The organism is Pullulanibacillus pueri (assembly GCF_014639255.1).
In the GTDB taxonomy this organism is placed as follows: domain Bacteria; phylum Bacillota; class Bacilli; order Bacillales; family Sporolactobacillaceae; genus Pullulanibacillus; species Pullulanibacillus pueri.
The window spans coordinates 1-115,343 of sequence record NZ_BMFV01000011.1; the positions used below are offsets into that span (position 1 = coordinate 1).

The window sequence follows — 115,343 nt, forward strand, 5'->3', positions numbered from 1 at the left end:
GCCGGCCGGTAGTTTAGGCTTATAGCCTTTGTGCAAACCACCCTTTGGAAGGGTGGTTATGATTATTCTATTTCCTATAGTCATTATAATATTCCTGAACATAAAAATCAAAGTGTTTGGATTCATGATCTCTAAGTAGCAATGTATAACCTCGAAATTATTCTAAAATTTGTTCGCAGTGAAAAGCAAGCTAGAACAATTTCATTTGTTCACTATTATTTTTCGTGGAATCCCATGAGTAGACAGTCGTATCTATCATCAATTCAAAAATTTACTTTAGAAGATATCACCATCTGTTCTTCCTTTAAACAAGCTCCGAAACAACCCGACTTTTTCTTTTATTGAAGATTGCTTTGTAATGATCTTACTATCATATGAAGGCTGGCCATTAAAAGGAATGTTATTATTGATATAAAGTTGTTTCCGAAGCATTGCATTTTCCTTTTTTAATTGTTCACATTTTTCAAGTGCCAGACGTAGCCGAGTTTCTAAATCATTCATTGCTAATCCCTCTTATTTTATACGTGTTTACTTTATAATGATATTGTACAGGATTTACTCTACTTTTCAAAAGGTTGAGTTTATTATCAATAGAAAGAGTGGTCACTGTGGCTAAAAATAAAAAATCCAAAGCAGAAAGAAGAAGAGATCGAGAAATTTTAAACCTTTATCATCAAAAGGTAACAGAAGATGAACTTCGCCTATTGTTTGAGAACTTTCGAAAGTGGGATAGACAAGAGTTACCTTACTATGAACTCACCGACCTTATTCACGAGTTCCATAAAAAAATCAAAAAATATGGTCCATGTTTCAAAATGGGATAAATGACAGCTTCTTAATCTTAAGGACAAAAAGGGATTTGAATCTTTTAACTGAAGAGGAAAAGGAAGAGTTCAAGCACTGGATTAATTTCTAGCACTCACCGCGGGACCTAAAAGATACAAATAGAGCAAAGGGGATGAATACATTGGCAGGAATTAAAGCAAAGATGAAAGTTTCCGATTTGAGAAGAGCATTAAAAGCATTGTCCCAAAAAGAACTCATCGATATCATTATTAAAAGCTATCAAAGTTCTGACGATATAAAGGAATTGCTTCTTATGACATTTAATGCAGATGAAGCTCTAGAAGAACTATTTAAAAAATACAAGACACAAATTAAAGATGAATTCTTTCCAGAGCGAGGTTTTGGAAAGCTTCGACTTTCCCAAGCCAAAAAGGCGATTTCTTCCTTTAAGAAAATAACTGGAGATGAAGGATTAACCTTCGAACTCATGCTTTACTATGTTGAGCAAGGTGTGGACTTTACGAATACATATGGTGATATTGACGAGCGCTTTTATAACAGTATGTTATCGATGTATGAAAAGGTAATTGAGCAATGCAATAAAAACGAAGACCTCTTCAAGGCTTATAAGGAACGGCTAGAAGCAATCGTCATTGATACAGAGGGCATTGGCTGGGGCTTTCATGATGCCCTTGAGTACCTCTATTATTCAATCGAGTGGGGGGAGGAAGAGGAGTAAGGAAACTGGCTCTCCCTCTGGATTTCCACAGTGAATTTATGTAATAAATTGTAGGGATTTTACATTTTAGAATATATAAGAACATTATAGGCGTGTTCTTAAACATTTTACCAGATGTAATATATGGTAAGTGAAAAAGCATCTTTAGATTAACAAACTCTTTTTAAAGAAGGGATCAGGATGAATACCGATGATTATCTGCAGCATTTTCTACCCTATATCAAAGATTTGCCTGAGCCTAATCAGCTACAAAGAAGTGATTTAATACATCCGAATTTCTTGATAGAAAAGAATGGGAATCTAGAAATGTATTTTTCCCCTCATAATGAGTTTATAAATAGTGGCGCTAAACTCGTGATTGTTGGGATTACACCAGGATGGACACAAATGAAACGAGCCTTTCAAGAGGCAAAACAGCAACTTGGCGAAGGTGCTTCTTTAGATAATATCATTAAAAGCAGTAAACTAGTGGCACGGTTTGCGGGTCCAATGAGAAAGCATTTAATTGAGATGCTTGATACTTGTGGTGTTCATGAAATCTTTGGGTTACGTTCTTGTCACCTTCTGTTTGATCACGCTTGTGACTTATTACATACAACGTCAGTGATAAAATATCCCGTGTTTATAAAAGGGAAGAACTACACAGGCTATTCACCCAAAATTGAACAATCCACCTTACTGAAAACATATGCCTATGGGGCCTTCCCAGAAGAACTTAAGAAAATTAAATCTAAGTTTTTACTTGTGCCGCTAGGCAAAAGGGTGTCGGCAGTGATTTCGAAGCTCGTGGAGAATGGTGAAATCCCTGGAGATTACTGCCTTTTTGGCTTTCCACATCCTTCAGGGGCTAATGGACATCGTCTCAAACAATTTGCGGAGGCAAAAGATCATTTGCAATCAATCGTTCGAGCGTACAGTAGACAAAAGTAAGGTTGAATATTTGATGCGAAAGGGGAGAACAAAGTGAAACAATCGAATATTTTAGGTCAATCTATCGACGAATGGATAGCAACCTATCCGCTTTTGAAAGAGATTAGTCATCTAAATCCCGTATTCTGGGAAAACCCTGAACTTAAAGCCATAGGCCATGTCTCACATTTGCCTGTTGATGTCGCAGATATGCATGAGGCGGAAGCCCGCTGGCAGCGGTTCGCTCCTTTTCTTATGAGAGCTTTTCCCCAAACCCAAGGGAATAATGGCTTCATTGAATCACCGCTACTTCCTCTTACTAAAATGAAATCAGCAATAGAGATGTTCTATCGTACAAAAATATCAGGTCGCCTTTATATGAAAGCAGATAACGACCTTCCGATTGCTGGTTCCATTAAAGCCCGAGGAGGGATCTACGAAGTTCTAAAACATGCTGAAGATTTGGCGCTTAGCCACGGATTAATCACAAAAAATGACTCCTATGAGAAATTGACGACAGCGCCATTCAACTCCTTTTTCAGACAGTATACGATTGCTGTAGGTTCGACAGGAAACCTAGGACTTAGCATCGGCATAATCAGTGCGACTTTGGGATTTAAAGTCCAAGTTCACATGTCTGCCGACGCTAAAGAATGGAAAAAAGCCTTGCTTCGTGAAAAAGGTGTTACAGTTATTGAATACGCATCGGATTATAGTAAAGCAGTCATCCAGGGTCGAGAGCTATCAAAAAAAGACCCAAAAAGTTACTTCGTTGATGATGAAAATTCACAAGAACTGTTCTTAGGTTATAGTGTCGCTGCTTTTAGGCTAAAAAGACAATTAGATCAAGATGGTTTAAGCGTGGATGAGACGCATCCGCTATTTGTTTATTTGCCATGTGGGGTAGGAGGCGCACCGGGTGGGATTACCTTTGGATTAAAACATGTCTTTGGTGATCATGTCCATTGTTTTTTTGTGGAACCGACACATGCTCCGGCGATGCTCATCGGTTTGTTAACAGGCAGGCATGACCAAGTGAGTGTTCAGGACTTCGGCATTGATAATCATACGGAAGCTGATGGGCTGGCTGTAGGGAGGCCGTCACGATTTGCAACAACAATTTGTGCTCAACTTATCGATGGCCTCTATACAATTGAAGATCAAGAACTCTTTAAATTACTCACCTTACTCGTGGACAGTGAGGGAATATTCCTTGAACCCTCTGCCACCGCTGGCTTCCAAGGACCCATACTACTCCAAAGGCAAACAGATTATTTGAAAAGACATCAGCTAGAAAAAAACATGTCACAAGCCACCCATATTGTTTGGGGTACTGGAGGGGCACTAGTCCCTGAAGTAGAAAAAAAGTCTTTTTATGATAGAGGGAGGAGCTTACTGCAACTTTAATGACTTTGATTTCTTATAGATAAAATAGATTGAAAGGGAAATAACAATCAGATATTAAACTATTTTAGGAAGACTAATTAGATTCGAGAGAGAAGGTTGTTACACGAAAGAATAAGGCTTACTGGTAAGTGAGATAGGAGGGAAGGAACAGAGATATTAATTTTCAATTTAATTATCCCACTATTTAAACAATAGTGGTTTCTATATATAATTTCGTCAAAAATTAATTTTACGTAATTATCTTATTTTGATAAAATAACATGGGGGTGATGATATGGATCATGATCATTATTACGATCGAATTGATGAGAAGCTAGAGGAACTACCATGGTATGTAGGTGAATTTATTGACCAGAAGAGACGACAAATGGCCGCAACCACCTTACTTAATTATTGCCATGACTACATCATATTCTTTGACTGGTTAATTGCAGAAGGGTTTTTTAAAGGACCACGCCAAGAGGTTGATTTAGCCACATTGGAAAAACTTACTTTAAAGCAAATTGAAAGCTTTTTGACGCATCTTGAAACGCGGCTACATAATAGCAAACCGACAGTGAACCGGAAAATCTCCTCGTTAAAATCACTGTTTCACTACTTGCAGAACATTGCTGAGACACCAGAGTTAGAGCCTTATATCTACAGAAATATTATGGCGAAAATCTCCTTTAATCCTGTTAAGGAGGATATTGAAACTGTTGCTAATCGAATCGAAGGGAAAATTCTTCACGATGATGAATATGAACAGTTTCGCCAGTTTGTCGCCTTTGATTACGGTAAACGCTACATAAATAATAAAAAACGCTATAATTTCCATTTGAAAAATCGCGAGCGTGACACGGCACTGATATCACTGATGTTAGGATCCGGTTTACGCTTATCTGAAGTTTCCAGCCTTGATCTTGATGACATTGATTATAAAAAACACAGCATCCACGTCACACGTAAAGGAGGCAAGGAACAATTCGTCTATTTTAGCGAGCAAGCGATGACGGATTTACAGGAGTATATTGATATCCGTGACACCCGCTACCAATTACCCAAAAAAGAAAAAGCGTTATTTGTTTCTACAGCAATCGGCCCAAATAAAGCCTCACGGCGATTATCAAATCGGGCTATCGAGAAAATTGTCGAAAAATATGCCGCAGCATTCGGTAAACCGGCGTTATCGGTTCATAAATTACGACATTCTTTTGCAACACGGTATCATAAGGAAAATAATGATATTCCTAAACTCAAAAAGCATCTCGGGCATTCATCCGTGCAAACAACAATGATTTACACGCATATGACGAATAAAGAAATGAAAAAAGCCATTGACCATATGGATCGGATTACCCGAGATGATTTGGATCAGGATTGAATGGTTAAAGAAATTGGCGCAATCTAACATGCCCTCTTTCTTTGTTTCTTTTGGTTCCGAGAATATATATTATGTAAACTTAAATTTTAAAATTAACCTATAAATTTCAAACGCAAGTCCATTTATGAATTTTTGCTATAAAACTATAAAATAAAAAGAAAACCCCCACTCTTATGACTCAGAGTCACGGAATGGGGTTTTTCTTATATTCCTACAGATGTTTTCCTATATTCTTCTTGGAGATTCTTGACGATAGCCTCAGAGAGTTGACGTGCTGTCCGAGGAATCAGTTTCTTTAACGCTATATTGTATAATGGCGCTTTTAATCCTTTTGCGGTTATATCAAGAAAACCCGTCATTTGAATATTATTTTGTTCGCTTAATTCAGCCAAAAAATAACCATTGCCGTCGATTTTTTCATTTAATCCTATTAAATTGAAAGTAATTTTATTGGGTTGTTGCCATTCAATGATATCAATACGAACACTCATCGTTTTTTCAATACCTTTTACATTGCCTTTAAATGTCCACGTGGATTGTTTATCATTGAGCATTTGATGCTCGATATATCCAGGAACTAATGGTGCCCATTTATTTATATCACTAACAAAATCCCATACTTGATGAATTGGAATGTCAACTAACTCTGTATGTATACCGCTAGGCATGAATATTCCCCCTTAAGTAATCTGCTTATCTTACCATACTTATTGAGCATAGACTTCTTTAATAATTAGTCAAAATCACGACCTGTTTGTTCCTTACTTGACTTGGGAAAGTTCATGGTTTTAAGACTAAATGCAAATAATGAATAACACAAGAACTAACTTTAAATTCCCTCGACCCTCTCCTTTTCCAAAGCTTCCTTATCAATAACTCACCCGTTTTCCTAGAGACAAGGTGTATAAGAGAAGAATAGCAAGAGTTACTTAAATTATCAATATGTAATGACCATCTTTTATACCTTCTTCCCTCTAAATGAAGAGATTTGAGCTGAGCTTATCCATTTTGCAACCCAATCCCTTACAACTGATGAAGACATCTAAAATGCTTCCTCCTTCCCATCTATAGCGATTAAATACATTTAGAAAGTTCCTATAAAAAACTTCGACATTAGAATAATTTCTTTAAAAAAGATAGAGAATAAACTGAAATGGGATCTTTAATGCGTCTATAGGAGGTAGTAGGATGGATCAAAACAGACCACATTTGACAGCCTCTGAAATTGGTTGTCTCTGGACTTGTTATATGAATAATAGCATGTCGAAGGTGATCTTAGGTTTTATGCTTAAAGATTTAAAAGATACCGATATAAAACCCGCTGTTCAATTTGCTTACGATTTGTCTTCGGGTTGTTTAGATCGGCTCCTCGAGTTATTTGAACAAGAACAGTATGCAATCCCCAATGGCTTTTCTGAACAAGATGTAGACATGAATGCCCCCTGGCTATTTTCAGATTTTTTCTGTTTAACTTATGTGAATCATATGGCAAAGGTAGGTTTAATAACATATGGTGCTTTCCTTTCTATGAGTGCACGAGTTGACATCTGTGACTTCTTTACGCAGGCTTTAGGTGATACGACTTCTTTATATAATGAAACCAATAAAATCGCTTTGTCAAAAGGATTAAATGCCAGACACCCTTATATCGAAGTTCCCAAAGAAGCTGATTATGTTAACAGCAAGAAGTACTTAAGTGGTTCCAATCCCTTTACAAGTAAACGGCCTTTAAATGCCGTAGAAATATCACATTTATATATGAACGTCCTCACCAATGCTATGGGGGTTTCATTGGCTCTTGCTTTCGCTCAAACTTCTCCCTCTAAAACGATTCAAAATTATATGTTGAGAGGAAAAGAAATCGCCAACAAACATATTCAGATTTTTTCTAAAATATTACTTGATAATGATCTTCCTACTCCAAGGCTCCCGGATTCCAGCGTGAGCAATTCTATAACTAAAACCTTTTCTGATAAACTCATGATGTTTCATATGAGCCTTATCAGTGCTTCAGGAACAGGAAATTATGCCACCGCAGCAGCTGCAAGTCAACGCAGTGATTTAGTGCTTAATTATGAGCGATTATCTTTAGAAATTGGTGAATATGCAAAAGATGGTGCAGATATTATGATCAAAAACGCTTGGTTAGAACAACCTCCTGGCACTAAAGATCGAAAAAAGTTAACAAAAAAGAAGCAAGGTTAATAGTGAGAGGATTATAAGTACAAGAACACCATGATTGTGGTGTTCTTGTTTAATAAGCAAGAAAGTCTGGATGCTAACACATCTTCCAGATCTCGAACTTGGTCCCGCATAATCCCATAACTTACTGAAGTTGTTCCACTGGCATTGGTTCCCACCATTCCCTCTATAGTGGCATCTGCACCTAGGTCTATCGGAAAAACAAGCCATATTTCTTTAGTTCTTTATTTAATTGCATTCTTGTGATACCCGGTTGCACTTTAAGCAAAAAGTCCCTGGTCTTACGCCAAGCACTCGATTCATACGTTGAAAATCTAAAGAAATCCCTCCTCCTTTAATCGGGAGGATATGTTCTTTAAGACTGGACCGATTCCAACAGGCACCACAGGAATCTGGTGTTTATTTGCAAAACGAACAACCTTGCTCCCCTCTTCTATAGACTCTGGGAAAATAACAACTTCAGGAACCATAAGGTCGTAATGGGGTTCATCCGTCCCATGTTATAGCAAGACCGTTTCATTGGTGGTCACGCGTTTCTTATCAATTAAAGCCTTCAACTCATCTATCATTCTTATTGCTTCCTCCTTCTATTCCTTTTAAACTTCTTGCCCGCATACTGAAAAACCGTCATCATTATTTTTATTTTTTTGCACTCTCTTATATATTCACAAAAATAAGTCTAATATAAAGAATAATGGAATAGTATAGTTTATTATGATTAATCTTAGTGTAAAATAGAATAAGGAGGTGCTTTTAATGTCAGAAGCTACTATTAAGGTAAATGATAATGGGCCATATGTTGTGACAGGGTCCTTTACAGTTGTCGATGCAGAAGGAAATACCTTTGAAACTAAAAAAGCCGTGTCGCTTTGTCGATGTGGTCGATCGTCTAACAAGCCTTTTTGCGACGGTACTCATAAGCAAATTGAGTTTGAAAGCCAACCAAGAGCTCGTGAAGATTGAAAACAACTCTTAACTTCCCCACGTCCTCTTCTATTGCGTGGGGAATGGTTACTTTTCAAGAGCTTTAAATTGCGGAAAACCCGATTTATTGCCTAAAATATCTAAAAATACTTCTGTTACTTTTGTTTTGAATGTTATATTTTGCGTGACCCAAGAAAACTTACGAGAAAAAGGAAGCCCCTGACAACATACTCTTTTAAGTGTCCCTAGTAGAATCTCTTTACGCACAGCCCATTGCGACAATAATGTAATGCCAAGACCGGCTTCTACTGATTCTTTTATTACTTGAGTACTCCCGAATTCTAGAATTTCAGATGGCTGAATATGTAGTGCCTCAAAAACTTTTTCCTGCATTTCTCTCGTGCCTGATCCTTTTTCACGAACAATCCATTTCTCCCCACTTAAATCTCCAACACATATCTTCGACTTTTGGGCTAATGGGTGCCCGGTTGAAATAATCAAATACATTAAGTCCTCAGCAAAAGGTTCAATGAACAGCTTCTCGTGATGGAGATCTCCTTCTACGACACCAACATCTAATTGATGGTCAGCCACCCACTCCGCAATTTTCTCTGTATTTCCAATTTTAATGGTTGGTTTGATTAATGGATATTGCCGATCCAGTTCCGCTAAAACATGCGGCAAAATGTACTCACCAAAAGTATAACTGGCCCCAATAATTAATTCTCCACTAGCGGTATGAAGTAAATCATCCACTAAACTATGCATCCGAGTATGCAATCCTAGCATCTCTTTAGCATGATAAAAAACAATTTCTCCAGCCTTATTCAAGCGAACATACTTATTCGTCCTCTCTAATAACTTGGTCCCCATCGTTTGTTCCAGGTCTTTGATATAATGACTCACAGCCGGCTGCGTCATATGAAGCATTTCAGCTGCACGCGTGAAATTTTTTTGTTCAGCAACAGTGATAAAAACAAGTAACGCTTGATCCATGGGTTCACTCCTTAACTTTTTTATAATAACTATTTAGTTATGATTGTTATCATTATAATTTATTTTACTTATCAAAAAAACTCATCTACCCTATAACTATAAAGAACTAATCATGGAGATGAGCTTATGACAAATCAACAAGTCAAACGGTTAGAGCGGAAGAACGTAACATTAATGGGGCAATGGTTAGGAGGAATCGCTTTTACATTCATCATCGCTTTTGTCGGGCTTGGTCTTTCAAAAATTCCTGGCGTTGATCATATCGGACAACTCGCTTGTGCGATAGTGATAGCGGTAATTTATCGCCAAATATGGGGATATCCCGAAAAAATCCGGTCAGGGATCCAATTTTCAGCCAAACGACTCTTGCGATTAGCGATTATTCTATTCGGCTTGAAATTAAATATAGATGTCGTCTTGCATCAAGGCTTAGGTCTGCTTGGGCGTGATATCGCAACGATTATCTTCTCTATTTTCCTCACAGTGCTTTTAGCTAAATGGTTTAAGGCTGATGCCTCCATTTCATTATTATTAGGTATTGGAACAGGTGTTTGTGGAGCGGCAGCAATTGCCGCCGTCTCACCTATTGTGAAAGCTAAGGATGAAGATACGGCCATTGGAGCAGGAATCATTGCCCTTGTCGGAACGATTTTTGCTATTGGTTATACCGTTATTCACCCCTTTATAGCACTGACAAATAATCAATATGGCACATGGGCGGGCATCAGCTTACACGAAATCGCTCATGTTGCATTAGCCGGAGCCCCGGCTGGACCAGATGCTCTTGCCCTCGCCTTACTTGCAAAGCTAGGGCGTGTGTTTTTACTTGTACCTTTAAGTTTTGTCCTTATGTTTTGGATGAAACGAAAAGGCGCAATAAAGTCGGATACCAAAGTAGAATTCCCATGGTTTTTAATTGGCTTTATTCTCATGAGTCTTTTTGGAAGCTATATCCTCGGACACTCTATAAAGATTCCAGATCATGTCATGAGTGATGTTTCTAGTTTTACCAGTTTTATATTGACCATGGCGATGATAGGATTAGGTCTAAATGTCAGCCTTAAAGATTTGCGGACAAAAGCCATGCGACCGCTTCTAGCCATGGTGATCACTTCTGTCCTACTTTCTGTTTTAACATTTTTCTCTATAAAACTCTTTTAAATTCGCATCCTTTGATGTTATCCTTATAGATTGCGACTTAACCGCAAAAAGAGTAATGACAGGTTAACAGTATGGATTTCCGCTCAAGGTCGCTTGTTTTTCTATGCCACACGATGTGGGTAAGAACGGCGTTGTCACAGGACGTGACGCTTTTAGCCGTTCTTCCTTAGTTGCCTCAGCTAACTTGGGAATGGTTTATCTGTGTGTTCCAAAATATTTAGGATACAAATCTCCTGTTCCTGTCTACAGATCTGATAACTTACCTAGCGTAGGTAGTATACGCAGACTCCAGTAGGAACAGCACGTCCCTAGTCCCCAGGTTGGGTGGGGTGTCCATGAGGAGGCAGAAGCCGTGCCCACGAAAAGCAAAAGTATTCTGCCAAAGCGATTGTTAAACACTAAAGGTATGAGATGCCAAAGCCGATCGAATTTACGTCCCAAATTCCTTCTACTCTTAAATTTCATACCGCTAAGTAAAATAACATCCTTCTAGAAAAACGTTTAGAAAAGGCAAAAAGGGGAACCCCACTAAGGTTCCCTCCACATCTCTATTCTTTATTCGGTTTACCACTACTTCTCAATTGCAGTAGGGCTTAACCACAGCTTTAATCCGTTCAATCCCTTTCCAAAGATCTCCCGGCCCATCATATACCAGTGTAATGGGTCCCTCATACCCGCTACTCGCAACAATTGCAAGCGACTTACGATATTCTTCTTCATCAATAATGCCTTTGTTGTCATAATTGGCCTTAGCATGAATGGATTCAGCATAAGGCATTAGAGATTGGATAGCCTCATATTTTTCTTCTCGTTTAAAATTACCGAAATCCACAGTTAATCCAATTTCTCTTTCTCGAGCCATTAATAATTCTCGACAATTTTCTTTCGTTGCCGCAAGAGACTTGAAATTCTCTGTTACAATCCGAACGTTTCTGGATGCTGCATAATCGACTAAAAGACTTAAAGCCTCTTTTGCCCGAGATAAAGCTTCTTGATCACTGGCGTCAGCCTCACCAGCGACAACACGAACACTCTTCGCTCCAACTGTAGAGGCAATATTAATCCATTTTTTAATATACTCAATATCAGAGCTTCTACGTTCGTGGTTCGCATTACTAATGTCACCATAATCGACTAATAGGCAATGAAAGTTCACACCTGATTTATTGAGCACGTTTTTAAATTTTAACAAATAATCTTGATCTGTACTTGGAAAATGAAAATGGCAAACTTCTAGAGCTCGAAAGCCTTGCTTCGCCAGCTCAAAGGGGAGTTCGAGTAACGAGAGAGTTTCCGGTTGATCTTCTATTCTTGTCACCTGTTGACCTGTCTCTTCATTCCAGTCTGTCCAACGTAAAGGACCAAGATTTCTATGCAAACTCCAAGTCGTTAACGATAAAAATGGCATATACATCCCTCAATTCTTAATGGTTGATCAACATCTCCCCATATATCCAATGGGTTAGTATCGGTAAACGCTTACATTATATTATGAAAAATGCTTTTTCTCTCCTTATAATAGGCCTATGTTTCATACAAGTCAATAATGAAAAAATGGTGAAAAGGTATAGTGGTTAAACCCCTTCACCATTAAAACATTATATCTCTATATCTAGTAATATTGGACAGTGATCACTTCCTAAAACATGAGCATGAATATCAGCATCATTCAAGGAAGAAGCTAACCTTTCAGAGGCAATAAAATAATCAATACGCCATCCGATGTTCCTCTCACGGACATTTCGCATATATGACCACCAGGTATAATGATCGGTCTTTTCAGGATAGAGATGGCGGAAAGTATCAATAAAGCCCGCGTCAAGTAATTCAGTCATACATTGTCGTTCTTCATCAGTAAAACCTGAATTACCTGTATTTGATTTAGGATTTTTGAGATCGATTTCTTGGTGTGCTACATTAAGATCTCCACAAAACAAAACCGGTTTTACTTTATCCAATGCTGTTAAATAATTTAGAACCCGCCCTTCCCATTCTAAACGGTAATCCAATCGCGATAAATCACGCTTGGCATTAGGGGTATACATCGTCACCATATAAAATGTTTCAAACTCTAACGTGATAATTCTTCCTTCAGGCTCTGAGTCTTCGTCCTCACCCAAACCATAGGTGACTGATAGCGGTTCACGTTTTGTAAATACAGCAGTTCCTGAGTATCCTTTTTTCTCTGCGTAATTCCAATATTGATGATAGCCTTCAAGATCTAAATCAATTTGGCCCTCTTGAAGCTTAGTCTCTTGAAGACAAAAGATATCGGCATCAACATCGTGAAAATAATCTAAAAAAACTTTGCGAACACACGCTCGAATCCCATTGACATTCCATGAGACAAGTTTCATTATAAACACTTCCTCTGTTGCTACAACTTTTATAAACACTCGCATCAATAACACGAGAGTAATAGACTTTTATTGAATCTCTATCGAAAATCACTTGTACTCTTATTCAGTGTACCACATGGATAACCTTCACATAAATCGATTGATTTGAAGAGGTGTTATTCACTTTAAGACTATAGTATATCTTTATCAGATGGTTTAACTTGATAGATTTGAGTAATTATACCCGTCTCGTCCATCTTCATCCCGGTTAAAGTCCCATGATAAGCCGCACCGGTATCTATATTCCAAGAGTGACTCTCCTGAGTATAGGTTGGAAAATCACAGGGGGTATGACCGATGACTTGTAGTTTATTTATGGTTTTCAAGGGACTACGATTCCATAGCACCCCAAAAGGATTTTCTTCATCAAAAGGGGTTTTATCATGAGAAATTCCCGCATGACTGATCAAAAGATAATCATTTTCCCAACATAATGGTAACGTTTTAAACCATTCAATATCCTCAATGAGATCTCTTTTTAACGCATGATATTGTTTCAACGTTTTTTGACCACATTGCCTCAGCCAATGAGCATTGGGACCCGCCTCAACATGTTCAATGATTTCAAATTCATGATTGCCCTTTAAAAAGATCACTTGGTCAGAGTAAGTTGCTTTTAACTCTCTTGCAAAAGCAACGGTTTCTGGTGAATAATTCCCTCTATCAATGAGATCGCCGACTTGAACCAACCGCTCTTTACTTGGATCCCAATAAAGGTCTAATAGTCTCCGAAAAGTGTAATAACAACCATGAAGATCACCTACAACGAATAGATCCATCGGTCCTATCCCCTCCACATGGAAAAATACTCTCATTCATTTAGCCCCTTATGATATTTGTTTTCAATTCTTTTGACAACCTTCTCAAAAGAATCGGGTTTGAGAAATTCAACAGGAGAGTAGCCCTTATTAAATACGACCGAATCACTTTCAATCATCATGACGTATTTTCCATTGAGCTTAGCGAGATGAACAGTCTCACCAAAATCGGATAGTAACGCTTTAACGAAGACATGGTCTAAATTGACTTTTAGATCAAGGTCGGGTTTTTGTTCAACTAATGTGGCCGTGGCCTCTTGAACCTGATCGGTTGACCACGTTTCTTTTATTTCTCTCTCAGTACTTTCAGCCCAATCAGCGAGCATTGTCTCGTGCTGCTCTCGCTCTTCACTCTCGGCTTCAAAGCTTTCTTTAATATGCTCCTCAGCCATATTCAACATTTGGTTTTTGACAATTGTAGGCATCGATTCACCATATTCAACAAAACGAAGAAAGTCTTCAAAATAACGGGCATGAGAAGCTTGATGAAGCTTCAGCTCAGCCTCTTCAACCATGCCTTCTTCAGGCATAAAAGGGTACATAATGGACTTCATATTTTTCGTTGTTATCGCGCGATCAATATTTCGTATCAATGAGGATTCATCGGAAATGGAGGCTACTTTTGCTTCAAAATCACATTTTAGTATAAATACAAACGGTTCATCGAAGTATTTGTTTAATTTCGCCAAAGCTACAAGGAAAACGCCACCTCGAACCGCACTCGTATCTAAGTATGTGCGTACCATTTGTTCTGCCCCCTGCTTGAACTCCTCCAAAGATTCAGCATGTCGGATGGCTTGAAACTGATTAAAATTCGGATTGGAACTTAGCTCATGACCCGGTTCGACAATAAAGCGCCCAATTTTTGTAGGAACTTGCTCTGTCTTAGGATGACGATCAACTTTTCTTTTAGATATTTTAAGCAACTCACCATTTAAAAAGTCTTTTAATTGACTCTCTTCGTAACTCTGTTGATCAAGGGTTTGAAAATATTTAAAACTCTTTATCGCTTGCTCTTCATTTCCTTCAACATTGATGACAAAAAAAGAGAGGTAGATGATATCAAAATCCATAATTTCTCACCCTTACTTTTAAATCTTATTATATATTTCTTCTTAAAACAGAAACAAAAACTTCATGGTCCTTTGTCCAATGACTCTATTATAATATGAATGAAATATAAAGGAAAAGTTAAATCTAAAAGTAAACATCACTTTTATGTATGAAGGTATAAAGAAGAATCGATAGGATTTATAAGAATGTTTCTCTTCCTTAAGTTTGACCATTAGAAAACTTGGCCCATACTTCCCCGCTACGGCGACACTAAGCACGACTGATGAATAGGCGGCATACACCTTACACATTAAGGGCGTTGATAGACCTTAACGGCGAAAGCTAAAGTTGCAGTTATAAGGTCTTCCATTTAATTTTTATTTTCTAGCGTTATAAAAAATAGGCTGATCCTTTCAGCCTATATTAACTATAGCCTCTTAGATCAGCCTACTTAAATTCCTTTATTCTTATCTAAAGGTCCTATAAGATGTCAATGATGATGAGAATCGCAACAAGAATTTGGATTGCAATTTGTGCGGTCACAGCAACGTCAGTATCCGTTGTTGATACGCGAACACCTCTTGAATTTTCAATGATCGTTTTTTGTCTGTTAGATTGTCTCGTTACAGTGAGTTGAAGCAAATCTTGTAAAACTTGATCTTGATCGAAAGAGTCATCGCTCGCTATAGACACTTCAAGGATGACTGCAATTGCCACTTGTAAGGCTAATTGGATATTTACAGCAACCTCAGTTGATCTTGTGGTTACTTCAATGTCACACGAATCCTTCACTATAATAGTTTCATCGTTAGTTTGTGAAGTGGCACTCACTTGTTCACCATTTTGTCCTACAGTAGGATCAGATTCTAATGGATGTCTGCAATCGTCTAAAGCTGACCATCTCTTAGTTTCGTGGCAATCAGAATAATTAGTTTCATTAAATAAACTCATTTAGATTCCTCCTAAATTAATAATCACATATTTTATAAAATGAAAAGTGTTTTACATTCGTACAGGCAAAACTCCTAGAAACTCAAATTATTTTCTGCCCTTTTTTTTGCTCTCGGCTTTAGGCTCTTTTGTGTTATTAGGTACAGTTGTGGTTTTTTGAGCCGCTTGTGCTAAACTTTCGAGCTGCTTCTTAATGTCTTCAACCATACTTTTTAACTCAGCCTTTTTTTCATCGGATATAGGGGCTAAATTTTCTTTTTTGAATCCATGCTTTCTTAAAATTGTCCCCACTAAAGTAGTTGTTAAATTTTGGGATACTTCATTCACATTGTTTTGTTCATTCGAGTTTTCGGCCATACATTTCCCTCCTAACGTGTTTATATAACATCCTATGCAGCAACCGATGTTTTGGAATGTAAAAATACTAGACGAACCCCCATTTTTAATGAACCTGCGCAGAAACGGGTGAATAACTATTAAACTTGCCTAATAGGAACTCTTGTAAAAGGAAAATCGCTAGGCTACATCACAGTAAAGACTTGACGTTAGTTTACCCTCATTACCGGTTTTTGGTAATATAAAAAAAGCACCGCAAAAGTTGAACTTTTTGCGATGCTCTCACGAATATAGGTAGGTGATTTTTATATCAGGTCTGGTGCTCATAGAGTCTCTTTTTACTGAATTACCTTTCCACGCTTCTGACGAAGGACTAAAAAGAAGTAAATAAGGAGCGCGCCAACATCACAGGTCGCGATCACACTGGCCATTGGTACGGCTGTCTCACTACCACCGATACCTACAAGTGGCGACGTTATTGACCCCAAAATAAATGGCATGAGGCCAAGGAGAGCCGAGGCACTTCCTGCTGATTGGCCGTGATTTTGCATGGCAAGTGAAAAGCAGGTTGTCGAAACAATCCCTACGCACGCTACCACAAAAAAGAGTGACGGTATAAATAAACCAAGTCCCACACCACTAAGTGCCCCAACTAGAAGTAGTATACAGGTGACAGTGACAATGCATAGCCCTGTTAACAACATCTTAGATTCCTTAATCCTCCCAGCCAATCGACCCGTAGATTGGGTGGCAATAATGATTCCTACCCCATTCATGGCAAAAATAAAACTATAGACTTGAGGTGATGCACCAAAAACATCTTGAATCACAAAAGGCGATCCTGAAATATAGGCAAACATCGCCCCCATCACTAAAGCTTGAGAAAAAACATAACCCATAAATATACGATCCTTTAATAAAGATCCGAAATTAAGGAAAGTCGCTTTTAAACCACCTTGAAACCGTCTTTCCTTTGGTAAGGTTTCAGGCAGTCCAAAAATGACTGCGAGAAGCATTATAATTCCAATGATCGTCAGCACAATAAACACCCCTCGCCAGGAGGTTACTTTAAGTAAAAAACCACCTGCAACCGGCGCAAGAATAGGTGCTGCACCGTTTACGAGCATTAGAAGCGAAAAAAACTTCGTCAATTCTGTTCCAGAATATAAATCACGTACAGCTGCTCGGGCAATGACAATGCCAGCAGACCCTGTAACCCCCTGGATGAAACGTAAGATTATTAAAAGCCAAATCGATGGCGATAGCGCACATGCAAACGAAGTAATGGTATAGAGGACAAGTCCTATAATTAAAGGCAATCGCCTCCCCCGTACATCACTTAAGGCACCATTAAATAATTGACCAGACGCCAACCCTAACAAAAATGCTGTTAACGTCAGCTGCGCCATCGATGCAGTCGTATGTAAATCCCCTTTTAAAATCGGTAAAGATGGAAGATACATATCAATAGAAAGCGGACCGAAAGCAGCTAAAGCACCTAAGATTAAAGCAAACCTCATCCGACGTTCCTTTGTTATTTCTAATGGCTGCCCACCACGACTTTCAAGCGTTTCCTTCATCCCTTTAACCTCTTCTCTCCTCAAGTAACACGCTCACGATCTGTCGTCTTTATACAATTTCAATTGGTAATTCCCTTCCCACCAAGAGTTTACACTTCCTAAATCTAAGCGTTTCCCTTCAAATAATAGCCCAAAAGCTTTCCCAGCTTGAGCAAGACGATTAAGATAGCTTGTCAGCGGTATCTCACTATTTGTCTCTTCAAAAATATCCTCAGCCAATAATGCCAAAAGGTCATTAGATAAAATGTAACGACCAATCGAGGTGTAAGGGGAGACTGGGTGCTGAGGTTTCTCAATCATTTCATGAATTTGCACCAGGGACTCTCCATATGCCTCAATACGGAGTGCATTATACTTTTTGATCTTTTCATGCGTGGTTTCTTCCACACCTGTAACGAGAGAAGCCGGTACCTGTTCATAGACTTGCATTAATTGTTGAATACACGGCTGTTGACTGATAATGACTTCATCCGCCAGAAACAGGGCAAAGGCCTCCTTTTCAATAAAGTCCTTGGCAAGTAGTACTGCTGGTCCCGTCCCGTTTAAACTTGGCTGATATATAAAGTGAATATCCTTCTCTTGTGCATAGTAGGATTCAATGAGATGATGTTGAAAATGAACAACAATGAATATATCCTCAATACCAGAGGTCCGTGCTTCTTCAATGATATGATCAAGGATCGGACGATCGACTAAAGGTAACAGAGGTTTGGGTATTACCTTTGTCATTGCGCCCATTCTACTGCCCCGTCCAGCTGCTAAAATAACTGCTTTTTTTATCGTCATAAAGAAACCCTTCCTTCATGAACTGCTAGATTCAAAGCCCCTTATAAGATCGTTATGATGACTGTTGAGTCGTATTCCCTTGATGAAATTGACTATAGTAGAGTTCAGCATAAAAACCTTCCTTATTAAGCAGGTCTTTGTGATTCCCTTGCTCAATCACAGTTCCATTTTTCATCACAAGGATCACATCAGCATTTTGAATCGTCGATAATCGATGGGCAATGATAAAACTCGTCTTACCTTTTAAAAGATGATCCATCGCTTCTTGTATATGGATTTCCGTTCGTGTATCCACGCTACTTGTTGCCTCGTCTAAAATTAAGATGGTTGGCTGCGCCAAAATAGCGCGAGCAATGGTTAAAAGTTGTTTTTGTCCTTGGGATATGTTCGAAGCCTCTTCATTCAGTATTGTCTCATAACCGTCTGGAAGCGTGCGAATAAAGTGATCAGCACGGGCGGCTTTAGCCGCTTCAAAGATTTCCTTATCAGACACACGGTCGCGTCCATAGGCAATATTTTCTTTTATCGTGCCTTTAAAAAGCCATGTATCTTGCAAGACCATACCAAAAAGACTTCGTAATTCACCTCGCTTGATATGTGTTATATCCACACCATCTATCGTTATTTTCCCTTTCTGAATCTCATAAAACCGCATAAGCAAATTGACTAAGGTCGTTTTCCCTGCCCCCGTTGGCCCGACAATTGCAATCGATTGTCCACTTTTGACATCTAAATTCAAATCTTCAATCAGCGGCTCGTCTTCTTTATAACGGAAGCTCACCTGTTCAAAACGAACATCACCTTTAGGTGATGAAAGTGTCATTGCAGACGCTCCATCTAAAACCTCTTCTTGTTCGTCCAAGACTTCAAATACGCGTTCAGCGGAGGCAATTGTCGCTTGAATAATATTTGCAATATTAGCCACCTGGTTAATCGGTTGGGAAAATTGTCTAGCATATTGGATAAACGCTTGGATATCCCCGATTTGAATGGCTCCATGAGTCACAAGGATACCTCCGATAATACAAACAAAGACATAGCCGATGTTATTGACAAATGTCATAATCGGCATGATAACGCCAGAAATAAACTGTGCTTTCCAACCGGCTCGATAAAGGTCTTCATTAATGTGATTAAACTTCTCAACAGATTGTTTTTCATGGCCATAGGCTTTAACTACTTCATGACCTGTAAACATTTCTTCAACATGTCCATTAAGTAAACCTAAGTTTTTCTGTTGAGCCATAAAAAAGCGCTGAGAACGTTTCGTAATCGGTTGCAAGATAAAGAGACTAAGGGGGATCGTGCAAATCACGATTAATGTCATGAGCGGACTTATCGTGAGCATCATCACTATAATCCCTAACACTGTAACTACCGATTGAATCATCATCGTCAAGCTTTGTTGGAGTGTATTGCTGACGTTCTCCATATCATTAACGACACGACTTAACACATCTCCATGTGATTTTGAGTCGAAAAACTTTAAGGGTAAACGTGTAAGCTTGTGATTAACTTCTTCTCGTATATCATAAACCGTTTTCTGAGCAATACTGGCCATAATAAATTGTTGAATATAACTGAATAAAGAACTGACCAAATACAGACCTGCTAACAAGAGCACAATATTCAATATATAAGGAAAATCAATGCCTGCGCCAGGGGTGCCACTTAATTTCGCCATTAATCCTTCAAAAAGTTTTGTTGTCGCTTTCCCCATAATCTTAGGACTAGCAATGGTAAAAACGGTACTTAAAATGGTCGCAATTAGAACAGAGAACAAAGACCATTTATAGGGCTTTAAATAACCGACCAGACGCCGCAATGTTCCTTTAAAATCCTTCGCCTTTTGAACAGGCATTCCAGGACCATGATGTGGACCTCGTCTTGGCCCCATTCGAGATTGATGGTGTTTCTGTTCATTACTCATGCAATCCCCTCCCCTTTCATTTGTGAGGAGACAATCTCTTTATACACATCACAAGTTTGTAATAACGTCTTATGATTTCCAATACCACTCATTTTCCCTTCATCTAAAACAATAATTTGATCGGCATCAATGATCGTACTGACTCTCTGGGCAACGATGATGACCGTGGCTTCCTTCATCTCTTCTTTTAATGCAGAGCGAACAAGCGCATCTGTCTTATAATCCAAGGCTGAAAAACTGTCATCAAAGAGATAAATGTGTGACTCTTTGGCCAAGGCTCGTGCAACAGCAATTCTCTGCTTTTGTCCACCTGAAAGGTTGGTTCCGCCTTGTGTTAAAACCGTATCATAGCCGTCTTCTAGTCTTGAAATAAACTCAGTAGCTTGAGCGACACTGGCTGCTCTACGAATACTGTCTTCAGTTAGGGCTTCTTGGCTATATTTTATATTTTCCTTTATAGTTCCCGTAAATATGGCCGGCTTTTGCGGAATATAAGCCATGTGTTCCCTTAAGTCCTTCAATGAAAGACTTTGAATGTCCTTCCCATCCAATAAAATATGACCCTCTTCTATGTCATAAAAGCGTTCAATTAACTTTAATAAAGTTGACTTCCCTGAGCCTGTCCCACCAATGATGGCGGTCGTTTGCCCTGGCCTTGCTATAAAGGAAATGTTTGTAAGGGCCGGGCGTTCAGCGCCGGGATAGCTAAAAGTGACGTTGTCAAAGGTCAAAACGCCCTTAGCACTCTTGATTTGACCATCATTTTCCCTCTCAACTATAGATGGGGTAACGTTAAGCACCTCATGAATGCGCTGTGCTGACGCAGATGCTCTTGGAACCATCACAAAAATCATGGAGAGCATGATAAGAGAAAACATAATTTGCATCGCGTATTGTATAAATGCCATTAAATCTCCAACCTGCATATGACCATGATTAATTCTAATACTCCCAAACCAAATAATAGCAATGGTAGAAAAGTTAAGAATAAGCATCATGATCGGCATGAGAACCGCCATAATTTTGTTCACTTTGATGGCTGTTTCTGCTAGATCTCTATTAGCTTGTTGGAATCGACCCTCTTCAAACTCACTGCGATTGAACGCTCGAACCACACGGATCCCTGTTAGACGTTCCCTTAACACAAGGTTCATTCTATCTAACTTAGTCTGAATAAGCTTAAAAAGAGGCATCCCTTTTCTCATGACCGCCAATATGGCTACAATTAAAAAGGGCATTGCCCCAATCACAACTAGGGACAGCATAGCATCCTTAGAGACGGCTAAAATAATGCCACCAATACACATCATAGGGGCCATAATCATAATGCGCAGAATCATAACATACACCTGTTGAACTTGCAGAATGTCGTTCGTTGTCCTTGTGATGAGAGAAGCAGCCCCTATTTGGTCAAACTCTTGAAGTGAGAAGGTTTCAACATGAGAAAACATTGTCTTTCTTACATCTCGACCAAACCCTGTTGCTGTTTTTGCAGAGAAAAAACTCGCTAGGATAGAAAAAACAACGGCTACTACAGTGATTCCAAGCATAATGGCACCAATTCTAAGTATGTAAGGAATATCTTGATTGACAATGCCTTTGTCCACGATGTCTGACATTAAAGTTGGAAGGTACAAATTTGAAAACGATTGTAAAAATACAAAAAAGAGAACAGCAATGATAAGCCCTTTGTAAGGCTTTAAAAATTTAGCTAGTTTCAGCATTATTCATCCATTCCAATCTGCCTTCATCTATTTTTAGGCTGTCTATTATCCATTATCTACTTTATCATAGATACCCCAAGAATTCCTCACCCCTTCTCTACTGTTTTCCAAGTGATAATGTAAAAGCCACAACTCTCTTTTTTTCAGCAGATGATAAGAGCTTTGACAATGGTAAACAAACGTTGATAAAACAACCACCTGACCTTCTCAGCCAAGTGGTTGTTTTTTCTTGTATGTTCACAGTCCTTCTACTGTCACTCCAAAAGAATCGATTTTTAATTGTTCAATTTGAAAATAAGGAAAAGCTTCATTGAGTTGTGGAATAACAAAGGTCTCTGTTCCTGGCTTAATAAAACACATCAATGCAGGACCTGCACCACTCAGTGCTACACCATATATATCCTGATCATGATGCATGGCATAGTCCATAATCTCTTTTAGATACGGGACAATCTTTGCACGATAAGGCTGGTGAAACACGTCTTTCGTCATCATTTTACCCGCTAATTCTAAATCCCCTGTAAGCAAAGCGGCAACCAAAACATTAGCAACACTAGAACCTTGAACAGCCTGACGAAATGAAAGAACCTCAGGGAGGACACTTCGAGATGTTTGCGTTAAAAGTTGGTGATCTGGAATTAACAGCAGAATATTGAAATCAACTGCCCCACAAGGGATAACAAAGGTTTCGTCATCATGATGTGTTCCAATCGTAACGCCACCATAAACCGAAGCGGCCGCATTATCAGGGTGACCTTCATACATACTGGCGATTCTTACCTTTTGAGAAGAGGCTAATGACAGGCTGTATAGGAGATTTGCAAGTTCAATGCCTGCTACAATCGCCGTGGCACTGCTTCCTAAGCCCCGCGCAAGCGGCAACTCTGTCTCTACTTCTACATGACAGGCTTTCTTTCCTTCATGTAGCCCTAAGGTTTTTAGTGTATAGGCAAAGGCTTTATAGATGAGGTTTTCTTTGCCATTCGGCAATTCCTCATAACCTGGTGTCTTATAAGTAAAAGACCAATCGCCTGAAGACGGGGTTGCTTCAAGCGTCATATAACGATTGACTGCGAGTCCAATTGAATCAAAGCCGGAGCCCAGGTTAGCAGTACTCCCAGGCACTTTAATGCGCCATTTCTCCATTAGCTTGCTCCTGATTTTGATTTTAAGAGATCAAGAAGTGCTTTTTCACTACTCTCGATGACTGTCGGTTTAACATCTACAGCTTCAATGGCCGTCGTTGGGTCCTTGAGGCCATTCCCCGTTAAGACCGCCACAATTTTACTGTCTTTGGCAATTTCACCTGTTGCCAATTGCTTTTTAATCCCAGCTATTGATGCACATGAGGCCGGTTCAGCAAAAATGCCCTCTGTTTGTGCCAATAATTGATAGGCTTCTAATATCTCGGCATCTGAAACCTCATCAATTTTACCCTGAGAGGAATGTGCTGCATCCACAGCTAATTCCCAACTGGCAGGATTTCCAATTCGGATGGCTGTGGCAATCGTTTCCGGATTAACAATGACTTGATTACGCACAATAGCCGCAGATCCTTCGGCTTCAAATCCACGCATTTGTGGCAATCCCGTCCCCTGCGATGCATGATATTCCTTAAACCCTTTCCAATAGGCTGAGATATTGCCAGCATTACCTACAGGAATGGCTAAAATATCTGGAGCTGAGCCTAACTGATCACAAACCTCGAAGGCCGCTGTCTTCTGCCCTTCTAGACGATAAGGATTAACCGAATTTACCAGAGTGATATTCTCAGATGCACTGATGTTGCGGACAATATCTAAAGCTTGATCAAAATTCCCACGTATTGCATAAATATCTGCCCCTAAAATTGTCGCTTGGGCCAGCTTACCAAGAGCAATTTTTCCTTCTGGAATCACAATAATCGTGTGTAATCCTGCACGGGTACCGTAAGCCGCTGCGGATGCCGAGGTATTTCCGGTTGACGCACAAATGATATGCTCACTGCCCGCTTCCTTTGCCTTTGCAACAGCCATTACCATGCCGCGATCCTTAAAGGAACCTGTAGGGTTTGCCCCCTCAAATTTCACATGAATTTCAACACCCCATTTTTCAGACAGTGTCTCAAGTGGAATGAGTGGCGTATTCCCTTCATGTAAAGTTAATTGAGGTGTTGCTTCAGTGATTGGTAAATAGTCTTGATAAGCGTTTAAAATGCCTCTCCACATGTTCATGTTCTTACTCTCCCTCTATTCGATAGCTTGAAATAACGTCATAAACAATATCGAATCCCTTAAGTTCTGATAATACTTGATTAAAAGCTGCACGATTTGTCTGGTGAGTGACCATGACAATTTCTGCCGCACCTTTTTCTTTTAATGGTTGTTGGATCAGTTTTTCTATACTAATGTGATAGTTTCCAAAAAGTGCTGAGACTTTTGAGAAAGCGCCTGCTTCGTCTTTTAAATAGAGACGTAAGAAATACTTTGAATAGACATCTTCATCATTTTTCAGTTCTGTCTTGTTATGAGGAAGAACAACACTTTGGCCATTCACACCCATACGCATATTTTGTACCACTGATATAAGATCAGAGACAACAGCTGTAGCTGTTGGCAATTGACCCGCACCCGGACCATAAAACATCGTTTCGCCAATGGATTCACCGTAGATATAAATAGCATTAAATTCATTATTAACCGAAGATAAGGGATGGTCACTGGGTAAGAGCGAAGGTTGGACACTAATTTCTACCCGTCCTTCATCCTTTTGGGCAATACCGATAAGTTTAATCGTATACCCCAACCGACCAGCGTAATCAATATCTTCCGAAGAAATATTGGATATCCCTTGAACTTGAACGTCTTTTAAATTAAATTTCATTGAAAAACCTAAAGTACTTAAGATTACCATTTTTCGTGCTGCATCGAGCCCTTCGACATCTCCGCTCGGATCAGCCTCAGCAAAGCCTAACGCTTGGGCATCCTTTAAGACCTCTTGATAATCAGCACCTTCCTTAGTCATTCGAGTGAGGATGTAATTGGTTGTCCCATTCACGATGCCCATCATTTTCGTAATACGATCGGAAGCAAGCCCTCCTACTAAGCTACGAATAATAGGGATGCCACCAGCGACACTCGCTTCATAATAGAGATCACAATCATGATTGGCGGCCGTCGTAAGAAGCTCGCCGCTGTATAGTGCAAGCAGATCTTTGTTTGCAGTAACCACATGCTTATGGTGATTCAGGGCGGATAGAATGTATTCCCGCGCCTCTTCGACACCTCCCATCACTTCAATAACGACATCGATCTCTGGATTCGTTGTCACATCCTCAACCGATTCTGTCAATAATTCTGTATCAACCTGCAAATCTCGTTTTTTATCCCTATCTCTGACAAGAATTTTCTGGATTTTTATGCCATAGCCTGTTCTTTGGATCAATTCTTCTTGATTCTTCTCTAGAATGCGATAGACACCACAACCGACTGTTCCAAAACCTAACAAGCCTACATTCACCTGATTTTTCACACCGATTCCTCCTTCAAAACAACATGAGAGGGTGTTCAAAGCATGCCAGAGATTCATTAGACATAAGCCCATTCAATGTTGTATCAGCTCTACTTTACATTTTGACCCTAATCTCTTTAAAGATGACTCTCTTTGTCCACTCACAGAATACATATGATTTTATTTCCGATACATGTATAGAGAATATTATAGTAATTTAATGCTTTTCAATCAAGAGAAAATTTTCTATTATTAGTAAGAGGAACTAAAAGAGTAGTGCTTTAAACTGTTATTTTTTCTTTAATTATTTAACCTATTAACGAAAAAATATGTTAGTCTATTAAAAAGTGTGATTATTTGAGTGATGATCCGTACAAACATGGAGGGAAATGCATGCTTAAGACTGTTTTATTTGATATTGATGGCGTATTACTAAGCGAAGAACGTTGTTTCGACGCTTCAGCTCTAGCGGTATGGGAGCTTCTACATAGCCCTCGGTATTTAGGGATTCACCCAGAGACCTTTACGCCTAACCCTGAGGAAGCATTGATCCGTCACATTCGTCAGGAAGTGTTTGACCATGAACATGTGCTGACTTTCATGAAATCCCGAGGGATGAATTCTAATTGGGATATGGTATTCCTCACCTTTAGCTATCATCTCATCCAACTGTTAGATCAAGTGCCAACAGAGATTCGATCACTGATTCTAGATCAAAAAGACGTTGATCGGGAAACGTTAAAAATGTTTGGTGCGGCCCTACCAAAAGAGGTGAACATCTCTTACTCTTCTTTTGTTATGGCATTTGCAAAAAGCAAAGGCACAAAACAAGATTTATTGCTTTACTTAAATGTCATCGCCAAAGAAAAATGGGGAGCTACTTTCGACCTTTTTTCTCGAAGTGGCCCACTATGGAAAATCGCCCAAGAAACCTATCAAGAATGGTATCTCGGTGATGCTTTTATTGAAACGTCGATAGAAAAAAAAGCCTATCAACCTGGAAAAACGGGTTTCTTACAAGAAGAAATACCGCTTGCCGAACCCGCCGCTCTCCAAGCACTCTTTCAATCGATCAAAGCAAAAGGACTGACGATTGGCATTGGAACAGGACGTCCTTATATTGAAAGCTATGAACCTTTAAAGGCGCTTGGGCTCTTAGACTATATTGACTCAGAGCGCTTAGTGACTTCAACGGATGTATTGCGAGCAGAGAAGGCTTACCCTAAGTACGCACCTCTAGGCAAACCTAACCCTTATTGTTATATTCATGGGTATTTTGGTCGTAATATTAATGTGAAGGAGATATTGGAGAAGCCACTCCCATTAGCCGAAGCCAATCAGCTCTTAATTATTGGTGATTCTTTAGCCGACTGCCTTGCCGCCCAAGAGATGGGCAGTCATTTTATTGCTGTACTTACGGGCCTCACAGGTGAAGACGCCCGTGCCGAATTTGAAGCTCATCAAGCTGAATTTATCCTCTCCAGTGTTCTTGATGTCGAATCCGTCATTAATAAACTTCTCGTGAATTAATAACCAAGGGTGATTGAACAGTCACCCTTACTTATTTACTGGTGTTACGTGACAATTCAACCAAAATAAAGGATTTAAATTCTAAATTTTCAGTTATTTAATTTCATTAAGGATTTGATGGAACCTTCTTATTGAGTACATGCACTGCTTTCACTCCCGTAGGTCTATAGGAAATGGCTTGATTCCCCATTTGTTTCCAACCATCTATAAATGATGTTCTGTTGACCTTACGATTCTTTTCACTACTTAAAGGATCGTTAAAATAGATCGAATCCTTATCATAACCCGTAACAAGAACCGAGTGTTCTTTATATGTAATCTCTATAGGCCCATCAGGAGTCTCCCATTCCTTCCAATAGTCTTTAGATAAAAAAGATTAAAGTAAAAAACACTTGCTTAAATATAAAAAAACGACCGATTGAAATGGTCGCTTATGGGCTTATTAAGTTAAATTGTTCTTTTTGCTTTCCCCATTGTATAGAAACATGGATCTCATCGGAAATAATTGGGCTGTTTCCCCCGCTTCCGATTTGAAGGGACTGTTCTTTGCTAAGGTCCAAAGTGCCATTGGATTTGGTCCTTGTATTTCCTTCTCTTACATTTAAATTGTATTTTACTTTATCTTTACGTTTTCCAGTAAAGGTTAAGACCCCTTTATTGCTTTGCACACTCTCATTGTATAAGTGACCGTTCTCACTCCATTGATGTACATAGTAATGTAATGTGTCCTCTCCTTTCCAATGCTTAGAGGAGCCGCTAAAGACTTTAACCTTGCCATCATTAAGCTCTTTAAAAATAATATTGTGAATATTAGGGAGTCGATTGAGCTTATTAAATTTTATTCTCCGTACAATATAAAGATTCCACGCCGCCTCTTTCTCCTGGACAATCGTTTCTTTTGTATTAGAAGCTGGTAAATAACTCAATTCTTCGTTGTCCGAAACTGTCATACGTTTAGGCGTTGAGTCAAACACGTAAAGATAGAGTCTGTCATCTTCATCCTGATTAACCAAATATTCAGTTGGTGTCACATTGGCTTTTTTATATTTTGTTGTATTTTGGTTAACTTGAGTAAGCACTATATCGTTATTTTCAAAAGCTTTTATAAGAGTATTGGCTGAATAATATTTCTCTTGATTATTTTCTTTATGAGTCATTTTATTTTCTTTCTCTTGTAGTAAATCCACCTTTTGACCATGGTGTCCCCGCGTCATGAAAATAAAATAAAGAACACAAGTTATCATTAAAATCAAACCTAAGCTAATCAACTTCTTTTTCATACCAGCCCCCCTTTTAGTCAACTTTTATTCCTTTTTACTATTAGTGAAAAAGCACACAGAACTCAGCTGTGTGCTTTGAATGAACTTTATTATAAATCTATTAATTTAACTTCTTGGATATGTTCTAGATTTTGCAAAGCGGTGATAGGGGTCGCATTTGCATTTTTGTCAATGGTGAGTACCATGATGGCACGTCCACCTATACTTTTACGTCCAACCTGCATTGAGCCGATATTAATTTCATGCTGTCCTAAAAGGGTTCCCACATGACCAATAAGACCCGGTAAATCGTGATGCTCGATATATAAGAGATGACCCTCAGTAGGAAGATCCACGGTATAGTCGTCGATCTTCACCATACGTGGCCCATAACCATTCAGTAATGTACCTGAAACAGAACGTTCTTCATGTTCAGTCGATATTTTGACATTAATGAGCCCAGTAAACCCATGGGAATTTTGTGTTCTTTTTACATTATAAATAAGACCTTTTTCTTTTACATAATAATTCACATTGACAGGGTTAATATGATCTCCCAAGAACTTAGCCAAGATACTTTGTAAAATACTGCGGGTTAAAGGCGCTGTTTCGATATCTGTAAGTTCACCCGAATAGGTTATTTCGATATCCTTTGGTGCTCCTTTGACTAATTGAACAACAGTAGATCCTAACTGCTCACTCAATTCATAATAAGGCTCAAGGGCTTTTCTCACTTGCTCTGATACTGCGGGGAGATTCACCGCATGCTGTGCAGGAACATTTCGAAAGACTTGCAAAATTTCATCACAGACAGCGACCGCAACTTTATCCTGTGCTTCAACAGTCGAAGCACCTAAATGAGGCGTTGCTATAACCTCATCTAATGTCAACAAGGGATGATCCTCGGGTGGTTCGTGTTCAAAAACATCAATAGCAGCGCCCGCTACTCGACCTTCTTTTATAGCCTCATATAAAGCCATTTCATCAATAATGCCGCCACGTGCACAATTGATTAAACGGACTTCCGACTTCATTTTCGCAAACGCTTCCGTACTTATGAGATGATGAGTTTCTTTGGTTAATGGCGTATGTACCGTAATAAAATCAGCCTGTGCATAAATATCATCCAACTCGGCCTTCTTCACACCCACTTTTCGGGCCCTTTCTTCTGTTAAAAAAGGATCATAAGCTAAAATCGTCATATTATACGCTTTTGCCCGCTTAGCCACTTCCATACCAATCCGACCAAAGCCGACAACACCAAAGGTTTTTTTGAATAACTCAACCCCTTTAAAGCTATTTCGATTCCACTTACCCTCTTTTAATGACTGATTAGCCGCTGGAATCTTTCTTGAGAGGGCGGTCATCATCGCCATGGTATGTTCTGCCGCCGAAATCGTATTGCCATCGGGGGCATTGATAACGAGAATCCCTGCCTTGGTGGCAGCCTCGAGATCAATGTTATCGACACCGACACCCGCTCTTCCAATAATCTTTAAACGTTTTGCTGCTTGAATCAAGTGAGCGTCGACCTGCGTCTGACTACGCACCACAAGACCATCATATTCACCGATAATCTTCTGTAATTCTTCAGGTGAAAGCCCCGTCTTTACAGTGACTTCAGCCTCAACAGCCTCATTCAATATAGATAAACCCGTTTCACTAATCGGATCGCTCACAAGGACTTTATAACTCATTTTTAAGAACCTCCTCTGCGGCTTTAGCTGCGGTGCCAAACGATACCGGGTAACCCATTTTAAATAAGGAGAATTCAAGCAAAATAAGTGTTTGTAACAATTCGGCAGGTGTGATGGCCCCCATATGCCCAATTCTAAAAATTTTACCTTTTAATCGTTTTTGTCCACCCGCAAGAACGAGGTTAAAAGTCTTCAATGCGGTTTGTCGCACAGCCTCACTGTCTAACGTTGCTGTTCCCTGTATCGCAGTTACCGTCGGAGACGCTTCTTCATCAGTTGTTAATAACGATAAACCTAAAGCTTGGCTTGCCGCTCTTGTCATTTTCATTAAAGTCTCATGCCTGCGAAAGACATTGTCCAGTCCTTCTTCCTCCATCATTCGCAAGGCTTCATCCAAACCATATATAAGTGAGAGGGCCGGCGTATATGGCGTCATGCCCTTTTCTGCATTTGTTTTATAAGCCTCAAGATTGAGATAAAAGCCTTTAGATGGTGTGCGCTCAACAGCCTTCCACGCGTTTTCGCTTAATGTGATAAAAGCTAGACCTGGTGGAAGCATAAAGGCTTTCTGCGAACCGGAAACAACAACATCCAGCCCGTCTTTATCCATGTTAACAGGTGTTCCTCCCGCTGAGCTTACGGTATCGACAATCACAAGTGCATCACTATTCTCGTGGATGACGCTTGCGAGGTCCCCGATTGGATTTAATACACCTGTCGATGTTTCACAATGCGTGACAAAAACAGCTTTAATATTTTTCTTTGACTTTAGAAATGTTTTCAGCGCATCAGGATGACACGCTCTTCCCCATTCAACCTCCAAACGATGAACAACAATCTGATATGCTTCACAAATATCGGCAAACCGCGCACCAAAATTACCTGTGACAACGACAACCACTTCATCACCTGGTGCTACAGTATTGACAACCGCTGCTTCCAAAGCCGACGTCCCACTCCCGGTTAAGAGAAAGATCTCTTGACTTGTCCCAAAAATCGGCTTCAATCGTGGTGTAACTGATTGGAAAAGTTCACTAAACCCTTTACCACGATGACCAATCATCGGTTGCGACATGGCTTTCTGCACCTGTTCAGGTATAGGTGTTGGACCAGGGGTTCTCAATATTTGTGATCGATTAATAATCATAGTGTGCCTCCCCAACATGGATATAATTTTATTAGAAAAACTTGGCTTACCGCTTGATAAATGACGGAAGTCAAAAGTTTTTTACCCTTTTTATGGCCTTCAATGGCTGAATAATAAGTAATAAGCTTTTATAATTATTTACATCCCTCTAAATATTTTACGAAAATCAGGTCATTCGTTATTTTTAGTCAATTTTAGCAATATCCTTTTATACTGTAAAGAGGAAAAGTAAAAATAATAAGTGACAAAAAAAGGAGCAAAAATAACGTTGAGATGATATTGTTTTTAATTCCTTTTATTTTTTATCCACTAGGCGTTTCTAATCACAAAACATGTCAAAAATTGAGTGAAGCAAATTTAATCAAGCGTCTATAACGAAATGTCTGCCGCTGCATACGATATAGTATCAATGAAAAGGAGTTGATTTTAACATGTCCTATGGTGCAGGTGCAGGCTATGGCGGTGGCGCAGGATTCGCCTTAATCGTCGTATTGTTTATCTTGTTGATTATTGTTGGTACTGCTTACGTTTACTAAGGCGTTATATTTAAAATGACAAGGGCCATCCCCCTTGTCATTTTTTACGTTACAAAGCTTTGTACAGGTTCAATTTAATTTGGACAAACCTTAAGAATAGAGAATGATCAGAGAAACCAATGACTTTCTAAGTCAAAGAGCCTTTATGAATGTAGAGCATTGACCTGTCAATTACAAGACACTGAAAAAGAAAAATCCACGGTTTCTTACACCGTGGATAGAGATTCAGGACTAATAAAAACCACCATAGCCAAAGCCACCATAGGGCCTAAAGGCAGCAATGCTTCCAAGCGCTACACCAGTAAAACCACCTAAAAGGCCACCAGCAAATGCGCCCCAGGCAAATAATCCTGGCCCTTGATTTCCCGCGGCCATGTTATCAAAGGGGCGTAAATACACATGTGTGCGGTCAACACCATGAACAATCCCTCTATGCACAATCCCTTCATGAGTTGTTATTTCAACAGGACGATTAATATGCTTTTGACAATGATTAAAATAATATTCTGCGGACATCCTCTCTCTCCTTTCATTCTGATCTACTGAACTTCTCGATAGCTTGTGAGGACTAGAGGATATTTTAGTTCCCTTTAATCATTATCATATGTTTGTCTTGCTGATATCTGAAGGGCAGGTGTGGAGGGCGAATGCCGTTTTTTAAGGATAAAAAGACATTCTAGTGATCCCCTGTTGATTCAGCAATAACTGCTGTGTTTACTCGGCATGCTTCTTCTTCTGCTACTCACATCTCTACTGGTGCTTGTATTCCCAAAAGTCTTAACCCTTCTTTAATAACCAGGATAGTAGCTCGGGTCAACCCTAGCTTTGCTTTGCTCTCTGCTCCACCCAAGATACGTGTATGGGCGTAATAATGATTAAATGCCTGAGCGATTTTAAAGAGGCTTTTGGCAACAGTAGACGGGTCACGCTCTTCGAATGCTACCTCAATTGTATGGGGGAACCATGCAAGCAACTTAACAAGTTCCCAAGATGGATCATCTTCAAGCCCATCTTCGATAACGCTAGGCTTGACCTTGGCTTTTCTTAGTATTGAACACCCACGAGCATGCGTATATTGTAAATACGGCCCTGTATTGCCTTCAAACTTTAGCATTTCTTCAAGAGAGAATTCAACGTCATTGCGACGATAGTGTTTTAGATCGTGATATATGACAGCACCAACGCCAACTTGTTCTGCAATGATCCTACGCGCCTCCAATTCAGGGTTCTTCTCCTTGATACTATGATCTGCTCTCTCAATGATCTCCTTTAAAACCTGTTCTAAAAGAACAACCTTGCCTTTTCGTGTTGACATCTTCTTTCCATCCTTAAGAATCATCCCAAAAGGAATATGCTCCATATCATCTGCCCAAGAATAGCCCATTTTAGAAAGCACGCTTTTCACTTGATTAAAGTGTAGGGTTTGTTCATGACCAACAACGTAAAGTGATAGGTCAAAGTGATAATGCTGTTTTCTATACAACGCCGATGCTAAATCTCTTGTGGCGTATAACGTGGCGCCATCCTGCTTTTTAATGAGTGCTGGCGGAAGATCCTGATCCTCCAAACGTACGACCATGGCACCCTCTGAGGCTTCAAGCAGTCCCTTATTTTGTAATTCAGTGACCACCGCCTCCATCTTATCATTATAAAAGGACTCTCCATTCATAGAGTCAAAGGTGACATTTAAGAGTGTATAAATCCGATTGAATGCAGCTAATGATTCTTCTCTAAACCATTCCCATAAGGCATGTGCTTCAGGATTGCCTAATTCTAATTCCTTAAACCAAAACCTCCCCTCTTGGTCAAGCTGAGGATCTAAGGTAGCTTCTTCGTGAAATCGTGTATAGAGTTTGAACAGTTCTCCAATTGGATCTCGTTTAACCGCGGCTTCATCACCCCATCTTTTATAGGCAGCAATTAACTTACCAAATTGCGTTCCCCAATCCCCAATATAATTGATTCGTATCACTTGATAACCGCATTTTTCAGCAATATGACTAATCGCCGAACCAATCACTGTTGATCGCAAATGCCCCATTGAAAAAGGTTTAGCAATATTTGGGGAAGAAAGATCAAAGGTAATGGTTTTACCCTTTCCAAAGGTATGTGAACCATACTTTTCTTGTTCATATAAAATGCGATTGATGGTCTCTTTTGTTGCTTCCTTTCTGTTAATAAAGGCATTAATATAAGGCCCTTTAGCCTCAAACTTTTTAAACGCTTTATGGTTGAGGGAAACGGCCAACTGTTCCGCGATGCTTTGTGGTGATTGCTTCAAGAGCTTCGCAAGTACAAAACAAGGAAAAGCTAAGTCTCCGTGCTGTGTAAATTTGGGAATCTCTATTTTTGTCATGATTTCTTCAGGTGAAAGAGCTTCACCTAAAGTTTTACTTAAAAGCTGCGCCCATTGTTGAATATAATACTCCATTTTGTTACCCTCCATTTTCTTTTATCTTTTCATCGCATTCCTATAAAGTGAAACCTTAATCAGTGAGGGTTTTTCCCTTCCCCACTGATTGTTAGTTAAACCAATCAAGGGCTAGCGTCCATTACTCCCTCTTAAACATCTTTGTATCACTTCATGTTTAGAAGACGGTAGCATCTGGATAAAAATACCTCTTAGTCAAATAGTCAAGTCATGAAGAATTGTAGCTAATGATAAGATTTCAAACGAAAAAGCGAGACTCAAAAAATCATAAAATGTATATTTCATATAGATTGCGACGTAACGGGTAGGTGGATTTCCGCTCCAGGTCGCTCGCATTCCACGGGCACGGCCTCAGCTAACTTGGGATTGATTATTTGTTTCCCAAGTGGATCTTCGGACTCGTGCTGTTCCCGTAGGAGTCTCGCGCCTTACGCTCCAAACCACTTGATTGCTAGAGATGTTTTTTGATAGGAAGACCAGACATCTTTGCTTTTTTCTCAAGGTGATATTAGCTAGGCGCAACTTAAATCAGATCATCTTAACTAGCGAAGGAAATACACGGAGACTCAAAAAATCGTAAAACACGATTTTTCTGCGAGGATTATTCTCCTAGCAGCCTTCCTTAGTCCTGCGGGAGCAGAGGCCTAGGTGAGACCCCGGAGCGCGGAGCGCGAGGAGGCTCACCAGCCGCCCGCGGAAAGCGTAGTGTATTTCCGTAGCGGTGATTATATGTTACGTCGCAATTTCCTTCTACTCTGAAAACATGACCCGTGAGAGTAACTCTCTTCTAGTAAACAGTTTTCGCATGAATAAGAGATACTGAAATGTGTTGTTAGCCTTCATATAATTGAACCAAAAATAAAAACTCCCGCCTCTTTAATAAAGAGACGAGAGTTTTTATATCTTCCCGCGGTACCACTCTGGTTGTTCTGAATATACCAGAACCCACTTTTACCTATAACGGCGGTACCCCGGCTCTACCTACAACATTCTATCAGTACAGCTTCTCCAAAGTCCGGTTCATCCTATTCCTATTCATCAGGCTTCCACCCACCCTGACTCGCTACAGAAAAAAATAGGACTACTCTCTTTTTCATTGAATTTCATTTTTTCCTAGTATTTATTCAGATTCTATACAAAATCGGTTATCTCTGTCAACAAAAAATTTATTTTTATCACTAACTCAGTAAATTACAGATTATTCATCACTATCTATTGGAAGCTTCACCTTTATAGTTGTCCCTTTTCCGACAACACTATCAATTTCCATTGATCCACCGTGACTTTTAATAATGCGATCACAAATCATTAACCCCAACCCTGTCCCTTTTTCCTTGGTACTGTAAAAGGGCTCTCCTAATCGCGCTAACCTTTCTTTAGGTATCCCATTGCCATCATCACTAAAGGACAAAAGAATACTTTGGTCTCTATTAAAGGACTGTGTCACACGGATATCGCCACCATTAGGTAAGGCCTCAATGGCATTCTTTAAAATATTTATAAATACTTGCTTCAGTTTATTAGGCTCGCATTTAATTGGGACTTCTTCAGATTCCGGTTTAAACTCGATACTCACATTATTAAGAATCGCTTGAGATTGCAACAAAGTCACTGTTCTATTCATGAGCTCAACCAAATCGACAGTTTCCTTAGAAACAACCTCGGGTTTTGCCAAAACAAGCAAATCACCTACAATCGTTTCAATGCGCTCAAGTTCTTGCATCATCACCCGTGAATACTTTGCCTCCATCTTCCCCTTAAGTAATTGCACAAACCCTTTGATTGTTGTCAGCGGGTTTCGTATTTCATGAGCAATACCTGCTGCCAAATGACCGATGACCGATAATTTTTCTGTTTGCTGTAAAAAATCCTCTGTTTTTCTTTGCTCAGTTATATCTGTAATCACAACTTGTAACGTTCGTCTTTCTTTATAAGACGTTGGGATAATATCAATTTCTGTTTCTCTTGTCTCATTATCCGTTCTAATAATAGTAATATTATTTAATTTAAGAGGTTCCCATGTCTCTTTTATTTTAGAAAATTCCCGTTTTAATAGGTTTGTCTGCGAATGATCGACGAACGAAAAGATGGAGCGACCGATGGCTTCACTCGCTTGTGTGATCCCCAACAACCTTTTGCCACTTTCGTTGATATAGATCCAATACCCTTCCTCCGACATAATACCAATGGTGTCGTGAGATTGTTCCACAAGGGTGCGATATTTATCTTCTTGTTCTTTTAATTCCTCTTCTACCCTCTTATACTCCGTCACGTCTCGAGTAATACAAAAACAAAGGGTATCCTCATTATCTTTGGGTTCTGTCACATTTTTACTATACTCCGTTTCTACCCATATATAATCCCCTACTTTTCTTTTCAGTCTATAAGACATTTTCCCGTTTGCCTGCTGACTCCTAAATTGCTCTGTTACTCTTTCACGATCCTGAGGGTGAATTAAGGAATAAAAAGACTGTCCATAAAGATCGTAAGGTGAATAATGAATCAATTTATGGAAAGAAGGTGATATGTATATAAACTCCCCACTAGAGAGATAATGGCGAGAAACCATTTCTGAAAAGTACTGATGATACAGTTGGGAATTTTCGAGCGTATGCTCTTTTGCTGCATTAGGATTTAGTTTATCCACACGATCCATCAAATGAGTCCTCCAATAACTACTTACTTGATGTCCATTATAGTAACCGCTATTAATAGAACGCTATAATATTATTTAATTATTATAACATGTGATAAAGTATATAAAGAGAGTAAAGATATTACAATTGAACTAAAGTTTCTCTTTAAGCCTTACTCTATCATAACAAAAAAACAATGCATATCAGGAGGTTATTTTGTGAACAAAGATTTTTTATTAGAGTTATTAAAAACACCTTCACCTTCAAGTCAGGAGATGGCTATTCAAAAGAAATGGATGACATACATAACTCCCTATGCCCATAAAGTGGAAACCGATGGTGCAGGTAATGTGATCGCGTCATTAAATCCAGATGCCGACTTTAAGGTGCTGCTTGCTGGTCACTGTGATGAAATTGGTATGGCCATTAAACGTATTGACGATGATGGTTTTTTACGCGTTGAAAAAATGGGCGGGATAGGCGCTAAACCTGCTATTGGCATGAAAGTAGAAATTCTTGGAAGTGGCAAACGGCTGACGGGTGTTATTGGCGCAAACGCTGAACACCATGGTGGAGTGAAAGATGACTTTGATTTTGATGATCTCTATATCGACTGTGGAGCAACATCGAAAGAAGAGATGGAGCAGTATGTTCAAGTGGGTGACTTAGCCGTCTATAAACGCTCACCAGAATTCTTAGAGAACAATCGACTAACAGGCCGCGGATTGGATAACCGAACAGGTGCCTTCATCGTTGCCGAAGTGCTCAGAAAACTTTCTGAAAAGAGCCCTAAAGTTGGCGTTTACGCTGTAAGCACTGTGAATGAGGAAACAAATATGGGTGGCGCCTACTTTGCAGCTGCCAATATCCAACCAACCTTCGCCATTGCCTGTGACGTTACATTCGCGACCGATTATCCTGGCGCAAATGACGGAAAATCAGTAGATGTCAAATTGGATGGTGGTCCCGTTCTTGCTAAAGGTGCTCCCATTAATATCAAAGTCAATAAGCTATTAGAGAAAACAGCACAAAACTTAAAAATGGATGTTCAATATGAATTAACGCCAAGAAATACGGGTACAGACGCTGATCGTATGCGTTTAACAGGTAAAGGTGTTCCCATTGCCTTGGTCTCTCTCCCCTTGCGTTATATGCATTCACCTGTTGAAACAGTAAGTATGAAAGATCTTGAACAAGAAATTGAACTATTGGTTGAAACGATCCTGAGTTTAAATGGGAATGAAAGTGTAAAACCTTTAGAAGACTAAGCAAAAATTTCGCTCATTTTCGTACAGATCCATCAACGGTTGCTTTAAATGGCATGAATTTAAAAAAATAAACAGCACTTCTCCAAAAATGATGGAGAAGTGTTTTGATATTCTAAGAGCTCAGTATCCATATTCCAAATACTGAGCTTACGAGTCCAGATTCCAAAAGACGTCCCCAGAGTAATGGATGGCAACCTCTCTATGGTTTTCTTTGCGACCTTTATTACGCTTTTTTATGTGTGAGGAATAGACTTGGGATGAATGTGAAGGTAAGGACAATCGCAGATACTAGGAAGCCGGCATGATAACCTTTCAAGCTATTCATAATCGTTGGGTGCAGTCCCTGGATGACCGTCGCGACAACAGTGGCAATAACAGCTGAACCGAAGCTTGAACCCAGATTTTCAATAATATTAATACCGACACCTGCTTCTGGAAGTTGCTTACTGTCGAGTCCTGTATAAGCATCACTGGTGAGCGGAAGCATAATCCCTCCAAAACTTGTTCCACGGATGAACAAGAGGATAGAGATCCAAATCATACTTGTTTTATCGGTGATAAAGATAAGCGGAATAGATCCGATAAGCGAAAGAACAAGACTAACAATCACCACGTCTTTTGCACCGATCTTATCAATCATTTTCCCGATCATCGGCCGGGTAACGAACATTCCAACACCTTGAGGGATTAACGCAAGTGCTGCTTCGATTGCCGTGAAGTGGCGGAGATTTTGAAAGAACAATGGCAGTATTAACATAGGTCCCATGACGGCAATATTCGCTAAGAACAAACCGATGCTGGATGCTGTGAAGCTCTTATGTGCAAATAAATTTATCGGAAGTACGGTTTGATTTCCTCTGATTCGATTATATATGAGGTAAATGATGACTAAACCAAGACCAATACCCACCCATAGGATTGTTTCACTATTGTTAAATGAAGCATGGTCCGCTGCTTTCGTAATGCCGTAAATGAATGTCGCGCTTAATAAGGACAAATTGATAATCCCGAAACAATCAAGTTTACTCTCTTTGTTGAATGGTTCGAAGTCCGGAATAGATTTCATCATAAGTGGTACTGCAATCAAAACAATGAACACGTTAATGAAGAAAATCCAATGCCATGATGCCCCTTGCACAATGAAACCTCCGATTACAGGGCCTAAGATTGGGCCGAAAATCATCGGTGTACTGACGATGGCCATCACTTTCCCTATATTTTCTTGACCTGCTGTCTTGACCAATAGAGTTGACATGAGTAGGGTAATAATCCCAGCGCTAAACCCTTGAAGTAGACGAAAGAAGATAAAGCTGGAAATGTTCCAACTCACTCCCACAAAAACTGAAATGACACCAAAGGCTATACTTGAACCGATGAAGATGGTCTTGCCGTTAAATTTATTCATAAGCCATCCAGATACTGGAATTGCCATAGCAAGAGCTAAAACATAACCTGTAATGGACCATTGAATGGTATCCAAGGTCGTGTTGAAATCCTTAGAGAGTTGATGAATGGCGATATTCACCATTGTTGAATCCAGCATCGGAGCAATCGCTCCAAGTGCAATCGCCCAAGCTGCCATCAGAACTTCTTTTGGTATTTCTCGTTCTTTTACTTTATCTTTTGACATATGCTACTCCTCTTCTACAAAAATTGTTTCTTTGTCAACAAAACAATAACATCATTTTGTTTCCCGGTCAACAATTAATCAACGATAAAAAGGCAGCCAGTTCTAAATAGAACCCAGCTGCTTGTGGTTTTAAAAAATTTATCCGATTTAATTAGTCGTTAACCCTTGTTTCTTTATTTCTGCATCCAAATGCTTATTATACTTTTCCACAAAGCGAAGCATACTGTCAAATTGTTCCTCGGTTACTTGCTCGAATACGGCTTTATCTCGTTCTATAAACTGTTTGTGGAGTTCCTCATGAATATTATAAATGACTTTTCCCTGATCAGTAAGCCTGAAATAGATTTCTTTCTTATTATTTGGTTTTTGGTAGTTTTCGATGAGGCCTTTTTTTATTAGCTTCTTCGTTAATTTACTCATGGCACCTCTCGTCATATAAAAGGATTCCGCAAGTTTTGTCACATTGGTCTCTCTATTTTTTTCAATAAATTCGATACAATGGACTTCAGAAGGCTTATACCCCTTAAGACGGTCTTCCATTTTAGGTTTATTAAGCCAAGCTATCTTATTGAATAAATCCCTGAAATTCATTATGAGCTGTTCTTCTTTGGTCATGGCTTGTCCTCCCCATCGTTAGTATCTCCATAATATCATAGCGCCATTTTATTACTATTTCGATAAGATTAAAATAATTTTTAGGCATTGAGTGCTATGTAAAAAAGAGTACAGAGTGTCTAAATAACGAGCAACTAAACATTAGTCATGATTTGACAATTAGACACAACAAAGGATTAAACCTCTATTTAATTCTAAGGATAATTGTTAGGATGCTATGAGGAGAATGAGCCAGACTGGGGACCATCAATCGTTTTAAATAATCGTGATCGTTCAACCCGTAAGTGATGCTGGACAGTTGTCTGTTACTTATAGAAAAACTGCACCACCAATTGTTAAATGTCACATCATTGGGGTACAGTTCATGTCTAGTTTCCCTTTTGTTTGCGCATTAGAAAGCCACACACTTGCTCCCTCAAAGCTCACCACTTTCCACCAGAACGGACTAAAATCGCTTTATTTAAAAGATACCGCTTGACTTCCCATTTGCTCCCAAGCTTTTATAAAACTCTGGCGTTCAGCTTTCCTGTTTTTCTTACCACTTAAAGGATCATTGTAATAAATCCACTTTTGATCGTAGCCTGTCACAACAACAGCATGCTCTTTATAAGTAATTTTAATCTTCCCTTTAGGTGTTTCCCATGTTCTCCAGTACTTTTTAGCAAGAGGTTGAAAGGTTGACGTTGTCACAACCCAAACTGGTTTTTGACCGATCAGTTGCTCTATGACGCTTTTAAAAGGTTTCCCTGTCAAATCAAGAACACTGTTTCCTAAATATTTCCGAGCAAGATCCGCAATCGGCCCATGATAAACACCTAATCCTGGGCGATTAAAGGTGGTCATACTTCCCACAAAGCCTGTATTTGGATTCCCAAAATAAACGTGGCCATTTTTTAATTTATAAGCCGTAGGATCTTTTTTTATTTGATGAGCTAATCTGTCTTTTGTTACATCTATTCCTTTATATTGTAATAACATGGCTAAGCTAGTGACTTCACAGCCTCTCGGAAGTTCCGGCATTTGCTTAACTAAGGGAACATCTAGTGTCAGCTTCTCGGGCTGTATGAAAAAAGGCAGACGTTGATGATCAAATGACAGTGATTCATTGGGGATAGTCTCTAACATGCCAAAACGTAAAATGGAACGATTCGAGGCGACATCATTCGTTGCTTTAGACTGTAAAGGAGTGGTAAGAATTCCAACAATAATAAAGAAGCTCATCACACCATATAATTTTATTCTATACATAAGCCTCACCTAAAAGTACTTTATGAATAGCGAGAACACATTATGTCTTTTATAGTCTTCATAACGTCTCCCTCCCCAGTATTATTGTGTACAATATGCTGGGCTTGGAGATGTTTTTCCCTCGCTTCTTGTAAATGCAGCGTGCCTTGTCGCATGTATTGTTTATACCTCGCATTAGCCTCTTTAATTTCTACTGTATAGATGTAGATAAGTTCTTCATTAATGACCCGTTCATCAAGTAAATAACATTTATCCTTTGGATGGGAGGGTTCATATAAATGAGGCTCGGTACCATCAATAATCGCTGTTTTCAATTCTGGTATAACCATCGCGTCTAAACTCTCTGTATAAAAAGGACACCGATAAAGTGAAACCGTGTAGTTACAAGCCATCGCTACAATGGCTAAAGCTTGAAGGATCCCTGTTTTACCGATCCCTGGATTCCCCTTCAAGATGAAATAACGATCCACCAATTCCGGCGGCCAGTGTTTAAAGCTTTTGGAATGATGACGCGCATTTCCACCAAAATAACTGATTGAAAAAGGTTCGAGAAGGCGGGGCCAACCCTTAGTATGGCTTTCATGTGGATTTCTTAAAAATAATTCTGTGACAATTTCATTCATAATAGCTTCAAAATTTTCTTTAATGACTGCTTTTTGATTGATTTTCTTTATCTTATTAAGATAATGTTTAGCTGCCTTAAATTTCTCTTTAGCCTTTAGTAATTGCTGTTCCTTTTCCATAAGTAAAAGCGCTATGCTTTCTTTATCGAACCGGCTTTGGTTTCCTGAATGTATAATTTCTTTGTGGCCATCATAGTTTGTTAAGGTGTGATCAAACAACTTATAATCAAGAAGAGCAATACGGGAAGATGCCATGATTAGCCCTTGAATGGATTCTGGATGAACAGGATCGATAAACAGGATCAATGGTTCAGGGTTCCAATCGGATTGTTGGATGGCATCCAAAAGATGCTGTTTTTCAGTGAGCGAGAGAAGATCGATCAGATAGAGTTGCTTGAGATCTTGTAGTTTAAACGGTAAGTGGAGCTTTTGCTGGGAGTCACAAATACTTTGAATGTACATTTCTTTAATGTCCCACATTGCTCACATTCCTCCACAAAAGAATATTAAAAAACTTCGTGTCGATAAAAAACTTTTAGGAATGACTTTCAAACCAATATTGTTTTATAAAGGGACCAATAATAAAAGAAACAATTGAAATCGGCAGCCAAAACAAAAGCAAGGATGTAAAGAGAAAACAATGTAATCCCATTTCCATCGGCCATTTCCTTCGTTTCAGCCCAAACATTAACGTAGAAAAGACACTCCCTATCACTAAATACATAGCTATCAATAAAGAGGTGATCATCAATTATCACTCCATCCCACACTGATACGCTTTTTATTAAGTTATGCAGACCCTCGTTTTCTGTGATAGGACAACAGCTTCATATTTCTGATCCTCATTCAAGAAAAAAATACTCCGCCCAAAAAGTTAAATTCTTCTACCGAACCTTAATTCCATCGCGACCCTTTCTACTTTCAAAATGGTGAATGAACTCATTAAGAAAAATGGAAAAGTGAACAAGTGAGCGATTTCCGTATTGTTACACGACCAGAATTTTATACATTCTTATACTAAAAAAGAGTGTGCTCTTTATTATGAGTCACACTCTCTTTCTGTTATTTACTGTTTCGCTCATACACAAGAAAATCATGAGCATACTTATTTTTTTCATCGACGCTCCCTTCTTTTTTGGAAGCTAAGGTCCAATCGTCAAAGTTAAAATTAAAAAAGGTATCTCCTTCAAATTGATGGTGGATATAAGTGACATATAATCGCTCCACTTGGGATTTAAAAGCTTTGAAAGCGCCGGCTCCACCTATGACGAACCATTCTTTTTCCTTTTTTAAGTAAGTAAGAATATCTTCTGGCGAATGAAAGACAAGGCATCCCTCTGCTTGATATCCCGAATCCTTTGTCAATATTATGTTTGTTCTCCCAGGCAATGGCTTTCCGATCGATTCGTAGGTCTTCCTCCCCATCACAATCGCGTGCCCCATCGTTAGGTGTTTAAAATATTTCAGATCAGCTGGCAAATGCCAAGGCAAGTTGTTCCCCTTTCCGATCAGGTGGTTTTCGTCCATCGCCAGTAAAAACGCCATCATACCGATACCTTCCCTTTAATGTGGGGATGAGGATCATAATTAAGAATCTCAAAATCTTCATATTGAAAATCAAAGATAGAATTCACCTGTCGATTGATTTTTAATGTTGGTAACGGACGAGGATCTCTCTGTAATTGGAGTTTAACTTGTTCTAAATGATTCAAATAAATATGTGCATCTCCTAAGGTGTGAACAAATTCACCCACCTGAAGTCCTGTAACATGGGCTATCATATGTGTCAGTAAAGCATAGGAAGCAATGTTGAAAGGAACCCCTAAAAATACGTCGGCACTGCGTTGATAAAGCTGACAGGAAAGCTTACCGTTATTGACATAGAATTGAAAAAGACAATGGCATGGCGGCAAAGCCATATTAGGCACATCCGCTGGATTCCAAGCGCTGACAATGAGCCTTCTTGAGTCGGGTTGTGTTTTGATCATGTCAACAACATCAGCAATCTGGTCTATCGTCTCACCATTTTTTCCGGGCCAAGATCGCCATTGGTAACCATAGACAGGTCCCAAATTCCCTTCTTCATCGGCCCATTCATTCCAAATCTTCACCCCATTTTCTTGAAGATAGCGAATATTCGTATCCCCTTGTAAAAACCAAAGTAATTCATGAATGATGGATTTACGATGAAGTTTCTTCGTCGTGAGTAATGGAAAGCCTTCGTTTAAGTCGAATCGCATTTGATGTCCAAAGACACTGATCGTTCCTGTCCCCGTTCGGTCTCCCTTTGTATTTCCTTCTTGCAAAATGCGTTCGCATAGCTCTAAATACTGCTTCAAAAGAATCTCTCCTAATCCGTATTAATAATCATCGTCTATTGCTCATATATCTTAATGATAGTCACTTAAAGTATTCTTTATAGAGCGTGTTTAAGTGTTCGTAGGACTTCTTGGCCCATAAATCGTCGCGTTCTTCAAGTGGCTTCATTTTTTCAATAAGAGCGTTTTTTAAAGACAGCTCATAATCAGGAACTTCACCTTCAAACAGACTCATAGCACTTATATTGACGAGGACCTTTTCATGAAAAGCATGTGCCCTTCTTTCGTGGAATAAAGGGACATCTGTCTCATTAGGCTGATGAAGATCTCCTTGTGTCGGATGCTTAAGCACAGCAAGAGTCTCAACAACTGCTGATTGCTCATTTCTAAATTCGACTAGTCTGGCGATATATTCACCAGTCTTACTCCTTACTTTCACTAGGGCGTCGGGTTTAAGTTCAGCTTTCATACATATCCCCTTTTTCATCTTTTAACACTAGTATAACAAATTTCTACAATCCTTGGTTCTTAAATACGGTCACTTTTGTTCAAATAGGGGGTAAGCTTTGACTACATTAAGATCAGGGTGAGGGTTGTTTATGTCAATTATTAATGGAAATCAATTTATTGAGCGCATTGACCAACTTGGCACAAAAGTATGGTATCACGGTCAAGAGATTAAAGGAAAACTTTCTGAGCACTCTGCCTTCAAAGGATTAATGCGTTCTCAGGCGAAATTATATGATTTACAAGCAGATCCTACAAAACAAGCACTGATGACTTGGACTTCAGAAACAAGCGGGAATCCAGTGGGAACCTCGTACCTACCGCCAAGAACGACCGAGGACCTTGAAAAGCGCAGATTAGCCATACAAGAATGGGCCAAAGAATCCCTGGGGATGTTAGGTCGATCCCCAGATTATATGAACACGACCATTATGGCTCTTGGAACGTCAGCAGACATTCTTTCTGAGGAAAGTCCACGGCATTCTGAAAATATGCAAAACTATTATGAATTTGTACGAGAAAATGATCTTTCTTTGACACATACATTTATTCTCCCTCAAGTGAATCGTTCGCAATTTTATATCGAAGATCCACAGGAAATGATCGCCGCACAAATCATTGGAGAGACAGATGAAGGTGTGATTGTCCACGGCGCGCGCTTATTAGCAACACAAGGTGCAACAACTGATGAACTCCTTGTCTTCCCGTCCGGCGCGAGACTCCCTCATATGAAAACAGCTGAACCTATGGCATATGCCTTTGCCATCCCTAACAATACTCCCGGTTTAAAATTTTATTGCCGAGATTCCTTTGTAGGAGGAGAGTCTCATTTTGATCATCCTTTAAGTTCTCGTTTTGAAGAAATGGATACAATTGTCGTCTTTGATCATGTCTTAGTCCCCTGGGAACGTGTTTTTCTTCACGGGAACATTAACGTCAATAATCGTCTGTATCATGATAGCGGCTTTTTCTCACAAACGACACATCTCATTGCTTCCAAAAATGTAGTTAAAATTGAATCCTTCCTAGGGATCATGAAAGCCATCATAGAAACCATCAATATCGGCGAGTATCAACATGTTCATGAAAAAATTTCTGAGGTCATTGTCGGTTTGGAAGCGATGAAAGGCTTTATCCATTCTTCTGAGAAAAGCGCTAAAGTTAATCAATGGGGGGTTCTTACACCTGATCCAAATCCGTTACAAGCCGCAGTTTTTTATTACAGCAAGTTTTATCCAAGAATGGCGGAAATCATTCAACTGTTAGGGGCAAGTGGTTTAGTATCGACACCTACGGAAGCAGATTTTAATTCTTCTGGAGGAGACGATCTCAGACACTACTTAAAGACCTCTACTGTCAATGGTGAAGAAAAAGTAAGGTTATTTCGATTAGCTTGGGATGCTTCTATCAGTAGTTTTGGGGGACGTCAACAACTCTACGAACGTTTCTTTTTTGGAGACCCTGTCAGACTCGCATCGATATTATATAAACAATATCAAACAGATGCCTTTGAAGAGAGAATTCGTTCATTTATAAATGATAATGATTAGATCGATCACTTTGTCCTCATCGTTCGTGATCATGTATACAATTGAAAACTGTGATCTAAGTTTGGAGGGGAAATATGACTAACCAACACCCGTTTAACCGGATATTTAACACTAATGGCGTAGAAGCAGTGAGAAAAAAATGGCTCGAAGAAGTGAAAAGGCAACCGAATAAAGCTTTAGAAGCCATCAACCATCCTGAATTAGAATTTCCTAGTCTCTTTGTTTTAAAGGATGAATTAAACGACCATTATCATGCTCTTTCTAGACGCAATCGCATTGGCCTACTTCATATCGAAAATGTGTTAACTCATACAATGAAAGGGCTTGAAGATCCGTGTTCACCTCTTGAACATTATGACGACCATCTCCATTGTTATAAATGGATAGTTACAACCGGTGGTGCACATTTATTGAATAATGACTATAACACTGTCATTGATCATGCCTGTACACACCTTTATAAGTTTTATAATGAAGGGCAACTCGAAGAATTGGTTAATTTGATTTTTCATCGTTATCGAAATAAGACCCTAAGTCATTATCTGCTCAATATTCTTTTTGATTGTTCAAGTCCAGAATGGATATTGCTCGTTGCTCGATTCTTTTATTCTAGTCCTACAGATCGAAAGTTTGCCAGAAAACTCCTACATTTTATTCCAGGAGTTAATGAAGCACAAAACCCTGAAGAGGCTGTGAACACCGTCGAAGCTTGGTATGAAAATAATGCTCATTACTTATTATTCACTGGTGAAACCCATGATACCAATCATGCGCCTGTGCCTTTCGTTGTTCATTTTCCTGCGAAGTACATAGGAAAAGCCCTTCATCCTCTGACAGGAAAATTTATTGCACCCGTCAGCCAACAGGATGTCGACAGACGTATGAGTTTTAGTCAACTGCAGATTGAATATCAGGAACTATTAGCCACGACATCCCAACAAAAAAGAAAGGAAAATCGAGCTGGATGGCAACAATGGATCAAGAAACCATTATCCACTCATTTGAACGAACACAATATTAGGACTTCCTGTTGTCAATAAGATACTGATCAAAAATGGAGGGATATTATGCTTTTTATACAAGGGCAACCGTTTTCAGTGGAAAGAGCACAGACCCTAGCACCATCTACCCCTTATAGTGATGCCATTATTTCGAGTATGGTCGAGAATCCGGACCCCTTTTTATTTGCTTATCAAGACCTCTTTAAATTTGCCGTTATCCTGCGTTCAAACATTGTTGATGCCGCCAAGGCGCTATCAACGAGTCACGCCTCCTTTGAGACATTTTACCGAACAAGAGGAAATCCAAGTTATTGGACTATTTCGAATGAAGGTGGATTACAACTGCGCCCGAGCGTTAGACCAAGTGAGGCAATTATGGACATATCCAATGCAGGTCAGCATTATGGATTTGAATGTGCAACGGCCATGGAAATTGTATTACTCACGGGTATACTAAAAACAATAGGCCCAGATGGTTTCGACCAATTGTACGCAAACCTTTATTTATGGGATTGGAATGATGTCCCGCATTTACCGTTAACGATAGAACCCGTCACACAGCACGGGGTACCGGGTGATGTTCGCTATTTTAAAAATCCAGATGTTAGTCCCCAGCATATGGCTTTTCAAGGTGAAAACGTCATTGTTTTACCAAATGAGCAGTATTATGGTCATGGCATAGGCATCGGTGGTAAAGCGTTCATGATTTCACACCTAAATCAAGCCCGCAGGCCCGGAGCAGAGAGAAGTGCCTATCTCATGCCTCGGGCCACCCGGATTGTTCTCCCTGCCCTATATGCTTCAACAGAAAGCTTTCTTCAACTGCCTCAACCGACACTCCCTGTTTAATGGTATGGGGAAAGAAAAAACATGTGGTGTGAACAATACATCACGGTCAAAATCAAGATTTTCTCCTATAAAACGAAAAAAGAGACTGACCACTGGCGAGGCTACTGAAAATTTTTCGTATTTCTAGAGAATTTTATAAGAAAAGCCGGGCAAAAATGAACTGCACCTCCAATTGTTAGATGGTGTTTAATAAATTGGGTGCAGTTCAAAGTCGTTCAGTTTTTCCTATTAATCATTAAAGGCTTGTTTCGCAAGCATTCCCAGTACGGAGTCTTCAGTAGGAGGATTAAAGAGTCCAGCGCGCACATCACGTAAATAACGTTCAAAAGGTAATGATTTATTGAGACTAGAACCTCCGACAATCTTCATCGCACTATCTACGACCTCTGTCGCTGCATTCATAACAACGACCTTAGCTGCAGCAAGGGAGGCTCCGAGTTCATAGCGTTTATCCGGGAGCTGATCCCATTGTCTCGCCACACTATACAACATGTATCGTGCATTTAATAGCTTCAGCTCTATTTCACCTATTTTATCACGGACGCGTGGGACATCCTTGATGGGATGCTCAAGACTATTGGGCTGGTAGGTTTCCGCAAAATGAATCACATCATGTCTAGCCGCTAAGGCTATACCTAGATAACAAGCCGGAATATGTAATAACCAAGCAGGTGGTAATGACTTTTTTTCCCTATTTCTTGATATGGTTTCAACTAAAGCGTCCGAGCCAACAGTAACGTCTTTTAGGAACACATCATCACTACGAGTCGCTCGCATTCCCATCGTATCCCATGTTTGTTCTACTGCAACCCCATTAGCTTCTCGGCTGACTAAAAACCAGCCTACTTCTTCTTGATTTTCTATTGATGCCGTGACTAGAAACCAATCCGCTAGAGCAGAAAGTGTTGAAAAGTTTTTATGCCCATTTAAAATCCAGCCATCGGTTGTCTGTCTTGCAGTTGTTTGTGGTTTTCCTCCACGGGTGGGGCTCCCTGTTTTTGGCTCAGTCATAATACGATTAATCAGTTGTTTCTCTTTTACAATACCCTGACATAACTGACTAAAAGCTGACTCTTCCCATTCTCTTCTTAATGCAAGGTCCATAACCACACCGAGATGCCAACCTACACTAAGAGCTGTAGCGGCATCGCCTTGGGCTAATTGTTCTTGCGCTATAACCATTTCAGTTAATGAAATGTCTTCTCCACCATATGATTCCGGAACAGTCAGTGCGGTGTACCCCGCCTCCTTTAAGGCTTGAAAATGCGCTACTGGAAAACGCGCTTCGCGGTCGTTTTCGGCAGCGTCTTTACGGAATTGATCAGCTAAATGTTTGGCTTTTGCATATAATTCACGTTCATGATCCGTTTGTAAAAACAGATGATCCATATCTGTTTCCCCCTCATAAAGAAGAATTTTTATGTACATAAGAAATACTGGACGAAAAGTATGCCTAGTCCTTATTCAGACAGGCATTAAAATTGAGTTTCAGCAAAAGGCAGCTTCAGCACCCCAGTGGATTGGGACGGAAGACGCGTGACTCCTTCGGGAACAGCACGCGTCCGAAGTTCCATTTTGGAACACAAATCCTCCATTCCAAAATTTAACTGAGGCCGTCCCGAGGAAAGCGAGCACTCTGGAGTGGAGATCAACATCTTCTTGGTGACCAAGATTTTTATGCTTTCCGACGTTAACAAAAAAGGAGACAGATTTGTCTCCCCTTACCTATGCATGCTGTTCCATTCTATAACGATTGCGTGGATGTTCACGGCATTCCTTCGAACAGGAACGCTCGTATTTCTTTTCACAATCCTCACAGCAAATGTGTTGTTTATTACATTCAGGATTTGCACAGTTGACAAGACGATCCTCTGTTTTCCCGCAGTAATAACATTGCCCAATCACACGATCCTCTTCCGTTCGATTCACAGGAACCGCAATCCGACCATCAAACACATAACATTTGCCATCATAGTACTTCCCTTGGACTTCTGGATCTTTTCCATACTCTACAATCCCACCATGAAGCTGACTAACGTCTTTAAATCCCTCTTTTATTAAATAGCCAGAAAACTTCTCACATCGGATACCACCAGTGCAGTAGGTAAGGATTTTTTTATCCTTTTTATCCGCAAGGTTCTCTTGAATCCACTTAGGGAGATCACGAAACGCCTTGATATTTGGAAGAAGCGCATTGCGAAAATGGCCAATTTGATGTTCATAATCATTTCGCGCATCAATAATGATGACATCATCATCCTGCATCGCTTCAAAAAATTCCTTTGGTTCCAAATGCTTTCCCGTCACTTCATTAGGATCAATATCCTCTTCAAGTTTTAATGAGACAATCTCTTCTTTATGACGTACAAAGATTTTTTTAAAGGCATGATCATCAGCTTCATCGATTTTAAATTCGATACCTTCAAAGCGGGGATCATTTTTTAATTCATCCATATAACGGTCGGTTTGTTCAATAGTACCAGAAAGTGTGCCGTTAATCCCCTCAGAAGAGACTAAAATACGCCCTTTCACACCAAGTTGCTTACAAAATTCAAGGTGCTCTTGGGTATAAGTCTCAGGATCTTCTATTTTCGCATATTTATAATAAAGTAATACTCGATAGGGTTTTGTCATGATGTATACCTCCCAAATAATTATAATACCATGTTTTCATCACTTTTTCTCGTCGATTTGTTTTTCTAAGACAAACATTTCTTCTTTTAATGCTTCAGCTTGTTGCTCGATAAGCTGGCGAGCGTCTGCCAAAGCCCGATTGTAAATGTGTGGACCGATCTCTTTAATGATAAATTCATAGAAATTTTCTGCCCCTATGAGACCGAGCGCTTCTCCTCTTTCATCATAAAAATAAGTTTGTAATTTTTCAATAACTTCTCTCTTACTTTTTTGCTGTAAAATATAGAGCCTCCCCTTTCAAAAACTAAACACCATATAAAAACACCAAGCAGATACTTGGTGTTGTCACTCGCATTGAAGTTCTCTTCTTAGCAGTTTTCATCAAAGGCTTGCGTAAGATTCGCCATGATGGTTTCGACATCTTCGTCCTCAATATCTTCTCGAGGAATAAAGTGAACAACCTCTTTTCCCTTAAGTAAGGCCATGGATGGAGAGGAAGGTTCATAACCCTCAAAATAGTCTCTCATTTGTGCGGTTGCTTCTCTATCTTGACCTGCAAATACAGTCACTAAATGATCCGGTTTCTTATCATGTTGCTGCAATGCTTTAACTGCAGCTGGGCGAGCAAGTCCCGCAGCGCAACCACACACGGAATTGACGAAAACAAGGGTTGTTCCTGAGGCCGATTGAATATAATCATCAACCGCTTCTGGTGTCCTTAATTCCTCAAAACCTGCATCTGTTAATTCAGCACGCATGGGTTTGACAATTTCGCGCATATATTCTTCATATGCCATTGACATCTTAATCACCCCTCAAGGTCTTTTTTCATACAATATCATGATGCTCTACTTCTATGCAACCTAAACGATTTACTTTCGGACTAAATGACGGTACAAGCCATAACCCTTAAAACCCAATGTCTTTAATATCGGTTCTGAAGTCCCTATTCGCGCTTGAACCGTGGCCCACTGCGCCCCCATTTGTTTGGCTAAATTCAAGCGAAAACGCACAAGATCGCTGTAATACCCTTGATTTCTATAGTTCTTTAGAGTTGCAGAACCCTTTAAATAGAGCACAGAGCCATCTGCACTTAAACGATCATTTCCATAAGCTACCGGAATTCCCTTAATTGAATAGGCAATAAAATAATGCCCCCGCCGTTCCGGAAGACGGATATACATTTTCCGCTCTTTAAAGGCGGCTTTGCGTGACGGAAGATCATAATCCCACACCTCTGCGGAAACTGAGATAAGTTCACGAATCTCTTTATCCGTTAAAACTTCACGGACTTGATGACGTATACGCTGTGGCTCCCAATCCTCTAATGACAATGCTAACCCCTCATATTGGTCTATACAATACCATCCATTAGATAATAAATAGTCGAGCAATTCAGGAGGTTCTTGCGGGCCGATCCACCAAGCAAACGCTTGTGCTTCATAAAAACGATAGACCTCCTCAATGCCCTTCACTATATCCTTTATGTGTCTGAACTTGACAATCTTATTGGCGTAAATGCTTGTCGATTGATGATTGCGGATCATCATCAATTGCTCGTTATCCACAAATGCGATACCTTCAGGAACAAACGTGTCTTCTACATCCCAATGTTGCGCTTCAATGGCCTCTAAAATCTTGTTATGATTCAACCTATTCCTTCATCCCCTTTTACGTCTTTATCTAAAATAGACCACTAATAACCCCTTCAGAACTGATATCCATTTGCAGGGCGGCTGGCAGCTTAGGCAGTCCCGGCATGGTTAAGATGTCTCCAGTTAATGCCACAATAAAACCGGCGCCTATCCTAGGTCGTAATTCTCTAACATGAATCACAAAGTCTTTTGGGCGCCCTAATTTTTTCGGGTCATCCGATAGTGAATATTGCGTTTTCGCCATGCAAACAGGCAATGCCCCCCACCCCTGCTGCTCGATTTCCTTTAACTGTTTTGCCGCTAATGATGAGAACTCGACGCCTTGTCCACCATAAACCTTTTTCACAATCTCTGTGATCTTATCTTCAATACTCTCCTCTAATTCATAAAGGGGTTTAAAGTGATTCTCTTTCTGTTCAATGACTTGGACAACCGCATGAGCTAAGGCTTCACCACCTTTTCCACCCTCTTCCCATACATTGGTCAAAGCCGGGGTCACACCACGAGCTTCACACCACTCCTGTAAAAATGACAGTTCAGCTTCACTATCAGAAATAAAGCGATTAATGGCCACTACATAAGGAAGACCGAACGCTTCTATCGTCTCTATATGCTTTTCAAGATTAGACATACCCTTATGTAATGCTTCAAGATTTTTTTCTTGTAATTGATCTTTTTGTAATCCGCCGTGCATTTTCAAAGCCCGAATGGTAGCCACAATTACGACTGCACTGGGTTTCATCGCTCCTGCACGCATTTTTATGTCGAGAAATTTCTCAGCCCCTAGGTCAGCGCCAAAGCCTGCTTCAGTGACCACATAGTCTCCTAATTTTGTCGCCATTTTTGTAGCTACAATACTATTACATCCATGTGCGATATTGGCAAAGGGTCCTCCATGCACAAAAGCAGGTGTATTTTCTAATGTTTGAACAAGGTTCGGATGAAGAGCATCCTTAAGAAGGACTGTTAAAGCTCCTTCGACGCCTAAGTCGCTCACAAAAATAGGGACATGCTGCCGATTATAAGCCACAACCATACGACTGAGTCTTGCCTTTAAGTCCTCTAGATCGAGGGCTAAACAAAGAATGGCCATGATTTCAGAGGCAACCGTAATATCGAAGCCATCTTCTCTTGGTATTCCGTGTGCTGGGCCTCCAAGACCAATGACAATGTTTCTTAATGCGCGGTCATTTAAATCGAGCACCCGTTTCCAAATAATTCGTCGTGGATCAATGTCTAAAGCATTCCCTTGATGAAGGTGGTTATCGATCACCGCAGCTAACAAATTGTGAGCCGCAGTAATACTATGAATATCACCTGTGAAATGCAAGTTGATGTCTTCCATAGGGATCACCTGTGAATAACCGCCGCCAGCAGCGCCACCTTTCATCCCCATGCTTGGACCTAGAGAGGGCTCCCGTAAGGCCACAATTGCCTGCTTCCCGATCCGGTTGAGCGCTTGTCCTAGCCCAACAGTTACTGTTGACTTACCCTCACCCGCCGGCGTTGGATTGATAGCGGTCACTAGAACTACTTTACCGTCCTTTTGTCGCTCAAGTCTTTTTAAAACATCAAGAGAGACTTTGCCTTTGTATTTACCGTAAGGCTCAAGCGCTTCTTCTGGAATGTCAAGCCCTTTTGCGATCTCTTGAATCGGTAAAGGTTTTGCAGCTTGTGCAATCTCTATATCAGAAGGAATCGTATGCTTCATCATCGTTTTTGTGGCCTCCATTGACTCTTTTATAGTTTTATTTGCCAAACGCTATACTGTCATCTCCATCGTATCATAAGGCGCCCTTCTTTTATAAGCGATTCCTCAGCTTTTTGACACGAAATCACTTGAAACACTTCCATATTAAAACCGCTTATTGTATTCTGAATAAAGAATTGTTTCCATTGGAACAAGAGTGAGTGATAAAACCCATTAAAGGAGATTTCATCATTGATAGAAGTATACATCGATGGCGCGAGCGCAGGAAACCCTGGCCCTTCTGGAATCGGCATTCTTATTAAAAAAACCGGGGGTCAAAGTGAAGAGTTTTCTTTTCCAATTGAAGTGACTCATAACCACATTGCAGAGTTTAAAGCCCTTATCACCGCAATGAAGCTTTGTATAGATAGGAAGTATGAAATGATTTCTGTACGAACAGACTCTCAACTTGTTGAACGTGCAGTCGAAAAACATCATATAAAAAATAAGGCGTACCAAAATTTATTAGAAGAAGTCATCACCCTTGAACAGCATTTTCAGCTTTTCTTTATTAAGTGGATCCCTAGTGATCAAAATAAAAAAGCGGATTTACTTGCGAGAGCAGGAATCCGTAAAGCCCTTAAAGCGGAGGACTCTGACGAATGAAAAATAAATGGGTCGCTGACTTGGGGCTATTAGGTGTGGCCTTTATATGGGGGACGACTTTTGTCGTTGTCCAGGACGCCATTAACCTTATTCCTCCACTCAGTTTCAATGGCTGGCGTTTTTTAGCTGCTGCTCTCTTTTTGTATGTAGGCTTTATTATTTTTTCTAAAAAGAAACGTTTTCCCTTGAAACTTCCGCTTTTATTAAACGGCGTGTTATTAGGAAGTTTGCTGTTCATTGGCTACGCGACTCAAACCATTGGGTTAAAATATACAAGTTCTTCTAAAGTCGCTTTTATTACTGGATTAAGTGTCGTCCTCGTTCCTTTTTTTTCATGGATAATTTTTAGACACACACCAAAATGGACTGCTATAATAGGAGTTATCTTTTCAACAACAGGCCTTTACCTATTGGCCATGCTCAAAACAGTTGAAGTGAACCAAGGGGATTTACTTGCTTTTATATGTGCCCTTGCCTTTGGCTTGCACATTGTCATTACTGACCGAGTCACCCGTTCGTTTTCAAGTGCCCAACTGACGATGATACAATTATTAACTGTATCTTTATTCAGTTTTTTAAGCGGCTTTTTTATCGATGGGTTTAAAACGACAATCAGTCTTCTTCCATTTATGAAACCGATGGTACTCTTTGCTTGTTTATTCACAGCCTTATTCGCGACAGCTGTGGCCTATTTCTTACAAACAAGTTTACAAAGATTCACTTCACCTACACATGTGGGCATTATATTTATCATGGAGCCTGTATTTGCTGGACTTACGGCTACAGTTTGGGAACATGAATCTATGACTCTTGCAGCAAAGATAGGTGCTGCTCTCATTGTATGCGGTATGTTATTAGCAGAGTGGCCAACAAAAAAGAAAATAAAATCACTCGATTCTTAACCGAAGCTTTTATACGTGTTGGCGTGTGTTTTCCAGAAACAAAGTTTAAAATAAAACCATAATAATCAGGTGATACTGTTGACTAATACAACAAGAACAACATTTGAAAATGAAACAACTTTACTTTCGCTTTACAACCTTTTTAAAAACAGCGGCGATGCTCTCCGCACTCGCCAAACGTTTAACCTCTTAAAAAAGTATCAAGATGAACGTTTTGATATTTGTTTTTGCGGCCATTTTTCAGCGGGGAAATCAAGCTTACTCAATGAACTCATGAACGAAGATATTCTTCCGACGAGTCCAATACCGACAAGCGCTAATCTTGTCTCCATCTCCCATGGTACTCCGGAAATCCAGATCGTGTACTGGGATGGACGGCTCGTTTCTTTTAAGCCGCCTTATAATATTGAAGCTATAAAACAACTCGCCAAAAATGGTGAAGAAGTCTCAGAGATTCGTGTCAAAACGAATGCAAATTTCCCACCTCATTGGGGCTTAATGGATACACCGGGTATAGATTCAACAGACCCTGCACACCAAGCGGCTACCGAAGAGGCTGTTCAACTGTCCGACCTTATCTTCTATGTTGCCGATTATAATCATATGCAGGCGGCAGACAATTTTCATTTTCTAAAGTCCATCCAGGCACTCAATAAACCCTTTCATATCATTGTGACACAAATGGACAAACATCACGAAGCTGAAATTACACTTAAAGAGTATAAACATAAAGTCGAACAAGGGTTGGCTTCTTGGGGGCTTCACCCTTTGACCATTTCTTATGTTTCTATATACAACCAAAAGTCCCCAATAAATGAACTAGACCAACTAAAGCAACTATTATACAGTCTTCAACAAACGGCAAAACCTTCAAAAGCAATCGATCCTGCTGTCATTAATGATCTGATCAGTGCGCACAAAGAGTGGTTCAAGTCTCTTGATGAGGAGAAAGTACTCGAAGATGAGAAACGCTTAGAAAATGTAAACACAGAGGTTCTTGAATCAACCATACCGACATTTCTATCAAAAAAAGAACAATTAGAAGAGGCGCTTTCGCACTGGGAACAACAGATTCAAGAGGAATGTGCTCGAACAATAAAAAGTGCCATCCTCATGCCATACGAAACAAGAGAAGCCGCTAAAGCCTTTTTAGAAGCTTATCAATCTCATTTCAAGGTTGGGCTTTTTTCCACAAAAAATAAGGTTGAGAAAATACGTCAAGAACGTTTGGATCAATTCCATAAACGTTTGCTTGAGCATGTCATGATTCTTAAGACCCAAACAGCTGACACTCTATCCAAAGCCATTGAAAAATTGATCGGCAAGCATGAAGAGATCACACAAGCAACGAACAAGCTCTCTTTTACACTGGAGTCTTCTCTCCTAGTCTCCCTAATCCATCAAGGCGCGACCCTCTCAGGAGAGTACGTATTACAATATACGGAGGATGTGTCTGAAACCATCAAAAAGGCATTAAGACGTTCTGTCCTTGACATATTAAACCAGCTAAAACCGACAATTGAACAAGGTCTTTCTGAAGAATTACAGAAGGTCGAGACACAATTACTTGAGCTAAAAGATCAAGTCGAGGCGTGGCAGGACTTAGAAGAGATCAAGCAGCGCCAAGCCGCTTATTTTGAAACGGTTGAGCGAATAGAGCGTGGGGAAAGTGCCCTTTCTGCAGACGAATTAAAAACGGTCGCAGAAACACTGGATGCGTTGGATGTGTGGACACCTGAACAATTACCTAAGGCTTTTAGAAAGGAGCCCAAAATTTCGGGTCAAGAAAGGAATACGGAAGATGAGAATGAAGGAGAAAAAGAGGACGTGTCACCCTCGGTCTCTTTAAATCTTTTTCATCAAGAAAAAAGCACCGACCAATGGATCACTATATTTGACAATGCAGCCGGACAATTACGCCCTTTAAAGGGCTTTCAAGAATATGTGACAAGTCTTGAAAGAAAGTCTGATCGTCTGCAGCATCAAACCTTTACGATCGCCCTATTTGGGGCCTTTAGTGCTGGTAAATCGTCATTTGCTAATGCTCTAATCGGAAGGAGAATTCTTCCAGTTTCACCCCATCCAACAACGGCAACGATTAATCGGATCTTGCCTATAGATGAGACTCATAAACACGAAACAGCAGAAATCCAACTCAAAAATGAGCAGGATTTATTAAGAGAAATAAATGACATTCTCAAGTCTTTCAAACAAAGCATTCAAGAAATTGATGAATTGGATAACGTGCTCTCTAAGGTCACTGATAGTGAAAATGAACGGATGACTTTCTTAAATGCTGCAGCAGCAGGCTGGAAGTCTTTAAAAGCCCATTTTGGTACAGTTTTACACGTGTCACTTGAAGAGGCTCATGCATTTATTGCCGATGAGTCGAAGGCTTGTTTCGTCGAAATGGCCAATATCTATTATGATTGTGACCTTACGCGTCAAGGCTTAATTCTTGTCGACACACCCGGGGCGGATTCGATTAATGCTCGGCACACTGAAGCGGCCTTTCACTATATAAAAAATGCAGATGCTATACTCTATGTCACTTATTACAACCATGCCTTTTCGCGAGCTGATGAAGAATTTCTCATTCAGTTGGGGCGGGTAAAAGATGCCTTTGAACTTGATAAAATGTTCTTTCTTGTGAATGCGATTGACTTGGCTCGCTCAACAAATGAGTCTGATGAGGTCAAACATTATGTCCAAGACCGCTTACTGTCTTTCGGAATCCGTCACCCAAGGTTATATGGGGTCTCAAGCTTATTGGCCATTCGAGCCATTGAAGCATCCCTCACACCTGAACAAAAGGCTTCATTGCAGGCACAATCTGGAATTGACGACTTTTATGAGGATTGGATGGATTATATTCAGAATGGCCTTCGAGGTCAACTTGTCGCCCAAGGGGTCAAAGAGATCCAACAAGTGCAGACTCTCCTTCGTGATTTTCTGGATAATGCCTCACTAAGTGAATCCAAACGCAAAGCGCTCAAACAACAAATCGAAACTGAATTCGAGAAAGCGAAACAATCCATAAGCGCCAACGAAGTATCCTATCAAACACGGTTAAACGACGCTATAGAGGAATACTATCTTTATGTTAAAAAGCGTGTGGTCCAACGTTTCCTAGATGAATTTACACGTTTCTTTAATCCAGCAGTCCTTCAACGCGGGAAAACAGCATCTAAAAAAGAGTTACTGACTCAATGTCTGACTGAATGCCTAGAATTCCTTTCTTTCGATCTCGACCAAGAAAACAGAGCGACTTTTATTCGGGTGGAGTCCTTTATGGATCGCTTAATTCATGAAAAACAAGCACTCTTATCTTCTAGTCTTGAAAAAATCGGGAAAAGCTGGCTCCTACATGATAAAGAAAAACAGCCATGGAAAACGGCTCACATCGTCAGTTCACTTTTAGATATTGATCCAAAAATATATGAACCCGTCTTTAAGTATTATAAAAATCCTAAGCAATTTTTTGAAGGGAATGGCCAGAAAATCTTTAGAGAAGCACTAAAAGAACAACTCTCGCAAAATATTGATCATATCACAGAAAAGAATAAACAAACCGTTCAGTCTCATTATAACCAACAATGGCAATTAAGAATGGAAGAACTGGGTGCTTTAAATACTCAAGATTTAACAACACAATATCAACAAAAACTTGAGGCGCTTGAGAGTAACCACGAGCAAGTCACTCAATACCAAAATATCGCCGCAAATCTGGCTCGCCATTTGCAAGGGTAAATAGTCAAGATTTGAAAAGTTGATTTTTTTAAAGCTAAGCACGATCCATGAAGTCAATAACTCTACTCTTTTCTTAACCTATAACAGCAAACGCCTATCCAACCAAATTAATGGTGGATAGGCGTTTTATTCAACATATATTTTATAGTTTTTTTCTTTTTTCTATCATCCCAATTCGTGGGAACACTTCACAGCGTTTATCTCATCAATTGACGGTACTTTTCACTGAGAGTCATAAAGGTTTCGCGGTCACGACAATCAAGCGCTTCATCGATTTTCAAGAGCAGTTGTTCTTTTGCAGATTTGACATAGAGACTATCTAGTACCATTTTAGCATAGTCCTTGTCTATGGATACCAACTTATCACTGGCTTGTGATTGCTGACTTTCTGATAGAAACTGCTCACGGGAACGTTCTGATTTCATTTGTGATGCCCCCTTACCTTTTCTCTAATTATAACATGAATTCAGATAATTTCAACGCTGAGATACTTGGAATTTTTTCCACCAAAAAACACGCATCGAAAATTTTTAGCTATCAAGTGACTCAGAGTGGAGTCCATAACGCCAGCTTATTAAAAGCTCAGAAGAAGTTTTTAATACAAACGCACTAACAGTAAGTCGATTGCAATGAAAAACAAGAAACTCCAGCGGAACAACACGCGTCCGATAATCCACTTGGGAATCCTATTATTTCATTCCCAAGTGAGCTGAAGCCGCGACCCCAGAAAGCGAGCGTTCTAGAACGAAAATCCCCTACCGTCCTAATGCCCACGAACTGTATCATTTTTGATCCTTCAAAAAAAGACCACCACTTAAAATAGTGATGGTCTCTTCCTTCTCAGGTTTTCAGTGATAAAAAATAAATAAATCCAATCAAAGATTATTTATTTATTTTTAACACGCTGTTGGTGATGACGTCTTGGCGGACGCCCACCTTTTTGTTGCGGTCCACGTGGATTGCGTTGTGGACGTCTTCTTCTTCCATTATAGCCTTTAGACTGTAATGGCTTTTCTTCTGTTAATCGCACCGTGCGTGCCTCAGGCTCATTCGTCATTTGCTTAAGGGCTGCTGCTAATAAAGTCACAGGATCGTGTTCTTTTATTAATTGCTCGGCTAATTCAATATAATTTGAATTCGTCCCTTTATTTAAAATATCGAGAAGCTCATCTTTCGTTTCAAGACGCCTTGCTTCCGCTGCATCTTCCTGTGACGGAATCGCCATGGATTCAATCTTTTTCTTAATGGTTTTCTCAATCATGAAAAGATGTTGCTTTTCAGAATGAATGACAAAGGTAATAGCTTCACCTTTTTTACCAGCACGACCCGTACGACCAATGCGATGAACATAGCTTTCAGGATCTTGTGGCATATCGAAATTATAAACATGTGTAACACCACTGATATCCAAACCACGAGCAGCAACATCTGTTGCCACGAGAATAGCAATACGATGATTTTTGAAATCATCCATGACTTGGTCGCGCTTGGCTTGGGTTAAATCGCCATGCAATCCTCTTGCTTTATAGCCTAATTTTCTTAAGCCAGAAGCAAGTTCGTCTACCCGGCGCTTTGTCCGTCCAAAAACAATGGCTCTCTCAGGAGATTGAATATCGAGAAGTCTAATAAAGACATCAAACTTTTGACGTTCTTTTACTTCAAGGAAATGTTGATCAATTCTATCAACAGTAAGAGCCTTCGCCTTTATTTTGACTTCAGCAGGGTTTTTCATAAATTGGTCAGCAAGATTGCGAATGGCAGGTGGCATTGTTGCTGAGAAAAGTAAGGTTTGTCTTTCTTCAGGAACCTTACTAAGGATCTTTTTGATATCATCGATAAAGCCCATATTTAACATTTCATCAGCTTCATCAAGGACAATAGAATGCACTTGATTCAACTTAATTGTCTTGCGGTTAATATGGTCTAAAAGTCGTCCAGGCGTGGCTGCAATAATATGAGGTTGTTTCTTTAGGGCACGAATCTGTTTCCCTATATCTTCCCCACCATATACTGCCATGGCACGTATCTTCTTGTTCTTTCCTAATTGATTAAGTTCTCTAGCGACCTGAACAGCGAGTTCCCTTGTTGGGGCAATAATGAGTGCTTGAGGATCCTTATGTTGACTGGCATCTAATTTCTCAATGATAGGGATACCAAAAGCTGCTGTTTTCCCTGTCCCTGTTTGCGCTTGACCAATAACATCTCGCCCGCTTTGAACGAGTGGAATCGATTGTGCTTGAATGGGCGTCGCAGCTGTAAAGCCCATTTCTTCAACTGCTTTCAATACTTCATTACTAAGACCGAGTTCGTTAAAATTCATAGTGTTGGTAATTAGCTCCTTCTTTTTCAACTCTTTATGCTTAGACTATTTTCACTATGTCTCCGCTGTCTAAAGCACTAAGCAACAAAGATAAGAAAAATAGCCGGTAGCATATGTTAAGCGTCTTAAGCCGACGCTGAATATCGTGCATACAAATAGCATTTCCCGCGATCAACGGAAAATGCCCGTCAAACACAAATATAATTCTACAATAACAAAAATCACTGATTTATGCAATGGTTACAACTATTTTTCGCATTTCCCGTCCTTTTATTCACTTAAAAACATGCCGTTTACCTTGAATAAACGTCATAAAAAAGACTTTGGTTATTAAAAAAATGTATTAAAAGGACGATCAGAGTTGTTTGCATAAGAAGGAACCTATATAATAAAAGGCATAAAATTTATGTGAGTTGTTTTTTAAAATGCACAATAGCAAAGTGAGGGCGTGACCATGAACTTAGAAAACTCTAAGGAATCAACCATAATTTTGTTTGGCGCAACAGGAGATTTAGCAGTGCGTAAGCTTTACCCAGCACTTTATCAATTATATAAAAAACAAAACGATGTGGAGCGTTTTGCTGTTATAGGGCTTGGGAGAAGAAAGTACGATCATGATACTTATCGCAATATGGTAAAAAACTCAGTCAAAACGGATGATGCCTCGATTGACGATTTTCTGAGTCGATTTTTCTTTTACTCACTCGACGTCGATAATATTGAAGGGTATGTTGGATTAGGCGCCCTTGCCGATAAAGTCGATACGGACTTTAATCTATCTGGCAATCGCATTTTTTACCTTGCCTTAGCTCCTAATTTTTTTGGTACGGTAACCAACAATTTAAAGGACTCTGGATTAACAAATACAAAAGGCTGGAAACGCCTCGTCATTGAAAAACCCTTTGGACATAATCTCTCGTCGGCAAAGGTCCTTAATGAACAAATCCGCAGCGCGTTTGCCGAAGAGGAGATTTATCGAATTGATCATTATCTTGGTAAAGAAATGGTACAAAATATCCAAGTGATCCGGTTTGCTAATCCCCTCTTTGAGTCAATATGGAATAACCGATACATATCAAATATTCAAATTACCTCCAGTGAAACTCTAGGTGTAGGCGAACGCGCCGGTTATTATGATCGTTCAGGTGCCTTAATGGATATGGTTCAAAATCATATGTTACAGATGGTAGCTTTAACGGCCATGGAACCCCCTAGCCGACTTGAAACAGAGGATATTCGTGACGAAAAGGTAAAAGTCCTCCGCTCTATTAGACCGGTCACTTCAGAAAGCGTAAAAGACGATATTATTAGAGCCCAATATACCAGTGGCGTTTTAGCAGATGGACAAACTGTTCGAAGCTATCTTGATGAGGAGAATATCGATAGCCAATCACAAACGGAGACCTTCGTAGGCGCAAAATTATATATCGATAATTTCCGGTGGGCAGGCGTCCCGTTTTATATAAGAACAGGGAAACGCATGGGCGTAAAATCAACCCAAATTGTCATTCAATTTAAGGATGCTCCATTAAATCCTTATCTAGATCAACAACCTAATTTATTGGTGATCCATGTTCAACCTGATGAGGGCCTATCACTGAAACTGAACGCCAAGAAAATAGGTGAATCTCAAGAAACAATGCCCATTCATCTTGATTTTTGTCACAACTGTACCAACGATTTAGGGACTTCTGATGCCTATGAGCGCTTAATCCATGATTGCATTCGAGGGGATTCCACAAACTTTACCCGTTGGGATGAAGTGGCTTTATCTTGGACTTATGTCGATAGTATTGCTCAGGCATGGAAAGATGGATATGGGCCTTTAGAGTATTATGAATCCGGAACGATGGGTCCAAAATCAGTAGATGACTTATTGGCGAAAAACGGCTTTCACTGGTGGCCGATAACGAACGTTGAGCATAATTAGGCTCTTGAATTAAAGAGGTTGAAAAAACACCCGTAGTTAGCGGGTAAATTCATTAGGTTTAAAAAGGAGAGGGTATTTCAAAAGCCGTTAAGCTTTTAAAATACCCTCGTTTTATGGTTAAGTCTCTTTTCTTCTGTTCTTTTTCTTAACTCTTTTATACATGGAATGAATTATAAGTAATGCCTGCCGTCCATTAACATGTATTTAAAGTTATTGATAATTTTCACACCGGTTTTTTTCATTTCCTCCAGCCCTTTATTCAAATATATTTTTTGCAAAAATGATCTGCTCCCTAAATAGACATTATTCTTCTTAACTCATCCTGTTTATTTTATAATCGCATTTTTTACTGTGCTGGATGCGGCTCACCGGCGCTTGACGTTTTTTTCGATTCAGGTTTAATGGCAATAACCGCTAAAATTATCGCAATAATTGACGTTCCCACAGCCATCAAAAACATCCAACGAACAGAGCCTTCCATAACAATAGCAAATACCGGAGGGCCTGCTGCCACCCCAATATAGCGCATACTACTGTACAAACTTGTCATCGTTCCACGATTTTCTTTATCAATGCCTTCAGTAATAAAGGCATCAAGACAGGGCAAAACCACACCTATGCCTATCCCCCCGATGAATAAGTACCATAAAAAGAGGCGGATACTCGGATCGAAGCTCAATAAAAACATCGATAAAGCCATAAGCACCATCCCAGAAAACGTTAACCATTTCATTAAGAATTTGTTTTGACCAATCTTTTTTCCAGTTACTAAAGAAGCGACACATAATGCAAAGAGTGGGATTGCAATGATAAACCCTTTTTTAACACCTTTTAAATGATAGTGACTTTCCAGCAGTTCGGATAGGTAAAACAGCGTACCGAATAATACAAACATAATAATGCCACCAATAACAAAAACGGCACTTACCCATTTCCAATTTTCTTTAAAAATTTTCATGATATCCTTTAGAAATGACTTAAACGGCTTGGGTTTCTCTTTGGTCTTAGGAACATGGACACTTGATCCCACCATAATAATCGAAATTAAACAAAGAATAGGAATAGCTAAAAAAGGAAAATACCAAATTAAAGCCGCAAAGACTGAGCCCAAAATAGGACTTAGTACCTTACCAGCTGTATTTGATGTTTCTAATATCCCTAAAGCACTACTTACTTTTTGTTCGTTTTTAAACATATCTCCAACTAATGGGATAACCACAGGAAAAGCTCCAGAAGCTCCAAGTCCCTGAAGGAGACGACCAATTAATATAAATGAATAGGAGGACTTTTCAAAAAACATGGATCCAAATCCTGCGATTAATCCACCAATCGCTGTAATAATTAAACTAGGGATAATGACCTTTTTCCTTCCTATCCTATCAGAGAGATAACCGGCAACGGGAATAAAAATAATCGCAATAACAGAAAAAGCAGTAATGATCAGGCTAGATTGCAAAGATGTTATTTTGAGCTTTTGTTCAATTAAAGGTAAAACCGGAATAAGCATAGAATTTCCCAAGGTCATAATTAACGGAATAGACGCTAAAGAGATGAGCTCCATTGTCTTATTATCTTTCATAAGATACGTTGCCTCCAACACACAAAAGTTTTTATTAGTTTGTGTCCACTAATATGAAATATGCGGAAGCAAAAAAGGTATTAAATGGAATAGGGGTCAAAAACATTTGAGTATGGTCACTAAATGAGCGGCGTAAACTACACTTATATTTTTTTTGAGGAGGATTTTATCATGGCGCAGTCTGATCAAATACAATCAGCGAAAAAGCTAAAACCGCTTCAACAAACACAAAATTATTTACAAGCGGCTTTACAGACGGTTATACAAGCTCAAGCAATGGAGAATACCCAAGCAACACAACAGACGGAGCAAAATATTCAAAAAGCACAGCAAACCTTAAGCCAAGCTTATTCAAGCGCTAAAACCACTGAGGAAAAAAATTATGTAGAGATTGCTCAATCACAAATCCAACAAGCGCAAATGAAGCTTCAAGATGCCAGTCAAGCCAAGTCTTCAGAATAAAAGATACCCAAAATGGACCATGGCATTTGAGCGTCAAACAGAATTTGAATATTCCCTTTCATAAAAAGAGGCCCCCTCGGAAGGGCCTCTTCTCATCATGTCTTATTAAGGTGACGTAATAGCAGACTCAAAAGCGTTTTGAAGCAGCTGAGTCCACTTCCCTACCCTTCCTTCTGCAATGGTGCTCTGATTAATTTTAACGACAGGCATCACCTCTTGGGTCGTACTGGTCACAAAAACTTCATCAGCGGTTAACAACTCATTGAGAGTAAAACTTTTCTCAATTACAGGGAGACCAAGCTGACAGGCAAGTTCAATCACATAACGACGCGTAATACCATTTAAAATAAAGTTATCGGCTGGATGGGTCAATAATTTTCCAGCCCTTATGATAAAGACATTAGTGGAGCTCCCTTCCGTCACTCTTTCTCCTCTATGAAAAATGGCCTCTTGACACCCATGGTCAAGCGCTTCTTGTTTGGCAAGGACATTACCCAATAAATTTAGGCTTTTGATATCACACCTGAGCCAACGAAAATCTTCAACCAAGTGAGCAGAAATCCCTGAATTTAATGCCTCGATGGGTCTAGAGATTTCTTTAGTATAGGCGGAGATCACCGGAGTTGTGTTATTAGGAAAACCGTGATTTCTCGATGCAGCTCCCCTTGTAATCTGAATATAAATGATACCATTCCGTAAATTATTTTTTTCAACAAGTGTTTTAAGATTATCCGTTAAAGTTTCGGAAGCATAGGGAAGCTTTAGAGAAATCGCAACCATACTGCGCTTAAATCGTTCAAGATGCTCCGCTAAAGAGAATAATTTGCCGTTATAAACACGAATCACTTCATAAACACCATCGCCAAATTGATACCCACGGTCTTCAATATCTACTTTGCCTTCGTCCCTAGAAACAAACTGATTATTAAGAAGTATCATGATCTTCCTCCCGTCTTTCCATCACATTTATTCCTCATGATTTTATCATAAGTCTTCAAATTTTTTCACTTATAATTATTAAATGTCAATTCCCTCTTAAAGCGTTACCATTGTTGTAACCTGGGTTAAAAGCCACCCAACATAAGTCCTGAAAATTTGCTTTTATGCAGAATTAAAGGTTTACATTTAATAGATTTATACTATAATGATAGAGGTTCAAAATTTATTTTGAACATATTGTTTTGTAAGGGGGAAATATAATGAAGAGATCCTTTAAAGGACTTTGGGTACTCGTTATGGCTCTTGTTCTTGTCCTTAGTATCACCGCTTGTGGTACTGACAATGGAGAGAAAAGTGACGGTAGCTCAAAAACAGAAGACAGTGCTAAAAAAGATAATGCACTAGCACAGCAACAGAAAGATTTGACTACATATGAAACAGACGTACAAACAGCGATGTCTGCTGCATATGAGCCTGTTTCAGGTTTAGCATCATTCGCCGGAGTTGGGGACGATCAATGGGATGCAGACGCAGTGAAATCCTATGTAGACGATATCCAAAAGGCAAGCGACACCTTTAACACCACTGTAGACGGTCTGACTGTTCCAGATAGTCTTTCCAAAGATGATCAAGCAAAAATTAAAGATGCCATTAAGGACATCAAAGATTTTTATGCTAAAAAGGCTGAAGCTTCAAAGAAAGCACTTGATGCCAAAAACGGTAAAGATTTAGAAACTGTTTGGACAGAAGTTGATAACGCTGGCCAAGATTCCTTCGATGCTTTCTCAAAAAAATTCAATACGGTTGTAAAATCACTCAAACTTTATGAAGCTGATTTCGCAAGTGTGTTAGGATAATAATAAAAAACAACCCGTGTAGAGTACTCTACGCGGGTTGTTTATGTCTTAAATTCATTGCTTATTCCTTTACATGTTAAGCTTTAACAACACTAAAAAACTGTTTAGCGCCTCTTTAATTGAGCATTTTAATCAATGCAAAGCTCTCTTCTCAAAGGATGTTACTTTACTCAAAATCATAGATTTCAAAGTTGAAGAAAGTTTCTACGAAACAGATAATCACCGCTACGGAAATACACTCCGCTTTTCAAGGAAGCTTTAGTATTTTTTCAGTTCGCATATGCACTATTCATAAAGATTGCGACACAACTTAAAAAGTTTAATTCTCCGACATCCAACCTAAAAAAGATTATTTTTCTATGAGAGCTTGCAAGCGATCCGCCATTAGTTGGTAGCCTGCCTTATTCGGATGAAAGTGATCTGTATACAAGAGTTGATCCCCTTTTCCTTCAAACAAATCAAAAGTGGGTACAAAAACGGTGTGAGAATATAAATTTAGTATTGTTTGGCTTGAACTGTTCCATTCATCTATAATCGCTTTAAATTGTTCATTGAGTCCCCCAAGATAATCCTCAAATGGATTATATAATCCCATATAATAAATGGTTGCTGAAGGATTATCTTGACGAATCTCAGCAAGAATACTATTTAAGTTTTTAGTATAAGCAATTCTTTGCTCGTTAAAATCATCGATGTCAAGAGCCAGTATGTTTTTTTTAACAACCCCGACAAGATCATTGCCGCCTATGGTTAAAAAGATAAGATCAGCATTAGCCAAATCGCTTTGCACGTCTTGATCTTTTAACACCTTCTGTAGATCATTTGTTGTGTCGCCTTTAATGCCATGATTTTTGAAATCCACAGTTGAGATATCTTTAGAGTTTTCAAGCGCTTTTGCTGTCAATCCAGCATACCCTTGATCTTCGGGATCTCCTACACCCTCGGTTAAGGAATCACCGATTGCGGTAATATTTAAGCTCATTTGTTTTAATTTAAGACTACTTTGAAACGGTTTTAAGTTTTGGGGGCTACCTTCATACGGAGCGAACTGTTTATGATAGACAAAGGAAAGTCCAATGACAAGAGCAATGATGAGGAAAAAGATGCCCCAGACAGTCCATCGTTTTTTTCTTTTAAATGCTACCACCTCCATACGCCATTACCCCAGAAGGCGAAAGCGCTGAATATGGTCTAAACAGCCTTCCGCAAGCAATATTTTATATTGTGTTGCTCCTAATAAGTCAAAATGAGGATACCCTTTATGATGATCTATCCATTCGGGTTTTAAATCGTACTTTTCTCCCCATTGAATCAAACGATGTAAATCACTACAACCCACTTTTGTCACTGTGTGACAGTGAGGGAAGCGTGGATCATACCAAAAATGCGTCAAAAAAGCAATTTCATTATTTGCGACACGTTGCTTCCAGTGCTCAATCTCTATTCTCTTAATCCCAAAGGCCATTTTCATCTTCATCCTTAAACTTTAACTTTACTAGTCATCCTTATTTATTCTATCATACTTTTAAAGTCACTTTTTTTACAAATAAAGTGAAATGATAAGAAAAACTGGGTGAAAAAGCATGCCTGGTTCTCATTCAGTTGGCATTAAAATGTTTTTGACCAAAATGCATCGTCAATATCAAGTGGATTGGAGCGGAAATCCACACCATCCTAATGACCAGTAATTTTCTGATCTTTCAAGAAAGTAAAAAAGCAACGGTATTAGACCGTTGCTTTTTTGACATCATGCTTCTTTTCTATTTTAGTTTCAATTTTTTCAAGAGCACTGTTGTCTTTTAAAATTTCTGATTTATTTTTAGAAATTAATTCTTGAATTCCTATTCTTTTTCGCATGTTCAACCCCTCTTTCTCACTTTATAGTATACTATATATTGTCAACGTAGGAAAACAAGAATTGTTACAAAAGTTCGAATGTTACTTGATTGGAAATCATTTCTGCCATTCTTTCTTGAGTAGGCTATAAATAGTCAAATCCATCCACTCTGTTCCCCATCTTTCCCATTGCCGTAGACATCCTTCATAAGTAAATCCAGATTTTTTAATCAATGCCTGTGCCGCACTATTTTTGGGCGAGACCAACGCTGTAATACGATTCAGGTTTGCTCCCTCAAAACCAAAGGCGAGCATCCCTTTTATTGCTTCAGTCGCAATCCCTTTATTCCAATGGTTCTTTAAAATTTCTCCACCCAATTCCGCCTTTTCATTTTTTAAATCCATTTTATAGAATCCACCCGTACCATAAAATGTCCCTGTCTCCTTATCACGGATTGCCCACCTAAGAATCGGAAATTCAGGACGAAAAACTGAATAAAATTGAATAAATTCTTGAGCTTCATCGAGCGTTGACATCGTCTGACCTCCATCGAATTTCATGGTGTCAGGATCAGAAAATAATTGAAAAATGTGGTGAACATCCTGATAGCCAATCGGTCCGAATGTCAAACGTTCAGTTGAAAACGTCGGAAACGCTTGAATCATGTCACTAGCCTCCTTTAACCAAATACACATTTCCTTATAGGATATTGCCACTCATCTATTTATGGCACATGAATTCGCCCATAAATAGACTTTCAAAAAAACTCTCCATCACATTCTATATACATCATTACATAGCGATCAGCCGAAATAAGTTTTTTATTAAGTTCGTTCTCCACTATAATGCAAATTTTGGAATCTAGTATTTTCACCCCTAGAAAGCAATCAATCCATCGAAACCTATATAGGCAAGCGCAGAAACCTTAAGTTTTAAACACTTGGGACTGCAAAAACATACACCAGGAGGAGATTATACAATGAGAAAGACGCTATTAACTTTAGCACTTGCTGGCGCTGTTGCCCTTCCATTTGCCGCTGGTGGCCATGCCGATGCGCAAACTAAAGACAACACTAAGACAGATGGGGCTAGTCACTACCATGTTTATATAAATAATCAAGTCAAGAATATGTCTCTTGAAGACTTAGAAAAGTTCCTCAAGAACACCAAAGGTCAAAATATTCAAAAGCTGATTCAGCAATATGGAATAAATGTCAATCATAATGACGAACAAACTCAACAAAAGCCGTCAACTCAAACAAAACCAGCAGCTCCAGCCAAAGGAACACAAACACAAAAGCCGACAGCAAGTTCCCAACAAGCGACAGATAATGGGGAAACTACGAAATCTGTCAGTGCTTATGAGCAACAGGTCGTCGATTTAACAAATAAAGAGCGTACAGATCGAGGTTTACAGCCGTTAAAGCTTGATGTCAACCTCTCTAAGATGGCCCGTGATAAATCAGCGGATATGGTGAAAAATAATTACTTTGACCACCAATCTCCGACTTACGGTTCACCTTTCGATATGATGAAAAAATATGGAATTAGTTACAGCAGTGCAGGAGAAAATATTGCAGCTGGTCAAAAAACGCCTGAAGAGGTCGTTAATTCATGGATGAATAGCGAGGGACACCGTGCAAACATTCTGAATCCAGATTACGATACCATCGGTGTGGGTTACGTTCAAGGCGGTTCCTACGGCTCTTACTGGACTCAAGAGTTTATTGGACATTAATAAAGTCCTCTATATTAAAACATACTAAGATAAAAGGATATAAAACAAAACAAAGGAAAAACCGAACGATTTTGATGTCGTTCGGTTTTTCCTTTGTCCGTAAGGTCGCTCCGTCAAAACACTACGCTTTATATTTGCGTCATGACACTTATTCATGTTTAAAAATATGATTGTTCATCTTTTGACTTGGCTCATTTCATTATGTCCCGGCCTCTTTTTTGGATTACAGAGATTAAAAAATCTACTCTTAAAGAAATAGACTTTTTAGACGAATAATCATAAGCATTAATAAAAATGTAGAAAGAAAACTGCAACTGCTCCAACAAGATTTGGCATAGCAAAAAACAATGTCCGCCCAATCCATTTCAACCGTAATCTACGATATTGTTGTGATTCATGTGAAAGTTTGATGTGCACAGTATTCCCATTGGCAAAGGCCCTTGACAGTATAGGTGAAGAAAGCAGGCACACTAAACCAAGTCCTCCCCCAAACGTCATAGCCATTTGTAAATTCCCAATGAGGATCGCTCCTAATACAATGGTCAAAAAAATAATAACCCCGTAAAATAATGAACGGACCATAGAGCACATCCTCCTTTATGTTCAATGTATTGTTTTCATAATATTTTAATTTAATTTTATCATAGTATTTCTATTTTACTAGCCTTTAACATGACTATTTTTTAAACATTTTTTTATTTTTATTGCATTCTCTTCTTTGTTCATGAAACGTTAAATGGTAACATATTTATTAATGGACAAGATGAGCTATACTTAAGACTAATGACATAAAAAGTGGGTATCAGAATGAAAGAAATCATAATGCATGTTTTAGAAACCATTATTAGTATGGGCTATTTCGGTGTTGCTCTTGCTTTAATGATCGAAATTATCCCAAGTGAAATCGTTCTAGCCTATGGCGGGTTTATGGTTAGTACCGGAGACCTCAATTTTGCATGGACTGTTGTTGCCGGGACCATTGGTGCCACGATTGCTCAAGTGTTTTTGTATTGGATCGGTTACTATGGTGGTCGACCCTTTTTACAAAAATACGGGAAATACCTTCTCATTCACTCAAAGCATTTGGATCTCTCAGAAAGATGGTTTAAAAAATACGGAGGCGGCGTTGTTTTTTTCGCCCGGTTTGTCCCTGTTGTTCGTCAGGCTATTTCTATTCCAGCAGGGATTGCTAAGATGCCCTTGGGACGCTTTATCTTCTATACCATTCTGGCGACTATTCCTTGGTCAATCCTTTTCATTTATCTTGGAGAGTCTCTGGGTCAAAATTGGGATCAGATCAAAGAAGTAACCGCTCCTTATATCGACACCGTTGCACTGGTGATCGTCGCCATTTTTGTGCTTTATTTTGTTTATAAATTCATAAAGTCTCGACGCAAATTCAAGCCGTGAGGCACAAGTATTAATACGTAAGCACGTCTTATAGAGTAGAAAAGTAAAATTGATAGGTCTTATCCCCCTTTTTTGATAAACTAAGAAGAGTCGTTCAACCTAATTACATATAAAATGAACACATTCGAAGGAGGTCACTACATTGAGTGAAAAAGCTTTACACTATCTAAAAGAACATCGTGACAGTCATTTAGAATCCCTTAAAGCCTTTTTAAGCATACCGAGCATTAGTTCCGACTCCGCTTATAAAGATCAAGTCCATGAAGCTGCCGAGTGGACCGCACGGGCTTTAGAGGAAGCTGGAATAGAACACGTTCAAGTCATGAAGACAAAAAATCATCCCGTTGTCTATGGGGACTGGCTACATGCTGAAAATGCCCCGACCTTATTAATTTACGGACACTATGATGTTCAGCCTGTTGATCCTATTGAATTATGGGAAACCCCGCCCTTCGAACCGACAATTAGAGATAATAAAGTCTATGCACGTGGGGCGAGTGACGACAAAGGACAAGTCTTCATGCAGATCAAAGTCATTGAAGCGATCATGAAAACAGAAAAACAGCTCCCTGTGAACGTCAAGTTCATTTATGAGGGGGAAGAAGAAATTGGAAGTCCAAGTCTTGATCCATTTGTGGAAGCCCATAAAGAACTTTTAAAAGCAGACATACTATTAGTGTCAGACACAACCATGATTGAAGAGGGACAACCCTCCATCTGTCATGGATTACGCGGTCTCACAGGCTTACAAATCGATCTTAAAGGGCCTAAAAGTGATCTTCATTCTGGTTTATACGGTGGTGCCGTACAAAACCCGCTTCATGCTCTTTCTGATTTATTAGCCTCCATGCATGACAAAGACGGCCACATTACGATTGAAGGCTTTTATGATAAAGTTCAAGCTCTAACGGATGAGGAAATTGAAACTTACGAAAAGCTAAGTAATGATGCTGAACTGAAACGTTATCTTGGTGTTGAGCAACTCTTCGGTGAAGCTGGATTTTCATCCAAAGCCCAACTTTGGGGAAGACCGACATTAGAAGTGAATGGTCTCTGGGGTGGATATCAAGGTGAAGGTGTAAAAACCGTCATCCCATCTGAAGCACACGCAAAAATTACCTGTCGTCTGGTTCCTGCACAAGATCCTAAAGAGATTGCAGAGCTGGTTCAAAAGCATGTCGAGAAGCATTTGCTTCCTGGAGTGACCGCTGAGATTACACTTTTTGACCAAGCCAAACCTTTTGTCACACCTTACGATCATCCGGCCATTCAAGCAGCTGGGGCTTCTCTAGAAAAAGTTTACGGCAAAAAAACGATTTATACGCGTATGGGCGGTTCTGTTCCTGTTGTCGAAACATTTAATACCTTGCTAGGTCTCCCTGCTGTATTAATGGGATTTGGGTTGGAAACCGAAAACTTCCATGCCCCTAATGAGCACTTTCATCTAGAGAACTTTGATAAAGGACTACAGACCTTAGTTGATTATTTCTTTAGAATTACTGAAGCCTTAAAATAATCCCATTCGTTTTCAGATGACGCACCTCTAATCTTAGAGTGTGCGTTTTTTATATGGTCAAATTTATAAGTTGAACGCCACATGTGCGTCCTTTTTTCTTATGATAAGGTTTGCATAAAGTCTGTTTGCCTTCACAATTGACATTATTTAATTTCCAACCCTACTTGATTGCTATTAATTTTTTGGTTGTTAAATACAGGAAATAGACGCTCTCTCCCTATTCTCCAAAGATATCCCTCTATATGCCAAAACAAGTCTTAACAGTGGACGTCACCTTCCCGAAGGCTTAAGATAAGAGAGGAATTCATCAAGGAAGGTGTACAGTTTGGATTATATTAAAAGCGGGACAAAGACATTTCGGCATGCAAGTCTTGCCCTATTTGCCGGAGGTTTTGTGACTTTTTCTAACCTCTATACGACTCAACCGCTCATGCCAGTTTTTTCAAAGACCTTTCATATTTCCCCTACAATTGCTAGCTTAACGCTTTCCGTATCCACTGCCGCACTTGCTATTTTTATGCTTGTGGCTGCCGCCATTTCTGATGCCATTGGACGCAAACGTATCATGGTCATCTCTATTTTTGCGACGTCTATTTTAGCTTTTTTAACCTCCTTCAGCCCTAATTTCATTACACTTCTATCATTACGGACTTTACTGGGTGCGGTGTTAGCTGGAGTACCTGCGATTGCAATGGCTTACGTTGGTGAGGAATTCGATCCTAAAAGTCTCGGTCAAGCCATGGGATTATACATTAGTGGGAATTCCATAGGCGGATTGTTCGGACGATTAGCCACGGGAGTTTTAACCGACCTCTTTAATTGGCATGTGGCCCTTCAGTTTGTTGGCGCCCTGAGTATTGCCTTTAGTTTATATTTATGGTTTGCATTGCCTAAACCCCAGCATTTTCAACCAAGTCGAACGTCATTCAGTGATATTTTCAAAAAACTAGGCGGACACTTAAAACAGCCTGGCCTCTTTTTACTTTTCACTATTGGCTTCTTGCTTATGGGAAGCTTTGTCACCATGTTTAATTACATTGGCTATCTTTTAACCGAACCGCCCTATAATGTAAGCCAAACAGTGATTGGCTTCATCTTTATCGTGTATCTCATGGGCACTTGGAGTTCTGCTTGGATGGGCAAGGTCGCAGATAGACTGGGGGCATCCCCTGTGATCCAGCGCTCACTATTACTCATGTTACTCGGTTCTTTATTAACTTTAGTTCCTAACCTTTATGTGAAGATTATTGCCTTAGCAATATTCACCTTTGGCTTCTTCGGTGCCCATGCTGTCGCCAGTGGCTGGGTTGGCGATCGTGCCAAAATCAACAAAGCCCAAGCGTCATCTCTCTATTTATTGTTTTATTACGCTGGTTCAAGTCTTGTTGGGGCTTTTGGTGGCTTTTTCTGGAGTGGCTTTGGATGGATCGGAGTGATTATTCTGATCACTCTCCTCATTCTGTTGGGATTTTTGTGCACGTATTATTCAAATCAATATCGTCAAAATTCGTATGCGAGTAATTAATTTAGGATGATATCGAGGGCTCTGAAAAATATGAGTCTGTATAGTAAGGAATCTGCAAATCACAAGCAGATTCCTTTTTTAATAAGGACATAAGAATTGCTTGGCTTACACCAAGTCCTTATCTATGAAGACACGTTTTTCTACCGATCTCTTTATTGCTTTGATGGCTTTCTTATTCTTTAAAAAGAGACTATCCTCAAAAGCTTTGCTTTTGGAATAGCCTCTTCACCCTTATACGTTTTTAATAGATGACTTTAACGTAAGGTCTTTAATGCACTGCTCCAAGCGATGACTTGATCTAGCATCCCATTCACATTTTCAAGATGCAATTCAGCAGGTTTAAAAGTAGAAAAGTTTTCAAAATCTGTAAATAAAGATAAGGTTGGATGTGTTCTTACATCAGCGATTTGTAGTTCTCCACAAATCCCCCTTAAATGTTCAGCTGCACGAGCGCCACCTGTTGAACCATAGCTCACAATCCCAGCCGCCTTGTTATTCCAAGCTTCCCGTGCAAAGTCAAGGGCATTTTTCAAAGCGCCAGAAATACTGTGATTGTACTCTTGGACAATGAAAATAAAACCATCTAAACTATCAAGCTTCTCATTCCAAGCCGCCACGCCTGGTTCTGTACCATCTGTGGTGCCTAAAAAGGGCAATTGGTAATCCGTAATATCTACAAGTTCATAGTTTGCATCTTCACGTTTATCTGCAATCGCTTTGACCCACTCACCAACCTGAGGGCTTAAGCGTCCTTGTCGTGTGCTCCCCAAAATAATGCCAATATTTAATTTTTCTGCCATCGGTCTTCCTCCCTAATCTTCTACTTATGTAGATGTCGTGTACTATCAGTAATCTACTGATGCCCTATTATAGCAAATAAGATAAGAATTAGAAAAATGATTGAACTTGGATCATTCGACTTTTTTCTTCACGTTATAACCTTTTATCTTTAAGAAAAACATAGTTGATTCTACCCTCTTGAGATTTTATCATAACCAAAAAGGGACACTTATCTTCTTATGAAGACAAGTGTCCTGCCGTTAAAATAAAGGATTAGGGTTTAATATATTTATACTCGATTTCTTCGTGCTCTTGGTTATATTCGATGTATAAGTCATGACCATCAAAAAACCACACATCGTTATCTTTGACGAAAAAAGAAAGGCCATCCTTCTCTGTCTTGGCAGCAACATCTGTGAGCTCATTATTAACTGTAAAAGCTAGCGAAAACTTTTCTTGGACAGGACTGCTCCCATAAATTTGTGAATAAAACTGAACAGCATCCCCTGTTTCTAAGCCTACCTCGTCCTTAAACCACTCAAAAGCTTGATCACTGACGACTATCTTCATTATATTTCACCTCTCTCAGACATTTACTTTACATTATCTCATGGAAAATGTAGAACATTGATACCGTGAAAATAGTTTATATTCTAGTATGTACACTATTTCCATAGTTATAGTCCCTCATTCCTTTAAGATAAAATCAGCATTAACTTCTCGTTATCTTAAACTTTTTCATTTCCATAAGTAACGCTTGATAGGAAGTGACAACCAGATCGGCAACCTTTTCAGCTTCAGGTGAGGAAATAATTTCCCGATCAGGCGCAAAATAACACGTGCGAATGCCCAGTGCTTTTGCTGGGATCAAATCCAGTGCCCGATCTCCAACGGCTAAATCTATACGATATTTTTCATGTAAATAACGGTAAGACGCAGGATCAGGTTTTCTTGGATAGTCATCATCTCCAGAAACCATTTCCGTGAAATACTGTTCCATATTATGATGTTTAAGGATTTCGAGTGCTCCCGAGCGTGATTTATGCGTCATAATTACATTCAATTCAGCCTGTTCCAACACATCCTTAACATGAGGGAATGGCGGCTTTTCCATAGGTGGTATCTGCTTCTCTAATGTTTTATAAACATCAACTTTTTCCGGCGGGAGTTGATAAAATTCGATCGCCTGACCAAAAGATTGCTTTAAGTGCTGATATAACTCCCCTTCAGTGGCCTCTTTTATGACCTGGTTTAATGCCCGAACATAACTTGGATAGGTATCAAATAATGTCCCATCAAAATCCCATAAGATATGCAATAGATGTTGGCTCCCTTCTTCTCCAAGCCCATTTCTCTTTTTTATTTATTATAACAGGTTTTATATCTTTATAGCTTCTTTCAGGACTCATGGATTCCTTATATTAGGAAACTAAAAGATAGTTCAAACTAAAAACTCCCGACACGCTTAAGCGCGTCGGGAGTTGATAACATCGTTAGTATTATTTAGCTTCTTCAAATTTACGACGAAGCACCATTTGAAGGATACCACCATGACGATAGTAATCAACATCAACTTCACTATCAAAGCGAAGGATAGCCTCGAATGTTTTGGTGTTGCCATCTTCATCAGTTGCTTTAACAGTTACTGTTTGACGAGGTCTCACATTATCATCAACGTCTACTGAGAAGGTTTCTTTACCCGTTAAGCCAAGAGATTCAGCATTTTCGCCTTCTTTATATTGTAATGGCATAACACCCATACAAACAAGGTTTGAACGGTGAATTCTTTCATAGCTTTCAGCGATAACCATTTTAATACCTAGAAGGTTGGTTCCTTTTGCTGCCCAGTCACGAGATGAACCCATGCCGTAATCGACACCAGCAAGAACAACAAGACCCGTACCGTCTTCTTTGTACTTCATTGCTGCATCATACCAAGGAAGAATTTCTCCTGTTGGCCAGTATGGTGCGAAACCACCTTCCGTACCAGGAGCAAGTTGGTTTCGAATACGAATATTCGCAAACGTTCCACGCATCATGACTTCGTGGTTACCACGACGAGAACCGAAGGAGTTGAAGTCACGTGGCTCAACACCGTGTTCCATCAGATATTTACCAGCAGGACCATTTTTCGCAATCGCACCTGCAGGAGAAATATGGTCAGTCGTTACAGAGTCGCCAAGCTTAGCGATCGCACGAAGCCCTTTAAGAGGTTGAATAGGCTCTGGTTCAATGGATAGATTTTCAAAAAACGGTGGGTTCTGAATATAAGTCGACTCACTATCAAAATCGTAAAGTTCGCCTTCACTTGTTTCAAGATTGTTCCAACGTTCGTTTTCTTCGAAGACATGCTCATATTCTTTCTTGAACATTTCTGGGCTCACTGATTGGCTGAGCACTTCTTCAATTTCAGCAGAAGTTGGCCAGATATCTTTGAAGTAGACATCGTTACCGTCTTTGTCTTTACCGAAGGAATCTTTTTCCAAGTCAAAGTTAACAGAACCAGCCAGCGCATAAGCCACAACTAAAGGTGGTGATGCCAAGTAGTTTGCACGAACTAATGGATGAATACGCCCTTCGAAGTTACGGTTACCCGAAAGAACAGATGCCACCGTGAGATCTTCTTTAGTAATCGCTTCTTCAACTTCGTCTAATAATGGACCTGAGTTACCAATACATGTTGTACAGCCATAACCAACAACGTTAAAACCAAGTTGATCGAGGTAAGGAAGTAAACCCGCATCTTTAAGGTAGTCAGTAACAACCTTAGAACCAGGTGCCAAGCTTGTTTTGACATAACCTGGGACTTTAAGGCCTTTTTCAACAGCCTTTTTCGCAACAAGTCCTGCCCCTAACATAACGCTTGGGTTAGAAGTGTTTGTACAACTTGTGATCGCTGCGATAACAACGTCACCTGTTTTTAATTCTTCTTTACGTCCGTCTTTATATTCAACAGTTGATTTCTTATTGATTTCGTCTTCGCCAAGACCGAAGCCATGAACACCAGATTCACGAGTCAATGCGTTCTGGAATTCTTTCTTCATGTCAGAAAGAACGATACGATCTTGTGGACGTTTTGGTCCAGCAAGTGATGGCACGATCTCAGAAAGATTCAATTCAATCACTTTAGTAAACTTAGGATCTTTTTTATCAGGTGTATAGAATAGACCGTTGGCTTTGCAGTATGTTTCGACAAGCTTGATTTGTTCTTCTGTACGACCTGTTAATCTCATGTAATTGAGTGTTTCATCATCTACAGGGAAGAAGGTTGCCGTTGCCCCATTCTCTGGAGACATGTTAGAGATAGTTGCACGGTCAGCAAGTGACATTTGTGACATACCAGGACCAAAGAATTCTACGAACTTACCAACAACTTTTTCTTCACGAAGAATTTGAGTAACGACAAGTGCTAAGTCCGTTGCGGTTGTACCACTTGGAAGTTCACCAGTTAAGCGGACACCGATAACTTCTGGGACAGGGATGTAAGAAGGCTGACCAAGCATACCTGCTTCAGCTTCGATACCACCAACACCCCAACCAAGAACACCAATACCATTGATCATCGTTGTATGGGAGTCAGTACCTACAAGCGTATCAGGGAAGGCAATATATTCACCATTACCTTCTTCAAGACCATGAACAACAGAGGCCAAGTACTCAAGGTTTACTTGGTGGACGATACCTGTTGCTGGCGGTACAGCACGATAATTTTCAAAGGCATTTTGTGCCCATTTTAGGAATTTATAACGTTCAATATTACGCTCGAATTCACGTTCCATGTTAAACTTCAAAGCATCGTTTGAAGCGAAACGGTCAACTTGTACTGAGTGGTCGACAACAAGATCAACAGGTTTTTCAGGGTTGATTTTCTGAGGATCGCCACCCATATCAGCCATTGCCTTACGTAAAGAAGCAAGGTCAACAACGGCTGGTACACCGGTGAAATCTTGAAGAATAATTCTTGATGGGTTGAATGGCACATCAATATCTTCATTGAGTTCATCCGTACCCCATTTTGCTAGATTTTCAACATGCTCTTTTGTAATAACTCTACCATCGTATTGACGGAGAACAGATTCAAGTAATACCTTGACAGAGTATGGAAGTCTCTCGATATCACCGAATTGTTTTAGCGCGTCAAGCTTGTAATAGTTGTACGTTTTGTCATTAACAGTAAACGTATCGCGTGCTTGATACACGTCATTCTTTTTCCTGTCTTGGACAGTGACTGACATGTGATTCACTCCTTTACTTCTTCTCTTTCACTAGCACATTACTTATATATTTTAATAGAAAAGATCATATAAGTAAAATCCAATGCTATTATGAAGACCAATAAGTTTTCCTTATGAATTAGTTACCCCATTATGTACTGCTTTATAGACCCCTTCGATTTCTAGGTCATTGATTGTTCGGATATCTAATAGGTATTGATCATCTTCGATCCTTCCAACAACCGCCGGGTTCCCTAACCTCAAGGCTTTCGCTAAGGCCATCGCTTCTATTTTATCGCAAATAATAACAACAGCATAGCTTTTTAACTTAATTTCTGGCATTGTCCCTCCACCTACATAAGAATATGTAGATTTAATTTCGGTTTTTATGCCGATGATTTGCTTTAATTGTTCGGCTAATTTTTCAGCACGTTGATAAAGCGTGTCCTTATCGGTAACGATATCTCGAATAGTCGGAACGGTTGTCTTCAGTGTTTCAGGATTGAAGTAATTTTGCAAAGTTACCGTAAGTGCAGCGAGTGTCATTTTATCCACTCTTAGTGTACGCATGAGCTGATGTTTTTTTAAACGTTCTATATACTTTTTCTTACCTAAAATAATGCCAGCCTGCGGCCCGCCCAACAGCTTATCCCCACTTAAAGAAACAAGATCAACGCCCGATTTGATGATTTCACTGACCACCGGTTCTTCACCAATCTTTTCATCAGAGAAGGGAAATAAAGCGCCACTTCCAAGATCCTCATAAAAAAGGAGTTCTTGCTGATGCGCGAGCGTTACAAGTTCCTCGCGACTAACACTTGAGGTGAAGCCAATCATCTTAAAATTACTTTGATGAACTTTTAGGATCATGGCGGTCTCATCATGAATAGCGGCTTGATAATCTGTGAGATGCGTCTTATTCGTCGTCCCCACTTCGACTAAATGAGCATCGCTTTCCTCCATTATCGAAGAAATTCGAAAAGAGCCTCCTATCTCAACAAGTTCTCCTCTTGAGACGATGACCTCACGCCGTTTTGCAAGCGCCCTTAGCACCAGAAATACCGCAGCCGCATTATTATTGACCACTAATGCCGCTTCTGCCCCCGTTAAGCGTGTAAGAAGGGCTTCAAGGTGCTCCGTTCGTGATCCCCGTTTGCCGCTTGTAAGATCAAATTCTAAATTGCTGTACCCTAAAGCAGCTTCAAAAGCCGCTTGAGCCGCTTCCGAGCTTAACCGTGCGCGTCCGAGATTCGTATGTAAAACCACGCCTGTGCCATTAATCACCTGTTTCACTCCAGAAGAGCTTACCATTTTAAGAGTATTTTGTAAGGCACTAAAAATGTTAGCTGTCAATGATGCAGTGGTTTGCTCCAGCGCCCAAGTCCTGTCATTGACAAGTTTGTGTCTCACACAGTCAACGCACTCTTGTGTTAACTGTGTCAAATAGTTTTTATTGATTGAAACATCCTCCAGTAAGTCATTAAATTCAGGACAATCCTGAAGATATTTTATGGAAGGCAGTCGGCTTAAAGGGTTATCCAATTGTTACACCTCATTCTTAAGGACATCCATAAGAACCGGACATCTCTTTGCTCTCAAACTAATCATAATAAAAATGCTCGCAAACCACAAAACCTGTTGCCCTACCCTAGCCAGCAGTACTGGTTCTAGAGGTTTAAGTGCGCGAACAATCCTGACAATAAAATAAAATTTTCGTGGTTTCCCATGAAGACTTGACATTTTATAAAAGCTGTCTTACGATGATAAAAATACTAGCGATGACGAAGAAGAGTAAGCGATGTTTTGAGTATCCTAGAGAGCGGGCAGAAGGGTGAAAGGCCGGCATACTCATCGCGCTGAATGGGCTTCTGAGCTTCAGTCCGAACATTAGATGTTCAGAGTAGTTGGGCAATATCACTCGATAAGCTCCCCTCACTTTCGAACTCTAAACAAGTAGGCACTGGCGGTGTTCGACCGTTATTTCGAATCAAGTGCGTTCTTTCTGAACGAATAAAGGTGGTACCACGGGTTCCTCGTCCTTTTTGGGATGTAGGGCTTTTTTTATTGGGAAAATTTGTTTTTTGAGGTGTTGCCTCTTTATGATAAACATTGGAGGGTTATATTGATGACAGAAAAAATTGTACTAACAGGGATTAAACCAACAGGAGATCTCCATATCGGAAACTATGTCGGTGCGATCCGTCCAGCTATTTCTCTTATTCAAGAGCCTGGCATTCTTCCTCGTTATTTTATTGCCGATTATCATGCCTTAACTTCCATGCAAAATCGCGAGGAACTTCATGATCGGATTTATCAAATTGCAGCCGCATGGTTAGCTTTTGGTCTAGATCCTGAAAAAGTTTTGTTTTATCGGCAATCCGATGTTCCTGAAATTTTTGAACTCTCTTGGATCCTTTCCTGTTTGACCAGCAAAGGGCTTTTAAATCGCGCCCATGCATATAAAGCCAAGGTAGATGACAATCTGGCTAATGATCGTGATCCTGATAATGGTGTGAATATGGGCCTCTATAATTATCCCGTGCTCATGGCTGCAGATATTCTTATGTTTAACACCCATCTCGTCCCTGTAGGAAAAGATCAAATTCAACATGTCGAGATTGCGCGCGATATTGCTGAACACTTTAATAAAACTTATGGTGACACCTTTACTCTACCGGAAGCACTTGTAGAAGAAACAACAGCGGTGATTCCTGGTCTTGACGGTCGGAAGATGAGTAAGAGTTATGGCAATGTGATCCCACTCTTCACAGATGAGAAAAAACTTCGCAAGGCCATTTTTCGAATTAAAACGGATTCTAAAACACCTGAAGAACCAAAGGATCCTAAGGACTCCACCTTATTTGATATTTACAGAGCTTTTGCTACTGAAGCTGAAATTGCTGATCTTGCAAAGCGCTACGAAGAAGGCATTGGCTATGGAGAGATTAAACAAATCCTTTTTGATCAGGTCAATGAAAAATTAAAAGAGCCACGTAAAATTTATACAGAACTGATCAATGACAAAGCGCAACTCGATACTTTACTAAAAAAAGGTGGCGAACAAGCGCGAGAGTACGCGCATCGCTTCATGCTTGAGATCCGTAATAAAATCGGACGCTACTAAGAAAAAAATATAAGTCGTTGACCCAAAACAACATAGTGAACCAAATGCCAAACGATAAAATATAAAAAGTCATTGAGCGTATAAAAAACCCGAACTATTCGAATTTTAGGTTTTGAATAGTTCGGGTTTTTCTAAAACTCAAAGGCTTTGGTCTCACGCTCTTTTTATATGACAATAACGCCAAGTAATAAAATGATCTTTATTTTCCTTTTGTATATTTGAGGAGTTCAACATCGATATTTTTAATGTCATCACTCATAAAATGGTGCTCAGTGGCTTCAATATTTGGGGCATCAATTTTAAGTATCACCTCATCCAAGTGAACTTTCTTGTGAAGATCACCAACCAAAATATTTATCTCTACTTGAAACCAACTGGTATCTTCACCTGCGTTTTTATGAAGGGCTGGATCAACCACTCTCCCCGCCGACACAATCTTCACAGGCTGTACGGGTAGTGGCTCACCATATTGATCACTTACAATTTTGTTTAATTTTGGTTCAATCAAGGTCAATAGAATATCACCCGTTGTCACATACTTAACATCCGATGGAGTGATTTCCTTTACTTGAGGGGTATCTTGAGCAAATGTCACAGTTACAGGAGTAAAAGCGATTAACAAACAGCAGACTCCCATGAATAAAGTAAACTTTTTCATTCCTTCACCTCTTTTTCATCCTTTTAAAATTAGAGTCCCCATATCAAAACCATTCATTCTGTTCCATTCCGATAGTATATAAACAAAAAAAATAACACCACTCAATAAAGTGATGTAAATTAAGACTCATATTTGTTCTGTTAGGCATGAAGTGAAGTGTACGTTCCCTGATAATACGTCAGTGGACTGCCCTCATTCAATTTTAAATGGGTGACTTCTCCTAAAAAAAGCGTGTGATCACCTGCTTTGTGACTTTCATACACTTTGCATACTAACGTCACTAAGGCATCCTTAATAACGGGCAAGCATTCAAACCAATCAAAATCAATATGGTGATGGTGTTCCTTACTGGCGAACGCCTGAGAAAGGGCCTGCTGTTTATCGGTTAAAATATTGACAGCGAATTGTCCGGAAGCCTGTATCCGTTCCCGTGTATGTGCTTTATTATCTATAGAAATCAAAACAAGACGTGGTTCAAGCGAAACAGACATAAACGCATTGGCTGTCATGCCATGAATCTCTTCATCTACAAGCGTCGTAATCACCGTCACACCCGTCGCAAAATGACTCATGGCCTCACGAAATAATCGTTCCTCCATTCAATGACTCCCTCCCCCCTGTTGCCACTTTACATCTCATCCTTATTATCTATATGTTTCTTGTATTAAATTTTCCAATGTTCGGATGCTTTTTCATCTCATTTATTTATTATTGACGATCACAGGATTAAAGATAATTCAGAAAAAACACTTGCATTTCACCGTTTCGCTCAGGACAGCCTAAGTCGTGACCTCACACCCATACTCACCAAACGCTTTCCGCCAAACCTTGACAGTGAAAGCCGGAAGTTGCCCTTATAAGATCTTCTGGCAACTTAAAAATTCTGACATCACAAAAAAATCCTCGGTCTTTTCAGTGACCGAGGTAAACATTATTCTCCGATATTTTCTTTTTTCAGTGTTGCTTCGATGCCTTCAAGTGCTTCTTTGGCATCTGAACCTTCTGCACTGACTTCAATTTCAGCACCCTTGGCAACACCAAGCGACATAACACCCATTATAGATTTTAGATTAACCGTCTTATCTTTATAATGGAGTTGTAAATCGGCTTGATATTGATTCGCTTGATTTACCAATACGGTAGCTGGTCTTGCGTGTAAACCTGTTTCATTTGTAATTTTAAATGCTTTCTTTTCCATTGACCACATTCCTTTCTTATGCAAAAAAGATACCATGAAAACGCCCATTAGTCAAAAGAAAAATAAAACGCTTACTTAAAAATTTCACTTTTCTATCTTTTCATATTTACATGAAACTTATAACGATCTGCTCGATAAGTGGATCTTACCCATTCTATAGGCTGTTCATTCGTTAAACAGGTGAGCTGTTGAATGAACAAAACAGGTGAGCCTTGACTTATTTCCAATAAGGAAGCTTGTTTTGAATTCGCTAACCCTGCTTCAATCGTTTGCTCGGCATGACTAATCTCTAACTGCAGATGCTGCTCAACATAAGAATAAAAAGACTCTTTTACGATGTCCTCTGTTAAATTCGGAACAAGATGAACAGGAACATAAGTATGTTCTAACGCAATTGGACGTTCATCTGCTAAACGAAGCCTCTCAATTTTGTAAATGGGATCATGTTCATTGATTTTTAAATAAGCTGCAATTTGCTTGTCGGCATCTGTCTCTCCAAATTGAATGATGCGTGTTGCTGGAACCATCCCTCGTTTGAGCATGTCTTCGGAAAAACCAGTGACTTCATGAAGGGGTTGCTCTATCTTTTGAGCGGCAACAAAAGTGCCCTTCCCTTTCTCTCGATAAAGATAGCCCTCAGTCACCAAATCATTCAAAGCCTGTCTAATGGTCATGCGACTGACTCCGAAAACCTCAGAAAGTTCACGTTCTGACGGAATCGCCTGATCCACTTCATATTGTTTTGAAACAATTTTTTCTTTGAGAAACTCCTCAATTTGATAATAAATAGGAATGGGTGAATGTTTATCAATCATTGCTCAAAAAGCACTCCTCTTGCTGTCATCAACCAAAGATAACGCGGCCTCATCAGCAATTACAGTGACATTTTGATGCTGAAAGAGACTCGAAGCTGGGAATGATTCAGTGGTCTTGTGAGAAGTAAGAAGCCTTGCCATCGCTTCAGCCTTATTTTCTCCTGAAGCGAGTAAAAGAATAGCCTTACTTTCTAAAATGTTTTTTATCCCCATCGTGATTGCTTGAGTGGGCACATCTTTTATATTTTTAAAAAAGCGGGCATTAGCTTTTCGAGTATTATGGGTAAGCTCAACAACATGGGTTGTTTCAGTAAATGGTGTTCCAGGTTCATTAAAACCGATATGTCCATTTTCACCAATCCCTAATAATTGAAGATCAATCCCTCCAATGGATTGAATGAGTTGATCATAACGTGCACATTCATCTTGAATATCGACAGCGTTCCCATTAGGAAGATATGTATTTTTTGGATTAATATCAATGGCTGAAAACAGCTTTCGTTCCATGAAACTTCGGTAGCTGTTTATATCTTCGGTGGGTAAACCAACATATTCATCTAAATTAATTGTTCGAATATCCTTGTAACTTGTCCCGTTTTCTACATGGTCTTTGATCAGCCGTTCATAAGTGCCTGTGGGTGTACTGCCCGTCGCTAACCCAAGTACAGCTGTAGGATTGGTTTGGATCGTTTTAATGATGATGGCTGCTGCCTTCATGCTTAATTCTTGATAATGAGGTGTCCTTATAAGCTTCATAGCACTTCTCCTTGTCAATTCGTTCTCTATGTATCAGAGTACCATAAAACTAGTGGTCTATACAACTATACTAAAGGATTTGCTTTGCAAGGAAACAAGGTAGAGTCTTTCACAAATGTCTCTACCTTCTAAGTCTTCTCATTCATTTGTACCGCTCACCATCAAAGACAACTTCTCTCTTCTGGAATAAACAAGCGCTCATATAAGGTTTTCTTAGTATTTGACCATTCCTCTTTTAGAATCCCATACCGAATTGAATCATAGTATTGGCCATTATAATAACGACATTTGCGTAAACGAGCTTCTAGTGTCATTCCTAATTTATCTCCAACCTTCATCATCCGCTCATTACCAGACCATGTGGTAAAGCCGCATCGTACAATTGGGAGCGTTGAAAACAAACGATCCATCCATAAGAATAAGGCTTTTGTCCCTATGCCACCGCTCCAATATTTTGGATCAAAAATAACGATTCCAACCTCTAGCCAATAAGAACGTTGATGTTCCCAATAGTACGTGACCATACCAATCACTTCATTGTTAAACAAGATAAGACATCGCATATCCTCACCCATGCCTTCAATCATCTGTCGCTTAAAGGACCAAAAAGAAGGGCGTTTATATGGAAAATAAGGAGCATCCCACTTTTTCCATTCTGGTATATCCCCCCCTTTATTTTTAGGATGCATGTATTGATAAAGCATATGTAAATCTTCTCTTTTAAGCGGTCGGAGTCCAATAACGGTATTCAAAATGCTCACCCCTTTAAAAATGTGATATAGACCAGACACTTTCTCAAAGACCTTAACGAATATATTGTACAACACTAATATAGAGAAGGTGAAACAATGAGTCGTGATGCTTATTTTGACAATGCCAGAATTCTTCTCATCTTAATGGTGGTATTTGGTCATTTAATAAGTCCTATTAAAGCCAATAGTGATTTTATATACGGATTGTATAAATTTATTTACCTCTTTCATATGCCAGCCTTTATTTTAATCTCAGGCTATTTTTCCAAGGGGTTTAACCGGCCTGGTTATTTAAGTAAGATTGTTAAAAAGACATTAATCCCTTACGCTATCTTTCAAATCGTGTACTGCTTCTTTTATTATTTTACAGGATATGAAAGCGACCTTAGTTTAAGTTTATTTGACCCTCATTGGTCTCTGTGGTTTTTAATGAGTCTATTTTGTTGGAATCTTTTACTTAAGGTCTTTGCCAAATTGCCTTATGCCTTACCAATAGCCTTCATCATCGGTATTGCGATTGGCTACGTTCCCTTTTTCGGGTCGTATTTGAGCATTGATCGGACGTTTACCTTTTTTCCACTCTTTTTACTTGGTTACATGCTGAATAATAAAGATTTTTCGATTTTCAAACAAAAGAAAATGACTTGGGTATCCATCCCTGCCTTACTCGCAATATTTATGGTTTGTTACTTTATTTTTCCAAATTCACTTAAAGACTGGTTACTTTGTTCATCTTCCTACGCACAAATGGGTTACGGTGACTGGACTGGCGGCGCGATCCGCCTGTTATTCTATGGCGCTATGATTGTTACAACCTTTAGCTTTCTTGCTGCTGTACCGACCAAGGAATTTTCATTTACAAAATTAGGAGGACGGACACTTTATATCTATTTGCTCCATGGATTTTTCGTTAAAACCATTGGTTTAAAAAATCCTTTTGAAAACTTTAATTCATTTCTTCAATATAGCCTTTTACTCATCCTAGCCATTGTCCTTTGCGGCCTTTTGGGAAGTAAGCCAATTAAGCGCCTCACCCAGCCGATTATCGAAATGAAAAAGCCACAATTCTGGAATGAGAGAGGAAGTAAAAAGGTCAAAAATATGAGTTCTTAAACTGAAGTAATTCTAAGAATACCATTCAATCTTGATGGTATTCTTTTTTAAAGGATCAAAATGCTTAAATTTTTGTTCATCAGGACGGGGGACATTTTTGCTCCATTACGCTCGCTTTCCTCATAACTACAGGACTAAGGAAAGCTTCTTAGAGAATAACCTCGCAGAAAAATCGTGTTTTTAATACTTATTTGATGGTGGTTAGGACTGAATTTCCACGAACAAGCGGAGCACTGAAAAGTGTTCTTTACTTTTTAAGCGAGTTCATGTGCTAGCTTATTCTATATAACCTTCTTTCATCGCTTAAAATAAGGACCCTCTGTTCGTTTTCTAATGGTTGTTCTTTAAAAAAACACAAAAAAAGTGTATAGATTTAAAGAAACCGCACATTCTAATCCATGTACTCAAAACAAGGGTTCTTTTTAGGAGGAAAACATTTAATGCCACAACAAAACCCACTGCTTCAGCAAGCCACTCAGGCGGTCCAACAGGCCACCCAAGCGCTTCAGCAAGCACAATCGAGTAATAATCAACAACAAATTCAACAAGCACAACAGCAATTACAACAGGCCCAGCAGCAATTACAACAAGCAAGTAATCAACAGCAAAGCAGCCAACAACAGACTTCCCAGCAACAACAATATCAACAGGCTCAGCAACAGTTACAGCAAGCAGAGCAAACACTTCAGCAGGCACAACAAGCAAATGCAAGTGCTCAACAGCAAACAGGCATGTCACAAAACCAAAATCAACAACAATAAAGCAAGACAATATTCAGAGGGGATGCTTCTCCCCTCTTCTAGAGAAAACTTATTGGGCCATAGCCAAGTGGTAAGGCAATGGACTTTGACTCCATCATGCGCTGGTTCGAATCCAGCTGGCCCAGCCTTTTTTTATAAATTGGGCTATAGCCAAGCGGTAAGGCAATGGACTTTGACTCCATCATGCGCTGGTTCGAATCCAGCTAGCCCAGCCACATATCTATACTTGCCTGAATCCCTGTAACCAAGCTATAATTAAATTAACTATCAAAGGTTCACAGGTGAGGTGATCAAATGTCTCCTTGGTTCATGGCATTTATTGTTTTATGGTCAGTCATTTTAATCGTTTTGATGGGGATTGGCGGTTTCTTTATGTTCCGAAAATTCCTTAAAAGCCTTCCTCGTAGTGATGGAAGGTCTATATTAGATTGGCAAAATTATTACATAAGGAAGACAAGAAAGCTCTGGTCAGAGGAGCAACTCAAGTTATTGGAGGAACTCGTATCTCCTGTACCTCCCTTGTTTAGGGACGTTGCAACCCAAAAAATCGCAGGAAAGATCGGCGAAATTGCCCTTGAAAAGAAGGCAAAAAAAATAACCCAAGCCATTATTATAGAAGGGTATATTAAAGCAACGCCTAAGCGTGATCATAAATTTTTGAGGAAAACTTTGTATAAACATAATATAGATATTCTTCCATATGAACACTTTTTTTAGGTTCATAATCAAAGGGTGAGAGAATAAAAGGCAATCACCATAACCCGCAGGACTAAGGAAAGCGATCAGAAACGAAAAGCCACACTAGCAGTCCTAGCGGTAATCACCTTATTTATGTCGCAATTTATTTCAACTCCGAAAATTCATAACTTGGGTAAGCTATAAATGTCTCGAAAACTTCGCATGAAATAATATCCTAATTTGTGTAAAACCCTAACATATATTTAATTACAATAGGGCTTTTTTAGACGCCGAAGTAAAACCCCTTTGCCTATTCAAAGACAAAGGGGTTTTAGGTTGATATGATTTCTCCATCTTCTATTTTTTTCTCAAAGCGTTTATACATAAGAAACATCGCAATTCTCCAAGGTAAAATCATGCCAAAAGCAAGCGTAAAGAACAAACCACTTGTCTGTGGAATGTCGATACTTATCTCATTTTCCAAGAAGATTTTGAGTAATGTTCTTATGATTAAGAGGCCAATCAGAATAAAGATGAAGGCTTTAGAGCGCTTTAAATAAATTTCTCCATTTTGCACGCTGAATTTAGAGGTTTTAATCAAAAAGAACGAAAAGAGAACCCCTACTAAAAACGCTTCAATAAGCTCGACCCACGAAACCCTTACTTGTGGTGCGATAAACATGAGAAAACCTGTTGACATAAAAACCGGCGGCAATAGGATTTTCTTAATATTTGTCGGCTGGTTAGAGGCTTTGAGACGAACAATAATGATGGAGACTGCAAAAAGCACACCTATGAAAACGCTTAGGATTTCAATCCACAAAAGTATCTACCTTCTTTTTTAGATAGTTCACTTTATTATATCATAATCAGGATAAAAGAGACGAGTTCCGAACTCGTCCCCTATGGATCTTATTTATTCACCTTACCTAAATATTCTTCAAGAGTGATACCTTTATCATAAATCGTTGTTGCCGCTTCTTTCCCGACATATCGAATATGCCATGGCTCATATTCATAGCCTGTAATATCTTCCTTGCCTTTTGGATATCTGATAATGAAGCCATATTCATGAGCATGTTCAGCAACCCATTTTCCTGCGGGAGTGTCGCCAAATTTTTCAACTAACGGATCTGATTCTTGAAGCATGTCCTTTGAGGTAATATCAATGGCCAAGCCCGTTTGGTGTTCGCTCGTCCCTGGATGGGCACTCACCACACTCGCTTGAGCTTCACCATTGGCTTCTACATTCGCGTCATAGACACTAACCTGCCTCTTATAGGAGCGATAGCCCGACTCACCATACAAAGTATAGCCAGCTTGATCCGCTGCTTTAAACAATTTCTTCAAAGCTTCTGCTGTTACAGAACGAACTTGACGTTTCTCTACCATATCAGAATAGGGAAAACGAATATCAGGATATACCAAATCGGGAGGGACATAACCGTCCGGTAGCTTATGTTCTTTATTTACAAGTACTAATATCGATTGGGGATCATTCACGATATAAAGACCGTCTTTATCTTTTTTTTCTGGTTCTGAATCAACACTATTACTTGTATTATTCTTTTGCGAAACATTTTGCTGATTATCAGAAGCCTTCGAGCTATCCGTAGTTTGATTACTTTGCTCTGTCTTATGACTCTGTTTCTCAGTAGCAGATGACGCTGCAGAGTTTTTGTCGGTACCACACCCTACTAATAATGCACAGCAAGACAATCCCATGATAGTTACTTTCAACTTATTCATTGATGCAATCTCCTTATAAAACACTTCAAATCTTATAAAATCCTTTTATAAGACTACCATTCTCACCAATCTTTGTATAGGTTAGTGAAGAAATAAAAGTATGTATATTTTCACACATACTTATTCTTTCGTCACTCTGCAACAATTTTTGACTGCATCTTCGCATGCCCACTGCCACAAAACACATTACAGGAAATCTTATATGTTCCTGGTTTAAATGTCACCTTTGCTGAACCTTCACCCTTTATGTCAATATTCGTCCCCTCAATCTTAATCCCATGATGCCCCTCTTTACTTTTAAAGTGAATGGTTAGCTCTTTTCCTGCTGGGACCTTATAAGTCTGACTATTAAACTGGAAATTAGTGGCCGTTATTGTTAAACTGTTGCCATCTGCTGCCACCGAGTCTGATTGTTTAGAGGACACGCTGCCCTCACTATTTCCACAGGCAGCTACTCCAAGAATTAAAAGACCTACAATACTGATGAAGCACACAAATTTTTTCCCCATAAAAGACATTCTCCTCGAGATCTTATGATGAGATGGATACACTATAACGTGCATTTAATTGCTTCTCTATTTTTTCTACGCCCTCTTCAACCGATGCTATAGAGATCACAGTTGAGTCTCCGGCGTATTTCTTTTGTTGATGGTTATAACGAGGGTCATAATAATGTTCTAATAAAAGGGCTATAAATTGGTAATAATCCTGCTTCTCCATTAATTCATCAAGAGCAACACTTAGCGGAGGCTTAATATACTTCTTTAAATGTTGATAGGCATCATTAAGTTCTTCACTATGTTTCTTCGGATTATACTCTTCATATATAGCCTCAATCCGCTTCTCAAAGGGATAATCAATGAAAAAGCGTTTTCCGGACTCTTTTCCCTCATTAATAAAAGGAGGTAACACGACTCGCCCAATGCGTTTACTCTCCCCTTCTATAATGTAGTATGCCGATCCTTTTAATGCCTTTAGCCGCAGCCATAGCTCACATTCAAACGCCTTCTGTGATTGAGGAGTCAGTCCGACTGAACCAAAAATAGAGCCGCGATGACCTGCAAGCCCCTCAAGATCGATCACTGGATAGCCCTTTTCACTCAATTGATGTAAGATATCGGTTTTGCGACTTCCTGTAAAGCCCTCAATCACAACAAATGGCTTTTTATCTTTTGAAAACATTTCGAGTTCATCTGTTACTAACTTTCTAAAGGAGCGTATGCCGCCTTTTAGCTGCAGACAATGCACACCCATGACGGTCATGAAATTAGCCACACTTTTACTTCTCATCCCGCCTCTCCAGCAGTAAATAACCGTTCGCTCGTATGACTTCGCATAATACTTGATCTTCTGGTAAATAGAAGCCAATTTAAGTGAAACAATTTCAACGCCACGATCTTTAGCCTGTTCTGGTCCTTTTTGCTTATATAATGTCCCGACCTCTGCGCGTTCCTCATTAGAAAAAAGCGGTACATTTATAGCCCCTGGGATATGGAATTCTGCAAATTCACCAGGAGAGCGGACGTCGATTAATAGAGTTTGATCGAGTATATCTACAAGCTCGTCAATTTCTATTTGTTTGAGTTCCATTCTATCATTCCTTAGCTTGTACAAATTTATAATCGTAAGATGTTATTTATAGCTTTAGACAAAAATGTCTTTTTTTAATCAATACTGCTAATACTTCCTGTTCACTTAAAACATTTGAGCACTCAGCCATGAACCGTTTAAAACTTCAAAAATTGTCAAAACTTATCGAATTTTGTAGAAATCTATTGTTTAGTCACTATGAAATTGTGACAAAATTAATGGTTCTTTTGAATTATAATCTTTACAAGAATATACATAAAACAAATAAAATCCAATGTGAATTTCATGTTTTATTAACTTAATGAAAAATAAAGACACAACCTCCATTAAATAGACCTATTACAACAATTTATCTTCAAATAATAAACTATGAATGATCAATAAAAAGTAAAGCCAAAAAGTATATTCTCCAATAAAAAATTCCTATAAAGAAATCACTGGAGGTAATTAGGGTGAAAAAGATGTTGGATAAGGACTGGGTAGATTTAATTCTCTTAGCCAAAGAACTAGACATTCCTATGGATGAAATTAAAACCTTCCTGAAATTAAAGCAGCACAATAAAAGTAAAAGTACGCTTTGCAGCCGTTAATTTTGGCTCTTTTTCCATCTCTGGAACTCAAGAAATTCCTTAAATTCTTGTTTATCGATCCCCGAGTCCATCGCTTCCTCAATCAACTCAATCCAATCTGGATCTAACCATTCATGGGGGTCTTCTTGACTATGGATTAAACTCAATACACTCACGCCAAGCACCTCAGCAATTTTCTCTAAAAATTGTACTGAAGGGTTTTTTTGAAGATTTCTCTCTATTGTGCTTAAGTATGATTTTGATACCCCGGCCTTTTCTGACAGTTCAGTAATGGATAATCTTTTTTCTTGTCTTAACTGCTTAATCTTTTTACCTATCGTTTGATCACTCATCTTTTTTCACGTTCCTATGCAAAATATATTTACTACCCCAATTATATAGGATGTCAACATAATTGTCTCATCCAACTATATATTTTATAGCAAAAAAGCACTCATGAAATGAGTACTATTGTTTGCTTTATTTATTTTGTTGATTTTGCATTGCTTTCATCATTTGATTAATTTTCTTTTGTGATGGGTTTTGTCCCATTTGCATCATCATGACTCGTAACATTTTTTCATTAATCGGTGGATTCTTTTTCAAATAATCCATCATATATTTACGAGCTATAAAGAATCCTAACAAAATCCCTACAATAAGGGCGAGGATCCCAATTAAAATATACAGCCACATACAGCCTGTGTCCTCCTTTAGATCTCTAACTATCCTTTGTCATTTCTAATGGTGATAAAAAAGGAAAATTTTGATTTGATTTCCCTTCAATAGTGTACTATATCCGAACATTGAAAACAACATCAAAAGTCATTCTCTTAGATTAAAGATACGCTCTTAACAGGTTTTAGCCATCCCCCACAATTTTTTTGACAATCAATGGCAAGAAAATAACAATCCATAGAACGCAAGGCTTCAAATACCCCTGTTTCTTGATTCCCATTCCCGGAGGCCTCTAATAATATTCGATTAGGATAGCAATAAAGGTTAACAAATCCTTCTGAATCATACAAACGATTATCTGCCCATCTTTTATTTCTATATTGATCAGGGTGATTAAGTATGTGTCGATGAATACATTCATGAACATCAATGGATGAAATTTTAGTCGTAATGTAATCAATTTGCCGACTCAGAATTACTTGCATCTTCATATCCGATGTGACTTTCATTTCCATAAACAATTGAAAGAGTTTTTCATCTCTGCCAAAATAGTCATTTGCCACTGCGCTATTAATACTATAAATTTCATAATACCTCATGGCTATCCCCTCCGATCAAAGCTTGTCTATCATTATTATAATGATTTCAAGTCTAAGATTATGTCTAAAAAAGGGAGCCATGAGGTAAAAAGATTAGAATCATTTGTCGATTCTACATACTTTATTTATTTTTTCAGTAACTTTTTCATTTCATTCACAACATTGCTTACTGAAAAACCATATTCTTCAAGAACTTTATCACCGTTTGCAGATGCACCAAAACGGTCTATTGTAATCATGCCACCATTGAAACCAACATAACGATCCCATCCCAAAGAACTTCCTGCTTCAACCGCAAGTCGCGTTGTGATATTCGCAGGAATTACGGATTCCTTATATTCTTGAGACTGTTTTTCAAAGAGATCCCAAGATGGCATGCTCACCACACGAACATGAATACCTTCAGATGCTAATTGCTTTTGAGCCTCAACACCTAAATGAACCTCAGACCCTGTGGCTAAAATAATACCTTCAGGAGTGCCTTCAGCCTCAGCCACGATATAGGCTCCACGTTTAACACCATCAGCTGCGTGAGCAATAGTCCCCTCTAAAGTAGGAAGCCCTTGGCGTGTAAAGACCAGTGCAGTTGGGCGGTCTTTACTCTCAACAGCGATTTTCCATGCTTCGCGTGTCTCATTACCATCCGCTGGTCTTAGTACAGTAATATCTGGGATTGCCCGCAATGAAGCCAATTGTTCAACCGGCTCATGAGTCGGACCATCTTCTCCGACTGCGATACTATCGTGGGTAAAGACAAACGTTGATGGCACGCCCATAATTGCCGAAAGTCGAATCGCTGGGCGGAGGTAGTCTGAGAAAACAAAGAAGGTTGAACCATAGGGTTTAACTCCTCCATGAAGAGCCATACCGTTAACGGCTGCGCCCATTGCGAATTCGCGGACACCAAACCAAACATTACGACCGGCATAGTCTTCTGGCATAAAGTTTTCACTATTTTTGATTAATGTTTTTGTTGATGACGCTAGATCAGCCGCACCACCAAAGAGTGAAGGCACTCGCTCAGCAATAGCATTGAGGACTTGGTTTGATGTTTCACGTGTTGCTGCCTTATCACCAATTTTATAAGAAGGAAGCTCACTGGCATAGTTTTCAGGAAGTTCATTGTTCATGGCTTGCTTGAACTGTGCCGCAAGTTCTGGATGAGCAGCCCCATATTGAGAAAGTAGCTCTTCCCATTCTTTTTCATAACTTACCCCCTGCTCAGTGAGCTCTGCAAAATGTGCACGAACATCTTGAGGAACAGTAAAGGGTTCTTCTGTCCATTCATAAGATTTCTTAGCAGCTAGAGCCTCTTCTTCTCCAAGGGGGCTACCATGAACTTTATTTGTTCCGCCATGTGTAGGAGCACCATAACCGATTGTCGTCTTCACCTCAATAAGTGTAGGCTGGTCAGTATTCTTTGTCGCTTGTGTCAATGCATCGTCTATAGCGGCTAAATCGTTCCCGTCCTTAACATAAAGGACTTGCCAGCCGTAGGCTTCAAATCGCTTTTGGACGTCCTCGTTAAATGACATATTGAGATCCCCATCAAGCGAGATGTCATTAGAATCATAAAGAACAACAAGCTTTCCAAGCTTTAATCTTCCTGCTAGCGATGCAGCCTCTGAAGCAACACCTTCCATCAAATCGCCATCGCCACATATCGTATATGTAAAATGATCCACAATATTAAAAGCATCACGGTTATATGTTGCTGCCAAATGACGTTCTGCCATGGCCATACCCACTGCCATTGCAATACCTTGACCAAGCGGACCCGTAGTGGCATCGACACCAGGCGTATGTCTAAATTCAGGATGTCCAGGTGTTTTAGAGCCCCATTGACGGAAAGCTTTAAGATCTTCAATACTGACATCATAATTAAAAAGATGTAGTAAGCTATACAAAAGCATTGAGCCATGACCTGCTGAAAGTACAAAGCGATCACGATTAAACCATTGTGGATTTTTCGGGTTATGCTTCATGAAATTTTTCCAGACAGAATAGGCCATTGGTGCTGCCCCCATTGGCATCCCTGGATGACCGGAATTCGCTTTTTCAATTGCATCAATTGAAAGTGTCCGGATAGTATTAATGGATAATTGATCAATGGATTTTGCCAAAATCAACTCATTCCTTCCAAATGTTATGCTTATAGATCGTATTTTAACATAAAATGTTCTATAAATGTTTTTCAATTGCTAAAGTTGCATTTTCTCTTCACGCTATCGTTCCCCAAAACAAACCAAATCATTGATTTTATAGATAAAAAACGATTCGATTTGTCGGGGACAATAGAGATTTTAGTTTTTCTTATGTCTGGCCTTACTTTTCTTAAGTTTTTCTGGAGTGACATCATGGCCTTCTTCGTCAACCACAGTTATAGAATGCAACTGCGTTTTAAAACGACTACGAAAGGCTTGTAAATATTCCGCCCGCAACTCTTGTTGTTCTCTCTTTTCTGCAGAAGTCAGCGGTTCTATTTTGGCTTTATTCGCTAATTCATTAATTCTCGCAAGGCGATGACTTGGTAACATGAATATCCCCTTCTTTAATAAGGTTACATTTATTTAAGCTGCCCCAAGCTTACATGATGTTGCCCTTAAGATGCAAGTGATATTTCCTCCCTCTCTCTTTTTCTCTTCTTAACCTTTATTTAGAAGCAATTTGATGAGCTTCCTTTTTAATTGGGATAACCAATGTATCTCCTACCTTAATTGAATCTCCGTTAATATGGTTCGCTTCTTCGACCCAATCGACAAATTTAGTAATATCATGTTTTTCAGTTTTACCGTTAATTTCTGCTATCTCCCATAAGGTATCCCCTTTTTCTACAGTTGTCGTTTGGTAATCTTGATAGTCTGCTGGCTTTAAAGCATGGATGGTCGCCCAAATACACCCAATAACCAAGACAAAGAAAATAATATATAATGCGTAGCCTTTTTGATTTGCTTGTGTCTGTTTCATATGTTCGCACTCTCCTAACCGAATGGATGTTCTTTATTGATTATCATTCTATTAGGAATGTGTGTTCTTGTCAACAACTTTTTCGAACGAATGTTTGTATTTTTATTTGCTAAATGATATACTATTGATGAGAAAAATCGAATATGCGTTCTTTAATACATATTTTTTAAAATTGGAGGTCTTTATATGAAACTTTCCAAAAGGCAACAGGCTATAATCGACTTTATAAAGAATGAAGTGAAACTTAAAGGATATCCACCATCTGTTAGAGAAATAGGCAATGCCGTGGGATTAGCTTCAACTTCGACGGTGCATGGACATCTCGAACGGCTTGAAAAAAAAGGCTATTTAAGGCGTGACCCTACCAAGCCGAGAGCGATTGAAGTTATAGATCCGGATACCGCTTCATTACCAAAACAAGAAAGCGTCTTGCTTCCTGTTATTGGTAAAGTAACTGCTGGCGAACCCATTACAGCTATTGAGAATATCGATGAGTATATTCCTGTCCCTGAGAGCTTAACTGGAAATAACGATGCGTTTATCTTAAATGTTGTTGGCGATAGTATGATCAATGCAGGCATTTTAAATGGTGATCAAGTCATCGTAAAATCTCAACACTCTGCTGATAATGGTGAGATTGTCGTTGCAATGACCGAAGATGATGAAGCAACCATTAAAAGGTTTTATAAAGAAAAGGATCACATTCGTCTTCAACCTGAAAACCCAACGATGGATCCGATTATTGTGAAGAACTGTACGATTTTAGGAAAAATTATTGGCGTCTTCAGAGTCGTTCACTAATTTTGTCACGAGATTTAGTGTTGGTTTATAAGACACATGATTACAGCAAAAGAAGGTGGCCTGTGGTCACCTTCTTTACCTATTTCCGTCCTATTAATGTTATTTAGACTGCTTATTATTGCGTCTATTTAATTTATCCCTTTAAACGTCTTATTCTTGTGCAGGTGCCACTTGGAGATAGCTTTCAAGCTCTTTCATCACAATTTCTGCGCCTTCTTTACTTAAGACTAACTTTCCCCCACCTAATATTAAATTATCTTCTGAAGTTTCTCCTGTAACTTGACAAGTGTTTCCTGGTTTGTATTTTTGAAGAATAATTCGGTCATTTTCAGTAAAAATCTCCATAGGATCTTTAATATTAATACTTAAACTTCGTCTTAATTCTATGGGAATAACAATTCTTCCAAGTTCATCGACTTTCCTTGTAATCCCTGTCGACTTCATATGATCACTCTCCTCATCCGATTTTATATAATACTTCGACATTACTAAATAGTTTCCTGCTTTCCTTACTTAATAATCGCAAGGAAAAATCCACCATCAAGACCTTCAGTCACTTAATAAAATTTTATCCCCGTCACACCTTCTATTTCCAACAGATCCTTCGTTAATTTATTCTCATTTATCTCTTTCTTTTTATTTTTTAATTGGAATTGCATCGTATATTGAGATGAATCCTTACCTCCTTTTTTTAAATTAACCTGATACTCTGCCACACTCAAACTTGAATGAATTAAAATATCTACGATCGTGTTGGATACATCATGTGTGTTTGAATAAACAGTTAAATGAAAGACCTTATTTGGTAATACGGGTTTAAAGATAAGTTTAAGCACTTCAAAACCTAATAAAATTAAAATAGCGCATACAATCCCCACAGTATAAAGCCCAGCACCAATGGCTAACCCAATTCCTGAGGTTGCCCACAATCCTGCTGCAGTGGTTAATCCCCGTATAGATTGCCGTTGAACAAGAATGGTTCCAGCCCCTAAAAAACCAATACCACTGACAACCTGCGCCGCTATACGACTTGGGTCTAATACCATTCCTTTATCATTCAATACGTCATTAAAAGCATATTTAGAAATAATCATGATTACCGCACTTCCCACAGCCACGAGAAAATGCGTCCTAAGTCCTGCTTCTTTTAAACGTTTTTCGCGCTCTAATCCTATTAAAGCTCCGAGAATTCCCGATAAAACCAGACGAAGAACAAATTCTAAAAGCACCTTAGTTCCTCCTTCCCCTTTTTTAATTCCCTCTACTAGCATATTTTGAGAGGATCTAAATCTTTCTTTCATCATGAGGATTGATAATAGCCATCATTTGATGATCTTCCCATTTCCCTCTTATTTTAACGTTTTGTTTAGCAAGCCCTTCCTTATGAAAGCCTGCTTTCTCTAATACTTTTATTGAACCAATATTTATCGGCATTACACCCGCTTCAACTCGGTGGAGATTTAATATATTAAAAGCATAATGAAGTATTAATTGAACTGCTTCTGTCATATACCCTTTGCCATTATTCTCTTGGTCAAGCGTATAGCCTACCATAGCACTTTGAGCAGGACCTCTTTCCACCTTGAATAAGGCCACTGAGCCTATGAATTCTTCTATATTCTTTAAAAAGATGCCAAAGTAGTAAGCTTGGTCTTGCTCTCTTTGCCTCTGATGTTTATCGATGAGCTTGATTTGACCTTCAAGAGAATAATAATCATCTTCTCTATCTATTGAAAACTGTTCAAAAAATGCTCGGTTTTTCATCTCAAATGCTAACACCATTGGGGCATCCTTTTTTTCTAATGGTTGCAAAAAGATTCTCGAACCTTCTATAATCATGTTTACTCTCCTCATCCTATCTTCTGTTTTCGCATAAAGTCTAGAAATCAAGCTTATGTGCTGTGCTTACATATTAAAAATGTCATATATATTGGACATTTTTAATCGGTATGTGTTACTTTTAAAGTGTCAAATCTTTAAGACATAGAGGAGAATTTATGAAAAACTATATAAAAGAATTCCGGAAACAAATGCACATGACCCAGGCCAACATCGCTGATCTCTGTGGTGTTGCTAGACAAACCATTAACTGTGTGGAAAATGACAAGTATGATCCAACCCTTGAACTGGCCTTCAAAATTTCACGCCTTCTCAAAAAAAATTTGGAAGAGGTATTTATTTATGACTCACTATAGAAAAAACTTTATGATCAAAATGAAAAATTTTGTTCCTGAAAGTCATCCGTTGCTCCATCAGCAATTAAAGGAACTCCCTCTCCCTCCCAGCACCCAAGACCGTATTGAATTAGAATGTATGATGCAATATTTACGAAATAGTCAGGATCCAGATATTGCGAAAAAGTATAACCTTCGGCCTGGTTCTGGTCTGTCTGCGAACCAAATTGGTTTAAATAAACGCATGTTCGTTGCTCGCTATGAAGATGAAAAGCAGACTGCACATGAATATAAACTGATTAATCCTAAGATCATTAGTCATACCGCTCACATTATTTTCCTTCCTGAAGGAGAGGGATGTTTGTCAGTTAACCGCACGGTATATGGGCGTGTTCCTCGCTTTGAAAAAATAAAGATAAAGGCTATTGATGAAAACGGCAAATCCCTTGTACTTTCTTTCAAAGGATACAGTTCTATACTCATTCAACATGAAATCGATCATATGAATGGCATTATGTTTTACGAACGCATTGATCAAAACAATCCCTTATTGGATTAATATTTTGATACTCAAACACATTGTTGTGTTAAGGAATTGCAACGGGCGGCTGTTCTAATGCTCCGAAACTTATCTCCTTGTGACCACGTTGCGGCATTCAAGCCTCTAACTTTTTAATTTTTAGTCCTTGAGGCTTTTTCTTAATTAAACGCCATCCTAAAATGTTCTCTATTGAAAAATAGCGTATGTGTCTCCGGGTAAAGCAATAAACTGCAATCAAGGGGCTTGCTGTTTCAGCAGTCTCATATTTTTTTGTATTGCATTTCCGTTCTATCCACATTAAATATTTTAAAGAATATCGTCACTATAGTTTGTTAACTGCACCACATCCACCTCCGATAAGAACTTGTGCCCCTTAGATACAAACACATTTTCTTTATCGACATTTGAGCTGCATTTTATCTTCGCGTTTTTCTATCTTCACAGGTAATTCAACACGTATGCCTCATTTTCCTGCTTGTACATAAGGTCCCACCTATATCCACCTCTAAAATAGAATGTTTGTTCTTATCTCATGGTATAATACAAACATAGGTTTGCATATAGTACCATGAGGTGAAGAGCCATGACTATGTCGATAACTGAAACTGAGGATGGTCTCATTCAAGCTTTTATTCTTCTACCCTTAACTTATCGGGTATTAAATCACGATCTAAAATCACTTGAAGAGAGCAAGGTGAAATTCAAGCGACCATACTACACTCTAATTGAGCAGGCCTTAAATCGACTTTCTAAAGAATTAGGCGCTGTGAAAAGAGAAGTGAGAAAACAAAAAATGAGATTTCATCAAAAAGATGAGCTCCACTACGACGTATGGATTAGAGGATGGGAACATGCCATCGGATATCATCCAAATATTGCAGCCCAGTGGGTTGAGGAAAAAATTAGTGGATATATGAGCTATAACTTTAAATAAGCAAAAAAAGCGCTTGAGGCTGGGACACAAAACAAACCCAATAAAATTAGAGGCTATAGTTGGAAATGGAAGGCGTAGCCAACATACGGAGACTCAAAATAATCGTAAGAACGACGATTTTCTACGAAGATTATTCTCCTAGTTCCTTTCCTTAGTCCAACGGGAACAGCAACCAGCGTGACTTCACGAGTCAACGTCGAGTGGTTCCGAGAAAGCTTACTTCGAAGCAATACTCGTAGACGCAGGAACAGGGGCTTTTAATCATAAATACTTTGGAGTACGAAAAGCCCCACTCCAAAGTGAGCTGAGGCCATGTCCGTGGAAAGCGAAGTATTTTACCGAAGCGAATCGTCTTATGCTAAGAATAAAGAAAAATCAATGTTCGGATTTTTTTATGAATGAAAGACTTCTGCCCAACCTCGAGCGCTTTTTGTTTTATTTCCCTGTCTCCTTTAATAGCCCTTTAAGTGGGCATACTCCACCCACCTTTTTATTCTTCTTGGTGTTCTGCCTGTCAATACCACTTTGCCAATGACGCCAAAACCATCCTTTTTACCCAAGGAACCTAATGTCCCTTTATGAACAAGTTTTTTCTTTGATTGAGGTGCCTTGTAATTTAAAACATCAATTAAATAATCCCCCACTTGACAGCCTTGCTGTTTAGCTATTTGAGCACTTGGAGCAAAGGCGGTAGAGGAACAGTCTCCAACAGCAAAGACCTGTGGATAACGTATCAAGCGATGGTTTTGATCAATTATCAATCTTCCTAAAGGGTCTTTTTCTGCTTCCAACTGGCGAACAACCGACGTTGGATGAACGCCGGCAGCCCAAATGATGACATCCGCTTCTTGGCGCTCTCCGTTATTATAAATAGCTTTGTGGCGTATATATTCAATGTTAGAATGATTGATCACCTGAACATCATGTTTGTTTAACCACTCATGAACATGCAACTGAATCCTATCGGAAAATGTTTTTAAAATCCGATGGCCACGCTCAACGATATGTATATTTAAATCCTTGCGTGACTCTCTTAACTCACTGGCGAGTTCAACACCCGACAACCCTCCACCGATAATTTTAACGGTACCATAAGGTTTTGTGTTTTGGATACTTTCATACGTTTTTCGCGTGTTTTCTATCGTTTGAATGCTTTTGGCTACAGGCGCTGCCCCTTTGATAGTATGAAACCTATCTTCTGATCCTAAGGCAATAATTAAATAATGAAAGGGAATTTCTTGATCCACTGTGAAAACAATCTGTGATTTTAAATCTATGCGAGAAACTTCACTACAGACTTTTCTTAAGCACTCATGTTCTGGGAAATCCATTCTTAACCTGTCATCAGACAGCGTTCCCGCCGCTAAAGCATGGTATTCTGTCTTTATTGAATGAAACGGATGTCGATCGACCAAAGTAATATAGAAAGGTTGTTTCAGCTCCTTTGTGGTTAATAATTTGACTATCTCAAGACCTCCATATCCCCCGCCTAAAATAACTATATGGATCATGAGTCCCTCCTCATATGATCTTCTATCCATACTGAGCACCTGTCGTTCTTCTCGATAATCCATTTTACGATGACAGTGTTCAACATATGATAAAAGCTGAGACAACAATTTGCCGACATAAATTCAATACTATGAAGCTTAAGATAAACGGGTGAAATTCTATTCATACAGGATAAATAACGATAAGGAGTGAAAAATAGTCAAAAGAGGTGATGACTCATGGACTTCCCAACCATTCAAACCAATTTCTGGGATGCCGTTACAGCCGTACCCATTGTTATGATTCTTACGGAGCTTTTAAAATTTTTTCTGAAAATCCCGAAAAAATTTGTCCCGACAACTTCCCTTATTCTTGGATTAGCCATCTCCATTTTTATAAGCCATAAACATCATCTCGTCGCAGGAATTTTCATGGGATGGTTTTATGGATATGCAGTTATTGGCTCATACGCCTCATTAAAAACTGCCTTTTTATCTTTTCGGGGAGAGAACCCCGAAAAATAATTTCCGGTGAAACCATTCAAAAAGCCCCAACATTAATGTAAAATGCTGAGGCTTTTAAAATGATAGTCCGTTAATCAAAGATATCACCCAGTTTATCTAAAAAGGACTTCTTCTTTTTAGGTTTTGGATACGTTGATTTTCCTGAAGGATGATGATGTTTTCTAGGATCATACTCATCATACCACTGATTAAATGGTTGTTGAAAATCACGAGCTTCTTTTAAAAGCTTATCCAGTTCTCCGCGATCAAGCCATACCCCTTTACATTGCGGACAGATGTCAATGAGTACCCCTTCTTTTTCAACTTCCCGCATACGAATTGAGTCACAAACCGGACAGTACAATGGAATAACCTCCTTATCTTTATTTATTTAATACGATCACATAAAGCGATGGTTTCAAAAAACCCGCTGTTAAGATGACGTTTTATAGGCTTCATTATATTCCTTACATTTTGCTTTTTCTCTCATTCCCGTTGTTTGCGGATAATGTGCGATAATCCTCGGATTGATGAAAAGCAAAAATTTTCGCCACTCGATTAAACCTCTTTCCAACTACAATCCCTGCAAACAGGGACTTCTGTCCGGTTTTTGGATTGGTATAAAGGTAAATGGATTCTGGTTCTCTAAATCCTTCTCGCCACTTTCCATCACTTTCTCGACCAAAATCACAAGTCAATATCCCTTTCATTGTTCCTGTACTCATATCAAAACGAATAAGACGCCACGGATCTACAATCCCTTTCTTATTGGAAGTTCCCGTATACCAATAGAGATCATAGCCATCTGTCGTCATCCCTTGCATCGTCTGCGTGTATTTGGAGGGAAGAGTAAAAGTCGCTAATACTTTATTTTTTCCTTTTTTGACATCCTGGAGTTTTCGCAGCTCTATTGATTGTGAACGATCGGGGTGAACAATTCTAAAAGCAATCGTCCCATTCTTTTGATCAATGGTCGGCGTCATGTACTCTTCAGTAAATCGATCATACGCTTTGACTGTACTGCCATCTATAACGGTTCCTGGTTGATAAGGAAAACGGACAAGTTTGTGCTCTCCCTTTGCGTTTGAATAATACGACCAGATGTACACCTTTCCCTTTTCATTTTCTATACCAAAAGTTGTGCCATGCCCGCCATATTTACAGGCCATCCAATCAAGCATCATACCGTTTTGATCGAGATGTACGATACGAAAACTTTGAATAGCTCCACTTTCGAGCTGATTGTCCACTTGGGTTGCGTAGATATCCCCCGTTGCTTCATCAATAGCCATACATTGTAAGACTGTCGATCCAAATAATTTTAGAGTTGTAAAGTAGGTGGCTCGAGAATCAGTAAAGTCAAAGTCTTGGGCAGACTTCCCCATTGCAAGGACTTGTTCCAACCGTACGTTAAAGTTTGAAAGCTCAGTGTTGATTGATTGAACGATCACTGGATGACTTATGGCAACCGGTTCAAACAAGGACTATCCCTTCCTTTGAAAAATATTATTGCGTATAATATCCTTCACCTTTTGCCACTTTATACTTTTTTACGTTTATCCATTTAGGGCACAACAATTTTTGCCGCCAACATTCTACACTAACACCCCCCTTAACACCCTTAACGCTCACGCTTTTCGATCTTAAAGGGGGGCCTTTTAATAAGAGGGGAAAAGATGGTGTGTTCAATCTGCCTCCTCCATCCTCCTGATCCATCTATAAAATTGTAACAGTAAAAATAAAAGAATAGGATCCATGATTAATGAATACCAGAAATTCCACCAACCATAATTAAAATATCCCCAAGGTTCTGGCAATAATGTGACCAGTTCATAAAGTGAAATCATGAGGACCCATACAAAAACATAAATAATACGTTTAAAGAGATTGGCACTTCATGGATACCAATTTAAAAACATCATGTTTACCGGCGGAACTAATATCATGTGAGGAAGTAATCCTAAATACTCTACTTTATCCTTATAAAAATACCAATAGCCTTTTAATTTTAGCTCAATAATAACATCAAAACACACTTGAAAAGCTATTGTGAAATTCCAGATGTGAACTATCTGGTTTTTTGTTAAGTTCTTTACAAATATAAGGGCTAATAAATTTAATAAAATGATTGCAAACATTAATCCGATCATAAAATTTCCCTTTTATTTACATAAGATGTCTTTTCTTCGTAGAATTATTCTAAGTGAGTGTTCTCAAATATCGAATGTCTCTTTACTTATAATGTAACCCTTAATAAATAGAATAAACCTCCTTTTCGCAAAATAAACAGTATGCCTGTATTCAGCTTTTTCCTTAGAAAAAATAAAAAACCCATTTTACTGGGCTTCTATCATCGCTCTCGCTTGATCATCATAATTGGTGAAAACAGCATCTACTTGCCATCGCTTTAACTCTTCCATTGTTTCTCGATCGTTGACCGTCCAAACATGAACAACTAATCCTAGTTCATGAGCTCTCTTAATAAACGCGCGATTCATTGTCGTCACATCGGGTCCCACACCCACTGCATAGTTTTTAATAGTGCTTAAGCTCATTTTCGAGGCATCGCCGAGTTGAATGGTCTCAACTTCCGGAAATTCTCTATGAATGGATTTAAGACTGTCAGCATCGAACGATTCAATGATGACATGACCCTTTTTTTCGCCTGACCCTATTAAATGATGTTTTTTAAGGATATCCAACAAGCTCTGGTTCATTTTTCCGTACTCTTGAGGTTTTTTCATTTCAATATAGTAGTTCACACTATTTCCGAAATGGCGAATAATCTCTTCCAATGTAGGGACCTTTAGTCCTTTATAACTTGCCTTTGCTTGATCCGGGTTGGCTTTATTAAACCAAGAGCCAGCGTCCAATTGTTTAATTTTCTTCAAGGTTAAAGCTTTAACTTGACCATGACCGTTTGTGGTTCTGTCCACTGTATCGTCATGCATGGCAATAAGATCCCCATCTTTTGTCATTTGTAAATCAATTTCAATATAGTCAGCCCCTTGTTTTTTGGCAAGCTCATAGGCTGCCATTGTATGTTCGGGGGCATAGCCCGATGCTCCACGGTGAGCAATGACCATCAAGTGATCGTCCTTTAATTTATGTTCAAGCTTATTATTGGGATAACTATTAGCAACTGAAATATTGGAACAACCGACAACCAAGAAGAAGAGAACTCCCATTATAAGGCTCATCCATCTGCTCATCACGAGAAGCTCCTATGATTTTACATCCATAAATCCTTCTCCTCGTCATATTCCTCTAAATCTTCTTCGAACCCTTCATATTCTTGATCAAAAACATCCTCACTAACAAGGGGATGTTCATCCTTGGCTTGTCTTTTAAAGAAACTAAAACATTTAAACATGGTCGTCACCTGACCTTCTTTTTTCTTTAAGCATACCCTCCTTTTATTGAGACGATGCTAAGGCAATTTTAATTCCCTATGTTATTGTGTTAGGAATGGTAAAAGCTTCGTAAATTCTTTGAATATAGCAAGAGGAACGTGAGCTTAAAGGGGAATAGCGATGACAGGTTAGGGGAAAGTAACAAAAGTTAAGTGTTAATGCGATGAAGGAGATATCTCAGATGTTAATTAGTCCTCCTAAAAATATAAAAACACTCGTTAACGATCAATATACGCTGCTAGATGACGCACATAGTAAATTAAACGCCATTTGGACCCATCATATCTTTCTCTCATTGGGCTGGTGGACATCTTTATTTATGACTGTTGTCCCTTGGATTGTTTGGTTTATCTTTAGAAACAAGGAGAGTCAAACACGCTTATTATTGGGCGGGTTGTGGGCGATCTTTATTTCTACGTGGTTAGATTATGTAGGAGTGACAATGGGATTATGGAGATACTATAATAAACTTATACCCCTAATGCCTGACTTTATCCCTTGGGATTTTGCTCTCATGCCAGTGACTATCATGTTTTTGTTACAAATTAAACCAAAGCTAAATCCTTTTATTAAAGGGCTCATTTTTTCAGGAATGACAGCACTTCTCGCAGAACCTTTGTTTTTAAAATTAGGATATTACAAATATTCTGGTTGGCATTTCTTTTTATCGTTCCCATTTTTCATCATCATATATCTTATTGCTCATTACTTGGCTAATGGTAAGTCTACTCACCCACTCCGATAACTTGCACTTATTCTAAAAAAAGAATGACATGTCCAATCGGAATCGGGTCACAATTTGCTAGGAGTCGCTACTTCAGCCATAAGGTCCTTTTACTAATTTTAATAGCCACCCTATGTATTTATTTTATTCTCCCTTTTTCTTCAAACTCTCTTTATGATCAAAATCATGCGCCCTTTTAAGTCAGAAGGTTCACACATCTCCTAGTCAAATTTAAGATATTAGCAATAAATTCTTTACAAGCAAAGAATGACGTTGTAACATATCTTTATCCAAATGACTTAAATCCATATATCGCTGAATTTCTTATGAAAACGGGGAAACCAATTTTTTGTGATCATTCACTTGGGGTGAATCCTTCATGGTAGGGCGATGCTTTCACGTCCGAATCCGACAGCTAACCTCGTAAGCGTTTGAAAGAAACAACGTGTTCTCTGACTTCAAAGACCACAGAGTGTTTCTCTGTGGCTTTTTTTATGCTTTTTAAAGGAGATGTTCTCGTGATTATTGGAAGATATACTGACTTAGCACGTGTTGAGGAGATGTCTAATTGAAAAGGTTATTAAGGATAAATTGGAACGCGCCTCAACTGCTTACCTGTATCTATTGTTTTATTATTGCTGTAGGGTCTTGTCTTTTGATGCTCCCATTTGCTACAACAAAAGGCATATCCTTTTTGGATACTTTATTCACTGCAACCTCTGCCATTACCGTAACAGGTTTAATTGTCGTTGACACCGGCCATGCCTTTACGTTGTTTGGTCAAATGATCATTCTTATCCTCATCCAACTCGGTGGATTAGGGATTATGTCTTTTGCCGTATTCATATATATACTACTCGGAAGAAAAATTGGTTTAAAAGAGCGAATTTTAATTCAACAATCAATTAATCAATCGCATTTTGGCGGGATAATCTTTGTTGCAAGACGTTTGCTTGTCTATTCCCTCATGTGTGAGTTTGTAGGTGCATTATTTCTTGCTTGCCGCTGGATTCCAGAATTAGGTTGGGCCAAAGGCATTTATGCCGCTATCTTTCATTCCATTTCAGCATTTAATAACGCTGGTTTTTCGACTTGGTCAGACAGTCTTTCCCAATATGTCGCCGATCCGATTATCAATTTTGTGATTTCAGCCCTATTCATTATCGGAGGCTTAGGATTCACAGTCCTTTTGGATATATGGAATAAAAAAACGTTTAGATCTCTTACGCTTCAAACCAAATTAATGATCTATGGAACGCTGCTGCTTAACTTTATAGCTGTTTTTGCTGTGTTTATTTTAGAATACAGTAACCCGCATACCCTTGGTCATTTATCATTACCAGGAAAATTATGGGCATCCTATTTTCAAGGTGTCGTTCCGAGGACAGCCGGTTTCAATACTATTGATATTGGAAACTTGCATAGCTCCACTCTTTTTTTGATGTGTATACTCATGTTTATCGGAGCAGGCAGTGGTTCTACCGGTGGGGGTATAAAGCTAACCACTTTTATAGCGATGGTTTTATGTGTCGTCACCTTTTTACGTGGGAAGTCTGATGTTGTTATCTTTAATCGAACGATCCCACAATCACAAATTATTCGGTCTTTATCTGTTGCTTTTCTGGCTTCATCTTTAATATTTACAGCTGTTTTTGTGTTAATTATTACTGAGAAAGCCCCCCTGATAGAAATACTATTTGAGGCGATTTCTGCCTTCGGTACTGTTGGGATGTCTATGGGGTTAACAGCTAGCCTCACATGTATCGGTAAAATTGTCATTATGATTGTGATGTTTATTGGAAAACTTGGCCCACTCACACTCGCGTTTTCTTTTATCAAGAAAAATGAAGCACTCATTCGTCATCCAGAAGAAGATATCTTGACGGGTTAATCGAGTAACATTGAGTCTAATAATAGGTAAGTGCATGAAGGTCTCTAAATGCCGACGATTAGCCCTCTAAATTAGGTGCAAAAAAGCGTTTCTGAACAAACAGAGACGCTTTTTATCCGAAGATGAGGTGACTTTCTTGCGTTAAAATCAACTATAGGATTACAGACATCTTAATACATTAAAAATCAGGGGTATCTAAAGTGCAATGATAACTGCTCATTGTATCAATACTAAAGCGTCTTAGGAATAGTGCCCTCAGGCATGAAGCCATCTTTTCCTAAATAATAGTGCCTGTTGGGCTTAATATCATGGTCAAGTTCATACACCAATGGAATACCAGTGGGAATGTTTAAGCTCGCAATGCCATCTGCCGGAACTTGATCCAAATATTTAATCAAGGCTCGTATGGTATTGCCATGTGCTGAAATGATGATTCTTTTCCCCGCTTTAATTTGCGGTTCAATATGATGAGTCCAATACGCTACAACTCTTTGCTCCGTATCTAAAAGATTTTCAGTTAGTGGAATATCAATCCCTTTATACTTAGGGTTAGAGGCTTCATATCTTGGATCATTTTTATCTAAAGCCGGGGGTCTTACCTGCGTCGATCTTCTCCACAAATGCACCTGTTCCTCCCCAAACTTTTTAGCGGTTTCCGCCTTATTTAATCCTTGCAAGGCACCGTAATGCCTTTCATTTAACATCCAGGTTTTATAAACAGGGATCCACATCATATCCAATTCATGCAAGGCAATCCATAATGTACGAATGGCCCTTTTAAGTAAAGATGTATAAGCAACATCAAAACTATACCCGTTTTCTCTTAGAATAATCCCTGCTTTTCTGGCTTCTTCCAGTCCTGCATTTGACAAATCCACGTCAGTCCAGCCTGTAAATCTATTTTCAAGGTTCCAAAGACTTTGCCCATGGCGAATGAGTACCACTTTCACCGAACATTCTCCCTTCCTCTTCTACTAACAGGTTGTTCTAATTTTATTATTATAACTCAAAGAGACTTTATGTTATGTCTAGAAAGGTATCCTTTGTTACTTAAGCAACAGAATTATTTAACAAACAACTAAATGTTATTATGAAAAAGCCGAGGGATATTTAAAAAAAATTTATAAATGAGAGGGAAGCTCCATCATTAAATTTTAAAACGACATTTGGGGAAGGAAACAAAATGAATAGAGCTCTTTGTTGTTTTTTGGTTAATTTTAGCCTCCCTCTATGCTTCATTATCAACGACGATATTTATGACAAAGTGACCCAAGCTTAATCCAGTAGGTCACTTTGTAACAACCTGAAGGAATATCCTTTCTCATGGTAAATAGAAATCACTATCTTTTTAATTCAAGAAAATATCAACTATATCCTCTATCTTTATAAACTTGGTAAATCCAGTATCCGTGATAAATTTTATTTTACGCTCAACTGGATCGACTTTCCTAACCTCGCCAGTAAAAGTCTCCCTTTTCCTAGAAGAGTGATTATAATAGGTCACGTTGACGTCTAGGTTTTCATGGAGAGAGGTTTGAATAGCTTCATCAAATTGCTCAAGTTTTTGATCGGCTACTTCGGGTTTCTCCTCAGCATTCATTAAATGGTCTTCCCATTCGCGTAACATTTTGACATGCTCCGGCAGCATCATCGCTGACCACTTCTTGGCTCCACGATCATTAATCATGAGGCCACCCTCGCTTTCTTAACCCGCTTCCAACCTAGGATATTTTCTATATAAAAAGTCCTTATTTGTTTACGTGTGTAGCAATAGGCAATCACTAGTGAGGCGTTTTGCTTTATAATTCGTATTTTTCTTTGACTCATTGAGTTGGAGGCATCTAAGTAGATTATTTCCAAGATATCGCCAATATGATTTCTTAAATCCATTAGTTTAGGCCTCCTTTAGTACCCGAATAATCCTGGGCTTAGACCTTCGTTTCAAACGATTTAAATCTATATGGGCAGCGCTCGCTGATTTTAAACCGACAAAATCTCTTCGTTCGCTGTTTGTAGGAGGGGCTCCCATCTGTTCTGTCAAAATAATTATTGCCTCAAGCATACGTTCAGATGTCTTCATCTTTTATCTCCTTTTCGACCTTATGTTTTAGGCTCGATGGCCACCAATCTTACTTACTCGATCAAGCATAACTCCCCCAGGGGTATAGCTTCTTGCCCGTAACAACGCACCAGATCCGAATTTATCTCTAATAGCATCCATAGCATATCCCAGATCATGCTTCTTTGACACATCGTTAAATAAATCAAGCTGTATGTGATCATCACTTGCAAGGTTGGTTATCGAGACGTTAATTTGTCTAACAACTTCCCCTCGGTAATTCTCATCAAATAGTTGGAGACACACCTTATAAATATCTGAGGTTAAGTTGGTGTAGTTGTCCAGTGATCGAGAGCGACTAAAGCCGCCACCTCCTTCTGTTTTAGAAAAACCACATCCGAAGTGGATTGTACGACCAGCCATGCGCGCCTTCCTCGTTCGCCTAGCAACTTCCTCAGATAATTCCAGAATTACTGTTTCAATTTCGTTTCGATTATCATAATCCCGAAGCAATGTAATCCCATGACCAATGCCTTTTTGCTCGGTGTAATGGCTACTGCCTATGACGGGTGACAAATCAACGCCGTTGGCATGGTAATACAGTTGCTCCCCCATCACCCCAAAGCGTCTCTTTAATATGTGTAACGGGTAATTTGCCAACTGTCCCAGTGTTGTAATGCCGAATCTATTTAAGTTCCTTTCCATTCGTCGACCAATACCCCAAACATCGATTAGGGGGAGTGGCCATAGTTTTTGTGGAATATCCTCATATCGACATTCTGCTATACCTTCTCTCTTCGCTTCGGTATCCAAGATAACCTTAGCAAGAAACTTATTAGGCCCAATGCCCACACACGACGGCAATCCATACACATTTAATATCTTGTCTTTTATTTTTTTTGCGACTTCCCATCGATCGCCAAAAAGTTTTTCAGTCCCATCTACACAGAGCCAAGATTCATCAACACTGTAAGTATGAATGGCCTCTACAGGGACAAATTCATTAAATAATTTTGTGATGCCCATGGATATTTTCAGGTAATCCCCCATATGCGCCTCAGCAATGATAATCCTTGGATCGTCGGGCACCTCAAAAAGTCGGTGGGTTGCTTTGATGTTAAAGTCTCTCTTCATCGCTGGACTAGAGGCTAGAATAACACTACCTGAGCGCGTCCGATCCCCTATAACAATAAGGTGGGTTGTCATTGGGTCAAGCCCACGCCTGACGCACTCAATAGACGCATAAAAGCTTTTCATATCAATACAAAGAACGTTATGTTTCGGCAAATTCTCATAGTCGATCATCATACTCGACCTCTCTTTCTTTATAGAGAACATTTATTCTTAGAAACATTTATTCTTATTATATGCGAATGTCCGTTCTTTATTCAATAGTATTTTTTGGCATAAAAAAATGACCAACTTGGTGGTCAAATCTTCTGAGCAACTTCAGGTATATCGTTTTTAGGTGATCCAACTAAATCAGGTACTTCTTATGCGACCATTTGGTTGGCGTCATATGGAATTAACATCAACCTATGGTTTCAATGTCATTAAGTGTTCGATCAAACCATTCTGATTCTCTGTCTCGGGGTAGGATAACGGGCATACGATGTGATCTCACACATGGGTTCATTTGGTTCAGTAGTCATTATGAATAATGCGGCCATCATCATCTTTCTAACGATCCCATAGTCTGGCAAAAGCGCACGGTTCACCATTTTTCAAATGGATGGGATACGGGTGTTCGGTATTGTTATTTAGCCTTTTCATTTGTGTTCCTATTAATTTTCTTAATTAAATATTCGGTCTGTATTTGCCCAATAATTGCGGCTACTATCATATTGATGATATTAAATATGATAAAGGTCTTTAAAGTTTTATTATTTTTCATTAGTAGCTTCATATTAACCTCCTTATATTAATCATAAGATGCTTATTTATTTCATGTCGCTGATATTCACATCAAAAATGGTTAAGAGAAACACAATCACAGCAACCGA

The 115,343-nt window shown here is 39.2% G+C and carries 117 protein-coding genes, 2 tRNA genes, 1 riboswitch and 2 other annotated features (1 of these 122 running past the window's edge); of the genes, 38 read left to right on the forward strand and 81 right to left on the reverse strand.

Translation table 11 applies throughout. The features are described 5' to 3' along the window. Window positions 1-276: 276 nt before the first annotated feature. Complete coding sequence (locus IEV91_RS08520) at window positions 277-501, reverse strand: hypothetical protein (RefSeq protein ID WP_188497007.1); 225 nt, start codon at window positions 499-501, stop codon at window positions 277-279. Between the two features lie 107 nt (window positions 502-608). Here IEV91_RS08520 and IEV91_RS08525 point away from each other — a divergent pair, with 107 nt between their 5' ends. The 5 genes from IEV91_RS08525 (at window position 609) to xerS (ending at window position 5,204) form a co-directional block, all read left to right on the forward strand. Further along, window positions 609-824, forward strand: coding sequence for a hypothetical protein (locus IEV91_RS08525; RefSeq protein WP_188497008.1), 216 nt, complete (start codon window positions 609-611; stop codon window positions 822-824). 143 nt (window positions 825-967) lie between these two features. Then, on the forward strand, window positions 968-1,525 hold the full coding sequence (locus tag IEV91_RS08530) for a DUF6155 family protein (RefSeq protein WP_229745483.1): 558 nt from the start codon (window positions 968-970) through the stop codon (window positions 1,523-1,525). Between the two features lie 180 nt (window positions 1,526-1,705). Beyond that, a complete protein-coding gene (locus tag IEV91_RS08535; RefSeq protein ID WP_188497009.1) occupies window positions 1,706-2,455 on the forward strand; it encodes a hypothetical protein in 750 nt (249 codons plus the stop codon). A gap of 33 nt (window positions 2,456-2,488) precedes the next feature. Further along, window positions 2,489-3,841 carry a D-serine ammonia-lyase gene (gene dsdA, locus IEV91_RS08540; protein ID WP_188497010.1) on the forward strand — a complete coding sequence of 451 codons (1,353 nt, stop codon included), beginning with the start codon at window positions 2,489-2,491 and terminating at the stop codon, window positions 3,839-3,841. Between the two features lie 274 nt (window positions 3,842-4,115). Then, the gene (gene xerS / locus IEV91_RS08545; RefSeq protein ID WP_188497011.1) at window positions 4,116-5,204 is read left to right on the forward strand and encodes a tyrosine recombinase XerS; all 1,089 of its coding nucleotides are present in this window, start codon (window positions 4,116-4,118) and stop codon (window positions 5,202-5,204) included. A 203-nt stretch (window positions 5,205-5,407) separates the two neighbouring features. Here the strand turns inward: xerS and IEV91_RS08550 are convergent, their stop codons facing one another. Further along, window positions 5,408-5,872, reverse strand: coding sequence for an SRPBCC family protein (locus IEV91_RS08550; protein WP_188497012.1), 465 nt, complete (start codon window positions 5,870-5,872; stop codon window positions 5,408-5,410). A gap of 520 nt (window positions 5,873-6,392) precedes the next feature. Here IEV91_RS08550 and IEV91_RS08555 point away from each other — a divergent pair. Next, window positions 6,393-7,409 carry a DUF3231 family protein gene (locus tag IEV91_RS08555; RefSeq protein WP_188497013.1) on the forward strand — a complete coding sequence of 339 codons (1,017 nt, stop codon included), beginning with the start codon at window positions 6,393-6,395 and terminating at the stop codon, window positions 7,407-7,409. Between the two features lie 311 nt (window positions 7,410-7,720). On the opposite strand, the gene IEV91_RS21885 is transcribed toward IEV91_RS08555, so the two are convergent. Further along, window positions 7,721-7,876 carry an FAD-binding protein gene (locus IEV91_RS21885; protein ID WP_239541275.1) on the reverse strand — a complete coding sequence of 52 codons (156 nt, stop codon included), beginning with the start codon at window positions 7,874-7,876 and terminating at the stop codon, window positions 7,721-7,723. A 286-nt stretch (window positions 7,877-8,162) separates the two neighbouring features. Here IEV91_RS21885 and IEV91_RS08565 point away from each other — a divergent pair, with 286 nt between their 5' ends. Continuing rightward, window positions 8,163-8,369, forward strand: a complete 207-nt coding sequence (locus IEV91_RS08565) for a CDGSH iron-sulfur domain-containing protein (RefSeq protein WP_188497014.1) — start codon at window positions 8,163-8,165, stop codon at window positions 8,367-8,369. 48 nt (window positions 8,370-8,417) lie between these two features. Here the strand turns inward: IEV91_RS08565 and IEV91_RS08570 are convergent, their stop codons facing one another. Beyond that, window positions 8,418-9,326 carry a LysR family transcriptional regulator gene (locus tag IEV91_RS08570; RefSeq protein ID WP_188497015.1) on the reverse strand — a complete coding sequence of 303 codons (909 nt, stop codon included), beginning with the start codon at window positions 9,324-9,326 and terminating at the stop codon, window positions 8,418-8,420. A gap of 126 nt (window positions 9,327-9,452) precedes the next feature. Between IEV91_RS08570 and IEV91_RS08575 the strand changes: the two genes are divergently transcribed. Further along, on the forward strand, window positions 9,453-10,487 hold the full coding sequence (locus tag IEV91_RS08575; RefSeq protein ID WP_188497016.1) for a YeiH family protein: 1,035 nt from the start codon (window positions 9,453-9,455) through the stop codon (window positions 10,485-10,487). A 577-nt stretch (window positions 10,488-11,064) separates the two neighbouring features. Here the strand turns inward: IEV91_RS08575 and IEV91_RS08580 are convergent. From IEV91_RS08580 to IEV91_RS08640, 13 genes are all read right to left on the reverse strand, one after another. Then, complete coding sequence (locus IEV91_RS08580) at window positions 11,065-11,895, reverse strand: sugar phosphate isomerase/epimerase family protein (RefSeq protein ID WP_188497017.1); 831 nt, start codon at window positions 11,893-11,895, stop codon at window positions 11,065-11,067. A gap of 190 nt (window positions 11,896-12,085) precedes the next feature. Further along, a complete protein-coding gene (locus IEV91_RS08585; protein WP_188497018.1) occupies window positions 12,086-12,844 on the reverse strand; it encodes an exodeoxyribonuclease III in 759 nt (252 codons plus the stop codon). A gap of 173 nt (window positions 12,845-13,017) precedes the next feature. After that, window positions 13,018-13,665, reverse strand: a complete 648-nt coding sequence (locus IEV91_RS08590; RefSeq protein ID WP_188497019.1) for a metallophosphoesterase family protein — start codon at window positions 13,663-13,665, stop codon at window positions 13,018-13,020. Between the two features lie 32 nt (window positions 13,666-13,697). Then, the gene (locus tag IEV91_RS08595) at window positions 13,698-14,777 is read right to left on the reverse strand and encodes a DUF3900 domain-containing protein (protein ID WP_188497020.1); all 1,080 of its coding nucleotides are present in this window, start codon (window positions 14,775-14,777) and stop codon (window positions 13,698-13,700) included. Window positions 14,778-15,237: 460 nt separating this feature from the next. Further along, on the reverse strand, window positions 15,238-15,708 hold the full coding sequence (locus IEV91_RS08600; protein WP_188497021.1) for a spore coat protein: 471 nt from the start codon (window positions 15,706-15,708) through the stop codon (window positions 15,238-15,240). 87 nt (window positions 15,709-15,795) lie between these two features. Next, window positions 15,796-16,065: a hypothetical protein gene (locus tag IEV91_RS08605; protein WP_188497022.1), complete on the reverse strand. Its 270-nt coding sequence runs from the start codon at window positions 16,063-16,065 to the stop codon at window positions 15,796-15,798. 317 nt (window positions 16,066-16,382) lie between these two features. Continuing rightward, window positions 16,383-17,624 carry a multidrug effflux MFS transporter gene (locus IEV91_RS08610; protein WP_188497023.1) on the reverse strand — a complete coding sequence of 414 codons (1,242 nt, stop codon included), beginning with the start codon at window positions 17,622-17,624 and terminating at the stop codon, window positions 16,383-16,385. Between the two features lie 33 nt (window positions 17,625-17,657). Beyond that, on the reverse strand, window positions 17,658-18,410 hold the full coding sequence (locus IEV91_RS08615) for a sugar phosphate nucleotidyltransferase (RefSeq protein WP_188497024.1): 753 nt from the start codon (window positions 18,408-18,410) through the stop codon (window positions 17,658-17,660). Between the two features lie 52 nt (window positions 18,411-18,462). Next, window positions 18,463-20,340, reverse strand: coding sequence for an ABC transporter ATP-binding protein (locus IEV91_RS08620; protein ID WP_188497025.1), 1,878 nt, complete (start codon window positions 20,338-20,340; stop codon window positions 18,463-18,465). Next, the gene (locus IEV91_RS08625; RefSeq protein ID WP_188497026.1) at window positions 20,337-22,064 is read right to left on the reverse strand and encodes an ABC transporter ATP-binding protein; all 1,728 of its coding nucleotides are present in this window, start codon (window positions 22,062-22,064) and stop codon (window positions 20,337-20,339) included. Before IEV91_RS08625 ends, IEV91_RS08620 begins: the two co-directional genes overlap by 4 nt. A 237-nt stretch (window positions 22,065-22,301) precedes the next feature. After that, window positions 22,302-23,210 carry a homoserine kinase gene (gene thrB / locus IEV91_RS08630; RefSeq protein WP_188497027.1) on the reverse strand — a complete coding sequence of 303 codons (909 nt, stop codon included), beginning with the start codon at window positions 23,208-23,210 and terminating at the stop codon, window positions 22,302-22,304. Next, window positions 23,210-24,277, reverse strand: coding sequence for a threonine synthase (thrC, locus tag IEV91_RS08635; RefSeq protein ID WP_188497028.1), 1,068 nt, complete (start codon window positions 24,275-24,277; stop codon window positions 23,210-23,212). The genes thrB and thrC overlap by 1 nt, the downstream gene beginning before the upstream one ends. Before the next feature lie 4 nt (window positions 24,278-24,281). Further along, window positions 24,282-25,574 (reverse strand): homoserine dehydrogenase, encoded by a 1,293-nt coding sequence (locus IEV91_RS08640; RefSeq protein WP_229745484.1) that lies wholly within the window; start codon window positions 25,572-25,574, stop codon window positions 24,282-24,284. Between the two features lie 372 nt (window positions 25,575-25,946). Between IEV91_RS08640 and IEV91_RS08645 the strand changes: the two genes are divergently transcribed. Then, on the forward strand, window positions 25,947-27,083 hold the full coding sequence (locus tag IEV91_RS08645; RefSeq protein WP_188497030.1) for an HAD family hydrolase: 1,137 nt from the start codon (window positions 25,947-25,949) through the stop codon (window positions 27,081-27,083). A 106-nt stretch (window positions 27,084-27,189) separates the two neighbouring features. On the opposite strand, the gene IEV91_RS08650 is transcribed toward IEV91_RS08645, so the two are convergent. From IEV91_RS08650 to IEV91_RS08665, 4 genes are all read right to left on the reverse strand, one after another. Next, window positions 27,190-27,408, reverse strand: a complete 219-nt coding sequence (locus IEV91_RS08650; protein ID WP_188497111.1) for a C39 family peptidase — start codon at window positions 27,406-27,408, stop codon at window positions 27,190-27,192. Window positions 27,409-27,514: 106 nt separating this feature from the next. Beyond that, window positions 27,515-28,363 carry a hypothetical protein gene (locus tag IEV91_RS08655; RefSeq protein ID WP_188497031.1) on the reverse strand — a complete coding sequence of 283 codons (849 nt, stop codon included), beginning with the start codon at window positions 28,361-28,363 and terminating at the stop codon, window positions 27,515-27,517. An 89-nt stretch (window positions 28,364-28,452) separates the two neighbouring features. Next, window positions 28,453-30,039 carry a phosphoglycerate dehydrogenase gene (gene serA / locus IEV91_RS08660; RefSeq protein ID WP_188497032.1) on the reverse strand — a complete coding sequence of 529 codons (1,587 nt, stop codon included), beginning with the start codon at window positions 30,037-30,039 and terminating at the stop codon, window positions 28,453-28,455. After that, window positions 30,029-31,186, reverse strand: coding sequence for a pyridoxal-phosphate-dependent aminotransferase family protein (locus IEV91_RS08665; RefSeq protein WP_188497033.1), 1,158 nt, complete (start codon window positions 31,184-31,186; stop codon window positions 30,029-30,031). Before IEV91_RS08665 ends, serA begins: the two co-directional genes overlap by 11 nt. 431 nt (window positions 31,187-31,617) lie before the next feature. Between IEV91_RS08665 and IEV91_RS08670 the strand changes: the two genes are divergently transcribed. Beyond that, complete coding sequence (locus IEV91_RS08670; RefSeq protein WP_188497034.1) at window positions 31,618-31,722, forward strand: YjcZ family sporulation protein; 105 nt, start codon at window positions 31,618-31,620, stop codon at window positions 31,720-31,722. A 231-nt stretch (window positions 31,723-31,953) separates the two neighbouring features. Here the strand turns inward: IEV91_RS08670 and IEV91_RS08675 are convergent, their stop codons facing one another. The 3 genes from IEV91_RS08675 to IEV91_RS08685 form a co-directional block, all read right to left on the reverse strand. After that, complete coding sequence (locus IEV91_RS08675; RefSeq protein WP_188497035.1) at window positions 31,954-32,238, reverse strand: LSm family protein; 285 nt, start codon at window positions 32,236-32,238, stop codon at window positions 31,954-31,956. A gap of 226 nt (window positions 32,239-32,464) precedes the next feature. After that, window positions 32,465-34,153 carry an arginine--tRNA ligase gene (argS, locus tag IEV91_RS08680; RefSeq protein WP_188497036.1) on the reverse strand — a complete coding sequence of 563 codons (1,689 nt, stop codon included), beginning with the start codon at window positions 34,151-34,153 and terminating at the stop codon, window positions 32,465-32,467. An 880-nt stretch (window positions 34,154-35,033) separates the two neighbouring features. Further along, window positions 35,034-35,259, reverse strand: a binding site (T-box leader). A 92-nt stretch (window positions 35,260-35,351) separates the two neighbouring features. Then, window positions 35,352-36,809, reverse strand: a complete 1,458-nt coding sequence (locus IEV91_RS08685; RefSeq protein ID WP_188497037.1) for a PAS domain-containing sensor histidine kinase — start codon at window positions 36,807-36,809, stop codon at window positions 35,352-35,354. Window positions 36,810-37,064: 255 nt separating this feature from the next. Here IEV91_RS08685 and IEV91_RS08690 point away from each other — a divergent pair, with 255 nt between their 5' ends. Continuing rightward, on the forward strand, window positions 37,065-38,057 hold the full coding sequence (locus IEV91_RS08690; protein WP_188497112.1) for a M20/M25/M40 family metallo-hydrolase: 993 nt from the start codon (window positions 37,065-37,067) through the stop codon (window positions 38,055-38,057). A gap of 223 nt (window positions 38,058-38,280) precedes the next feature. Here the strand turns inward: IEV91_RS08690 and IEV91_RS08695 are convergent, their stop codons facing one another. From IEV91_RS08695 to kapB, 7 genes are all read right to left on the reverse strand, one after another. After that, complete coding sequence (locus IEV91_RS08695) at window positions 38,281-39,687, reverse strand: MDR family MFS transporter (protein WP_188497038.1); 1,407 nt, start codon at window positions 39,685-39,687, stop codon at window positions 38,281-38,283. 147 nt (window positions 39,688-39,834) lie between these two features. Beyond that, complete coding sequence (locus tag IEV91_RS08700) at window positions 39,835-40,302, reverse strand: MarR family transcriptional regulator (RefSeq protein ID WP_188497039.1); 468 nt, start codon at window positions 40,300-40,302, stop codon at window positions 39,835-39,837. 456 nt (window positions 40,303-40,758) lie between these two features. Further along, on the reverse strand, window positions 40,759-41,550 hold the full coding sequence (locus tag IEV91_RS08705) for a C39 family peptidase (RefSeq protein ID WP_188497040.1): 792 nt from the start codon (window positions 41,548-41,550) through the stop codon (window positions 40,759-40,761). Between the two features lie 20 nt (window positions 41,551-41,570). Continuing rightward, window positions 41,571-42,653, reverse strand: a complete 1,083-nt coding sequence (locus tag IEV91_RS08710; RefSeq protein WP_188497041.1) for a hypothetical protein — start codon at window positions 42,651-42,653, stop codon at window positions 41,571-41,573. Between the two features lie 582 nt (window positions 42,654-43,235). Next, window positions 43,236-43,721: a dihydrofolate reductase gene (locus IEV91_RS08715; RefSeq protein ID WP_188497042.1), complete on the reverse strand. Its 486-nt coding sequence runs from the start codon at window positions 43,719-43,721 to the stop codon at window positions 43,236-43,238. Further along, a complete protein-coding gene (locus IEV91_RS08720) occupies window positions 43,718-44,512 on the reverse strand; it encodes a thymidylate synthase (RefSeq protein WP_188497043.1) in 795 nt (264 codons plus the stop codon). The genes IEV91_RS08715 and IEV91_RS08720 overlap by 4 nt, the downstream gene beginning before the upstream one ends. 61 nt (window positions 44,513-44,573) lie before the next feature. After that, window positions 44,574-44,960 (reverse strand): sporulation phosphorelay system protein KapB, encoded by a 387-nt coding sequence (kapB, locus tag IEV91_RS08725; protein WP_188497044.1) that lies wholly within the window; start codon window positions 44,958-44,960, stop codon window positions 44,574-44,576. Window positions 44,961-45,090: 130 nt separating this feature from the next. Between kapB and hpaB the strand changes: the two genes are divergently transcribed. The 3 genes from hpaB to tgl all read left to right on the forward strand — a co-directional run bounded on the left by hpaB (window position 45,091) and on the right by tgl (window position 48,398). Continuing rightward, window positions 45,091-46,548 carry a 4-hydroxyphenylacetate 3-monooxygenase, oxygenase component gene (gene hpaB / locus IEV91_RS08730; protein WP_188497045.1) on the forward strand — a complete coding sequence of 486 codons (1,458 nt, stop codon included), beginning with the start codon at window positions 45,091-45,093 and terminating at the stop codon, window positions 46,546-46,548. A gap of 74 nt (window positions 46,549-46,622) precedes the next feature. Next, the gene (locus IEV91_RS08735) at window positions 46,623-47,588 is read left to right on the forward strand and encodes a hypothetical protein (protein WP_188497046.1); all 966 of its coding nucleotides are present in this window, start codon (window positions 46,623-46,625) and stop codon (window positions 47,586-47,588) included. Window positions 47,589-47,615: 27 nt separating this feature from the next. Further along, the gene (gene tgl / locus IEV91_RS08740) at window positions 47,616-48,398 is read left to right on the forward strand and encodes a spore coat transglutaminase TGL (RefSeq protein ID WP_188497047.1); all 783 of its coding nucleotides are present in this window, start codon (window positions 47,616-47,618) and stop codon (window positions 48,396-48,398) included. A 228-nt stretch (window positions 48,399-48,626) separates the two neighbouring features. On the opposite strand, the gene IEV91_RS08745 is transcribed toward tgl, so the two are convergent. The 6 genes from IEV91_RS08745 to IEV91_RS08770 all read right to left on the reverse strand — a co-directional run bounded on the left by IEV91_RS08745 (window position 48,627) and on the right by IEV91_RS08770 (window position 54,398). After that, on the reverse strand, window positions 48,627-49,787 hold the full coding sequence (locus IEV91_RS08745) for an acyl-CoA dehydrogenase family protein (protein ID WP_188497048.1): 1,161 nt from the start codon (window positions 49,785-49,787) through the stop codon (window positions 48,627-48,629). Between the two features lie 336 nt (window positions 49,788-50,123). Continuing rightward, window positions 50,124-51,032, reverse strand: a complete 909-nt coding sequence (gene trhO, locus IEV91_RS08750) for an oxygen-dependent tRNA uridine(34) hydroxylase TrhO (RefSeq protein ID WP_188497049.1) — start codon at window positions 51,030-51,032, stop codon at window positions 50,124-50,126. A gap of 39 nt (window positions 51,033-51,071) precedes the next feature. After that, window positions 51,072-51,314: a DUF2164 domain-containing protein gene (locus tag IEV91_RS08755; RefSeq protein WP_188497113.1), complete on the reverse strand. Its 243-nt coding sequence runs from the start codon at window positions 51,312-51,314 to the stop codon at window positions 51,072-51,074. A gap of 86 nt (window positions 51,315-51,400) precedes the next feature. Then, the gene (locus IEV91_RS08760) at window positions 51,401-51,835 is read right to left on the reverse strand and encodes a BrxA/BrxB family bacilliredoxin (protein ID WP_188497050.1); all 435 of its coding nucleotides are present in this window, start codon (window positions 51,833-51,835) and stop codon (window positions 51,401-51,403) included. A 69-nt stretch (window positions 51,836-51,904) separates the two neighbouring features. Continuing rightward, window positions 51,905-52,684 (reverse strand): GNAT family N-acetyltransferase, encoded by a 780-nt coding sequence (locus tag IEV91_RS08765; protein WP_188497051.1) that lies wholly within the window; start codon window positions 52,682-52,684, stop codon window positions 51,905-51,907. Window positions 52,685-52,715: 31 nt separating this feature from the next. After that, window positions 52,716-54,398, reverse strand: a complete 1,683-nt coding sequence (locus IEV91_RS08770) for a formate--tetrahydrofolate ligase (RefSeq protein WP_188497114.1) — start codon at window positions 54,396-54,398, stop codon at window positions 52,716-52,718. Between the two features lie 231 nt (window positions 54,399-54,629). Between IEV91_RS08770 and IEV91_RS08775 the strand changes: the two genes are divergently transcribed. The 3 genes from IEV91_RS08775 (at window position 54,630) to IEV91_RS08785 (ending at window position 59,695) form a co-directional block, all read left to right on the forward strand. Next, window positions 54,630-55,043, forward strand: a complete 414-nt coding sequence (locus IEV91_RS08775; RefSeq protein ID WP_188497052.1) for a reverse transcriptase-like protein — start codon at window positions 54,630-54,632, stop codon at window positions 55,041-55,043. Then, complete coding sequence (locus IEV91_RS08780) at window positions 55,040-55,945, forward strand: DMT family transporter (RefSeq protein ID WP_188497053.1); 906 nt, start codon at window positions 55,040-55,042, stop codon at window positions 55,943-55,945. Before IEV91_RS08775 ends, IEV91_RS08780 begins: the two co-directional genes overlap by 4 nt. Before the next feature lie 78 nt (window positions 55,946-56,023). Further along, on the forward strand, window positions 56,024-59,695 hold the full coding sequence (locus IEV91_RS08785) for a dynamin family protein (protein WP_188497054.1): 3,672 nt from the start codon (window positions 56,024-56,026) through the stop codon (window positions 59,693-59,695). 197 nt (window positions 59,696-59,892) lie between these two features. On the opposite strand, the gene IEV91_RS08790 is transcribed toward IEV91_RS08785, so the two are convergent. Both IEV91_RS08790 and cshA read right to left on the reverse strand, forming a co-directional pair. Beyond that, complete coding sequence (locus IEV91_RS08790; protein ID WP_188497055.1) at window positions 59,893-60,120, reverse strand: IDEAL domain-containing protein; 228 nt, start codon at window positions 60,118-60,120, stop codon at window positions 59,893-59,895. 461 nt (window positions 60,121-60,581) lie between these two features. Then, window positions 60,582-62,015 (reverse strand): degradosome RNA helicase CshA, encoded by a 1,434-nt coding sequence (gene cshA / locus IEV91_RS08795; RefSeq protein WP_188497056.1) that lies wholly within the window; start codon window positions 62,013-62,015, stop codon window positions 60,582-60,584. 454 nt (window positions 62,016-62,469) lie between these two features. Between cshA and zwf the strand changes: the two genes are divergently transcribed. After that, window positions 62,470-63,945: a glucose-6-phosphate dehydrogenase gene (gene zwf, locus IEV91_RS08800; RefSeq protein WP_188497057.1), complete on the forward strand. Its 1,476-nt coding sequence runs from the start codon at window positions 62,470-62,472 to the stop codon at window positions 63,943-63,945. A gap of 346 nt (window positions 63,946-64,291) precedes the next feature. On the opposite strand, the gene IEV91_RS08805 is transcribed toward zwf, so the two are convergent. Then, complete coding sequence (locus IEV91_RS08805) at window positions 64,292-65,524, reverse strand: MFS transporter (protein ID WP_188497058.1); 1,233 nt, start codon at window positions 65,522-65,524, stop codon at window positions 64,292-64,294. A gap of 171 nt (window positions 65,525-65,695) precedes the next feature. Between IEV91_RS08805 and IEV91_RS08810 the strand changes: the two genes are divergently transcribed. Further along, entirely contained in the window at window positions 65,696-65,986 is a 291-nt protein-coding gene (locus tag IEV91_RS08810) for a hypothetical protein (RefSeq protein WP_188497059.1), read from the forward strand. Between the two features lie 105 nt (window positions 65,987-66,091). Here IEV91_RS08810 and dat read toward each other — a convergent pair whose 3' ends face one another. Further along, window positions 66,092-66,925 (reverse strand): D-amino-acid transaminase, encoded by an 834-nt coding sequence (dat, locus tag IEV91_RS08815; RefSeq protein WP_188497060.1) that lies wholly within the window; start codon window positions 66,923-66,925, stop codon window positions 66,092-66,094. A gap of 260 nt (window positions 66,926-67,185) precedes the next feature. Between dat and IEV91_RS08820 the strand changes: the two genes are divergently transcribed. Beyond that, window positions 67,186-67,782, forward strand: a complete 597-nt coding sequence (locus tag IEV91_RS08820) for a hypothetical protein (protein WP_188497061.1) — start codon at window positions 67,186-67,188, stop codon at window positions 67,780-67,782. 349 nt (window positions 67,783-68,131) lie between these two features. On the opposite strand, the gene IEV91_RS08825 is transcribed toward IEV91_RS08820, so the two are convergent. The 4 genes from IEV91_RS08825 to IEV91_RS08840 form a co-directional block, all read right to left on the reverse strand. After that, a complete protein-coding gene (locus tag IEV91_RS08825) occupies window positions 68,132-68,935 on the reverse strand; it encodes an SGNH/GDSL hydrolase family protein (RefSeq protein WP_188497062.1) in 804 nt (267 codons plus the stop codon). A 6-nt stretch (window positions 68,936-68,941) separates the two neighbouring features. Next, a complete protein-coding gene (locus IEV91_RS08830; protein ID WP_188497063.1) occupies window positions 68,942-69,247 on the reverse strand; it encodes a hypothetical protein in 306 nt (101 codons plus the stop codon). Between the two features lie 260 nt (window positions 69,248-69,507). Continuing rightward, on the reverse strand, window positions 69,508-69,639 hold the full coding sequence (locus IEV91_RS08835) for an FbpB family small basic protein (RefSeq protein ID WP_188497064.1): 132 nt from the start codon (window positions 69,637-69,639) through the stop codon (window positions 69,508-69,510). 96 nt (window positions 69,640-69,735) lie between these two features. Continuing rightward, a complete protein-coding gene (locus tag IEV91_RS08840; protein WP_188497065.1) occupies window positions 69,736-70,284 on the reverse strand; it encodes a GNAT family N-acetyltransferase in 549 nt (182 codons plus the stop codon). Between the two features lie 314 nt (window positions 70,285-70,598). On the opposite strand from IEV91_RS08840, the gene IEV91_RS08845 reads away from it, so the two are divergent. After that, entirely contained in the window at window positions 70,599-71,357 is a 759-nt protein-coding gene (locus tag IEV91_RS08845) for a CAP domain-containing protein (RefSeq protein ID WP_188497066.1), read from the forward strand. A gap of 285 nt (window positions 71,358-71,642) precedes the next feature. Here IEV91_RS08845 and IEV91_RS08850 read toward each other — a convergent pair whose 3' ends face one another. Continuing rightward, the gene (locus IEV91_RS08850) at window positions 71,643-71,939 is read right to left on the reverse strand and encodes a DUF5316 family protein (RefSeq protein WP_188497067.1); all 297 of its coding nucleotides are present in this window, start codon (window positions 71,937-71,939) and stop codon (window positions 71,643-71,645) included. A 225-nt stretch (window positions 71,940-72,164) separates the two neighbouring features. Between IEV91_RS08850 and uptA the strand changes: the two genes are divergently transcribed. From uptA to IEV91_RS08865, 3 genes are all read left to right on the forward strand, one after another. Beyond that, the gene (gene uptA, locus IEV91_RS08855; RefSeq protein ID WP_188497068.1) at window positions 72,165-72,767 is read left to right on the forward strand and encodes an undecaprenyl phosphate transporter UptA; all 603 of its coding nucleotides are present in this window, start codon (window positions 72,165-72,167) and stop codon (window positions 72,765-72,767) included. 142 nt (window positions 72,768-72,909) lie between these two features. Then, the gene (locus IEV91_RS08860; protein WP_188497069.1) at window positions 72,910-74,283 is read left to right on the forward strand and encodes a dipeptidase; all 1,374 of its coding nucleotides are present in this window, start codon (window positions 72,910-72,912) and stop codon (window positions 74,281-74,283) included. 325 nt (window positions 74,284-74,608) lie between these two features. Continuing rightward, window positions 74,609-75,808, forward strand: a complete 1,200-nt coding sequence (locus IEV91_RS08865) for an MFS transporter (protein ID WP_188497070.1) — start codon at window positions 74,609-74,611, stop codon at window positions 75,806-75,808. A gap of 254 nt (window positions 75,809-76,062) precedes the next feature. Here IEV91_RS08865 and IEV91_RS08870 read toward each other — a convergent pair whose 3' ends face one another. The 5 genes from IEV91_RS08870 to selA all read right to left on the reverse strand — a co-directional run bounded on the left by IEV91_RS08870 (window position 76,063) and on the right by selA (window position 82,344). Beyond that, complete coding sequence (locus tag IEV91_RS08870; RefSeq protein ID WP_188497071.1) at window positions 76,063-76,608, reverse strand: NADPH-dependent FMN reductase; 546 nt, start codon at window positions 76,606-76,608, stop codon at window positions 76,063-76,065. A gap of 253 nt (window positions 76,609-76,861) precedes the next feature. Next, complete coding sequence (locus tag IEV91_RS08875) at window positions 76,862-77,158, reverse strand: HesB/YadR/YfhF family protein (protein ID WP_188497072.1); 297 nt, start codon at window positions 77,156-77,158, stop codon at window positions 76,862-76,864. Between the two features lie 142 nt (window positions 77,159-77,300). Then, complete coding sequence (locus IEV91_RS08880) at window positions 77,301-77,906, reverse strand: HAD-IA family hydrolase (protein ID WP_229745486.1); 606 nt, start codon at window positions 77,904-77,906, stop codon at window positions 77,301-77,303. A 181-nt stretch (window positions 77,907-78,087) separates the two neighbouring features. Beyond that, a complete protein-coding gene (acnA, locus tag IEV91_RS08885) occupies window positions 78,088-80,823 on the reverse strand; it encodes an aconitate hydratase AcnA (RefSeq protein ID WP_188497073.1) in 2,736 nt (911 codons plus the stop codon). 111 nt (window positions 80,824-80,934) lie between these two features. Beyond that, entirely contained in the window at window positions 80,935-82,344 is a 1,410-nt protein-coding gene (gene selA, locus IEV91_RS08890) for an L-seryl-tRNA(Sec) selenium transferase (RefSeq protein ID WP_188497074.1), read from the reverse strand. Window positions 82,345-82,571: 227 nt separating this feature from the next. Continuing rightward, window positions 82,572-82,846: a binding site (T-box leader), on the forward strand. Between the two features lie 81 nt (window positions 82,847-82,927). Here selA and IEV91_RS08895 point away from each other — a divergent pair. Next, complete coding sequence (locus tag IEV91_RS08895) at window positions 82,928-83,926, forward strand: tryptophan--tRNA ligase (RefSeq protein WP_188497075.1); 999 nt, start codon at window positions 82,928-82,930, stop codon at window positions 83,924-83,926. A gap of 199 nt (window positions 83,927-84,125) precedes the next feature. Here the strand turns inward: IEV91_RS08895 and IEV91_RS08900 are convergent, their stop codons facing one another. The 6 genes from IEV91_RS08900 to IEV91_RS08925 all read right to left on the reverse strand — a co-directional run bounded on the left by IEV91_RS08900 (window position 84,126) and on the right by IEV91_RS08925 (window position 88,105). Next, complete coding sequence (locus IEV91_RS08900; RefSeq protein ID WP_188497076.1) at window positions 84,126-84,584, reverse strand: DUF3888 domain-containing protein; 459 nt, start codon at window positions 84,582-84,584, stop codon at window positions 84,126-84,128. A gap of 140 nt (window positions 84,585-84,724) precedes the next feature. After that, window positions 84,725-85,183 (reverse strand): flavin reductase family protein, encoded by a 459-nt coding sequence (locus tag IEV91_RS08905; protein WP_188497077.1) that lies wholly within the window; start codon window positions 85,181-85,183, stop codon window positions 84,725-84,727. Window positions 85,184-85,515: 332 nt separating this feature from the next. Next, on the reverse strand, window positions 85,516-85,782 hold the full coding sequence (locus IEV91_RS08910) for a phosphocarrier protein HPr (protein ID WP_188497078.1): 267 nt from the start codon (window positions 85,780-85,782) through the stop codon (window positions 85,516-85,518). 92 nt (window positions 85,783-85,874) lie between these two features. Continuing rightward, window positions 85,875-86,597 carry a GntR family transcriptional regulator gene (locus tag IEV91_RS08915; RefSeq protein ID WP_188497079.1) on the reverse strand — a complete coding sequence of 241 codons (723 nt, stop codon included), beginning with the start codon at window positions 86,595-86,597 and terminating at the stop codon, window positions 85,875-85,877. A gap of 3 nt (window positions 86,598-86,600) precedes the next feature. Next, entirely contained in the window at window positions 86,601-87,353 is a 753-nt protein-coding gene (gene nagB / locus IEV91_RS08920) for a glucosamine-6-phosphate deaminase (protein WP_188497080.1), read from the reverse strand. Window positions 87,354-87,514: 161 nt separating this feature from the next. Beyond that, on the reverse strand, window positions 87,515-88,105 hold the full coding sequence (locus tag IEV91_RS08925) for a GNAT family N-acetyltransferase (protein ID WP_268236373.1): 591 nt from the start codon (window positions 88,103-88,105) through the stop codon (window positions 87,515-87,517). Window positions 88,106-88,201: 96 nt separating this feature from the next. Here IEV91_RS08925 and IEV91_RS08930 point away from each other — a divergent pair, with 96 nt between their 5' ends. The 5 genes from IEV91_RS08930 to IEV91_RS08950 all read left to right on the forward strand — a co-directional run bounded on the left by IEV91_RS08930 (window position 88,202) and on the right by IEV91_RS08950 (window position 90,696). Continuing rightward, window positions 88,202-89,218 carry an acyltransferase family protein gene (locus IEV91_RS08930; protein WP_188497081.1) on the forward strand — a complete coding sequence of 339 codons (1,017 nt, stop codon included), beginning with the start codon at window positions 88,202-88,204 and terminating at the stop codon, window positions 89,216-89,218. Between the two features lie 440 nt (window positions 89,219-89,658). Continuing rightward, window positions 89,659-89,979 carry a hypothetical protein gene (locus IEV91_RS08935; protein ID WP_188497082.1) on the forward strand — a complete coding sequence of 107 codons (321 nt, stop codon included), beginning with the start codon at window positions 89,659-89,661 and terminating at the stop codon, window positions 89,977-89,979. 53 nt (window positions 89,980-90,032) lie between these two features. Beyond that, window positions 90,033-90,104, forward strand: a tRNA-Gln gene (locus IEV91_RS08940). Window positions 90,105-90,119: 15 nt separating this feature from the next. Further along, window positions 90,120-90,194: transfer RNA gene (locus tag IEV91_RS08945), tRNA-Gln, on the forward strand. A gap of 79 nt (window positions 90,195-90,273) precedes the next feature. Beyond that, window positions 90,274-90,696 carry a DUF2621 family protein gene (locus IEV91_RS08950; RefSeq protein WP_188497083.1) on the forward strand — a complete coding sequence of 141 codons (423 nt, stop codon included), beginning with the start codon at window positions 90,274-90,276 and terminating at the stop codon, window positions 90,694-90,696. Between the two features lie 292 nt (window positions 90,697-90,988). On the opposite strand, the gene IEV91_RS08955 is transcribed toward IEV91_RS08950, so the two are convergent. The 4 genes from IEV91_RS08955 to mnmH all read right to left on the reverse strand — a co-directional run bounded on the left by IEV91_RS08955 (window position 90,989) and on the right by mnmH (window position 93,996). Next, entirely contained in the window at window positions 90,989-91,474 is a 486-nt protein-coding gene (locus tag IEV91_RS08955; RefSeq protein ID WP_229745494.1) for a CcdC family protein, read from the reverse strand. Between the two features lie 95 nt (window positions 91,475-91,569). Beyond that, window positions 91,570-92,406: a M15 family metallopeptidase gene (locus IEV91_RS08960; RefSeq protein ID WP_188497084.1), complete on the reverse strand. Its 837-nt coding sequence runs from the start codon at window positions 92,404-92,406 to the stop codon at window positions 91,570-91,572. Between the two features lie 131 nt (window positions 92,407-92,537). Beyond that, the gene (locus IEV91_RS08965; protein ID WP_188497085.1) at window positions 92,538-92,915 is read right to left on the reverse strand and encodes a cupredoxin domain-containing protein; all 378 of its coding nucleotides are present in this window, start codon (window positions 92,913-92,915) and stop codon (window positions 92,538-92,540) included. A gap of 22 nt (window positions 92,916-92,937) precedes the next feature. Beyond that, window positions 92,938-93,996, reverse strand: a complete 1,059-nt coding sequence (gene mnmH / locus IEV91_RS08970) for a tRNA 2-selenouridine(34) synthase MnmH (protein ID WP_188497086.1) — start codon at window positions 93,994-93,996, stop codon at window positions 92,938-92,940. A 452-nt stretch (window positions 93,997-94,448) separates the two neighbouring features. Here mnmH and IEV91_RS08975 point away from each other — a divergent pair, with 452 nt between their 5' ends. Beyond that, a complete protein-coding gene (locus tag IEV91_RS08975; protein WP_188497122.1) occupies window positions 94,449-94,586 on the forward strand; it encodes a hypothetical protein in 138 nt (45 codons plus the stop codon). Here the strand turns inward: IEV91_RS08975 and IEV91_RS08980 are convergent. From IEV91_RS08980 to yneA, 6 genes are all read right to left on the reverse strand, one after another. Then, complete coding sequence (locus tag IEV91_RS08980) at window positions 94,583-94,918, reverse strand: helix-turn-helix domain-containing protein (protein ID WP_188497087.1); 336 nt, start codon at window positions 94,916-94,918, stop codon at window positions 94,583-94,585. The genes IEV91_RS08975 and IEV91_RS08980 overlap by 4 nt on opposite strands. A gap of 127 nt (window positions 94,919-95,045) precedes the next feature. Next, the gene (locus IEV91_RS08985) at window positions 95,046-95,261 is read right to left on the reverse strand and encodes a YneF family protein (protein ID WP_188497088.1); all 216 of its coding nucleotides are present in this window, start codon (window positions 95,259-95,261) and stop codon (window positions 95,046-95,048) included. Between the two features lie 137 nt (window positions 95,262-95,398). Continuing rightward, window positions 95,399-95,842 carry a sporulation inhibitor of replication protein SirA gene (gene sirA / locus IEV91_RS08990; RefSeq protein ID WP_188497089.1) on the reverse strand — a complete coding sequence of 148 codons (444 nt, stop codon included), beginning with the start codon at window positions 95,840-95,842 and terminating at the stop codon, window positions 95,399-95,401. Window positions 95,843-95,967: 125 nt separating this feature from the next. Next, window positions 95,968-97,965 carry a transketolase gene (tkt, locus tag IEV91_RS08995; protein ID WP_188497118.1) on the reverse strand — a complete coding sequence of 666 codons (1,998 nt, stop codon included), beginning with the start codon at window positions 97,963-97,965 and terminating at the stop codon, window positions 95,968-95,970. A 180-nt stretch (window positions 97,966-98,145) separates the two neighbouring features. Beyond that, the gene (locus IEV91_RS09000; RefSeq protein WP_188497090.1) at window positions 98,146-98,379 is read right to left on the reverse strand and encodes a DUF896 domain-containing protein; all 234 of its coding nucleotides are present in this window, start codon (window positions 98,377-98,379) and stop codon (window positions 98,146-98,148) included. Between the two features lie 115 nt (window positions 98,380-98,494). Beyond that, on the reverse strand, window positions 98,495-98,809 hold the full coding sequence (gene yneA, locus IEV91_RS09005; RefSeq protein WP_188497091.1) for a cell division suppressor protein YneA: 315 nt from the start codon (window positions 98,807-98,809) through the stop codon (window positions 98,495-98,497). A 186-nt stretch (window positions 98,810-98,995) separates the two neighbouring features. On the opposite strand from yneA, the gene lexA reads away from it, so the two are divergent. After that, window positions 98,996-99,610, forward strand: a complete 615-nt coding sequence (gene lexA / locus IEV91_RS09010; protein WP_188497092.1) for a transcriptional repressor LexA — start codon at window positions 98,996-98,998, stop codon at window positions 99,608-99,610. Window positions 99,611-99,760: 150 nt separating this feature from the next. Here lexA and IEV91_RS09015 read toward each other — a convergent pair whose 3' ends face one another. From IEV91_RS09015 to IEV91_RS09025, 3 genes are all read right to left on the reverse strand, one after another. Further along, entirely contained in the window at window positions 99,761-100,054 is a 294-nt protein-coding gene (locus IEV91_RS09015) for an AbrB/MazE/SpoVT family DNA-binding domain-containing protein (protein ID WP_188497093.1), read from the reverse strand. A gap of 113 nt (window positions 100,055-100,167) precedes the next feature. Then, window positions 100,168-100,881: an MgtC/SapB family protein gene (locus IEV91_RS22070; RefSeq protein ID WP_188497094.1), complete on the reverse strand. Its 714-nt coding sequence runs from the start codon at window positions 100,879-100,881 to the stop codon at window positions 100,168-100,170. 13 nt (window positions 100,882-100,894) lie between these two features. Further along, the gene (locus IEV91_RS09025) at window positions 100,895-101,446 is read right to left on the reverse strand and encodes a GNAT family N-acetyltransferase (RefSeq protein WP_188497119.1); all 552 of its coding nucleotides are present in this window, start codon (window positions 101,444-101,446) and stop codon (window positions 100,895-100,897) included. 161 nt (window positions 101,447-101,607) lie between these two features. Between IEV91_RS09025 and IEV91_RS09030 the strand changes: the two genes are divergently transcribed. From IEV91_RS09030 to IEV91_RS09040, 3 genes are all read left to right on the forward strand, one after another. Then, window positions 101,608-101,805: a helix-turn-helix transcriptional regulator gene (locus IEV91_RS09030; RefSeq protein WP_188497095.1), complete on the forward strand. Its 198-nt coding sequence runs from the start codon at window positions 101,608-101,610 to the stop codon at window positions 101,803-101,805. Continuing rightward, window positions 101,792-102,343 (forward strand): peptide deformylase, encoded by a 552-nt coding sequence (gene def / locus IEV91_RS09035; RefSeq protein WP_188497096.1) that lies wholly within the window; start codon window positions 101,792-101,794, stop codon window positions 102,341-102,343. Before IEV91_RS09030 ends, def begins: the two co-directional genes overlap by 14 nt. Window positions 102,344-102,908: 565 nt before the next feature. Continuing rightward, window positions 102,909-103,259 carry a YhjD family protein gene (locus IEV91_RS09040; protein WP_188497097.1) on the forward strand — a complete coding sequence of 117 codons (351 nt, stop codon included), beginning with the start codon at window positions 102,909-102,911 and terminating at the stop codon, window positions 103,257-103,259. A 452-nt stretch (window positions 103,260-103,711) separates the two neighbouring features. On the opposite strand, the gene IEV91_RS09045 is transcribed toward IEV91_RS09040, so the two are convergent. Further along, window positions 103,712-104,770 (reverse strand): NAD(P)/FAD-dependent oxidoreductase, encoded by a 1,059-nt coding sequence (locus IEV91_RS09045; RefSeq protein ID WP_188497098.1) that lies wholly within the window; start codon window positions 104,768-104,770, stop codon window positions 103,712-103,714. Window positions 104,771-104,989: 219 nt separating this feature from the next. On the opposite strand from IEV91_RS09045, the gene IEV91_RS09050 reads away from it, so the two are divergent. Beyond that, window positions 104,990-105,274: a hypothetical protein gene (locus IEV91_RS09050; protein ID WP_188497099.1), complete on the forward strand. Its 285-nt coding sequence runs from the start codon at window positions 104,990-104,992 to the stop codon at window positions 105,272-105,274. Window positions 105,275-105,344: 70 nt separating this feature from the next. On the opposite strand, the gene IEV91_RS09055 is transcribed toward IEV91_RS09050, so the two are convergent. The 4 genes from IEV91_RS09055 to IEV91_RS09070 form a co-directional block, all read right to left on the reverse strand. Further along, window positions 105,345-105,617, reverse strand: a complete 273-nt coding sequence (locus tag IEV91_RS09055; protein WP_188497100.1) for a TFIIB-type zinc ribbon-containing protein — start codon at window positions 105,615-105,617, stop codon at window positions 105,345-105,347. Between the two features lie 103 nt (window positions 105,618-105,720). Beyond that, on the reverse strand, window positions 105,721-106,734 hold the full coding sequence (locus tag IEV91_RS09060; protein ID WP_188497101.1) for a phage baseplate protein: 1,014 nt from the start codon (window positions 106,732-106,734) through the stop codon (window positions 105,721-105,723). 855 nt (window positions 106,735-107,589) lie between these two features. Continuing rightward, window positions 107,590-108,465: a glycerophosphodiester phosphodiesterase gene (locus IEV91_RS09065; RefSeq protein WP_229745488.1), complete on the reverse strand. Its 876-nt coding sequence runs from the start codon at window positions 108,463-108,465 to the stop codon at window positions 107,590-107,592. 20 nt (window positions 108,466-108,485) lie between these two features. Further along, entirely contained in the window at window positions 108,486-108,626 is a 141-nt protein-coding gene (locus IEV91_RS09070; RefSeq protein ID WP_188497102.1) for a hypothetical protein, read from the reverse strand. Between the two features lie 221 nt (window positions 108,627-108,847). Here IEV91_RS09070 and IEV91_RS09075 point away from each other — a divergent pair, with 221 nt between their 5' ends. Next, the gene (locus IEV91_RS09075) at window positions 108,848-109,411 is read left to right on the forward strand and encodes a CBO0543 family protein (RefSeq protein ID WP_188497103.1); all 564 of its coding nucleotides are present in this window, start codon (window positions 108,848-108,850) and stop codon (window positions 109,409-109,411) included. Window positions 109,412-109,693: 282 nt separating this feature from the next. Continuing rightward, a riboswitch (cyclic di-AMP (ydaO/yuaA leader) is annotated at window positions 109,694-109,835 on the forward strand. 123 nt (window positions 109,836-109,958) lie between these two features. Further along, window positions 109,959-111,281, forward strand: coding sequence for a TrkH family potassium uptake protein (locus IEV91_RS09080; RefSeq protein WP_229745489.1), 1,323 nt, complete (start codon window positions 109,959-109,961; stop codon window positions 111,279-111,281). A 230-nt stretch (window positions 111,282-111,511) separates the two neighbouring features. On the opposite strand, the gene gpmA is transcribed toward IEV91_RS09080, so the two are convergent. The 6 genes from gpmA to IEV91_RS09110 all read right to left on the reverse strand — a co-directional run. Continuing rightward, window positions 111,512-112,231 carry a 2,3-diphosphoglycerate-dependent phosphoglycerate mutase gene (gpmA, locus tag IEV91_RS09085; protein WP_188497104.1) on the reverse strand — a complete coding sequence of 240 codons (720 nt, stop codon included), beginning with the start codon at window positions 112,229-112,231 and terminating at the stop codon, window positions 111,512-111,514. Window positions 112,232-112,629: 398 nt separating this feature from the next. Beyond that, window positions 112,630-112,968, reverse strand: coding sequence for a YolD-like family protein (locus IEV91_RS09090; protein WP_188497105.1), 339 nt, complete (start codon window positions 112,966-112,968; stop codon window positions 112,630-112,632). Then, complete coding sequence (locus tag IEV91_RS09095; RefSeq protein WP_188497106.1) at window positions 112,965-113,171, reverse strand: hypothetical protein; 207 nt, start codon at window positions 113,169-113,171, stop codon at window positions 112,965-112,967. The genes IEV91_RS09090 and IEV91_RS09095 overlap by 4 nt, the downstream gene beginning before the upstream one ends. A gap of 4 nt (window positions 113,172-113,175) precedes the next feature. Beyond that, window positions 113,176-113,361: a transcriptional regulator gene (locus tag IEV91_RS09100; protein WP_188497107.1), complete on the reverse strand. Its 186-nt coding sequence runs from the start codon at window positions 113,359-113,361 to the stop codon at window positions 113,176-113,178. 27 nt (window positions 113,362-113,388) lie between these two features. Further along, window positions 113,389-114,648 carry a DNA polymerase IV gene (locus tag IEV91_RS09105; protein WP_188497108.1) on the reverse strand — a complete coding sequence of 420 codons (1,260 nt, stop codon included), beginning with the start codon at window positions 114,646-114,648 and terminating at the stop codon, window positions 113,389-113,391. A 632-nt stretch (window positions 114,649-115,280) separates the two neighbouring features. Next, window positions 115,281-115,343, reverse strand: the end of a protein-coding gene (locus tag IEV91_RS09110; RefSeq protein ID WP_188497109.1) for a CBO0543 family protein. Its footprint extends 444 nt past the window's final position; only the last 63 of its 507 coding nucleotides appear in the window; its start codon lies beyond the right edge, outside the window; it ends in the stop codon at window positions 115,281-115,283.

Bases quoted from the DNA above. Each gene is read 5' to 3' on its own strand.
- IEV91_RS08875 (WP_188497072.1), bottom strand. From the start codon at position 77,158: ATGAAGATAGTCGTCAGTGATCAAGCTTTTGAGTGGTTTAAGGACGAG.
- IEV91_RS09095 (WP_188497106.1), bottom strand. From the start codon at position 113,171: ATGGATTTAAGAAATCATATTGGCGATATCTTGGAAATAATCTACTTA.
- IEV91_RS09050 (WP_188497099.1), top strand. From the start codon at position 104,990: ATGGACTTCCCAACCATTCAAACCAATTTCTGGGATGCCGTTACAGCC.
- IEV91_RS08935 (WP_188497082.1), top strand. From the start codon at position 89,659: ATGCCACAACAAAACCCACTGCTTCAGCAAGCCACTCAGGCGGTCCAA.
- IEV91_RS08575 (WP_188497016.1), top strand. From the start codon at position 9,453: ATGACAAATCAACAAGTCAAACGGTTAGAGCGGAAGAACGTAACATTA.
- dat (WP_188497060.1), bottom strand. From the start codon at position 66,925: ATGATACTTCTTAATAATCAGTTTGTTTCTAGGGACGAAGGCAAAGTA.
- IEV91_RS09070 (WP_188497102.1), bottom strand. From the start codon at position 108,626: ATGTTTAAATGTTTTAGTTTCTTTAAAAGACAAGCCAAGGATGAACAT.
- IEV91_RS08520 (WP_188497007.1), bottom strand. From the start codon at position 501: ATGAATGATTTAGAAACTCGGCTACGTCTGGCACTTGAAAAATGTGAA.
- trhO (WP_188497049.1), bottom strand. From the start codon at position 51,032: ATGACAAAACCCTATCGAGTATTACTTTATTATAAATATGCGAAAATA.
- IEV91_RS08735 (WP_188497046.1), top strand. From the start codon at position 46,623: ATGACTAACCAACACCCGTTTAACCGGATATTTAACACTAATGGCGTA.
- IEV91_RS09105 (WP_188497108.1), bottom strand. From the start codon at position 114,648: ATGATGATCGACTATGAGAATTTGCCGAAACATAACGTTCTTTGTATT.
- zwf (WP_188497057.1), top strand. From the start codon at position 62,470: ATGAACTTAGAAAACTCTAAGGAATCAACCATAATTTTGTTTGGCGCA.
- IEV91_RS09000 (WP_188497090.1), bottom strand. From the start codon at position 98,379: ATGTTACCAAGTCATCGCCTTGCGAGAATTAATGAATTAGCGAATAAA.
- IEV91_RS08950 (WP_188497083.1), top strand. From the start codon at position 90,274: ATGTCTCCTTGGTTCATGGCATTTATTGTTTTATGGTCAGTCATTTTA.
- IEV91_RS09075 (WP_188497103.1), top strand. From the start codon at position 108,848: ATGTTAATTAGTCCTCCTAAAAATATAAAAACACTCGTTAACGATCAA.
- mnmH (WP_188497086.1), bottom strand. From the start codon at position 93,996: ATGGAACTCAAACAAATAGAAATTGACGAGCTTGTAGATATACTCGAT.
- thrC (WP_188497028.1), bottom strand. From the start codon at position 24,277: ATGAACATGTGGAGAGGCATTTTAAACGCTTATCAAGACTATTTACCA.
- IEV91_RS08590 (WP_188497019.1), bottom strand. From the start codon at position 13,665: ATGGATCTATTCGTTGTAGGTGATCTTCATGGTTGTTATTACACTTTT.
- argS (WP_188497036.1), bottom strand. From the start codon at position 34,153: ATGGAGTATTATATTCAACAATGGGCGCAGCTTTTAAGTAAAACTTTA.
- IEV91_RS08915 (WP_188497079.1), bottom strand. From the start codon at position 86,597: ATGATTGATAAACATTCACCCATTCCTATTTATTATCAAATTGAGGAG.
- IEV91_RS09090 (WP_188497105.1), bottom strand. From the start codon at position 112,968: ATGATTAATGATCGTGGAGCCAAGAAGTGGTCAGCGATGATGCTGCCG.
- IEV91_RS09045 (WP_188497098.1), bottom strand. From the start codon at position 104,770: ATGATCCATATAGTTATTTTAGGCGGGGGATATGGAGGTCTTGAGATA.
- IEV91_RS08820 (WP_188497061.1), top strand. From the start codon at position 67,186: ATGAAGAGATCCTTTAAAGGACTTTGGGTACTCGTTATGGCTCTTGTT.
- IEV91_RS08610 (WP_188497023.1), bottom strand. From the start codon at position 17,624: ATGAAGGAAACGCTTGAAAGTCGTGGTGGGCAGCCATTAGAAATAACA.
- IEV91_RS08825 (WP_188497062.1), bottom strand. From the start codon at position 68,935: ATGGAGGTGGTAGCATTTAAAAGAAAAAAACGATGGACTGTCTGGGGC.
- IEV91_RS08655 (WP_188497031.1), bottom strand. From the start codon at position 28,363: ATGAAAAAGAAGTTGATTAGCTTAGGTTTGATTTTAATGATAACTTGT.
- hpaB (WP_188497045.1), top strand. From the start codon at position 45,091: ATGTCAATTATTAATGGAAATCAATTTATTGAGCGCATTGACCAACTT.
- acnA (WP_188497073.1), bottom strand. From the start codon at position 80,823: ATGTCAGTCACTGTCCAAGACAGGAAAAAGAATGACGTGTATCAAGCA.
- IEV91_RS22070 (WP_188497094.1), bottom strand. From the start codon at position 100,881: ATGCTAGTAGAGGGAATTAAAAAAGGGGAAGGAGGAACTAAGGTGCTT.
- yneA (WP_188497091.1), bottom strand. From the start codon at position 98,809: ATGAAACAGACACAAGCAAATCAAAAAGGCTACGCATTATATATTATT.
- IEV91_RS08605 (WP_188497022.1), bottom strand. From the start codon at position 16,065: ATGGCCGAAAACTCGAATGAACAAAACAATGTGAATGAAGTATCCCAA.
- IEV91_RS08810 (WP_188497059.1), top strand. From the start codon at position 65,696: ATGGCGCAGTCTGATCAAATACAATCAGCGAAAAAGCTAAAACCGCTT.
- IEV91_RS21885 (WP_239541275.1), bottom strand. From the start codon at position 7,876: ATGGTTCCTGAAGTTGTTATTTTCCCAGAGTCTATAGAAGAGGGGAGC.
- IEV91_RS08685 (WP_188497037.1), bottom strand. From the start codon at position 36,809: ATGGATCGTGTGGATAAACTAAATCCTAATGCAGCAAAAGAGCATACG.
- IEV91_RS08715 (WP_188497042.1), bottom strand. From the start codon at position 43,721: ATGATGGCGTTTTTACTGGCGATGGACGAAAACCACCTGATCGGAAAG.
- IEV91_RS08585 (WP_188497018.1), bottom strand. From the start codon at position 12,844: ATGAAACTTGTCTCATGGAATGTCAATGGGATTCGAGCGTGTGTTCGC.
- kapB (WP_188497044.1), bottom strand. From the start codon at position 44,960: ATGAAAGCTGAACTTAAACCCGACGCCCTAGTGAAAGTAAGGAGTAAG.
- tgl (WP_188497047.1), top strand. From the start codon at position 47,616: ATGCTTTTTATACAAGGGCAACCGTTTTCAGTGGAAAGAGCACAGACC.
- lexA (WP_188497092.1), top strand. From the start codon at position 98,996: ATGAAACTTTCCAAAAGGCAACAGGCTATAATCGACTTTATAAAGAAT.
- nagB (WP_188497080.1), bottom strand. From the start codon at position 87,353: ATGAAGCTTATAAGGACACCTCATTATCAAGAATTAAGCATGAAGGCA.
- IEV91_RS08905 (WP_188497077.1), bottom strand. From the start codon at position 85,183: ATGGAGGAACGATTATTTCGTGAGGCCATGAGTCATTTTGCGACGGGT.
- IEV91_RS08835 (WP_188497064.1), bottom strand. From the start codon at position 69,639: ATGCGAAAAAGAATAGGAATTCAAGAATTAATTTCTAAAAATAAATCA.
- IEV91_RS08770 (WP_188497114.1), bottom strand. From the start codon at position 54,398: ATGAAGCATACGATTCCTTCTGATATAGAGATTGCACAAGCTGCAAAA.
- IEV91_RS08895 (WP_188497075.1), top strand. From the start codon at position 82,928: ATGACAGAAAAAATTGTACTAACAGGGATTAAACCAACAGGAGATCTC.
- IEV91_RS08600 (WP_188497021.1), bottom strand. From the start codon at position 15,708: ATGAGTTTATTTAATGAAACTAATTATTCTGATTGCCACGAAACTAAG.
- IEV91_RS08620 (WP_188497025.1), bottom strand. From the start codon at position 20,340: ATGAGTAATGAACAGAAACACCATCAATCTCGAATGGGGCCAAGACGA.
- IEV91_RS08910 (WP_188497078.1), bottom strand. From the start codon at position 85,782: ATGGAAAAGAAAGCATTTAAAATTACAAATGAAACAGGTTTACACGCA.
- IEV91_RS08845 (WP_188497066.1), top strand. From the start codon at position 70,599: ATGAGAAAGACGCTATTAACTTTAGCACTTGCTGGCGCTGTTGCCCTT.
- IEV91_RS09100 (WP_188497107.1), bottom strand. From the start codon at position 113,361: ATGAAGACATCTGAACGTATGCTTGAGGCAATAATTATTTTGACAGAA.
- serA (WP_188497032.1), bottom strand. From the start codon at position 30,039: ATGAGTTATAAAGTCCTTGTGAGCGATCCGATTAGTGAAACGGGTTTA.
- IEV91_RS08615 (WP_188497024.1), bottom strand. From the start codon at position 18,410: ATGACGATAAAAAAAGCAGTTATTTTAGCAGCTGGACGGGGCAGTAGA.
- IEV91_RS08535 (WP_188497009.1), top strand. From the start codon at position 1,706: ATGAATACCGATGATTATCTGCAGCATTTTCTACCCTATATCAAAGAT.
- sirA (WP_188497089.1), bottom strand. From the start codon at position 95,842: ATGAGGTATTATGAAATTTATAGTATTAATAGCGCAGTGGCAAATGAC.
- IEV91_RS08830 (WP_188497063.1), bottom strand. From the start codon at position 69,247: ATGGCCTTTGGGATTAAGAGAATAGAGATTGAGCACTGGAAGCAACGT.
- IEV91_RS08870 (WP_188497071.1), bottom strand. From the start codon at position 76,608: ATGGCAGAAAAATTAAATATTGGCATTATTTTGGGGAGCACACGACAA.
- xerS (WP_188497011.1), top strand. From the start codon at position 4,116: ATGGATCATGATCATTATTACGATCGAATTGATGAGAAGCTAGAGGAA.
- IEV91_RS09030 (WP_188497095.1), top strand. From the start codon at position 101,608: ATGAAAAACTATATAAAAGAATTCCGGAAACAAATGCACATGACCCAG.
- IEV91_RS08705 (WP_188497040.1), bottom strand. From the start codon at position 41,550: ATGTATAGAATAAAATTATATGGTGTGATGAGCTTCTTTATTATTGTT.
- IEV91_RS08745 (WP_188497048.1), bottom strand. From the start codon at position 49,787: ATGGATCATCTGTTTTTACAAACGGATCATGAACGTGAATTATATGCA.
- IEV91_RS09015 (WP_188497093.1), bottom strand. From the start codon at position 100,054: ATGAAGTCGACAGGGATTACAAGGAAAGTCGATGAACTTGGAAGAATT.
- IEV91_RS08665 (WP_188497033.1), bottom strand. From the start codon at position 31,186: ATGATTATTAATCGATCACAAATATTGAGAACCCCTGGTCCAACACCT.
- IEV91_RS08805 (WP_188497058.1), bottom strand. From the start codon at position 65,524: ATGAAAGATAATAAGACAATGGAGCTCATCTCTTTAGCGTCTATTCCG.
- IEV91_RS08555 (WP_188497013.1), top strand. From the start codon at position 6,393: ATGGATCAAAACAGACCACATTTGACAGCCTCTGAAATTGGTTGTCTC.
- IEV91_RS08780 (WP_188497053.1), top strand. From the start codon at position 55,040: ATGAAAAATAAATGGGTCGCTGACTTGGGGCTATTAGGTGTGGCCTTT.
- IEV91_RS08695 (WP_188497038.1), bottom strand. From the start codon at position 39,687: ATGTCAAAAGATAAAGTAAAAGAACGAGAAATACCAAAAGAAGTTCTG.
- IEV91_RS08580 (WP_188497017.1), bottom strand. From the start codon at position 11,895: ATGCCATTTTTATCGTTAACGACTTGGAGTTTGCATAGAAATCTTGGT.
- IEV91_RS08985 (WP_188497088.1), bottom strand. From the start codon at position 95,261: ATGTGGCTGTATATTTTAATTGGGATCCTCGCCCTTATTGTAGGGATT.
- IEV91_RS08625 (WP_188497026.1), bottom strand. From the start codon at position 22,064: ATGCTGAAACTAGCTAAATTTTTAAAGCCTTACAAAGGGCTTATCATT.
- cshA (WP_188497056.1), bottom strand. From the start codon at position 62,015: ATGAATTTTAACGAACTCGGTCTTAGTAATGAAGTATTGAAAGCAGTT.
- IEV91_RS09065 (WP_229745488.1), bottom strand. From the start codon at position 108,465: ATGAGCAGATGGATGAGCCTTATAATGGGAGTTCTCTTCTTCTTGGTT.
- IEV91_RS08760 (WP_188497050.1), bottom strand. From the start codon at position 51,835: ATGTCAATGGCATATGAAGAATATATGCGCGAAATTGTCAAACCCATG.
- thrB (WP_188497027.1), bottom strand. From the start codon at position 23,210: ATGGAGAAATGGCGCATTAAAGTGCCTGGGAGTACTGCTAACCTGGGC.
- IEV91_RS08675 (WP_188497035.1), bottom strand. From the start codon at position 32,238: ATGTCCGCAGAATATTATTTTAATCATTGTCAAAAGCATATTAATCGT.
- IEV91_RS08565 (WP_188497014.1), top strand. From the start codon at position 8,163: ATGTCAGAAGCTACTATTAAGGTAAATGATAATGGGCCATATGTTGTG.
- IEV91_RS08570 (WP_188497015.1), bottom strand. From the start codon at position 9,326: ATGGATCAAGCGTTACTTGTTTTTATCACTGTTGCTGAACAAAAAAAT.
- IEV91_RS08710 (WP_188497041.1), bottom strand. From the start codon at position 42,653: ATGTGGGACATTAAAGAAATGTACATTCAAAGTATTTGTGACTCCCAG.
- IEV91_RS08965 (WP_188497085.1), bottom strand. From the start codon at position 92,915: ATGGGGAAAAAATTTGTGTGCTTCATCAGTATTGTAGGTCTTTTAATT.
- IEV91_RS08550 (WP_188497012.1), bottom strand. From the start codon at position 5,872: ATGCCTAGCGGTATACATACAGAGTTAGTTGACATTCCAATTCATCAA.
- IEV91_RS08670 (WP_188497034.1), top strand. From the start codon at position 31,618: ATGTCCTATGGTGCAGGTGCAGGCTATGGCGGTGGCGCAGGATTCGCC.
- IEV91_RS08595 (WP_188497020.1), bottom strand. From the start codon at position 14,777: ATGGATTTTGATATCATCTACCTCTCTTTTTTTGTCATCAATGTTGAA.
- uptA (WP_188497068.1), top strand. From the start codon at position 72,165: ATGAAAGAAATCATAATGCATGTTTTAGAAACCATTATTAGTATGGGC.
- IEV91_RS08690 (WP_188497112.1), top strand. From the start codon at position 37,065: ATGGCTATTCAAAAGAAATGGATGACATACATAACTCCCTATGCCCAT.
- IEV91_RS08980 (WP_188497087.1), bottom strand. From the start codon at position 94,918: ATGAGTGATCAAACGATAGGTAAAAAGATTAAGCAGTTAAGACAAGAA.
- IEV91_RS08700 (WP_188497039.1), bottom strand. From the start codon at position 40,302: ATGACCAAAGAAGAACAGCTCATAATGAATTTCAGGGATTTATTCAAT.
- IEV91_RS08850 (WP_188497067.1), bottom strand. From the start codon at position 71,939: ATGGTCCGTTCATTATTTTACGGGGTTATTATTTTTTTGACCATTGTA.
- IEV91_RS09040 (WP_188497097.1), top strand. From the start codon at position 102,909: ATGACTATGTCGATAACTGAAACTGAGGATGGTCTCATTCAAGCTTTT.
- IEV91_RS08790 (WP_188497055.1), bottom strand. From the start codon at position 60,120: ATGAAATCAGAACGTTCCCGTGAGCAGTTTCTATCAGAAAGTCAGCAA.
- IEV91_RS08840 (WP_188497065.1), bottom strand. From the start codon at position 70,284: ATGATTCAAGCGTTTCCGACGTTTTCAACTGAACGTTTGACATTCGGA.
- IEV91_RS08645 (WP_188497030.1), top strand. From the start codon at position 25,947: ATGCTTAAGACTGTTTTATTTGATATTGATGGCGTATTACTAAGCGAA.
- IEV91_RS08930 (WP_188497081.1), top strand. From the start codon at position 88,202: ATGAGTCGTGATGCTTATTTTGACAATGCCAGAATTCTTCTCATCTTA.
- def (WP_188497096.1), top strand. From the start codon at position 101,792: ATGACTCACTATAGAAAAAACTTTATGATCAAAATGAAAAATTTTGTT.
- IEV91_RS08960 (WP_188497084.1), bottom strand. From the start codon at position 92,406: ATGAATAAGTTGAAAGTAACTATCATGGGATTGTCTTGCTGTGCATTA.
- IEV91_RS08900 (WP_188497076.1), bottom strand. From the start codon at position 84,584: ATGAAAAAGTTTACTTTATTCATGGGAGTCTGCTGTTTGTTAATCGCT.